Annotated in this window: 106 protein-coding genes and 4 tRNA genes (1 of these 110 running past the window's edge); 38 read left to right on the top strand and 72 right to left on the bottom strand. The window is 62.5% G+C overall.

Translation table 11 applies throughout. From position 1 onward, the window contains the following. Positions 1 to 1074: the 5' portion of an NAD(P)H-hydrate dehydratase gene (locus MKI86_RS00545; RefSeq protein ID WP_241595753.1), read on the bottom strand. It extends 417 nt beyond the left edge of the window; 1074 of the gene's 1491 nt are visible here — the first part of the coding sequence; it begins with the start codon at positions 1072 to 1074; its stop codon lies beyond the left edge, outside the window. Between the two features lie 365 nt (positions 1075 to 1439). On the opposite strand from MKI86_RS00545, the gene MKI86_RS00540 reads away from it, so the two are divergent. Together MKI86_RS00540 and glnA are read left to right on the top strand one after the other, a co-directional pair. Next, the gene (locus MKI86_RS00540) at positions 1440 to 1778 is read left to right on the top strand and encodes a P-II family nitrogen regulator (RefSeq protein ID WP_003515720.1); all 339 of its coding nucleotides are present in this window, start codon (positions 1440 to 1442) and stop codon (positions 1776 to 1778) included. A 62-nt stretch (positions 1779 to 1840) separates the two neighbouring features. After that, positions 1841 to 3250: a type I glutamate--ammonia ligase gene (gene glnA, locus MKI86_RS00535; protein WP_241595749.1), complete on the top strand. Its 1410-nt coding sequence runs from the start codon at positions 1841 to 1843 to the stop codon at positions 3248 to 3250. A gap of 90 nt (positions 3251 to 3340) precedes the next feature. Here glnA and MKI86_RS00530 read toward each other — a convergent pair whose 3' ends face one another. Together MKI86_RS00530 and MKI86_RS00525 are read right to left on the bottom strand one after the other, a co-directional pair. Beyond that, positions 3341 to 4375, bottom strand: a complete 1035-nt coding sequence (locus tag MKI86_RS00530) for a TAXI family TRAP transporter solute-binding subunit (protein ID WP_241595746.1) — start codon at positions 4373 to 4375, stop codon at positions 3341 to 3343. Between the two features lie 127 nt (positions 4376 to 4502). Further along, positions 4503 to 5456 (bottom strand): coiled-coil domain-containing protein, encoded by a 954-nt coding sequence (locus tag MKI86_RS00525; protein WP_241595744.1) that lies wholly within the window; start codon positions 5454 to 5456, stop codon positions 4503 to 4505. A 155-nt stretch (positions 5457 to 5611) separates the two neighbouring features. Here MKI86_RS00525 and hspQ point away from each other — a divergent pair, with 155 nt between their 5' ends. Then, positions 5612 to 5944, top strand: coding sequence for a heat shock protein HspQ (gene hspQ, locus MKI86_RS00520; RefSeq protein ID WP_241595742.1), 333 nt, complete (start codon positions 5612 to 5614; stop codon positions 5942 to 5944). 117 nt (positions 5945 to 6061) lie between these two features. Here hspQ and MKI86_RS00515 read toward each other — a convergent pair whose 3' ends face one another. The 6 genes from MKI86_RS00515 to pcsA are packed head-to-tail and all read right to left on the bottom strand — an operon-like array spanning position 6062 to position 12527. Then, positions 6062 to 7132: a BMP family ABC transporter substrate-binding protein gene (locus MKI86_RS00515; RefSeq protein ID WP_241595739.1), complete on the bottom strand. Its 1071-nt coding sequence runs from the start codon at positions 7130 to 7132 to the stop codon at positions 6062 to 6064. Positions 7133 to 7185: 53 nt separating this feature from the next. Then, positions 7186 to 8106, bottom strand: a complete 921-nt coding sequence (locus MKI86_RS00510; RefSeq protein ID WP_241595736.1) for an ABC transporter permease — start codon at positions 8104 to 8106, stop codon at positions 7186 to 7188. Beyond that, positions 8106 to 9200 (bottom strand): ABC transporter permease, encoded by a 1095-nt coding sequence (locus MKI86_RS00505; RefSeq protein ID WP_241595732.1) that lies wholly within the window; start codon positions 9198 to 9200, stop codon positions 8106 to 8108. Before MKI86_RS00505 ends, MKI86_RS00510 begins: the two co-directional genes overlap by 1 nt. Next, entirely contained in the window at positions 9190 to 10764 is a 1575-nt protein-coding gene (locus MKI86_RS00500; protein ID WP_241595729.1) for an ABC transporter ATP-binding protein, read from the bottom strand. The genes MKI86_RS00505 and MKI86_RS00500 overlap by 11 nt, the downstream gene beginning before the upstream one ends. 47 nt (positions 10765 to 10811) lie before the next feature. Then, positions 10812 to 11783 (bottom strand): quinone oxidoreductase family protein, encoded by a 972-nt coding sequence (locus tag MKI86_RS00495; RefSeq protein WP_241595727.1) that lies wholly within the window; start codon positions 11781 to 11783, stop codon positions 10812 to 10814. A gap of 18 nt (positions 11784 to 11801) precedes the next feature. Continuing rightward, positions 11802 to 12527: a phosphatidylcholine synthase gene (gene pcsA / locus MKI86_RS00490; RefSeq protein WP_241595724.1), complete on the bottom strand. Its 726-nt coding sequence runs from the start codon at positions 12525 to 12527 to the stop codon at positions 11802 to 11804. Between the two features lie 248 nt (positions 12528 to 12775). Between pcsA and MKI86_RS00485 the strand changes: the two genes are divergently transcribed. Continuing rightward, a complete protein-coding gene (locus tag MKI86_RS00485) occupies positions 12776 to 13984 on the top strand; it encodes a UbiH/UbiF family hydroxylase (RefSeq protein WP_241595723.1) in 1209 nt (402 codons plus the stop codon). Here MKI86_RS00485 and MKI86_RS00480 read toward each other — a convergent pair. The 4 genes from MKI86_RS00480 to wrbA form a co-directional block, all read right to left on the bottom strand. After that, positions 13952 to 14914 carry an AEC family transporter gene (locus MKI86_RS00480; protein WP_241595720.1) on the bottom strand — a complete coding sequence of 321 codons (963 nt, stop codon included), beginning with the start codon at positions 14912 to 14914 and terminating at the stop codon, positions 13952 to 13954. The genes MKI86_RS00485 and MKI86_RS00480 overlap by 33 nt on opposite strands. A 41-nt stretch (positions 14915 to 14955) precedes the next feature. Further along, entirely contained in the window at positions 14956 to 15705 is a 750-nt protein-coding gene (locus tag MKI86_RS00475) for a cytochrome c biogenesis CcdA family protein (protein WP_241595717.1), read from the bottom strand. A 158-nt stretch (positions 15706 to 15863) separates the two neighbouring features. After that, positions 15864 to 15948: transfer RNA gene (locus tag MKI86_RS00470), tRNA-Leu, on the bottom strand. A gap of 179 nt (positions 15949 to 16127) precedes the next feature. Further along, positions 16128 to 16727, bottom strand: a complete 600-nt coding sequence (gene wrbA, locus MKI86_RS00465) for an NAD(P)H:quinone oxidoreductase type IV (RefSeq protein ID WP_241595714.1) — start codon at positions 16725 to 16727, stop codon at positions 16128 to 16130. Between the two features lie 166 nt (positions 16728 to 16893). Here wrbA and MKI86_RS00460 point away from each other — a divergent pair, with 166 nt between their 5' ends. The 4 genes from MKI86_RS00460 (at position 16894) to MKI86_RS00445 (ending at position 23726) form a co-directional block, all read left to right on the top strand. Next, the gene (locus MKI86_RS00460; RefSeq protein WP_241595711.1) at positions 16894 to 17649 is read left to right on the top strand and encodes a competence/damage-inducible protein A; all 756 of its coding nucleotides are present in this window, start codon (positions 16894 to 16896) and stop codon (positions 17647 to 17649) included. Positions 17650 to 17713: 64 nt separating this feature from the next. Then, on the top strand, positions 17714 to 18556 hold the full coding sequence (locus MKI86_RS00455; RefSeq protein ID WP_241595708.1) for a universal stress protein: 843 nt from the start codon (positions 17714 to 17716) through the stop codon (positions 18554 to 18556). Between the two features lie 123 nt (positions 18557 to 18679). Further along, the gene (gpt, locus tag MKI86_RS00450; RefSeq protein WP_134649223.1) at positions 18680 to 19177 is read left to right on the top strand and encodes a xanthine phosphoribosyltransferase; all 498 of its coding nucleotides are present in this window, start codon (positions 18680 to 18682) and stop codon (positions 19175 to 19177) included. A gap of 730 nt (positions 19178 to 19907) precedes the next feature. Continuing rightward, positions 19908 to 23726, top strand: coding sequence for a vitamin B12-dependent ribonucleotide reductase (locus MKI86_RS00445; RefSeq protein ID WP_241595705.1), 3819 nt, complete (start codon positions 19908 to 19910; stop codon positions 23724 to 23726). Positions 23727 to 23847: 121 nt separating this feature from the next. On the opposite strand, the gene MKI86_RS00440 is transcribed toward MKI86_RS00445, so the two are convergent. From MKI86_RS00440 to MKI86_RS00425, 4 genes are all read right to left on the bottom strand, one after another. Further along, entirely contained in the window at positions 23848 to 25116 is a 1269-nt protein-coding gene (locus MKI86_RS00440; RefSeq protein WP_241595702.1) for an OmpP1/FadL family transporter, read from the bottom strand. 345 nt (positions 25117 to 25461) lie between these two features. After that, positions 25462 to 28389, bottom strand: a complete 2928-nt coding sequence (locus MKI86_RS00435) for a valine--tRNA ligase (protein ID WP_241595699.1) — start codon at positions 28387 to 28389, stop codon at positions 25462 to 25464. A 139-nt stretch (positions 28390 to 28528) separates the two neighbouring features. Further along, positions 28529 to 29314, bottom strand: a complete 786-nt coding sequence (locus MKI86_RS00430) for a PopZ family protein (protein ID WP_241595696.1) — start codon at positions 29312 to 29314, stop codon at positions 28529 to 28531. 240 nt (positions 29315 to 29554) lie between these two features. Continuing rightward, positions 29555 to 30208 (bottom strand): protein-L-isoaspartate O-methyltransferase family protein, encoded by a 654-nt coding sequence (locus MKI86_RS00425; RefSeq protein WP_241595693.1) that lies wholly within the window; start codon positions 30206 to 30208, stop codon positions 29555 to 29557. A 312-nt stretch (positions 30209 to 30520) separates the two neighbouring features. On the opposite strand from MKI86_RS00425, the gene exbB reads away from it, so the two are divergent. Next, the gene (gene exbB, locus MKI86_RS00420; protein WP_241595690.1) at positions 30521 to 31498 is read left to right on the top strand and encodes a tonB-system energizer ExbB; all 978 of its coding nucleotides are present in this window, start codon (positions 30521 to 30523) and stop codon (positions 31496 to 31498) included. A 4-nt stretch (positions 31499 to 31502) separates the two neighbouring features. Then, positions 31503 to 31931, top strand: a complete 429-nt coding sequence (exbD, locus tag MKI86_RS00415) for a TonB system transport protein ExbD (RefSeq protein WP_241595687.1) — start codon at positions 31503 to 31505, stop codon at positions 31929 to 31931. A gap of 66 nt (positions 31932 to 31997) precedes the next feature. Here exbD and MKI86_RS00410 read toward each other — a convergent pair whose 3' ends face one another. After that, a complete protein-coding gene (locus tag MKI86_RS00410) occupies positions 31998 to 32492 on the bottom strand; it encodes a YciE/YciF ferroxidase family protein (protein ID WP_241595684.1) in 495 nt (164 codons plus the stop codon). Between the two features lie 120 nt (positions 32493 to 32612). Next, positions 32613 to 32686, bottom strand: a tRNA-Cys gene (locus MKI86_RS00405). A 280-nt stretch (positions 32687 to 32966) separates the two neighbouring features. Between MKI86_RS00405 and MKI86_RS00400 the strand changes: the two genes are divergently transcribed. Next, positions 32967 to 33290, top strand: a complete 324-nt coding sequence (locus tag MKI86_RS00400) for an RcnB family protein (protein WP_241595682.1) — start codon at positions 32967 to 32969, stop codon at positions 33288 to 33290. Between the two features lie 55 nt (positions 33291 to 33345). On the opposite strand, the gene MKI86_RS00395 is transcribed toward MKI86_RS00400, so the two are convergent. Next, on the bottom strand, positions 33346 to 33825 hold the full coding sequence (locus MKI86_RS00395) for a DUF2938 domain-containing protein (RefSeq protein ID WP_241595680.1): 480 nt from the start codon (positions 33823 to 33825) through the stop codon (positions 33346 to 33348). Between the two features lie 55 nt (positions 33826 to 33880). Beyond that, positions 33881 to 34174: a hypothetical protein gene (locus MKI86_RS00390; RefSeq protein WP_241595678.1), complete on the bottom strand. Its 294-nt coding sequence runs from the start codon at positions 34172 to 34174 to the stop codon at positions 33881 to 33883. 164 nt (positions 34175 to 34338) lie between these two features. Here MKI86_RS00390 and MKI86_RS00385 point away from each other — a divergent pair. Then, positions 34339 to 34413 (top strand) — tRNA-Asn (locus MKI86_RS00385). Positions 34414 to 34565: 152 nt separating this feature from the next. Here MKI86_RS00385 and MKI86_RS00380 read toward each other — a convergent pair. Together MKI86_RS00380 and MKI86_RS00375 are read right to left on the bottom strand one after the other, a co-directional pair. After that, positions 34566 to 34757 (bottom strand): hypothetical protein, encoded by a 192-nt coding sequence (locus MKI86_RS00380; RefSeq protein ID WP_241595675.1) that lies wholly within the window; start codon positions 34755 to 34757, stop codon positions 34566 to 34568. A gap of 68 nt (positions 34758 to 34825) precedes the next feature. Next, the gene (locus MKI86_RS00375) at positions 34826 to 35029 is read right to left on the bottom strand and encodes a hypothetical protein (RefSeq protein WP_241595672.1); all 204 of its coding nucleotides are present in this window, start codon (positions 35027 to 35029) and stop codon (positions 34826 to 34828) included. 15 nt (positions 35030 to 35044) lie between these two features. Here MKI86_RS00375 and MKI86_RS00370 point away from each other — a divergent pair, with 15 nt between their 5' ends. The 7 genes from MKI86_RS00370 (at position 35045) to MKI86_RS00340 (ending at position 40605) form a co-directional block, all read left to right on the top strand. After that, positions 35045 to 35230: a hypothetical protein gene (locus MKI86_RS00370; RefSeq protein ID WP_241595670.1), complete on the top strand. Its 186-nt coding sequence runs from the start codon at positions 35045 to 35047 to the stop codon at positions 35228 to 35230. Between the two features lie 35 nt (positions 35231 to 35265). Beyond that, the gene (locus MKI86_RS00365) at positions 35266 to 36531 is read left to right on the top strand and encodes an SAM-dependent methyltransferase (RefSeq protein WP_241595667.1); all 1266 of its coding nucleotides are present in this window, start codon (positions 35266 to 35268) and stop codon (positions 36529 to 36531) included. Between the two features lie 125 nt (positions 36532 to 36656). Next, positions 36657 to 37697 (top strand): cysteine synthase A, encoded by a 1041-nt coding sequence (locus tag MKI86_RS00360; RefSeq protein WP_241595664.1) that lies wholly within the window; start codon positions 36657 to 36659, stop codon positions 37695 to 37697. A gap of 5 nt (positions 37698 to 37702) precedes the next feature. Beyond that, the gene (locus MKI86_RS00355; RefSeq protein ID WP_370879848.1) at positions 37703 to 38446 is read left to right on the top strand and encodes an alanyl-tRNA editing protein; all 744 of its coding nucleotides are present in this window, start codon (positions 37703 to 37705) and stop codon (positions 38444 to 38446) included. Positions 38447 to 38458: 12 nt separating this feature from the next. Continuing rightward, complete coding sequence (gene sseA / locus MKI86_RS00350) at positions 38459 to 39313, top strand: 3-mercaptopyruvate sulfurtransferase (protein WP_241595661.1); 855 nt, start codon at positions 38459 to 38461, stop codon at positions 39311 to 39313. A gap of 2 nt (positions 39314 to 39315) precedes the next feature. Beyond that, positions 39316 to 39897 carry a GNAT family N-acetyltransferase gene (locus MKI86_RS00345; RefSeq protein WP_241595658.1) on the top strand — a complete coding sequence of 194 codons (582 nt, stop codon included), beginning with the start codon at positions 39316 to 39318 and terminating at the stop codon, positions 39895 to 39897. A gap of 147 nt (positions 39898 to 40044) precedes the next feature. Continuing rightward, positions 40045 to 40605 (top strand): OmpA family protein, encoded by a 561-nt coding sequence (locus tag MKI86_RS00340; RefSeq protein ID WP_134651861.1) that lies wholly within the window; start codon positions 40045 to 40047, stop codon positions 40603 to 40605. 67 nt (positions 40606 to 40672) lie between these two features. Here the strand turns inward: MKI86_RS00340 and ald are convergent, their stop codons facing one another. Further along, positions 40673 to 41791 (bottom strand): alanine dehydrogenase, encoded by a 1119-nt coding sequence (gene ald, locus MKI86_RS00335; RefSeq protein ID WP_241595655.1) that lies wholly within the window; start codon positions 41789 to 41791, stop codon positions 40673 to 40675. Positions 41792 to 41951: 160 nt separating this feature from the next. Here ald and MKI86_RS00330 point away from each other — a divergent pair, with 160 nt between their 5' ends. Beyond that, positions 41952 to 42413 (top strand): Lrp/AsnC family transcriptional regulator, encoded by a 462-nt coding sequence (locus MKI86_RS00330; protein ID WP_241595652.1) that lies wholly within the window; start codon positions 41952 to 41954, stop codon positions 42411 to 42413. On the opposite strand, the gene MKI86_RS00325 is transcribed toward MKI86_RS00330, so the two are convergent. From MKI86_RS00325 to ilvA, 3 genes are all read right to left on the bottom strand, one after another. Next, a complete protein-coding gene (locus MKI86_RS00325; RefSeq protein ID WP_241595649.1) occupies positions 42410 to 43657 on the bottom strand; it encodes a GGDEF domain-containing protein in 1248 nt (415 codons plus the stop codon). The two genes, MKI86_RS00330 and MKI86_RS00325, sit on opposite strands and share 4 nt — an antisense overlap. Positions 43658 to 43799: 142 nt before the next feature. After that, a complete protein-coding gene (locus MKI86_RS00320; RefSeq protein ID WP_241595647.1) occupies positions 43800 to 44114 on the bottom strand; it encodes an HlyU family transcriptional regulator in 315 nt (104 codons plus the stop codon). 62 nt (positions 44115 to 44176) lie between these two features. After that, on the bottom strand, positions 44177 to 45424 hold the full coding sequence (gene ilvA / locus MKI86_RS00315) for a threonine ammonia-lyase (protein WP_241595644.1): 1248 nt from the start codon (positions 45422 to 45424) through the stop codon (positions 44177 to 44179). 249 nt (positions 45425 to 45673) lie between these two features. Between ilvA and MKI86_RS00310 the strand changes: the two genes are divergently transcribed. The 4 genes from MKI86_RS00310 to MKI86_RS00295 all read left to right on the top strand — a co-directional run bounded on the left by MKI86_RS00310 (position 45674) and on the right by MKI86_RS00295 (position 49559). Continuing rightward, entirely contained in the window at positions 45674 to 47128 is a 1455-nt protein-coding gene (locus MKI86_RS00310; RefSeq protein WP_241595641.1) for a TrkH family potassium uptake protein, read from the top strand. 79 nt (positions 47129 to 47207) lie between these two features. Further along, positions 47208 to 47783, top strand: a complete 576-nt coding sequence (locus MKI86_RS00305; RefSeq protein ID WP_241595638.1) for a hypothetical protein — start codon at positions 47208 to 47210, stop codon at positions 47781 to 47783. 124 nt (positions 47784 to 47907) lie between these two features. After that, positions 47908 to 48552, top strand: coding sequence for a DUF47 domain-containing protein (locus MKI86_RS00300; RefSeq protein WP_241595635.1), 645 nt, complete (start codon positions 47908 to 47910; stop codon positions 48550 to 48552). Then, entirely contained in the window at positions 48552 to 49559 is a 1008-nt protein-coding gene (locus MKI86_RS00295) for an inorganic phosphate transporter (RefSeq protein ID WP_134651877.1), read from the top strand. Before MKI86_RS00300 ends, MKI86_RS00295 begins: the two co-directional genes overlap by 1 nt. A gap of 93 nt (positions 49560 to 49652) precedes the next feature. Here MKI86_RS00295 and MKI86_RS00290 read toward each other — a convergent pair whose 3' ends face one another. The 7 genes from MKI86_RS00290 to MKI86_RS00260 form a co-directional block, all read right to left on the bottom strand. Then, on the bottom strand, positions 49653 to 49991 hold the full coding sequence (locus tag MKI86_RS00290; RefSeq protein ID WP_241595633.1) for a hypothetical protein: 339 nt from the start codon (positions 49989 to 49991) through the stop codon (positions 49653 to 49655). Between the two features lie 291 nt (positions 49992 to 50282). After that, positions 50283 to 50358, bottom strand: a tRNA-Lys gene (locus tag MKI86_RS00285). Between the two features lie 147 nt (positions 50359 to 50505). Next, the gene (locus MKI86_RS00280; protein WP_241595630.1) at positions 50506 to 52023 is read right to left on the bottom strand and encodes a caspase family protein; all 1518 of its coding nucleotides are present in this window, start codon (positions 52021 to 52023) and stop codon (positions 50506 to 50508) included. Continuing rightward, positions 52023 to 53579: a caspase family protein gene (locus tag MKI86_RS00275; protein ID WP_241595627.1), complete on the bottom strand. Its 1557-nt coding sequence runs from the start codon at positions 53577 to 53579 to the stop codon at positions 52023 to 52025. The genes MKI86_RS00280 and MKI86_RS00275 overlap by 1 nt, the downstream gene beginning before the upstream one ends. A 2-nt stretch (positions 53580 to 53581) precedes the next feature. Continuing rightward, positions 53582 to 54475, bottom strand: a complete 894-nt coding sequence (locus tag MKI86_RS00270) for an OmpA family protein (protein WP_241595625.1) — start codon at positions 54473 to 54475, stop codon at positions 53582 to 53584. 63 nt (positions 54476 to 54538) lie between these two features. Further along, a complete protein-coding gene (locus MKI86_RS00265; protein ID WP_241595621.1) occupies positions 54539 to 57754 on the bottom strand; it encodes a c-type cytochrome in 3216 nt (1071 codons plus the stop codon). A 101-nt stretch (positions 57755 to 57855) separates the two neighbouring features. Further along, positions 57856 to 59115 carry a ferredoxin reductase family protein gene (locus tag MKI86_RS00260; protein WP_241595618.1) on the bottom strand — a complete coding sequence of 420 codons (1260 nt, stop codon included), beginning with the start codon at positions 59113 to 59115 and terminating at the stop codon, positions 57856 to 57858. 338 nt (positions 59116 to 59453) lie between these two features. Between MKI86_RS00260 and MKI86_RS00255 the strand changes: the two genes are divergently transcribed. Then, positions 59454 to 60074: a GntR family transcriptional regulator gene (locus tag MKI86_RS00255; protein ID WP_241595615.1), complete on the top strand. Its 621-nt coding sequence runs from the start codon at positions 59454 to 59456 to the stop codon at positions 60072 to 60074. Between the two features lie 52 nt (positions 60075 to 60126). Here MKI86_RS00255 and MKI86_RS00250 read toward each other — a convergent pair whose 3' ends face one another. From MKI86_RS00250 to cysG, 5 genes are all read right to left on the bottom strand, one after another. Then, complete coding sequence (locus MKI86_RS00250) at positions 60127 to 60939, bottom strand: ferredoxin--NADP reductase (RefSeq protein ID WP_241595613.1); 813 nt, start codon at positions 60937 to 60939, stop codon at positions 60127 to 60129. A gap of 220 nt (positions 60940 to 61159) precedes the next feature. Next, positions 61160 to 61660, bottom strand: a complete 501-nt coding sequence (locus MKI86_RS00245) for a DUF934 domain-containing protein (protein ID WP_241595610.1) — start codon at positions 61658 to 61660, stop codon at positions 61160 to 61162. 11 nt (positions 61661 to 61671) lie between these two features. Next, positions 61672 to 63345 carry a nitrite/sulfite reductase gene (locus MKI86_RS00240; protein WP_241595606.1) on the bottom strand — a complete coding sequence of 558 codons (1674 nt, stop codon included), beginning with the start codon at positions 63343 to 63345 and terminating at the stop codon, positions 61672 to 61674. A 10-nt stretch (positions 63346 to 63355) separates the two neighbouring features. Further along, positions 63356 to 63673 carry a DUF2849 domain-containing protein gene (locus MKI86_RS00235; RefSeq protein WP_241595603.1) on the bottom strand — a complete coding sequence of 106 codons (318 nt, stop codon included), beginning with the start codon at positions 63671 to 63673 and terminating at the stop codon, positions 63356 to 63358. Position 63674: 1 nt separating this feature from the next. Continuing rightward, positions 63675 to 65111, bottom strand: coding sequence for a siroheme synthase CysG (gene cysG, locus MKI86_RS00230; protein ID WP_241595600.1), 1437 nt, complete (start codon positions 65109 to 65111; stop codon positions 63675 to 63677). Between the two features lie 195 nt (positions 65112 to 65306). Here cysG and MKI86_RS00225 point away from each other — a divergent pair, with 195 nt between their 5' ends. Both MKI86_RS00225 and mazG read left to right on the top strand, forming a co-directional pair. Then, positions 65307 to 65894 carry a nucleoside deaminase gene (locus MKI86_RS00225; protein WP_241595597.1) on the top strand — a complete coding sequence of 196 codons (588 nt, stop codon included), beginning with the start codon at positions 65307 to 65309 and terminating at the stop codon, positions 65892 to 65894. Positions 65895 to 65902: 8 nt separating this feature from the next. Further along, a complete protein-coding gene (gene mazG, locus MKI86_RS00220; protein WP_241595594.1) occupies positions 65903 to 66736 on the top strand; it encodes a nucleoside triphosphate pyrophosphohydrolase in 834 nt (277 codons plus the stop codon). A 26-nt stretch (positions 66737 to 66762) separates the two neighbouring features. On the opposite strand, the gene hflX is transcribed toward mazG, so the two are convergent. The 9 genes from hflX to dusB form a co-directional block, all read right to left on the bottom strand. Beyond that, positions 66763 to 68082: a GTPase HflX gene (hflX, locus tag MKI86_RS00215; RefSeq protein ID WP_241595592.1), complete on the bottom strand. Its 1320-nt coding sequence runs from the start codon at positions 68080 to 68082 to the stop codon at positions 66763 to 66765. 77 nt (positions 68083 to 68159) lie between these two features. After that, the gene (gene hfq / locus MKI86_RS00210) at positions 68160 to 68402 is read right to left on the bottom strand and encodes an RNA chaperone Hfq (RefSeq protein ID WP_134652126.1); all 243 of its coding nucleotides are present in this window, start codon (positions 68400 to 68402) and stop codon (positions 68160 to 68162) included. Positions 68403 to 68501: 99 nt separating this feature from the next. Continuing rightward, positions 68502 to 69365, bottom strand: coding sequence for a D-amino-acid transaminase (locus tag MKI86_RS00205; RefSeq protein ID WP_241595589.1), 864 nt, complete (start codon positions 69363 to 69365; stop codon positions 68502 to 68504). 52 nt (positions 69366 to 69417) lie between these two features. Beyond that, complete coding sequence (trkA, locus tag MKI86_RS00200) at positions 69418 to 70794, bottom strand: Trk system potassium transporter TrkA (RefSeq protein ID WP_241595586.1); 1377 nt, start codon at positions 70792 to 70794, stop codon at positions 69418 to 69420. Positions 70795 to 70823: 29 nt separating this feature from the next. Continuing rightward, on the bottom strand, positions 70824 to 72188 hold the full coding sequence (gene ntrX, locus MKI86_RS00195; RefSeq protein WP_134652132.1) for a nitrogen assimilation response regulator NtrX: 1365 nt from the start codon (positions 72186 to 72188) through the stop codon (positions 70824 to 70826). Then, positions 72178 to 74451 (bottom strand): sensor histidine kinase NtrY-like, encoded by a 2274-nt coding sequence (locus tag MKI86_RS00190; RefSeq protein WP_241595583.1) that lies wholly within the window; start codon positions 74449 to 74451, stop codon positions 72178 to 72180. Before MKI86_RS00190 ends, ntrX begins: the two co-directional genes overlap by 11 nt. 200 nt (positions 74452 to 74651) lie before the next feature. Next, entirely contained in the window at positions 74652 to 76106 is a 1455-nt protein-coding gene (ntrC, locus tag MKI86_RS00185) for a nitrogen regulation protein NR(I) (protein WP_134652136.1), read from the bottom strand. Continuing rightward, a complete protein-coding gene (locus MKI86_RS00180; RefSeq protein WP_241595580.1) occupies positions 76106 to 77245 on the bottom strand; it encodes a two-component system sensor histidine kinase NtrB in 1140 nt (379 codons plus the stop codon). The genes ntrC and MKI86_RS00180 overlap by 1 nt, the downstream gene beginning before the upstream one ends. Continuing rightward, a complete protein-coding gene (gene dusB, locus MKI86_RS00175) occupies positions 77242 to 78267 on the bottom strand; it encodes a tRNA dihydrouridine synthase DusB (RefSeq protein WP_241595577.1) in 1026 nt (341 codons plus the stop codon). Before dusB ends, MKI86_RS00180 begins: the two co-directional genes overlap by 4 nt. Between dusB and MKI86_RS23770 the strand changes: the two genes are divergently transcribed. From MKI86_RS23770 to MKI86_RS00165, 3 genes are read left to right on the top strand one after another with little or no spacing between them, the layout of a single operon-like run. Continuing rightward, complete coding sequence (locus tag MKI86_RS23770) at positions 78244 to 78372, top strand: hypothetical protein (protein WP_256464532.1); 129 nt, start codon at positions 78244 to 78246, stop codon at positions 78370 to 78372. The genes dusB and MKI86_RS23770 overlap by 24 nt on opposite strands. Before the next feature lie 40 nt (positions 78373 to 78412). Further along, positions 78413 to 79624: a bifunctional 2-C-methyl-D-erythritol 4-phosphate cytidylyltransferase/2-C-methyl-D-erythritol 2,4-cyclodiphosphate synthase gene (locus tag MKI86_RS00170; RefSeq protein ID WP_241595574.1), complete on the top strand. Its 1212-nt coding sequence runs from the start codon at positions 78413 to 78415 to the stop codon at positions 79622 to 79624. A gap of 2 nt (positions 79625 to 79626) precedes the next feature. Then, the gene (locus MKI86_RS00165) at positions 79627 to 80121 is read left to right on the top strand and encodes a CinA family protein (RefSeq protein WP_241597709.1); all 495 of its coding nucleotides are present in this window, start codon (positions 79627 to 79629) and stop codon (positions 80119 to 80121) included. Here the strand turns inward: MKI86_RS00165 and MKI86_RS00160 are convergent. The 13 genes from MKI86_RS00160 to MKI86_RS00100 form a co-directional block, all read right to left on the bottom strand. Beyond that, positions 80110 to 80574 (bottom strand): type II toxin-antitoxin system RatA family toxin, encoded by a 465-nt coding sequence (locus MKI86_RS00160; RefSeq protein ID WP_241595570.1) that lies wholly within the window; start codon positions 80572 to 80574, stop codon positions 80110 to 80112. The genes MKI86_RS00165 and MKI86_RS00160 overlap by 12 nt on opposite strands. A gap of 9 nt (positions 80575 to 80583) precedes the next feature. After that, positions 80584 to 81144: a P-loop NTPase family protein gene (locus MKI86_RS00155; protein ID WP_241595568.1), complete on the bottom strand. Its 561-nt coding sequence runs from the start codon at positions 81142 to 81144 to the stop codon at positions 80584 to 80586. A gap of 72 nt (positions 81145 to 81216) precedes the next feature. Continuing rightward, positions 81217 to 82194, bottom strand: a complete 978-nt coding sequence (gene lipA, locus MKI86_RS00150) for a lipoyl synthase (protein WP_241595565.1) — start codon at positions 82192 to 82194, stop codon at positions 81217 to 81219. Between the two features lie 89 nt (positions 82195 to 82283). Continuing rightward, a complete protein-coding gene (gene lpdA, locus MKI86_RS00145) occupies positions 82284 to 83729 on the bottom strand; it encodes a dihydrolipoyl dehydrogenase (protein WP_241595562.1) in 1446 nt (481 codons plus the stop codon). 82 nt (positions 83730 to 83811) lie between these two features. Next, entirely contained in the window at positions 83812 to 84072 is a 261-nt protein-coding gene (locus tag MKI86_RS00140) for an HP1242/YdcH family protein (protein ID WP_241595559.1), read from the bottom strand. 85 nt (positions 84073 to 84157) lie between these two features. Next, positions 84158 to 84799: an SGNH/GDSL hydrolase family protein gene (locus tag MKI86_RS00135; RefSeq protein ID WP_241595557.1), complete on the bottom strand. Its 642-nt coding sequence runs from the start codon at positions 84797 to 84799 to the stop codon at positions 84158 to 84160. 16 nt (positions 84800 to 84815) lie between these two features. Next, complete coding sequence (locus MKI86_RS00130) at positions 84816 to 86165, bottom strand: pyruvate dehydrogenase complex dihydrolipoamide acetyltransferase (RefSeq protein ID WP_241595554.1); 1350 nt, start codon at positions 86163 to 86165, stop codon at positions 84816 to 84818. Positions 86166 to 86179: 14 nt separating this feature from the next. Then, positions 86180 to 87598, bottom strand: coding sequence for a pyruvate dehydrogenase complex E1 component subunit beta (locus tag MKI86_RS00125; protein WP_241595550.1), 1419 nt, complete (start codon positions 87596 to 87598; stop codon positions 86180 to 86182). A gap of 16 nt (positions 87599 to 87614) precedes the next feature. Further along, on the bottom strand, positions 87615 to 88661 hold the full coding sequence (gene pdhA / locus MKI86_RS00120) for a pyruvate dehydrogenase (acetyl-transferring) E1 component subunit alpha (RefSeq protein WP_241595548.1): 1047 nt from the start codon (positions 88659 to 88661) through the stop codon (positions 87615 to 87617). Positions 88662 to 88809: 148 nt separating this feature from the next. After that, positions 88810 to 89118, bottom strand: a complete 309-nt coding sequence (locus MKI86_RS00115; RefSeq protein ID WP_160872407.1) for an FtsB family cell division protein — start codon at positions 89116 to 89118, stop codon at positions 88810 to 88812. 139 nt (positions 89119 to 89257) lie between these two features. After that, a complete protein-coding gene (gene eno / locus MKI86_RS00110; protein ID WP_241595546.1) occupies positions 89258 to 90532 on the bottom strand; it encodes a phosphopyruvate hydratase in 1275 nt (424 codons plus the stop codon). A gap of 127 nt (positions 90533 to 90659) precedes the next feature. Beyond that, positions 90660 to 91499, bottom strand: coding sequence for a 3-deoxy-8-phosphooctulonate synthase (gene kdsA / locus MKI86_RS00105; RefSeq protein ID WP_241595544.1), 840 nt, complete (start codon positions 91497 to 91499; stop codon positions 90660 to 90662). A 1-nt stretch (position 91500) separates the two neighbouring features. After that, complete coding sequence (locus MKI86_RS00100; protein ID WP_241595541.1) at positions 91501 to 92394, bottom strand: VOC family protein; 894 nt, start codon at positions 92392 to 92394, stop codon at positions 91501 to 91503. 184 nt (positions 92395 to 92578) lie between these two features. Here MKI86_RS00100 and MKI86_RS00095 point away from each other — a divergent pair, with 184 nt between their 5' ends. After that, positions 92579 to 93784: an NAD(P)/FAD-dependent oxidoreductase gene (locus MKI86_RS00095; protein WP_241595538.1), complete on the top strand. Its 1206-nt coding sequence runs from the start codon at positions 92579 to 92581 to the stop codon at positions 93782 to 93784. 25 nt (positions 93785 to 93809) lie between these two features. On the opposite strand, the gene MKI86_RS00090 is transcribed toward MKI86_RS00095, so the two are convergent. Beyond that, a complete protein-coding gene (locus MKI86_RS00090; protein WP_241595535.1) occupies positions 93810 to 94922 on the bottom strand; it encodes an acyltransferase family protein in 1113 nt (370 codons plus the stop codon). A gap of 242 nt (positions 94923 to 95164) precedes the next feature. Between MKI86_RS00090 and MKI86_RS00085 the strand changes: the two genes are divergently transcribed. Then, positions 95165 to 96316: a ceramide glucosyltransferase gene (locus MKI86_RS00085; RefSeq protein WP_241595532.1), complete on the top strand. Its 1152-nt coding sequence runs from the start codon at positions 95165 to 95167 to the stop codon at positions 96314 to 96316. A gap of 6 nt (positions 96317 to 96322) precedes the next feature. Here MKI86_RS00085 and MKI86_RS00080 read toward each other — a convergent pair whose 3' ends face one another. Further along, a complete protein-coding gene (locus tag MKI86_RS00080; RefSeq protein ID WP_241595529.1) occupies positions 96323 to 96916 on the bottom strand; it encodes a TetR/AcrR family transcriptional regulator in 594 nt (197 codons plus the stop codon). 115 nt (positions 96917 to 97031) lie between these two features. On the opposite strand from MKI86_RS00080, the gene MKI86_RS00075 reads away from it, so the two are divergent. Beyond that, positions 97032 to 98255, top strand: a complete 1224-nt coding sequence (locus MKI86_RS00075; protein WP_241595526.1) for an MFS transporter — start codon at positions 97032 to 97034, stop codon at positions 98253 to 98255. A gap of 44 nt (positions 98256 to 98299) precedes the next feature. Here MKI86_RS00075 and pyrG read toward each other — a convergent pair whose 3' ends face one another. The 4 genes from pyrG to MKI86_RS00055 all read right to left on the bottom strand — a co-directional run bounded on the left by pyrG (position 98300) and on the right by MKI86_RS00055 (position 102478). Further along, positions 98300 to 99928 (bottom strand): CTP synthase, encoded by a 1629-nt coding sequence (gene pyrG, locus MKI86_RS00070; RefSeq protein ID WP_134652182.1) that lies wholly within the window; start codon positions 99926 to 99928, stop codon positions 98300 to 98302. A 145-nt stretch (positions 99929 to 100073) separates the two neighbouring features. Continuing rightward, on the bottom strand, positions 100074 to 100595 hold the full coding sequence (gene secG, locus MKI86_RS00065; RefSeq protein WP_241595523.1) for a preprotein translocase subunit SecG: 522 nt from the start codon (positions 100593 to 100595) through the stop codon (positions 100074 to 100076). A 131-nt stretch (positions 100596 to 100726) separates the two neighbouring features. After that, positions 100727 to 101497, bottom strand: a complete 771-nt coding sequence (gene tpiA / locus MKI86_RS00060) for a triose-phosphate isomerase (RefSeq protein WP_241595520.1) — start codon at positions 101495 to 101497, stop codon at positions 100727 to 100729. A 96-nt stretch (positions 101498 to 101593) separates the two neighbouring features. Continuing rightward, the gene (locus MKI86_RS00055; RefSeq protein ID WP_241595517.1) at positions 101594 to 102478 is read right to left on the bottom strand and encodes an alpha/beta hydrolase; all 885 of its coding nucleotides are present in this window, start codon (positions 102476 to 102478) and stop codon (positions 101594 to 101596) included. A 208-nt stretch (positions 102479 to 102686) separates the two neighbouring features. Here MKI86_RS00055 and parE point away from each other — a divergent pair, with 208 nt between their 5' ends. Both parE and MKI86_RS00045 read left to right on the top strand, forming a co-directional pair. Beyond that, positions 102687 to 104744 (top strand): DNA topoisomerase IV subunit B, encoded by a 2058-nt coding sequence (parE, locus tag MKI86_RS00050; RefSeq protein WP_241595514.1) that lies wholly within the window; start codon positions 102687 to 102689, stop codon positions 104742 to 104744. A gap of 69 nt (positions 104745 to 104813) precedes the next feature. After that, positions 104814 to 105242: a hypothetical protein gene (locus MKI86_RS00045; protein ID WP_241595511.1), complete on the top strand. Its 429-nt coding sequence runs from the start codon at positions 104814 to 104816 to the stop codon at positions 105240 to 105242. Between the two features lie 48 nt (positions 105243 to 105290). Here MKI86_RS00045 and MKI86_RS00040 read toward each other — a convergent pair whose 3' ends face one another. Then, positions 105291 to 106418: a DUF2336 domain-containing protein gene (locus tag MKI86_RS00040; protein WP_241595507.1), complete on the bottom strand. Its 1128-nt coding sequence runs from the start codon at positions 106416 to 106418 to the stop codon at positions 105291 to 105293. Positions 106419 to 106545: 127 nt separating this feature from the next. On the opposite strand from MKI86_RS00040, the gene MKI86_RS00035 reads away from it, so the two are divergent. Continuing rightward, complete coding sequence (locus MKI86_RS00035; protein WP_241595504.1) at positions 106546 to 107169, top strand: aldolase/citrate lyase/malate synthase family protein; 624 nt, start codon at positions 106546 to 106548, stop codon at positions 107167 to 107169. A 7-nt stretch (positions 107170 to 107176) separates the two neighbouring features. Here MKI86_RS00035 and MKI86_RS00030 read toward each other — a convergent pair whose 3' ends face one another. Continuing rightward, positions 107177 to 107785: a flavin reductase family protein gene (locus MKI86_RS00030; protein WP_241597705.1), complete on the bottom strand. Its 609-nt coding sequence runs from the start codon at positions 107783 to 107785 to the stop codon at positions 107177 to 107179. Positions 107786 to 107789: 4 nt separating this feature from the next. Next, positions 107790 to 108374, bottom strand: a complete 585-nt coding sequence (locus MKI86_RS00025; protein WP_241595501.1) for a nitroreductase family protein — start codon at positions 108372 to 108374, stop codon at positions 107790 to 107792. A 241-nt stretch (positions 108375 to 108615) separates the two neighbouring features. On the opposite strand from MKI86_RS00025, the gene MKI86_RS00020 reads away from it, so the two are divergent. Beyond that, entirely contained in the window at positions 108616 to 109611 is a 996-nt protein-coding gene (locus MKI86_RS00020) for an RgsD C-terminal domain-containing protein (protein WP_370879845.1), read from the top strand. On the opposite strand, the gene MKI86_RS00015 is transcribed toward MKI86_RS00020, so the two are convergent. Together MKI86_RS00015 and thrS are read right to left on the bottom strand one after the other, a co-directional pair. Next, positions 109612 to 110448 (bottom strand): lysophospholipid acyltransferase family protein, encoded by an 837-nt coding sequence (locus MKI86_RS00015; RefSeq protein WP_241595498.1) that lies wholly within the window; start codon positions 110446 to 110448, stop codon positions 109612 to 109614. Positions 110449 to 110522: 74 nt separating this feature from the next. Next, complete coding sequence (gene thrS, locus MKI86_RS00010) at positions 110523 to 112499, bottom strand: threonine--tRNA ligase (protein WP_241595495.1); 1977 nt, start codon at positions 112497 to 112499, stop codon at positions 110523 to 110525. A 498-nt stretch (positions 112500 to 112997) separates the two neighbouring features. Between thrS and MKI86_RS00005 the strand changes: the two genes are divergently transcribed. After that, positions 112998 to 113357 (top strand): DUF4037 domain-containing protein (locus tag MKI86_RS00005; RefSeq protein WP_241595492.1); only part of this gene is annotated, 360 nt, incomplete at its 3' end.

Genomic DNA, 113357 nt, shown 5'->3' with positions numbered 1-113357 from the left:
CATCTGCGGGTCGTCGCGAAAAGCCGTGATGCCGTCGGCATCGAGAACCAGCCTTCGTTCGCCCGAGGCGATAAGATCGGCATAGCGCCGCGCTCGTTCTCCATCCCCGAAGCCAGGCCCAAGCACGAAGGTCTTGAGGCGGACATCCTCCAGCAAGGCCGAGAGGTCGCCGTCCCCATTGACCACCTTCAGCATGACCGCGGTGAGATGAGCGGCATTGGCGGATAATGCTGCGGTCGGCGATAACAGCGTGACGAGCCCGGCGCCTGCACGGAGCCCGGCCATTGCAGAGAGCCGACCCGCCCCCGTTGCGGTGGCAGGTCCGGAGAAGACGGCGAGATGACCCCGCACATATTTATGCCCCGCCCCCGTCTTGACCGGCAGAACATGGCGCCACGCCGCGGGTGCGTTCACCCCGATCTTTCCGCCTTGGGCAAGCAAGATGCGTTCGGGTATGCCGATGTCGAAGATTTCCAAGTCACCTGTCATCATTCGGCCCGGCAAGAGGAGATGCCCGGGCTTGCGGCACATGAAGGTGACGGTCGCAGCGGCCTGGAAGGCTGCCCCCCGCACTGCGCCGGTTCTTCCGTCGATACCAGAGGGCAGATCGACCGCAAGCACGGGAACGGCGCTTTCATTGATGGCCTCAATGGTCGCGATCACGTCGGCCGCGAGGTTCCGCCCCAGCCCAGCCCCGAACAGGGCATCCACCACGACGTCGCCGCTCCGGGGATGATAATCCGCAAGCGGCGCGACCGAGCCTGTAAACTGCGCGAAGGCGGTGGCTGCATCGCCGCGAAGAGCCGCCGGTTCGCCCAAAGCATGAACGGCGATCTCCGTGCCGGCCGCACGCAACGCGCGTGCTACGACGTAGCCGTCTCCGCCGTTATTGCCGGGTCCGCAAAGGATGACGAAGCGCAGCGCGCCGGGAAAACGACGCAACGCGCAGGCAGCGACCGCCTGCCCCGCCCGCTCCATGAGGCCGTAGCTTGAAAGACCGGATGCGGCGGCGGCGCGATCAACTTGCCCCATGTTTTCGGGCGTAAGAAGCAATGTCTCTTTATGGCTTTGCATGCTCCACCATGCCTGCAAAACAGTCGTCCAGACAAGAGCGACGCCTTAAACTCCCGTAGAGACTATTATTTATGCATATGCCTATAATGGATGCTCAAATTTGCGGCTTTTAAAGCCATCACGCTCAACGATGCCATATCGCGCCTTCATCACCCATGGAAAGTGATAAATTTTAGGCAGATTTCACTAGCCCTTTTACCTGCAAAGCCGCATCATCTGGGATGTGAGGACGAGCCGGGTCGTCGGGAAACGGGATTTTTCGGATTAGGCACCCATCCTGGCTCAAGTTGGCATGCTACATGCATTGGATGTTTGCAGCGGGCGCAAACCGCGCGCAAACGGGAGAAGCGGAGAGACATTTTCTCATGAAAAAGATCGAAGCGATCATCAAGCCCTTCAAGCTCGATGAGGTGAAGGAAGCCCTTCAGGAAGTTGGCCTGCAGGGTATCACCGTCACCGAGGCGAAGGGCTTTGGACGCCAGAAGGGGCACACGGAGCTTTACCGTGGTGCCGAATATGTTGTCGACTTTCTGCCCAAGGTGAAGGTCGAGGTCGTTCTGGCCGACGAGAATGCGGAGGCCGTTATCGAGGCTATCCGCAATGCCGCTCAGACCGGCCGCATCGGCGACGGCAAGATCTTCGTCTCCAATGTCGAAGAAGTCATCCGCATCCGCACCGGCGAGACCGGTGTCGACGCCATCTAATCCCGCCTGGCCGTCCGGCCCGGGCTTTCATAACCTCGTCATCTCACACAGGGACTACACACATGACGACTGCCAATGACATCCTCAAGCAAATCAAGGACAACGACGTCAAGTTCGTCGACCTGCGCTTCACCGACCCGCGCGGCAAGCTGCATCACGTCACGATGGACATCGACTGCGTCGATGAAGACATGTTCGCCGACGGCGTCATGTTCGACGGTTCCTCGATCGGCGGCTGGAAAGCCATCAACGAGTCCGACATGGTGCTGATGCCCGATCCCGCAACGGTTCACATCGACCCGTTCTTCGCGCAGTCCACCCTCGTCGTCATGTGCGACATTCTCGATCCGGTCTCGGGCGAATCCTACAACCGCGACCCGCGCGGCACGGCCAAGAAGGCCGAAGCCTACCTCAAGGCATCGGGCATCGGCGACACCATCTATGCCGGTCCGGAACCTGAATTCTTCGTCTTCGACGACGTCAAGTACAAGGCCGACCCGTACAACACCGGCTTCAAGCTGGATTCGTCGGAGCTTCCCTCCAACGACGACACCGACTACGAGACCGGCAACCTCGGCCATCGTCCGCGCGTCAAGGGCGGCTACTTCCCGGTTCCGCCGGTCGACAGCTGCCAGGACATGCGTTCCGAAATGCTGACCGTCCTCAAGGAAATGGGCGTCACCGTCGAAAAGCAGCACCACGAAGTGGCTGCCGCCCAGCACGAGCTCGGCGTGAAGTTCGACACGCTCGTCCGCAGTGCCGACAAGGTGCAGATCTACAAGTATGTCGTGCACCAGGTCGCTAATGCCTATGGCAAGACGGCAACCTTCATGCCGAAGCCGATCTTCGGTGACAACGGCTCGGGCATGCACGTCCACCTGTCGATCTGGAAGGACGCCAAGCCGCAGTTCGCTGGCGACGAATATGCCGGCCTGTCGGAAACCTGCCTGTACTTCATCGGCGGCATCATCAAGCATGCCAAGGCGATCAACGCCTTCACCAACCCGACGACGAACTCCTACAAGCGCCTCGTCCCGGGTTATGAAGCACCGGTTCTGCTTGCCTACTCGGCACGCAACCGCTCGGCATCGTGCCGCATTCCGTTCGGCACGGGCCCGAAGTCCAAGCGCGTTGAAATCCGTTTCCCCGACCCGCTCGGCAACCCCTACCTCGGCTTCGCTTCCATGCTGATGGCTGGCCTCGACGGCATCAAGAACAAGATCCATCCCGGCAAGGCCATGGACAAGGACCTCTACGACCTGCCGCCGAAGGAACTGAAGAAGATCCCGACGGTCTGCGGCTCGCTGCGCGAAGCTCTGGAAAGCCTCGACAAGGACCGCAAGTTCCTCACGGCCGGCGGCGTCTTCGACGACGACCAGATCGACGCCTATATCGAACTGAAGATGGCGGAAGTCATGCGCTTCGAAATGACGCCGCACCCGGTCGAGTTCGACATGTACTACTCCGCCTGATCGTCGCTGTTCCTCCCGCCTTCGGGCGGGAGGCCTCCCAAGACGAAAAACCCGGCCAATGGCCGGGTTTTTTGTTGGTCTGCAATGCGGTCAGGGCTTCAGCCGCTGCTTGAGGAGGTTGAGATATTCCTCGTTCGAATCGTCCGTGGCGCCGGTTGCCGCGCCTGCTTGCGGCTTGCAGGCCGGCTTGTAGTCCAGCGCCATGCCGGCCTTGACGCAGACACCGACCTGCCAGCCCGGCGGCAGCGCCGTCAGGTCGACGGTCTTCCATTTGGGATGCCCCGTCGCCTTCAGCTTGTCGAGACCACCGACGATCAGGCTCGAGAAGTCGGCGACGGTCTTGCAGCTGTCGCGATGATAGGCGTTACGCTTGACGTCGTAGTCATAGGTCATCATCACGGCCTTCACCGCGACGAGATCAACAGGCTGATCCTGAAACGAATAGGTTCCGGCCTCTATGCGCGAGGGCGTATAGGTCGCAAGCAGCGGCGCCTCGGTGATCGGCAGGAGGTGGAATTTCGCCTTGTCGATCGTGTTGCCGGAAAACAGCGCTGCCGGCGCGCCGGCGACATAGAAGAACGCGTCGATCTCGCCGGAAAGCAGCTTCGGCAGCGCCTCGTCCGGGTTGATATCGACCCGCTCGCCCGCCTTCACCTGAAGAATATCCATCACCAGCGTCGCAGTCAGGAAGGTTCCGGAATCCTTCTTGCCGACGGCGACCTTTTTGCCGGCGAGGTCCTTCACGCCGGCAATGTCCTTGCGCGCCAGCACGTGGATCTCCTCGTTGTAGAGCGGGAACATGATGCGCACGCCCTTCACGGCCTTCTGCACCTCGGGATCGTTCGCCTCGAAGGTCTTCAGATATTCGAGCACGTCGCTCTGGACGATGCCGAACTGCGTGTTGCGGCGGTTGCGCACACCGACGAAATTCTCAAGCGACCCGGCGCTCTCCACGACGTTCAGCTTCAGTCCGCACTCGGCGCCGAGTGCGGCAATGTCGCGGCCGATCTTGATATAGGTGCCCTGCGGCCCCCCGGTCATGATGCTGCGCTCGAACTCCTGGGCAGATGCCGTTCCCGTCGATAGGGCAAGGCCGAGCGCGGCCGCCAGAACTGATCGCTTCATGCAAATCTCCTTCCGTGAGCGGGCATTTCCCCCGCAGGTCAGGCTTTTCCTGAGGACGAAAAACGCCTCATAGAGTTTTCTTCACGACCTGCGAAAGCGAAACCATATCCACCTTCGCCGGAAACGCCTAGCAATCGCTGTCGAGGTCGCGCATCAGGCCGCGAAGCGCCAAAATAGGCACACGGTTCAGCACGCTGCCAAGGGCATTGGTCACGCATTCTCCGGAAACGAGTGTCTGTTCCAGTTGCGTGCGTTGCGCGCCCGTCAGCCGGTCTAGCCCCGGCGTTTTCTCGATGACCTGTGCCACCAGCGCGGCATTGCGGGGGCTGCGGCCGTCGGCAGGCTTGGCGTTATCACGCGCACCGTTGTCATCCGCCTGTTGCGGGATCTGCTGTTGGGTGGCCGTTTCCAGTGCGGCAATCCTCTCCGCAAGGGCGGCGTTGTTGGCCGTTAGCGTCGCGATCTCCTGATTCTTGCGGGCGATTTCAGCCACCAGGTCGGGCAGTTCCCGGGTGCGAAGCGTTTTGGCGGCCTGCTCGGCCTCCGCAAGTTCTCGGCGCAACGTCTCCGCCTCGGCCTCGAGGCGTTCGGTCTCGGCATTCCGGTTGGCCGCCTGCGTGATGCGTGCCTCCTCGATCGCCTTTTCGAGCTGCGCAATTTGCCCGGCCCGTTCGTCAAGCTCACGGGCGCGTTTGGTTGCAGCCGCTTCGGTGTCCTTCCGCAGCCGTTCGGCCTCGGCGAGTTTTTGCCCCGCAAGCTCCAGTTCGCGCTGAAGTCCTGGAACGATCTCCTGTGCCAGGCGCACGTTTTCCGCGCTCTCCGCCGGGTCGGATCGGCTGGCATCGGCGCGCAACGCATCGAGCTGGCGCTTCAGGGCATCGTTTTCATCGGCCAGATCTGCAATGCGCCGGTCGCGGTCTTCGAGGGCGCTTTCGGAGGGGGCGCCGGACATGGCGCGGAACGCGCCGTAACCAGCAGCGCCGCCGAGCGCCAGGCAGATGACCGATGCGAACAGAATGCCGCCAATGCCGCTACCGCCTCCGGTCGCTCCGCCGCTGCTTCTGCCCCATTGATTGTTCATGCATTACGATCCGCTTGACGCCGTCTTTTGGAGGTACGCCGAAACCGGAGCAGGCGCAAGCAGCACTGCCTTGTTCCGAACGCGCATCGCATTCGACTGGAACTATTGATGTTTTAGCACAATTACCCAAATATAAGGAGAAAGGTAGGTACGCCATGAAGATGCGTCATGCAAAATTTGCCATCGGCGACGTTGTCCGCCACCGGGTTTTCCCGTTCCGTGGCGTGGTCTTCGACGTCGACCCCGAATTCGCCAATACGGACGAGTGGTGGAACGCCATTCCTGCGGAAATCCGCCCGCCAAAGGATCAGCCGTTCTACCATCTCTTCGCGGAAAACGACGAGTCGGAATATGTCGCCTATGTCTCCGAACAGAATCTGGTCGCGGACGACAGCGGCAAGCCGGTGCGCCATCCGCAGGTCCGCGCGCTGATGGATGTCGATGAAGGCCACTACAGGTGGAAGGAACAGAGTGGTATCTTCCACTAGCCGTTCCGGCAGGCTGCGAGGCCGAACGTGACGTTCCGAAAGGTATGTCACGGTAGCTTCAGACGAAAAAAGGCGCTCCACCGGAGCGCCTTTCTGCTTTTGAGGTGATCGATACGATCACTTCGGCAGCTGGTCGTCCACGCCGGCGATGTAGAAGTTCATGCCGAGAAGCGTGCCGTCGTCCGAAACAGCACCATCAGCCAGCCAGTCCGAGCCGTCCTGCTTCTTGATCGGGCCGGTGAAGGGGTGCAGTTCGCCGGAGCGGATTTTCGCTTCGGTCTCTTCCGCCAGCTTCTTCACGTCGTCAGGCATGTTCGTGTAGGGCGCCATGGTGAGGATACCGTCCTTCAGGCCGTCCCACATCTGTTCGGACTTCCACGTGCCGTCGAGAACGGCCTGGGTGCGCTTGATGTAGTAGGCGCCCCAGGTGTCGACGATGGCGGTCAGCTGCGTTTCCGGGCCGGCCTTGATCATGTCGGAGGCCTGGCCGAAGGCCTTGATGCCACGCTCGGAGGCAACCTGCATCGGCGCGGTCGTGTCGGTGTGCTGCGTCAGGATATCGACGCCCTGGTCGACGAGCGCCTTGGCGGCATCGGCTTCTTTGCCCGGGTCGAACCAGGTGTTGGCCCAGATGACCTTGACCTTGAACTCCGGGTTCACGGACTGGGCGCCGTGGACGAACGAGTTGATGCCCATCACGACTTCCGGGATCGGGAAGGACGCGATGTAGCCGGCGAGGCCCTTCTGCGACAGCTTGGCGGCAATCACACCCTGGATGTAGCGGCCTTCATAGAAACGCGCATTGTAGGTCGCGACGTTGGCGGCCGACTTGAAGCCGGTTGCATGCTCGAACTTCACGTCCGGGAATTTTTCTGCAACCTTGATCGTCGCATCCATGAAGCCGAACGACGTGGTGAAGACGAGCGCGCAGCCGGAGCGGGCCATGCGCTCGATCGCGCGCTCGGCATCCGGGCCTTCCGGTACGTTTTCAAGGAAAGGCGTCTCGATCTTGTCGCCGAAGTGGTCCTGCAGCGCCTGGCGGCCGATGTCATGCGCCTGCGTCCAGCCGCCGTCGGTCTTGGAGCCGACATAGATGAAGCAGATCTTCGTCTTGTCCTGGGCGCTGGCGGCAGCGGCGAAGCCGAGAACGGCGGCCGATGTTGTGAGAGCGAGAATGATTTTCTTCATTTTATCCTCTGTAGGTGGGTTGGATTGGTTGTGTCCCGTCTTCTTGTTCTTCATCACCGATCGGGCACGAATGGCTTGCCGAGGCAGGCGGGCGTGTTGATCAGCGTCATGCGCCGGTTGTGCGATATCAGGATTAGTACGATAACAGTGGCGGCATAGGGAAGAGCCGACAGGAATTGCGAGGGAATGCCGAGGCCGAGCGCCTGCGCGTGCAACTGGCTGATGGAGACGGCGCCGAAGAGATAGCCGCCGGCCAGCAGCCGCCACGGCCGCCAGGAGGCGAAGACGACAAGCGCCAGCGCGATCCAGCCGCGCCCGGCCGACATGTTCTCCACCCATTGCGGCGTGTAGACGAGCGATAGCTGCGCGCCGGCGAGACCCGCGCATGCTCCGCCGAACATGACCGCCAGATAGCGCGTGCGGATGACGTGGATGCCAAGCGCATGCGCCGAGGCATGGTTGTCGCCGATCGCCCGGATCTTGAGCCCTGCCCGGCTGCGGAAAAGGAACCAGTTCACGCCGAAGACCAGCGCAATGGACAGGTAGAAGATCAGGTCCTGCTTGAAAAGCACCGCTCCGATGAACGGGATATCGGACAAGAGCGGAATGGCGATAGGCTGGAGCTTGATGCCGGACATGCCGACATAGGGCTCACCGATCTGCCCGGATATACCAAGGCCGAGAATGGTCAGCGCAAGGCCGGTCGCCACCTGATTGGCAACGAGCGTCAGTGTCAGAAAGCCGAAAAGCAGCGAAAACAGCGCGCCGCACGCAATGCCCGCGAGAATGCCGACATAGGGCGAACCGGTGGCCTGCGTAGCAGCAAAGGCGAGCACCGCCCCCATCACCATCATGCCTTCAACGCCGAGATTGAGCACGCCCGCCCGCTCCGACACGAGCTCGCCGAGCGAGGCGAGCACCAGCGGCGTGGCGGCGGTGACGACCGTCAGGAGGATGGCTTCGACGATACCCATCAGTGCGCTCCCCCTTCGGTGGTCTGGCGGAACCGGGAGAACACCAGCCGGATCTTGTACTGGATCAGCGTATCGCAGGAGAGCACGAAGAACAGGAGCAGACCCTGGAAAACACGCGTGACCTTGTCGGAGACACCGAGCGTCAGCTGCACGGCCTCGCCGCCGACATAGGTTAATGCCAGGAACAGGCCGGCGGCGATGATGCCGAGCGGATTGAGGCGACCAAGGAAGGCAACGATAATGGCGGTGAAGCCGTAGCCGGGCGAGATAACGGGTTGGAGCTTGCCGATGACGCCGCTGACTTCGGAAATCCCGGCAAGTCCGGCAAACGCGCCGGAAAGCAGCATGGAGAACCAGATCATGCGCCTGGAGGAAAAGCCGGCGAAGCGGCCTGCCCGTTCGGATTGGCCAAGCACGGTAATCTCGAAGCCCTTCAGCGTATAGCGCATCATGATCCACAGGCCGACGGCAGCGACGAAGGCGAAGACGAAACCGAGATTGGCGCGCCCGGAGGACACGAGTTCAGGCAGGATTGCCTCCGGCGCAAAATCGCGGCTAACCGGGAAATTGTAGGCATCCGGGCTGCGCCAGGGACCGCGCACCAGCCAGTCGAGGAAGAGCTGGGCGATATAGACCAGCATCAGGCTCGTCAGGATTTCGTTGGTGTTCATATGCGCCTTGAGGAAGGCGGGTATGGACGCATAGAGCGCACCACCGATCATGCCGAAAATCAGCATTAGCGGCAGAACCAGCGACGAATGCCAGTCGTGGAAGACGACCGGCACGATGGCGCCCGCAATCGCGCCGGCAATGAACTGCCCCTCGGCGCCGATGTTCCAATTGTTGGAGCGATAGCACACCGAAAGACCCGCGCCGATCAGGATGAGAGGCGCGGCCTTGATGGCGATTTCGTGCAGCGACCAGATGTCGAGTAGTGGCTCGATGAAGAAGCTGTAGAGTGCCGAAACCGGGTCCTTGCCAAGCAGCGCGAACATGATGCCGCCCGCAAACACCGTCAGCGCCAGCGCCAGAAACGGGGAAATCACGGAAAACAGCAGGGACGGGTTGGCGCGTCGTTCGAGTTCAATGCGCATGGGCAACCTCTTCGCCTTCCGTCTTGCCGTACATTCCACCCATCAGAAGGCCGATCTTTTCGCGCGTCAGCGCGTGGGCCGGATAGACATCCGACAGGCGTCCCTCGCTGATCACGGCGATCTCGGTCGCAACCTCGAAAATCTCGTCCAGATCCTGGCTGATGACGAGCACGGCCGAGCCGGATTTTGCGAGATCGACGAGCGCCTGGCGGATGCGGCTTGCCGCTCCCGCATCGACGCCCCAAGTCGGCTGATTGACGATCAGAACGGCGGGCTGGCGGTCGAGTTCGCGGCCGACAATGTACTTCTGGAGATTGCCCCCCGACAACGAGCCGGCCGCCGGATCGTCACCGCTCTTGCGTACGTCCATCGTCTCGGAAATGCGCCGTGATGCGAGGCGCACGACCGCGTGCTTGATGATACCAAGCACGCCACCGCCAAGGAAGGTCCGCCGGTCGGACTGGCTGCGCGCCAAAACAAGGTTGTCCGATAGCGGCAGCGACGGCACGGCCGCATGGCCATGGCGTTCCTCCGGCACGAAGCCCGCCCCCATCAGGCGGCGCGCCGTAATGCCGAGATTGCCGGCCGGCTTGTTGCGGATGAAAACGGCGGAGGCGTCCGCCGCGGGATATTCACCGGAAAGCGCGTCAAAAAGCTCGCCCTGCCCGTTACCGGCAACACCGGCGATAGCCAGCACTTCGCCACCGCGGACCTTGAGACAGACATTCTTGAGCGCGACTGCAAAGGGGGTGCGCGCGGGTACGCTCAGATGGCGCGCCTCCAGCAGCACGTCACCCTTGGTGTTCGTGCCGGCGGTGCTCACCGAGGCGACATCGCTGCCAACCATCATGCGCGCGAGCGAAGCCGGCGTTTCCTTGCGGGGGTCGCAGGCGCCCGTCACTTTGCCATGGCGCAGCACGGTCGCACGGTCGCAGATACGCTGCACCTCTTCCAGCCGGTGGCTGATATAGAGAACGGAACGCCCTTCAGCTTTCAGCTTGTCGAGTGTCTCAAACAGCCTGTCAGCCTCCTGCGGCGTTAGGACGGACGTGGGCTCGTCGAGAATGATCAGTTCGGGGTTTTGCAGCAGGGCGCGCACGATTTCGATGCGCTGGCGCTCCCCAACCGAGAGATCCGCAACATGCGCCTTTGGATCGAGCGGCAGGCCGTAAAGATGCGAAAGGCGCGATGCTTCCTCGGCGACCTTCGACAGCGATATGCCTGGGCTCAGCGATAGCGCGATGTTTTCGGCGACCGTCAGCGCCTCGAACAGGGAAAAATGCTGGAATACCATGCCGATGCCAAGACGGCGGGCGGCGCCGGGGCTCGGGATGCGCACGGAATCGCCCTTCCAGACGATCTCGCCGCTGGTCGGTGCCAGAACGCCGAAAAGCATCTTCACGAGCGTCGATTTTCCCGCACCGTTCTCGCCCAGCAGGGCATGGATCTCACCGGGCTGGATTTCGAGGTCGATGCCGTTGCAGGCGGCAAACGAACCGAACAATTTTGTCAGGCTGCGCACGGCCAATAAAGGTCCGCCCGCGGATGATCCAACGGCTGGCACTTTGCCCCTCTTTCCTGCGATCCCAGCCTTTATGCCCGTCCGGGCGGTCAGGGAATGAGCAGTGTCGTTCCACTCGTTTTTCTTGTTTCCAGATCCGTGTGCGCGCGCCCCGCGTCCGCCAACGGATAAGTCTGATTAATATTGATACGCACTTTGTTGCTTTGCACAATATCAAACAGCGAGTTTGCACATGCATCGAGTGCATCGCGCGTGGCAATATAGGCAAACAATGTCGGGCGCGTCGCGAAGAGCGAGCCCTTCTGCGCAAGCAGTCCCATGTTGAAGGCCTCGACCGGGCCGGAGGAATTGCCGAAGCTCACGAACATGCCGCGCGGTTTGAGGCAATCCAGCGATTTCGGAAAGGTGTCCTTGCCGACGGAATCGTAGACCACGTCGACACCCTTGCCGTCCGTCAACTCCCGCACGCGCTCGGCGAAATCTTCCTTGCCGTAATCGATGACATGGTCGTAGCCATGAGCGAGTGCGAGATCGATCTTGGCCTGCGAACCTGCCGTGCCGATCACGGTCGCGCCCAGTGCCTTTGCCCATTGCCCCGCGATCAGGCCGACGCCGCCTGCCGCAGCATGGAAGAGGATCACGGTGCCAGGCTTCACCTGATACGTCTGGAGAAGCAGATATTGCGCGGTCATGCCCTTCAGCATCATGGCTGCCGCCGTTTCCAGCGAAATGCCGTCCGGCACCCGCACGAGATGTCGCGTCGCGACATTGCGTTCTGCGGCATAGGCGCCGTCGGACGATCCGTAGGCTACGCGGTCACCAACGGCGAACTCCGTCACGCCCTCGCCCAGCGCCGTGACGATGCCCGCTCCCTCCTTGCCGGGAATGAATGGCAGGTCCGTCTTGTAGAGGCCTGTGCGGAAATAGACATCGATGAAGTTGAGGCCCACGGCCGCCTGCCGGATCTGTACTTCGCCCGGACCTGGCGCCTCAAGCGCGACATCCTCGAGCTTCAGCACCTCCGGTCCACCCAGGCTGCGAATGACGATCGCCTTGGTCATGGCATGCTTCCTTGCTTTCTAGCGACGGCCGAGACGGGGGAACACCTGCATTACGGCGCCGATGACATAGAGATAGAGTCCCGTCGCGACCACGCCCCACACGACCCACGTGGGCGATGCGAAATGCAGGAGCAGCGCATAACCGCTCAGCAGTGCCCAGAGGAAGAAAACAGCGAGATTGACGTTACGCAGCCGCTCCACCCGCACCGGGTGCAGGAAGTTGATCGGCATGAAAGTCAGGAAGACGGAAACGAAGACGATGATCGACGCGGTCAGTTCGCTCGCCTGTATGACGAACAGCGTAAAAACCACCATATTCCAGACCACAGGGAAGCCGGAGAAAAAGTATTCGTCGGTCTTCATGCCCATGTCGGCATAATAGATGGCGCTGGACACCACGATGGCGCCGGCCGCCACGAAGGACCACGGCTCGCCGATCATGCCGCTCTGGTAGAGCGCGAAGGCCGGCAGCAGCACATAGGTCACATAGTCGATAACATTGTCCAGCGTATCGCCGGACCAGTTCGGCAGCACTTCCTTGACGCGCACCTTGCGGGCGATCGGGCCGTCGATGCCATCGACAAGGAGTGCGAGGCCCAGCCACCAGAACATATCGACGAAGCGGTGCTCCGCTGCGGCGACAACGCCGAGAAAGGCCAGGAAAGAACCGGATGCCGTCAGGATGTGAACGGAAAAGGCGCGGATTTCCGCGTAGGGCACGCGCTTGTAGTTGAAAAACTTCATTGCCGGTCGCAGTCCATCCTGGGGCTTTGTCACGCGTTCGTCTTGTGCCGAACGCGCCCTCCTGTGCGGTCACGTCAGGTAATATGCATTGATTGCCCGCCATCGCCAGTGAAAATCCCGGCCTTTGCGCGCCGTTTGCGGCCTGCGCGGATTCATCCCATGGAAATTGCCTCTTTGCCGGCCTAGTCTTGCGGGATAGAAGCCCAGCAAAATCTGTGGGTAATCGCGTCGCGCTGCGGAGGCCGGTCATGAGACAATTCGATATCGCCATCGTCGGGGCCGGTCTTGCCGGCAATCTCGCCGCTTTGGCGCTCGCCGACTCGGGCCGCAGTGTCGCGCTGGTGGCACCGCCCGCCCGCAAGCCGGATGGCCGCACGACCGCACTTATGGACCAGTCCATCGCTTTCCTGACGACGCTCGGGCTGTGGGACGATATCGCCCCACACGCCGCGGCGCTGGAAACCATGCAGATCCTTGACGGGACCACGCGCCTGCTGCGCGCGCCGCCTGTTGCATTCCGCGCCGGCGAAGTCGGCCTTGCCGCCTTCGGCTACAACATCCCGAACGCCCCGTTCCTTGCGGTACTTGACCGCAAGATTTCTGAAAACGCAGGCATCGTGCGGATCGAGAACGGCGTGACGGCTGCCAGCATATTCGAAACCGGCGTCGAACTGATGCTGGATGACGGCGAGCGTGCCATGGCCTCGCTGGTCGTCGGCGCCGACGGTCGGCAATCGCTTGTCCGCCAGAGCGCGGGCATCGACGTGCGCGCCTGGTCCTATCCGCAATCGGCGCTCGTGCTCAATTTTGCCCATGACCGCCCACACGGCAACATCTCTACGGAGTTCCACACGGAGAGCGGTCCCTTCACCCAGGTTCCCCTGCCCGGCGATCGCTCCAGCCTTGTCTGGGTGCTGCCGCCGAAGGAAGCGGCAAGGCTCGCCGCCCTCCCCGTCGCAGACCTGAGCGTCGCCGTCGAGCAGCGCATGCAGTCCATGCTGGGCAAGGTTTCGGTGGAGGCAGGCGCCCAGAGTTTCCCGCTGTCCGGCATGACCGCCGACCATTTCGGCAAGGATCGTATCGTGCTGATCGGCGAAGCCGCCCATGCCTTCCCGCCGATCGGCGCGCAGGGCCTCAATCTCAGCCTGCGCGATATCATGGCCCTCAAGGACCTGCTGAAGACATTGGAGACGGCGAACGATGCCGCGATCGGCGCGCGTTTCGACCGCAAGCGCCAGGCGGATGTGCGTTCGCGTACGCTCAGCGTCGATCTCCTCAATCGTTCGCTGCTGTCGGATTTCCTGCCTGTGCAGTTTCTCCGCTCGGCCGGCCTTCACCTGCTCTCGACCATCGGCCCACTCCGCAGCGTGGTCATGCGAGAAGGCATCGAGCCACTCGGTTCGCTCAAGGCGTTTCGCGACGGCTTACGGGAACGGGTCGGGCGGAAGCAGGCCTGATTTGATGAGGTAGAGAAGCGCCGTGACCGTCGCGACGGACAGCACCGTCGTCACGAGAATGGTCGCGGATGCCCGCTCCTGCCACACGCCGTATTGCTGGCCGATGACGAAGACGTTGGTCGCGGTCGGAAGGGCGGCAAGCAGCACCGCCGTATAGACCCAGACCGGATCGAAACTCCCCGCGAGCCCGAGCATGAGATACATCGTCACCGGCAGCAGGATAAGCTTCGCCGGCACGATGTAGCCGATCTCGACCGGCACCCGCTTCAAGGGCCGCAGCGCCAAGGTGACGCCCATGGCAAAAAGCGCGCAGGGCGCGGCGGCCTGCGCCAGATAGTCGATCAAGCGCTGCAGCGGTGCCGGCGCTTCGAAACCGGTGAAGGCGGCAAGAAAGCCGGCCGCCGTTGCGATGATGAAGGGATGGGTGACGATCCGGCGCGCAACGCCTGCGGCGAGCCTGTGCGCCGGCTGCTTTTCCCCGCCACCGAGCGCCATCAGGGCCGGCGCAATCGAGAAATGCAGCATGTTTTCAAAGCAGAAGACGAGCGCCACGGGAACGGCCGCCGGTTCCCCGAAGGCCAGCAGCGCCAGTCCCGGCCCCATATAACCGATATTGCCATAGGCGGCCGCAAGGCCCTGGATCGTCGCCTCCCCCGTCGTTGCGCGACGCAACAGCAGGCCGGCGGCGAAGATGAGTGCGAAAACCAGATAGGTGGCGCTGACATTGGCGAGGATGAAATCGATCCGCGTCAGCTGCTCGATAGGCGTATTCGCCACGAGCTTGAAGAACAGCGCCGGCAGCGCGATGTAGATGATGAAGGTGTTGAGCCAGCCCAACGCCTCGATCGGCTGGCGCGTGATCCTTGCGACGACATAGCCCAGGAAAATCATGCCGAAGAACGGCAAAACCAGTCCGATGATGTCCGCCATGGCTGTCGCCCAATCCCGCGTGCTGAGGCTGATGCCCCGAACTAGCCGATTTGCGAGAGAATGGGAAACGTTTGCTGGAACCAGATGGCAACGGCGCTGATATAGCCGAAGATGAAGGCCAGTCCGGTGAGGATGAGCAGGATACCCATGACCTTCTCCACCGTGCCGAGGTGACGGCGGAACCGCACGAGAAAGCGCATGAAGGCGCCGGAGAAGCTGGCCGCGATCCAGAACGGAATTGCGAGCCCCAGCGAGTAGACGGCAAGCAGCGCCGCACCGTCCCCGACCGTTTCGCGTGCTGCCGCCACGCCGAGAATGGCGCCCAGCACCGGCCCAATACAGGGTGTCCAGCCGAAGGCGAAGGCAAGGCCCATCAGATACGCGCCCGATGCCGTCGCCGGCTTGCCGCCGCCCTGGAAGCGCGCCTCACGGGCAAAGAGCCCGATGCGCAGCACGCCGAGGAAATGAAGGCCCATCAGGATGATGATCACGCCGCCGACCTGGGCGAGGATGTCGAGATGCCGGCGCAGCACCATGCCGATGGTCGAGGCACCTGCCCCGAGCGCCACGAAGACCGTGGCGAAGCCGAGCGTGAAGAAGAAGGCCGCGAGCAGCACCGCTCCGCGCGTATCGCGCCGGACGGCGACCGCATCAGCGCCCTTGAACTGCTCGACGGAAATGCCGGCCATGTAGCAGAGATAGGGCGGCACCAGAGGCAGCACGCAGGGCGAGAGGAACGAAAGCGCTCCGGCCAGCAGTGCGCTCAGAAGGGAAATATCGGCAATCGACACAGGCTACTCCGCAAGGCCGGGGCAAGACGGCCAAGCCGCGCGACACCCCTCAAGCCTCCAAACATGCCTCCTGATAGCCGCCGCACCCCCGCCCTGCCAATCACCTTTTGGAGAACGCGGCGAAATGTCTTGGGCGAAGTCGGACAGGTTCAGGAAACTGGTGCGGGCGGCGGGGATCGAACCCGCACAGCCAAGGCCGAGGGATTTTAAGTCCCTTGCGTCTACCAGTTTCGCCACGCCCGCATTGCGCTTCCAATACCATGCCGGGGCGACATTGGAAGCTCCGCTCGGCGCGAATATCTGCAAATTTCGCTTCCCGTTGCCATTCGGCAAAGAGGCATTGCCCTGTTACGGGAAAACAAAAAGGGTGCGGCCGCTGACGCTGGCCGCACCCTCTTATTCAGCGATGTTTCAGGAGAACATCAGGCCGAAAGCTTGGCCGCGAGCTTCGCGACATGGGCGCCCTGGAAGCGGGCGGCATCCAGTTCGACCTGCGAAGGCTGGCGCGAACCGTCGCCGTCGGTGATGGTGGAGGCACCGTAGGGCGAGCCGCCCTTGATTTCGTCGACGCCCATCTGGCCCTGGAAGGCATAGGGAAGGCCGGCGACGACCAGACCGTGGTGGAGAAGGGTCGGGATGAAGCCGAGGATCGTCGATTCCTGGCCGCCGTGCTGCGTGGCCGACGAGGTGAAGACCGATCCGACCTTGCCGACGAGCTTGCCGGCAGCCCACAGGCCACCCGTCTGGTCCCAGAAGTTGCGCATCTGCGAAGCAACCGTGCCGAAGCGCGTGCCGGCGCCGACAATGATGGCATCGTAGTCAGCGAGTTCGTTGACCGTGGCGATCTCGGCCTTCTGGTCGAGCTTGTAGTAGGATGCCTTGGCGACTTCTTCGGAAACCAGTTCCGGAACGCGCTTGACGGTCACGTCGGCGCCGGCCGACTTTGCGCCTTCCGCCACGGCATACGCCATCGCTTCGATATGTCCGTAGGCCGAATAATAAAGAACCAGTACTTTCGCCATTGTCGTCTCCTGTTCGAAAAGGGCTTTCCGCTTGATCGCGGTGTCGTCTTGGATGTAGCACTTCGATGTGACAGCGTCACAACCCGCAGGGTCGACAGACTGTTCACCCAGTGTTGACAATACCCGCCGCCCGGTTGGGTTTCCATCCGAAATTCAGGACATCACCATGAGTTCCACGTCTGTCGCCACCGCCGCCATGCTCGCTATTGGTGACGAACTGCTGTCAGGCCGCACCAAGGACAAGAATATCGGCCAGCTCGCCGACGTACTGTTCCTCGCCGGCATCGACCTCAAGGAGGTGCGCATCGTCGGCGACGACGAGGATGCCATCGTCGAGGCGCTCAATGCGCTGCGCGCTCGCTATACCTATGTCTTCACCTCCGGCGGCATCGGTCCGACGCATGACGACATTACGGCAGACGCGATATCGAAGGCCTTCGGCGTACCGTGCCTGCATGATCCGCTCGCCATGCAGCTTCTAGGCGCGATGTACGAACGGCGCGGCGTGGAGTTCAACGAGGCCCGCCAGCGCATGGCGCGCATGCCGCAAGGGGCGGTCCACATCGAGAACGCAGTCTCGACTGCGCCTGGCTTCAATATCGGCAATGTCTATGTCATGGCCGGCGTTCCCCAGGTCTTCACCGCCATGCTCGGAACGATCATTCCTAAGCTGGAAGGGGGCGTTCCCATGCTGTCGCGCTCCGTCGCGTCGCCCTTTGGCGAGGGCGATATCGGCAGCGCGCTCGCGGCCATCCAGAAGAACCATCCAGAGACCAGCATCGGTTCCTATCCGCGCTTTTCCGAAAACCGGTTCTCGACGGAAATCGTCATTCGCAGCCGAGAAGAGGCCCCCGCCGAGGCCGCCGAACGTGATATAATGGCGATGATCGCCGAAATTGCTGCCGGCAAGGCAGCTTCTTGATCCTGATCAAGGTTCTGGCTGTATTGCGGGCGCAGATTTCGAGCGAACCAGATAGGAGGCCGAAATGACCTACAAGACCATTGTCGCGGTGCTGAGCACCGCAGAAGACGCCGGCAAGGTGACGGATCATGCCCTTGCGCTTGCGCGTCGCACGGGCGGCCACGTCATCGGCATTCACGCGGAAGCGCCCGTCGTCGTGACGCTGATCGCACCGATGGAATATCCCGATCCGAATGCCGTCCTGCAATTGCAGGAAAGGGCACAGCAACAGTCCCGCGCGGTGGAGGAAGCCTTCCGTTCCCGTTGCGAGCGTGACGATATTTCCTATGAATGGCGGCTGTTTACCGGTTCGGCCGGATACGCCTCCGCGGGTGTCATCGACAGCGCGCGCAGTGCCGACATCGTGCTTGCCGCGCAGTTCGACCCGGACATGGATGGCCCGGCCCGCGAGGATATCGAGGACCTGCTCTATGAAAGCGGTCGCCCTCTTTATCTTGTCTCCAACGCGCCGGCAGGCCCCGTCCCGATCGAGCGTGTGCTCGTGGCCTGGAACGGCTCGCGTGAATCGACCCGCGCCGTGTTCGATGCCCTGCCCTTCCTGACCGCCGCCAAGGAGGTCGAGATTTTCGCAATCGATCCGCCGGAGACCTCCATGCAGTCGCGCGATTTCTGCGGCGCCGAACTCGCCTCCACCCTGGCGCGCCATGGTGTCAGGGCGACGGTATCCTCCGGTGCTTCCGAGGGCCGATCGGTGGCCGATGTGCTCAATCATCGCGCCACTGAAATCGACGCCGGCCTCATCGTCATGGGTGCCTACAGTCACTCGCGGCTGCGTCAGCGACTGTTCGGCGGTGTCACCAGCGCGCTGATGCGTGATGCCCGCGTGCCGACGCTGATGTCGCGCTGACCCGTTGAATGCGATGACTTGCCTGTGGATCGGCGGCTGACGAGGGTCTGCCGCCGATTTTCTTGGGGTCAGGTTTGCAGTAGAGAGGTGGAATCTTCTTTTTCCGCCGTTCAGGAGCCCGTCATGTCGCTGCCCGACAAAGCCTTTCCCGTTTCCTGGGACCAGTTTCACCGCGACGCGCGCGCCCTCGCCTGGCGCCTGGCCGACGGCGACCGAGAATGGAAGGCGATCGTCTGTATTACGCGCGGCGGCCTCGTGCCGGCTGCGGTCATTTCCCGCGAGCTCAACATCCGCCTCATTGAGACGGTGTGCGTCGCCTCCTACCACGACTATGTCTCGCAAGGGGAAATGCACGTTCTGAAGGGAATTTCACCGGAGCTCACCCAACAGGGCGGCGAAGGCATCCTCATCGTTGATGACCTCACCGATACCGGCAAGACCGCTGCACAGGTTCGCGCCATGCTGCCGAAGGCGCATTTCGCAGCCGTCTACGCCAAGCCGAAAGGCCGTCCACTCGTGGATACCTTTGTGACCGAGGTCAGCCAGGACACCTGGATCTATTTTCCCTGGGATATGGGTTTCACGTACCAGGAACCGATTGCCAAGGGCTCGCGCGGCTGACACGCCGCCGCTCTTGAGCCGCGCCATGCGCGGTGCACCAGCCCTTCCAAGCCGGCGCATATGTCTTATGCCGCCGGCTTTTCCTTGCCGGCGGACGGCTGGAAGGGCGGCAGACAGAATCACTTTATCCACGGATCACAGAGCGGCCGGGATGACCATTCCCAAAAGTCCGAACCGGGATAATGCCCCGTGTTTTTACCCCTCATTTTTTCTCGTTTTCCACAGCGGTGTATCGGCTGCCCTGCCCGTTTGGCCGGAACCGCCTGAGTTATCAGGCGTTGAGCTCTGTCCCCATTTTCCACAGCCGCATGGCACAAGATATAGGGTTCAAACTTCGTTCACAAACCAGCCCTTGACGAGAATCAGGCAGATGGGGTTAATGAGAACCAAGGTTGCGGCGGCGCCTGAACCGTAAGTCACGAGGTCGGTTCTCATCACGAAATCGCGTTGGATGCGCATGTGGCCGGGCGGAATATCCGCTCGCCACAAGGGTATTTTCGCGTCCTTTTTCTGGTGCGCCAAAGTTCCCTGAAGCACTGGCATAAAGAAACTGTTAATACTATATTTAGCGTTTGCAGCCAGAATAAGCACAAGATACAGGAATACCCGAGATCAAATCGGGTTTCCCATACGGACTGGAAGATCGGGGCTGGCTGCAGGGATATTGCGGCCTGGCGGGGATATTTTTGCCCTGTTTTGCGACAGGATGCGGCACAGAGGACAACGGACAATGCGTATAGAACGTCGTTTCACCAAACCGGGCCAATCGGCCTATGCGGACATCGAGTTCCGCAAGGCCACCAGCGAGATCAAGAACCCGGATGGATCCATCGTCTTCCGGCTGGCCGATATCGATGTGCCCCAGCAGTTCAGCCAGGTCGCAGCCGACATCCTCGCCCAGAAGTACTTCCGCAAGGCTGGCGTGCCCGCGCGCCTGAAGAAGGTCGAGGAAAACGACGTACCGTCGTTCCTGTGGCGCTCCGTGCCGGACGCCGAAGCCTTGAAGGCGCTCCCCGAGGGTGAGCGCTTCGGCTCGGAAACCGATGCGCGCCAGGTCTTCGACCGTCTCGCCGGCACCTGGACCTACTGGGGCTGGAAGGGCAAGTACTTCGCAACCGAGGAAGACGCCGCCGCCTTCAAGGACGAACTCGCCTATATGCTCGCCACCCAGCGCGTCGCACCGAACTCGCCGCAGTGGTTCAACACCGGCCTGCACTGGGCCTATGGCATCGACGGCCCCGGTCAGGGCCATTTCTATGTCGACCCCTTCACCGGCAAGCTGACCAAGTCCAAGTCGGCTTACGAGCATCCCCAGCCGCATGCCTGCTTCATCCAGTCCGTCGAGGACGATCTCGTCAACGAGAACGGCATCATGGACCTGTGGGTGCGTGAAGCCCGCCTCTTCAAATACGGCTCGGGCACCGGCTCCAACTTCTCGCATCTGCGCGGCGAAGGCGAAAAGCTTTCGGGCGGCGGCCGTTCCTCCGGCCTGATGAGCTTCCTGAAGATCGGCGACCGGGCAGCCGGCGCCATCAAGTCGGGCGGCACGACGCGTCGTGCGGCCAAGATGGTCGTGGTCGACATCGACCATCCGGATATCGAGGCCTACATCAACTGGAAGGTCAAGGAAGAGCAGAAGGTCGCGGCCCTCGTCACCGGCTCCAAGATCGTCGCCGGTCACCTGAAGGCCATCATGAAGGCCTGCGTCAACTGCTCGGCCGAAGGCGACCGCTGCTACGACCCGGCTGAAAACCCGGCGCTGAGGCGCGAAATCCGCGCAGCCAAGAAGTCCCAGGTCCCGGAAAACTACATCAAGCGCGTTATCCAGTTCGCCAAGCAGGGCTACAAGGACCTTGAGTTCAAGACCTACGACACGGACTGGGATTCGGAAGCCTACCTCACGGTCTCCGGCCAGAACTCCAACAACTCCGTCTCGCTCAAGGACGACTTCCTGCGGGCCGTAGAGAATGACTACGACTGGAACCTGACCGCCCGCAAGGACGGCAAGGTCATGAAGACGCTGAAGGCGCGTGACCTCTGGGAGCAGATCTCCTATGCCGCCTGGGCGTCCGCCGATCCGGGCCTGCACTTCAACACGACGATGAACGACTGGCACACCTCGCCGGCCGCGGGCCCGATCCGCGCCTCGAACCCGTGCTCGGAATACATGTTCCTCGACGATACCGCCTGCAACCTCGCCTCGCTGAACCTGCTTCAGTTCAAGGATGCGGCCACCAAGAACATCAACATTGCCGATTACGAACACGCCGTGCGCCTCTGGACCATCGTGCTGGAAGTCTCGGTCATGATGGCGCAGTTCCCCTCGCGCCAGATCGCGGAACGCTCCTACGAGTACCGCACGCTCGGCCTCGGCTACGCCAATATCGGCGGCCTGCTGATGTCCTCCGGCATTCCGTATGACTCGACGGAAGGCCGCGCCATCGCCGGTGCACTGACCGCCATCATGACGGGCGTCTCTTATGCGACCTCCGCCGAGATGGCGAGCGAGCTCGGTCCGTTCCCGAATTTCGAGCCGAACCGCGACAACATGCTGCGCGTCATGCGCAACCACCGCCGCGCCGCCTATGGCGAAACCACCGGTTATGAGGCTCTCTCCGTCAACCCGGTCGCCCTCATCCATGACGAGTGCCCGGACCAGACGCTGATCGTTCATGCCAAGGCTGCCTGGGACAAGGCCGTCGCGCTCGGTGAAAAGCACGGCTACCGCAATGCCCAGACGACCGTTATCGCGCCGACCGGCACGATCGGCCTCGTCATGGACTGCGACACGACCGGCATCGAGCCCGACTTCGCGCTGGTGAAGTTCAAGAAGCTGGCCGGCGGCGGTTACTTCAAGATCATCAACCGCGCCGTTCCCGAAGCGCTGCGCACGCTCGGCTACTCCGAAAGCCAGATCGCCGAGATCGAGGCCTATGCCGTCGGCCACGGCAACCTCAATCAGGCGCCGGCCGTCAACCCCGGCTCGCTGAAGGCAAAGGGCTTTACCGACGAGAAGATCGAAGCGGTCAGCGCAGGCCTCAAGGCCGCCTTCGACATCAAGTTCGCCTTCAACCAGTGGACGCTTGGCGCCGACTTCCTCAAGGAAACCCTCAAGGTTTCCGACGAGCAGCTCTCCGACATGTCCTTCAACCTTCTGGAGCATATCGGCTTCTCGAAGAAGGAGATCGAGGCTGCCAACATCCACGTCTGCGGTGCCATGACGCTGGAAGGCGCGCCGTTCCTGAAGGCGGAGCACCTCGCCGTCTTCGATTGCGCCAACCCCTGCGGCAAGATCGGCAAGCGCTACCTTTCGGTCGAAAGCCACATCCGCATGATGGCGGCCGCCCAGCCCTTCATCTCGGGCGCGATTTCCAAGACGATCAACATGCCGAACGAGGCGACCGTCGAGGACTGCAAGAACGCCTACATGCTTTCGTGGAAGCTTGCGCTGAAGGCCAACGCCCTCTACCGCGACGGCTCCAAGCTCTCCCAGCCGCTCAACGCCTCGCTGATCGAGGATGAAGAGGACGAGGACGACGCGATCGAGGCGCTGGTTGCAGCCCCCGCTGCCGCACAGGCCGTCACGGTCACGGAAAAGATCGTCGAGCGCATCATCGAGCGTGTCGTGCGTGACCGCGAAAAGCTGCCGAACCGCCGCCAGGGTTACACCCAGAAGGCTGTCGTTGGTGGACACAAGGTCTATCTGCGCACCGGCGAGTTCGGTGACGGCCGCCTCGGTGAGATCTTCATCGACATGCACAAGGAAGGTGCCGCCTTCCGTGCGATGATGAACAACTTCGCCATCGCCATCTCGCTGGGTCTCCAGTACGGCGTGCCGCTCGAGGAATATGTGGAGGCCTTCACCTTCACCAAATTCGAGCCGGCCGGCATGGTTCAGGGTAACGACGCGATCAAGAATGCGACCTCGATCCTCGACTACGTGTTCCGCGAACTCGCCGTGTCCTATCTCGGCCGCCATGACCTCGCGCATGTCGACCAGTCTGACTTCTCCAACACGGCGCTCGGCAAGGGCATCCAGGAAGGCAAGACCAACCCGTTCTCGACCGGCTGGACGCGCGGCCACAAGCCGACGCTCATCCAGGGCGGCCAGTCGGGCGAGCGCCAGCTCGGCGAACCGAAGGGTGCGGCGACTGCCGCTCCGGCAAAGGCAGCCGCGACCGGCAACGTGACGGCTTTCGCCGGCAGCGCCGCGCGCAAGATCGAGCCGACCGTGGCGATCTCCACCAACGAAATCGTCGCCTTCAAGCGCGATTACGAGGAGCGCGCGGCCGACCTCGCCGAGGAGATCGCGGAAGAGGTCGCCGGAGAAGCCGAACAGAGCGTAACCGCCCTCTTCTCCGACAAGGCCGCAGCCGAAGCGGCATCTGCGAAGGCCGATGCCAAGAAGCTCGAAGCCGAACGCCGCATGCGCTCGATTGCTCAAGGCTATACTGGCAACATGTGCTCCGAGTGCCAGAACTTCACCATGGTGCGCAACGGCACCTGCGAGAAGTGCGATACCTGCGGCGCAACAAGCGGCTGCTCCTGATCTGACACCCATGACCGGGGCGGAAGCGCGCCGGTTCTTGTTTAGCTCAGAAAGACCTTCGCAATAGAAAAAGGCCCGGCGCATTGCGCCGGGCCTTTTGTCTTGAAGGCTTCCCTTAAGGTCAGAACTTGACCTTAAGGGAGGTTGAAATGGCCGAAACCAGGTCGTTGTCGAAATCGTAGGAGGCGCGCTGGCCGTAAGCGCGGCCGTCTTTGACGATCTCGCGGGAGGAGCCGCTGGTCAGGAGGCCCAAGGCACCGCTCAGGCGGAGCTCGATGTTCTCCGTCGGGGTATAGGCGACGCCAGCGCCAAGCGTCCAGGTGTCGGTGTGCGTACCAATCCCCGTGCTAACGCCGCGATCCCAAGTCAGGCTTGCTGCACCGCTCCACTGTTCATTGAACTTGTGACCCGCACCGCCTGAAATCGTCCAGCCATCGCGATAAAGCAGGTCGATTGAAGTGAGCTCGCCCGATACCGGATTGGACGCGTCCTTAGTGACACACGAAACAGCGCCCTTCGTAGCAGTCGCGCAAAATGGCAGGCTTTGTAGTTGGCTCCAGTCAGTCCACTTAACGGAACCGAAAACGAGCCAACCAGGCGCTACACCAGTCTGAAATTTCAGTTCGAGCGAATCGGGCATACTCGTCGAACCGTAGACCGAATGCGTCATTCCGGTGTAGCCGGGCTTAATAAAATCTGGCACCTGTGTCAGATCAAGCGTACCGGTAATGTCTTTTAGATTGACTGCACTATTATAGACAAGACTGGTTCGCAAAGCATATTCTTCGATTTCATAAGCAACGCCAGCACGCCAGCCCCAACCATCGCCTTTCATTTCAAGGTGCCCAACACCCGTACCAAGAAAGCTGGGAACGTCCGCTGCCAACCGATCCTGAAAACCCGAAAGCTCCTGATAAAAGGCGCCCCCGATAATGCGGAACTGTCCTGGCCCCATATCAAAAGAATAAGAGCACGTCGTCGCATAATTGTTGCTTTTGATCTTCGTCTCGATGTTTTCATTCGCACCGACCCAGTTTCGACCCTGATTAAGGTGCGCGCCCCAAGGCTGCGAATAGTCGAACATGCAGTCTACTGCCTCACCAAGGCCGGCCTTGAACCCGATCCGTGGAACCCAATATCCTTCCGTGGCGCGGATGCCATTGCTTGGACGACCGGTGTCTATACCGTCGGCGGATTCCGTATCCCGCACATTGTTCAGCTTGCGCTGCGGATTGACGTAGGTCACGGACGAATCGATGACGTAGTCCGAAGGATCGAACAGGAGGTCGATATTGTAGCCGCCCCGTTCAAGGCCGCCTGCCTGTGCGGATGTGGCCGCCAAAAGCGTGGCGGCGGTCATGGCCCCGAGGCCGAAATTCTTCTTACGCATGCGATCCTCCCCTGCGAATAGCGACGTGCCGAAAGTGCCCCTCGCACACGCCTGTCCATCAAGACTATCGAAGACGACATCCGACTTGGCAAACCCCAGTTTTTCGCGGTGTTTTCCAGCGCAGGTCGCAAAATTACGTAAGCTTTTTCTGAAGCCCCTCAACATGCGAGGTCTCCGGAAAATCTTTCCAAGAATCACTTAATAATTCCTGAAATTGAGATGGCGGTTTCCATTGAGAGGCGCGATGTCACATTTTTGATACAGCGGGGCTTTTGTGCCCCGCCCTCAAATACAAAACCGCGCCGAAAGGTTTCGGCGCGGTTTCGCAGGTTAGGCAATCGGGAATCAGCCGGCTTCGCTGACCCGCGAAAGCGCCAAGGCAAGGCTGGCAAGTTGCTGCTCGAGTTCCGCAAAGCGTTCCCGTTCCGCTTCCACGAGTTCCGGCTTGGCATTCGCGACGAACTTTTCGTTCGAAAGCTTGCTTTCGATACGTGCGGCCTCTGCCTTCGCCTTGTCGATTGCTTTTTCGAGGCGGGCTTTCTCCACGGCGAGATCGATCAGGCTGCCAAGCGGCAGGCAGGCCGTGGCCTCGCCGACGACGATCTGGGCAGCACCCTTCGGAGCCGTATCCTCGAGCCGGATTTCTGAAACGCGTGCGAGACGGCGGATGGCCGAATCGTGTGTGACCAGCCGGCCCTTCGTCTGCGCACTGGTGCCGACCATGACGAGCGGTGCCGTCGCACTCGGCGGCACGTTCATCTCCGCCCGCACCGAGCGGAGGCCGGAAACGAGATCCACCAGCCAGTTGATCTCGTCGGCAGCCGCTTCGTCGGCGTAGGCGGGAGCGGGCCAGTCGGCGTGGCAGATGAGGCCGTCGCGGCTCTTGCCCTCACCGGCGGTGTGCGCCCACAGTTCCTCGGTCATGAACGGCATGAACGGATGGAGCAGCTTGTAGATCTCCTCCAGAACATAGGCCGCGCAGGCCTGGGATTCGGCCTTGGCCGCCGCGTCCTCGCCACCGAAGACGGGCTTCAGCAGTTCGAGATACCAGTCGCAGAACTGGTTCCAGACAAAGCGATAAAGCGAACTTGCCGCATCGTTGAAGCGGTAGGTCTCGATCGCCTCGGTGACATCCCGCGCCGTGCGGGCGAGCTCCGTCAGAATCCAGCGGTTGATGGTGAGCGATGCGGTCTCCGGCACGAACTTCGGGTCGCTCGCCACGCCGTTCATCTCGGCGAAGCGCGTGGCGTTCCAGAGCTTGGTGCCGAAATTGCGGTAGCCGGCGATCCGGGCCGGGTCGAGCTTCACATCGCGCCCCTGCGCCGCCATGATGGCAAGCGTGAAGCGCAGCGCATCCGCACCGTATTCATCGATCAGTTCGAGCGGGTCGATGACGTTGCCTTTCGACTTCGACATCTTCTGCCCGTTCTTGTCGCGCACGAGGGCGTGAACATAGACCGTGTGGAACGGCTCGACCGGGTTGCCGGCCCCGTCCTTCATGAAATGCAGGCCCATCATCATCATGCGGGCAACCCAGAAGAAGATGATGTCGAAACCAGTGACGAGAACATCGGTCTGGTAGTACTTTTCCAGTTCCTTCGTCTGTTCCGGCCAGCCGAGCGTCGAAAACGGCCAGAGCGCGGAAGAGAACCAGGTGTCTAGCACATCCTCGTCCCGCGTCAGGATCTCGCCCGGCGCGAAATTCTCCAGCTTCTCCTCGACCCACGCCTTCCACGGCCCTTCATGGGCAATGTAGTGCTGGATGGCAGCGTGAAGCGCCTCTTCTTCGGTCTTTTCGACGAAGACCTGGCCGTCCGGGCCGTACCAGGCCGGGATCTGGTGACCCCACCAGAGCTGGCGCGAAATGCACCACGGCTCGATGTTTTCCATCCAGTCGAAATAGGTCTTTTCCCAATTCTTTGGAACGAAGTTGGTGCGCCCCTCGCGGACGGAGGCAATGGCCGGCTCCGCCAGTGTCTTGGCGTCGGCAAACCACTGGTCGGTCAGCATCGGCTCGATGACGACGCCGGAGCGATCGCCGAAGGGCTGCATGATCTTCTTGTTCTCGACATAGGGAATGTCGTTGCCTTCGGCATCCTTGACGGTGACGGCAAGTCCCTCGGCATTGATCGCATCGACAATACGCTTGCGCGCCTCGTAGCGGTCGAGACCACGATATTCGTCGGGAACGAGGTTGATGTCATCAACCTCGGCCTCGGTGGGAACCGCACCCGTGCGCGCAATTTCCAGCGCCTGCGCCGCATAGACGGCATAGGGTTCGCCATCGGCGCGCATGGCCGCGCGGGTATCCATCAGGCGATACAGCGGAATGTTGTTGCGGCGGGCAACCTGATAGTCGTTGAAGTCATGCGCGCCGGTGATCTTGACCGCACCCGAGCCGAAATCCTTTTCCGGATATTCGTCCGTGATGATGGGGATCAGACGGCGATGTTCCTTCGGACCGACCGGGATCTCGCAGAGCTTACCAACGATCGGCGCATAGCGTTCATCCGTCGGATGAACCGCGACGGCACCGTCACCCAGCATTGTTTCGGGGCGCGTCGTGGCGATCGAGATATAGTCGCGCTCTTCCTGGAAGACGACGTTACCATCGGCGTCCTTCTCGACATAGGTATAGGTCGCCCCGTCGGCCAGCGGGTACTTGAAGTGCCACATATGACCGTCGACTTCCTTGTTCTCGACCTCAAGGTCGGAAATCGCCGTCTCGAACTTGGGATCCCAGTTGACCAGACGCTTGCCGCGATAGATCAGGCCTTCCTTGTAAAGCGAAACGAAGACCTCCCGAACGGCTTCGGACAGGCCCTCATCCATGGTGAAGCGCTCACGCGACCAGTCGCAGGAGGCGCCGAGGCGCTTCAACTGGTTGAAGATCAGCCCGCCGGATTCCGCCTTCCATTCCCAGACCTTCTCGATGAAGGCCTCGCGGCCCATCTCGCGACGGCCCGGCAGCTTTTCGGCGGCGAGCTTGCGCTCGACAACCATCTGGGTCGCGATGCCGGCATGGTCCATGCCCGGCTGCCACAACACGTCCTTGCCGCGCATACGCTCGAAGCGGACCATGATGTCCTGGAGCGTATTGTTCAGCGCGTGCCCCATATGCAGTGAGCCTGTCACGTTCGGCGGCGGGATAACGATGGTGAAGGTCTCGGCGCCGGGCTCGGAGCCCTCGCCGGCGCGGAAGGCATCCGCGTCTTCCCATGCCTTGGCAATGCGCGGCTCGACCGCTGCGGAATCGTAATTTTTCTCAAGCATTTTCGTGCGTGGCCTGCTGTTTATCGGTGAAGTTTGTAAACCGGATGGCCGGCATGAAGTCAACAATATCAGAAGAAAAGCCGCCCCGGGGGTCCGGTGCGGCTCAAATCGTATCCTGTTTCGGAAGCGGCGTCTTCGATCAGCGGCGAGAGCCGCGCGCCACCCGCTCGATTTCCTCACGCACGAGACGCTCCACCAGCGTCGGCAGGTTGTCATCCAGCCATTCCTGGAGCATCGGGCGCAGCATGTCCTCGGCAATCTCGTCGAAGGAGCGGCGCGGGCCGGCATCGACGGCCTGCGCAAGAGCGCCGAAGGACAGCGCCACACGTTCGCCGACAGCCGGCGACACCAGCGCTGCAATGTCCCTGTTGACCTCGGTCGGGGCGGCCTCTTCCTGCTGGACCGGCTGCACATCAGCGGTCTCGACCGGAGCCGGCTGAGGGTCGGATACCAGCGCGAGTGCCGGTTCAACGACGGGCTCCATGCGGGCAACAGGCTCTTCGGCGGACGGAAGCCGGCCGGCGCCTGCGGACATGCGGCTCGTGACGAGCGGGCTCTCTTCACGGGAGACAGGCGACGGAACGACCGGCTCGCTTTCGACTGGCTCGCGATGCGCAGCGACGTGACGCTCGGAGGCGGCACGAACACGGGCGGCGACGTCGGCCAGAGAAAGCGCCGGCTGTGCAGGTTCGCTGTGACGAATCACGGGCTCGACCGGAGCCTGCCGCGGCTCTTCCATCCTGAAGCGCTCGATCATGGCGGTATGTTCCGGCAGCGCGGAATGGCTTTCCGTCGTGATGTCGAAACCGTCGTCCTGTGCATCGGGAGCGAGATCCGGCTGCGCCTCGTTGTTCTCGATGATCTTGCGGATGGACGCCAGGATTTCATCCATGGACGGTTCACGCGCTACATTTGGCTGAGCCATTTTTATCCCCGTTCTCTCGCGGCGGCCGCGACGCACAAGACGTGGCATGCCGGACCTGCTGAAGACCCTAGGCGAGTTCACCGACGAACTAAATCGCCGCGAATCATGTGTCACTAGTGATGCACAGATTTGTTTACCCTGCCAAGGCCGTGGCCTGCGCGATGCCTTGCGGCCGGGCAAAAGAAAGAGCCCGCGGCGGTTGCTGCGGGCTCTTCGAATCTTGTTCCGGAAAGGGTCTCGTCAGAAAACGAAATCCTTGGCCTTGCGGAAGCCGGGCAGCGGCTTGACGGCCGTATTGAAGGCATAGCGTTCGGAAACGCGACCGCCTTCCTTGATATAGAGGCGAGCTTGCGAAGCATTGCCATAGCCTTCCACGACGACGAGGCGGCCACCGTCGCGCAGCTGCGCGAAAAGCGCTTCCGGCACGAACTCGACAGCGCCGTGCACGAAGATCACGTCATAGGGTGCTTCAGCCGCATAGCCGGCCTCGAGATCGCCGGTAACGACGGCGACATTGTCATAGCCGAGACGCGCGAGCGTTTCCGTCGCGGTCGCGGCAAGTTCCGCATCGCTTTCGAGGGCCACGACGGAGCTGCCCAGCAACGACAGGATCGCCGAGGCGTAACCCGTGCCGCAGCCCACTTCCAGCACCACATCGCTTGTCGCGATCTCGGCGAGCTGAATGAGCTTGGCGAGAGGCGACGGCTCCATCAGATAGCGGCCGGCCGTCAGCTGAATGTCGTTGTCGATATAGGCGAGCGGCTTTGCAGCCGCGGGCACGAACTCCTCGCGCGCAACGGTCAGGAAGGCGTCAAGCACTTCGTGCGACGTCACATCCGTCGTACGGATCTGGTTGTCCACCATCTTCGTGCGCGCTGCTTTGTAGTCAATCATCTCTAGCCCTTGAAGTGAGACGGCGTGAACCGGCGCAAAGGCCCGGTCCGGTGCCGGATGCATCGCAGTTCTCTTAGTGCGCTTTCGGGCCGGGTGTCCAGTGGCGCAAGGAGATTGCGCGCAAAAACCGCGACGTTTCCCGAGTGCACCCTCAGGGTTTGGATTGCGGCGGGTTATCATGAATAAAACAGTCAACATATTATTGCTTCAAGCACCGGAAATGTCGTATTGGACACTCATGTTTTACGGCGCCTGCGCCGTGCCCTCGCCCTTCCCGGGCTCTTGAACTTGAAGACGCAAGAGGAATACGCCGTGCTGAAACGGTCTCGACTGCTATTCGCGATCATCCTGATGGCGATCACCGCCCCGAATATCGTTCTGGCGCAGGCACAGACCCCGTCGGTCCAGACGGAAGGCCAGCCGGAAGCTAGCCAGACCGAGGGCTCCACGCCGACGGTCACGACGCAAACCACCTCACAACCGGCGACGACAGATAATTCGGTCGAGGCCGCCACCGAACTCGACGCGCTCGATGCAGACGAGGCGGCGGCTGACGAGCGACAGGCCGGCCTGCCGCACGATCTGTCGCCCTGGGGCATGTTCATGGCGGCGGATATCGTGGTGAAGGGCGTGATGCTCGGCCTTGCCTTCGCCTCCGTCGTCACCTGGACTGTGCTGCTGGTGAAACTGGCCGAACTCGGTGCAGCTCAGCGCTCGGCAAGCCTTGCCGTTCGCGAACTTGTCGCCGCACGTGGCCTCGTTGATGGCGAAGCGGCCGTCGGGCGCGGCATCGTCGGCCGCATGACGCAGGCGGCACGCGCGGAAATGAGCGCGTCGGAAGGCGTTCTCGACCACGTCTCCGACGGCGGCGTGAAGGAGCGCATCGCATCGCGTCTCTCCCGCATGGAAATCCATGCCGGCCGCAGCATCGCCAAGGGAACGGGCCTGCTTGCGACCATCGGTTCGACGGCCCCCTTCGTCGGCCTGTTCGGCACGGTCTGGGGCATCATGAACTCCTTCATCGGAATCTCGAAGGCGCAGACCACGAACCTCGCCATCGTAGCGCCCGGCATTGCCGAGGCACTGCTGGCGACCGCCATCGGCCTTGTCGCCGCTATCCCGGCCGTTGTGATCTACAACTTCCTCGCCCGCGCCATCACCGGCTATCGCCAGAAGCTGGGCGACGCCTCAGCCGCGATCGAACGGCTTGCCAGCCGCGATCTCGATGTGCGCCGCGCCCACCGCCAGCACGCCCAGCGCGCCGCAGGCACCATCGCGAAGGTCGGGTAACGTCATGGCCAGCAAGATCAAGGAAGGCGGCGGCGACGATCTCGAGGAGAACAGCGAAATCAACGTGACGCCGTTCATCGACGTCATGCTCGTGCTGCTCATCATCTTCATGGTCGCGGCCCCGCTGGCCACCGTCGATATCAATGTCGACCTGCCCTCCTCCGTCGCCCAGCCGACGCCGCGGGAAGACAAGCCGGTCTTCATGACGCTGAAGAAGGACCTCACGGTCTCCATCGGCAACGGCGAGATTGCGCGGGATAATTTCGGTCCCGAACTCGATGCGGTGACCGAGGCCAACAAGGATACGCGAATCCTGCTGCGCGCCGACAAGAGCGTCGACTATGGCAGCGTCATGGATGTGATGAACCTGCTGCGCGCCGCGGGCTACGGCAAGATCGCCCTAGTCGGCCTGGAAGGCGCTGCGGCGCAGTAAACGCATGAGAGGCACGCCCTGCGGCGTGCCTCTCATGAATACTACCTTGATCTACCACTTCACCGTTCAGGCGGCCTTGGCTTTTGCCGTCGTCTTGTTGATGGCGGTGACGGCAAGGTTGGTGAGCTTGTTGTTCGTCGCTTTTTCCTGGTCAAGGATTTCGCTCAGGATCTTGTGCGCCTCGTCATGGCCGAGGTCCTTGGCCCATTCCCTCAGCGACCCGTACCGGGCGATCTCGTAATGCTCCACGGCCTGGCACGCGGCCAGCAGTCCGGCATCGAGCGCGGTGCCCTTGGCGTCCTTCATGAGACCGTCGGCCTCCTTGATCAGCCCTTCGATGGCATCACACTTCTCGCCGGATGCCGTCTTGCCGATCGATTTGAAGACCTGCTCCAGCTTCTTGATCTGCTCCTTGGTTTCCGCAAGATGGTCCTCGGCGGCCTTGCGAAGCTCCGCGCTTCCCGCGGCCTTGGCCACCTTTGGCAAAGCCTTGGTGATGGCATTCTCAGCGTAGTAGACGTCCTGCAGCGTATGTTCGAAAATGTCGGACAGCGATTTCATGGGGTCTCTCCTTTGAGGTAATGACCCGAGGAAAATCCATCGACCGGGGAAACGTTCCGGCCCGTCGGCAAAATAGGTCGCACGACGACCGTCACCTATCGATACATTTGGGGAAGAGAGTGGAGGCCTCGCCCGGAATCGAACCGGGGTGCAAGGATTTGCAGTCCTCTGCGTAACCACTCCGCCACGAGGCCGTCCGTTTGCTATAAAGCGAGTGGTGCCGGGCGTTTAGAACGAATTGAGAGTGCGCGCAAGGGGCTTCGCTGCGATTGCCTTCCTTTTTTCATTGAGACGGCTCCTGAAACCGTCGCGGCAGGACGTAACTGCCCTGCCCGGCTTGACACTGCCAATGTAGAGAATGAAAAAGACCAATCTAATATATTGTTTTCCTTACAGGAATGTAATGTGTGCATTCAGTTTTCGTTCATCCTGTCCGCAATAGGGTCTCCTCATCAACAACGAGGAAACGTTCACATGAAGCTCTTCACCCGCACTCTTCTCGCCGCCGTCGCCCTGTCCTTCGCGGCCGCACCGATGGCGCAGGCGCAGCAGCATGGCCATGATCGCAAGCCGGGCTATTCCTCCTCCTGGAAGAAGAACGACTACAAGAAGAAGCGGCACCACTGGAGCAAGGGCCAGCGCTATTCCGACTGGAAGCGCCGTCCTCCGGTGCGTGACTACCACCGCCACGGTCTGCGCAAGCCCGGCCGCGGCCAGCAGTGGGTGAAGGTCGACAACACCTATCTTCTGCTGAGCGTTGCATCAGGCCTGATTCTCGGCGTCGCCGCAGCCCGGTAAGAGTAATAAGACAAAACGCCACCGTAGCCCTCGGCCGCGGTGGCGTTTTGACGTTTCAGCGCAAAAACAGCGCCGTTGCATAAAGCCCCAGTCCGAAGACCGTATGGGCGAGCAGGTTGAAGATCCGCACCGTGTTGGCATTCGGCAGCCTCGAAGCGGCAATCCCGATGCCAAGGCCCGGCTGCAACAGAAACCAGCCCGCAGCCACCGTGACGACGCCCCAGATCCACGCCGGAAGGAACGTCGGCGCGGCAAGCCAAGTCGGCCCGACGATCAGCACGAGCATCACGCCGTAAAGGATACCGACGGCATAATGGCCGATCCATCCCAGTGCCAGCTCGTGTTCATAAGGCGCAGCGCGACCGATATCGTCGTGAAAGACGGTTCCGTTCTTCAGATGCCAGAACCAGCGCCCGACGGGCGCCCAATTGGGCCGCGGCTGGCGAAAGACCTTCCACAGCAGGATCGCCCATATATCCATCAGGAGCGTGGCGCCCGTCCCGATCAGGACACCCTTCAAAAGCAATTCCATCATTTCCCCCATCACGAACCAGCTTCGCGTTTAGAGCAGGTTCGTATGGGAGAGGCAATCAAGGCTGGCGGCGGCCGTCGCGTCGCATCTTGCGTGTCGCCCACCACACGGCGAGGCGGCGGCGCTGCCGGCGCACGAAATGGGAATCATGGGAAAGCACGAGCAGGCCGAGCGGCAGCATCCAGAATCCGAGCACCGGCAGGAAGCCCAGCAGGCCGCCAATCATCAGAAGCACACCGATGAGCGTGCGTAGCCAGCGTGATTCCGGCAATTTGATCCTGAGCGAACCGATGACGATCTGCCGTGTCCTAGGATCGATCCCGAAATGCATGTTGGATTTTCGCACGGACATTCACGGCTCATTTTCTTGTAAAGCCCGGAATACCAGGGCTCTTCCTCACCCCAGTTGGAGACTTCTCCACAATCAATCAAGCCCATTGCATTTTTTTGTCAAAAAGCGCTTGGCAAATCGATCAGGCGTTTGTATTACGCGCTCACTCCGCAGCGAGCGGATGATCCCTGGTAGCTCAGCGGTAGAGCATTCGACTGTTAATCGACAGGTCGCCGGTTCGAATCCGGCCCGGGGAGCCAAATTCTGAAAGGGGCCGCGCTGTATAGCGAGGCCCCTTTTCAGTTTCTGGACGATCCACCAAAACTCTTGTTCACAGAAGACACCGTGAAGCACGTCATGCAGACGTGCCCGTCCGGTTACATTTCCGATTACCGCAGATTTTCAGGTCCGATTACCGCAGATTTTCAGGCTGACGCTTGATGTTCATCTGGAGTTCATGGCGGCTGGCGAAGCGGCCGAGGAGCTGCAGCAGCTTGCGCTCCTGCGCTTTGTCGACACCGTTCTTCTGGCAATGAGCCGCGACGTCGATGACGGCGCGGCTCTGCGTTTTTCCGAGCTGGCGATTGTTGATATGTTCGGTCATGGCGGGCCTCCTCGTAAATCACGGGAGAAATCGGCCGGGCCGCACTTTGTTCCCGACCGTTCTTTATATTAGGCAACCATTCCGGCGCCCGTCTGGCCTGCCGTGCGCACAGCGCCATAGTCGCGCTCGTGACGGCGGCGGAACGCCTGGCTGCGCTCGCGGGAACCGGCGGAAGGATCGCTGCGCATGACCTCGATCATGCCGTCGGCATAGGTGCCTGTGGCGATATCGTCGTCTGCATCTGTGCTGGCCTGAAAGAATCCGAAAAGCATGGAGCTCCTCCCTTCATGATCGAACTGGACATGCAACGGACGAAAACGAAATTGGTTTCAGCCGATCGTCCGATAGACGCAAAATTAACCATCTTTGCTAACAGGCCGTTAAAGGTCGGCGCTTTTCGCACAGCCCCGGCATATGCAGATGATCCACTTCAGCACGATTTTCGTATTGGTGTTTCGCCACATTGGCGTTAGCCTTCCTCGACATCGGGTTGGCAGAGGGGCAATCGATGACGAGTGAAGACGTTGCAGACATAGCATTTTCCGGCCACGAGCGGCTGACGCGGGAGACGTTTGCGGAGCGCACGAAGGCGTTGCCCTTGCGCGCGCGCCTCGTGCTGAAGGGACTTCTGGACATCGAGGCGGGCACGCTCGCCATGACGCTGCCTGAAGGACAAGTCTTCGTGATCGAAGGCGAAAGACCGGGACCGGCCGCCGCCGTGACACTCAATAACTGGAACCTCGTTCACCGCGCCGTCACCGGCGGCACGATCGGGGTCGCGGAAAGCTATATGGACGGCGATTGGGAAAGCCCCGATGCCGGTGCCTTTCTCGAACTTGTCCTCATCAATCCGCAGGTCGGGCGTAATTACGCCAACGGCCCCCGCGGCCTCTTTCTTCTCGTCGAGAAATTCCGTCATTGGCTGAACACCAACACGCGCCGTGGCGCGCAGCGCAACATCTCGGCGCATTACGACCTCGGCAACCAGTTCTACTCCCAGTGGCTCGACCCGACGATGACCTATTCGTCGGCGCTTTACACGCGCGGCGCAAACGACCTCACATCGGCGCAGGTCGCGAAGTACCGCGCACTGGCGGAAGCGACCGGTATCGGCCCGAAAGACCATGTTCTGGAGATCGGCTGCGGCTGGGGCGGCTTCGCCGAATTCGCAGCCGGCGAGATCGGTTGCACGGTCACGGGCCTGACGATCAGTCGCGAGCAGCTTGCCTTCGCTCGCGAGCGCATTGCCAAGGCGGGTCTTTCCGACCGGGTGGAACTGAAGTTTCAGGATTACCGCGACGAGAAGGGCACCTATGACCGCATAGTATCCATCGAAATGTTCGAGGCGGTGGGGGAAAAGTACTGGCCGGCCTATTTCTCCAAGCTGCATGAATGCCTGAAGCCCGGCGGGCGCGCCGGCCTGCAGATCATCACCATCCTGCAGGAAGCCTATGCGGATTACCGCGCCAACCCGGACTTTATCCAGAAGTATGTCTTTCCTGGCGGCATGCTTCCAACGCGGGAGCACCTCGCCGCGCTCGGCCGCCAATCCGGCCTGTTCACCGCCTCCGACATGGGGTTCGGCCACGATTATGCCCGCACGCTCGCCGAATGGCGGCACCGCTTCTGGGCCGCGTGGGAGCGCATCGTCCCGCTCGGCTTCGACGAACGCTTCCGCAAGCTGTGGGAGTTCTATTTCTATTACTGCGAGGCAGGGTTCAGGGCGAAAAACATCGATGTTCGGCAGGTGGTCTATACCCGCCCCCTTGCCTGACCCGCCTAGTGGAAAAAATCCCTCAGGATGAACGCTTCGCAGGAACAAGATTTCTTGCAAACCGGCGCCTGCCGGCCGAAAAGACGTTTCCCACCAAGGCAAACCACATGCGAGGCTCGTCTGCCATGTCCATTCTTCCGTCTGTTCTGGATGCCATCGGCAACACGCCGCTGATCCGCCTCAAGGGGCCGTCCGAGGCAACGGGATGCGAGATCCTCGGCAAGGCGGAATTTCTCAATCCCGGCCAGTCCGTGAAAGACCGCGCGGCGCTTTCGATCATCCGCAAGGCGGAAGCGGCCGGAAAGCTGCGTCCCGGCGGCGTCATCGTCGAGGGCACGGCCGGCAACACCGGCATCGGGCTGGCGCTGGTCGCCCGTGCGCTCGGCTACCGCGCGGTGATCGTCATTCCGGAAACCCAGAGCCAAGAAAAGAAGGATGCCATTCGCGGGCTCGGCGCCGAACTCGTCGAAGTGCCGGCCGTAGCCTACAAGAACCCGAACAATTACGTGAAGCTCTCCGGCCGTCTCGCCGAACAGCTGGCGAAGACGGAACCGAACGGCGCGATCTGGGCCAACCAGTTCGACAACGTCGCCAACCGCGCAGCCCATGTCGAAACGACGGCACCCGAGATCTGGCGCGACACCGATGGCAAGGTGGACGGCTTCGTCTGCGCCGTCGGCTCTGGCGGTACATTGGCTGGCGTGGCGGAAGGCCTGCGCGCGAAGAACCCGAATGTAAAGATCGCCCTCGCCGACCCGAATGGTGCTGCCCTCTATAACTATTACGCCCATGGCGAACTGAAGTCTGAGGGCAGCTCGATCACCGAGGGCATCGGTCAGGGCCGCATCACTGCGAACCTCGAAGGCTTCACGCCTGACTATTCCTACCAGATCCCGGATGCGGAGGCCGTTCCGCTCATCTTCGACCTGATCGAGAACGAAGGCATCGCCGTCGGCGGCTCGTCGGGCATCAATATTGCTGGCGCCATCCGCCTGGCGAAGGATCTCGGCCCCGGCCATACGATCGTGACGATCCTGTGCGACTATGCTAACCGCTATCAGTCGAAACTCTTCAACCCGGACTTCCTTGATTCGAAGGGCCTGCCCGTCCCGGGATGGCTGAAGGCGAAATCGGGGATCAAGGTCCCTTACCAGCCGGTCGAATAGGTCTCATGTCCATAGCCACCACTGCCCTGTTTCGCGACGATTTCTATCTTTCGACAAACGAGGCGGTGGTGACGGCGGTGCATGCGGACGGCGGCATCGAGCTGGACCAGACCTGCTTCTACGCCACATCCGGTGGACAGCCCGGCGACACCGGCTTCCTCGAGCGCTCGGACGGCAGCAGAATAGCGCTTGGTCCTGCCGTGACCGGCGCGACCAAGGAAATCATCATTCATCGCCCGCTTGCCGACGAGACCCTGCCCATCGTGGGCGAAACGCTTGTCGCACATATCGACTGGGCGCGGCGCTACAAGCTGATGCGCATGCATACGGCCTGCCACCTGCTTTCCGTCGTCTGCCCCTATCCCATCACCGGCGCCGCCGTCGGCGAGGACGAAAGCCGCGTCGATTTCGACATGGCTGACACCATCGACAAGGCCGAGGTGACGGAAAAGCTGATGCGGCTGGTCGGCGAAAACCACCCGATCTTCGTACAATGGATCACGGATGCGGAACTGGCGGCCAATCCCGGCATTGTGAAATCGAAGAATGTGCGCCCGCCGACCGGACTTGGACGGGTGAGTCTGGTCTGCATCGGTGAAAATTCGTCAGTCGACAGCCAGCCCTGCGGCGGCACGCATGTTTCCGAAACGCAGGAAGTCGGCGCCATTCACATCGCGAAGATAGACAAGAAGGGCAAGGAGAACCGTCGGTTCCGCATCCGTTTCGGTGCGCCCGGTTCGGATGCCTGAGAGGAGGACCTGATGTCCAAGGATAAAAGCAAATTCGTCGTTTCGGCGGATTGGGTTGAAAAGCAGCTGGGCGCACCGGAATTCCGTATCGTGGATGCCGCCTGGTATCTGCCCGCGCAAAATCGCAACGGTGCTGCCGAATATGCGAGCGGTCACATTCCCGGCGCCGTCTTCTTCGATCAGGATGTCATTGCCGACCATTCCAGCGGCCTGCCCCATACCGTGCCCTCGCCGGAGTTCTTCGCGTCCGAAGTCGGCAAGCTCGGCATTGCCGATACGGATACGATCGTCGTCTACGACGGGCCCGGCATATTCACCGCCCCGCGCGTCTGGTGGCTGTTCCGCGTGATGGGCGCCAAAAACGTCTTCGTCATGGATGGCGGGCTGGACGGATGGAAGAAGGAGGGCCGACCGCTCCAGACGGATCTGCCGGAACCCGCACCCGCAGTATTCCATACCAATTTCAACCCCTATGCCGTCACCTCTTTCGAGGAGATGCGCGGGATCGTGACGACACGCGCGCGTCAAGTCGCAGACGCCCGTGGTCCCGGTCGCTTTACCGGCGAGGAAGCCGAACCCCGCGCCGGCATGCGCTCAGGCCATATGCCGGGGGCGAAGAACATGCCGTCGGGCACGTTCTCGGTCGATGGCCATTTCAAGGATCTCAATGAACTGCGCGGCCTTTTCGAGGAGGCCGGGATCGATCTGTCCAAGCCTGTCGTCACAAGCTGCGGTTCGGGCGTGACAGCCGCGATCATCACGCTGGCACTGCATTCGCTCGGGCACGAGGACAACACGCTGTATGACGGTTCCTGGTCGCAATGGGGCGGGCGCGATGATACGCCGGTCGTGACGGGGAAAGACTGAGCATGGCAAGGAAAGTCACACCCGCCCCGATCGCGGTTCATATCACCGCGCTTGAAATGACCGCTCCGCCGAAGCAGAGCCTGCCGGTGCCCGTCAATGTGCACACGGCGATCCTGAACGCGCCGGACATTCCGCTCGCCTTCTACCGCTTTCTCTATCGGCAGGTCGGCAGCCGCTGGCACTGGGTCGATCGCCTGCGCATGGACGACGAAACGCTGGCCGCGACATTGCACGACAAGCGCAACAGCGTGACCGTGCTTTACGTGAACGGTGCACCGGCAGGCTTCTTCGAACTGCTCCAGCTCGATGGCGATGTGGTGGAGCTTACCCATTTCGGCTTGTTCGAGCATGCGCTCGGGCTTGGCATTGGCAAATGGTTCCTGCTCCAGACACTCTATGCCGCCTGGACCCTCGGGCCGAAGCGCGTCAGTGTCACCACGAACAATCTCGACCATCCGCGCGCGCTCCAGCTTTACCAGATGTTCGGCTTTTCGCCTGTGGGTACGCAGGATGCGCAGCTAGTCCCGCTTTCTGATGCCGAGTTGCTGGAGCTGGCCAAACGTGACTGTCTCGCCCCCGCCTGAGGTCGAGCACAACCTCTGGCAGGAACCGGATGCTTCTCCACTCGGCGTTAAACAATCTGAACGGGAGATAAAGGCAGGGTTCAGGTCTGCTTCAGATCGCAGATGGCATCTTCACGCCAACAGATGATCAAGAGATAGGAGACAAGCATGCAACGCCGCGCCTTTCTAACCGCGCTTTCCGCCGCCTTCGCCGCTCCGGCCCTTTCGAGCCTCGCCTTTGCCCAGGAAACGCCGTCGGCAGACGTCATCCTGCGTCGGCTCGACGCCGCCCCGACGCGGCGCATGCGCGAACAGGACCGCGTGACGATCCGTGAGTTCAAGCGCCGGCCGGACCTGCGTGGCGCCGCCCCCTCCATCAATATCCAGTCGATTAACTTCGCTTTCGGCTCGGCGGAAATCCCGCATTCGGAGTATCGCAAGGTGCGCCAGATCGCGCGCGCCATGGAACAGCTGCTACGCCGCCGGCGTCATGCCGTGTTCCTCATCGAAGGCCATACCGATGCGGTCGGCTCCTTCGAATCTAACCAGATCCTGTCGGAACGTCGCGCCGAATCGCTGAAGCGCGTCCTGGTTCGTGAATTCCTCATCCCCGCCCGCGCGCTCGAAACGGTCGGTTACGGCGAGGAATACCTACTGGTTCAGACCCAGCTTGAGGAATGGCGAAATCGCCGCGTCACGCTGCGCCGCATCGACGAGTTCGTGCGCTGATCGCACCACATATGCAGAACGTGAGAGGCCCGGAGCGATCCGGGCCTTTTCGTTTCCGTGTTACCGCTTAAGCGACGTTGAGAACCGCCTCCGGTGCGACCGATTCGTAACCCAGCGCATCGGCGACAGGCCCGTTCGTCACACGCCCCCTGTGCACGTTGAGGCCGGCGCGAAGGTGCCTGTCCTCGGCAATGGCCTTCAGGCCCTTGTCGGCCAATTGCAGGCCGTAGTGCAGCGTTGCGTTGTTGAGTGCATGTGCAGAGGTGACCGGAACCGCGCCCGGCATGTTGGCGACGCAATAATGCACCACGCCGTCGACCTCGAAGGTCGGCTCGGAATGGGTGGTAGCATGAGATGTCTCGAAGCAGCCGCCCTGGTCGATCGCGACATCGACGATAACAGCACCCTTCTTCATACCCGACAGCATTTCGCGCGTGACAAGCTTCGGCGCGGCAGCACCGGGGATGAGCACCGCACCGATGACGAGATCGGCGGCGAAAACCTCCTCCTCCAGCGCATCGATTGTCGAATAGCGCGTATGGATGCGGCCGCCGAAGAGATCGTCAAGCTGGCGCAGGCGGGGAATGGAACGGTCGAGGATCGCGACATCGGCGCCGAGCCCCGCCGCCATCTTGGCAGCATGAAGGCCCACCACACCGCCACCGATAATGGCGACCTTGGCTGGCAACACGCCCGGCACACCGCCGAGCAGAATGCCACGACCACCGTTGGCCTTCTGGAGTGCGGTGGCACCGGCCTGGATGGAGAGGCGCCCGGCGACCTCGGACATCGGCGCCAGCAGCGGCAGGCCGCCGCGGTCGTCGGTCACCGTTTCGTAGGCGATGGCCGTCACGCCCGACGCTAGCAGGCCGCGGGTCTGTTCGGGATCCGGCGCAAGATGGAGATAGGTGTAGAGAATCTGACCGTCACGAAGCTGCGCCCATTCGCTTGGCTGCGGCTCCTTGACCTTCACAACCATGTCGGACTTCTGGAAGATGTCCGACGCTGCGGCGACGATCCGCGCTCCAGCGGCGCGGTAGGCATCGTCATCGGCGCCGATGCCGGCGCCCGCCCCCGTCTCGACGATGACCTCATGGCCATGGGCGACATATTCACGGACCGCACCGGGCGTCAGGCCGACCCGATATTCATGATTCTTGATTTCCTTCGGACAACCGACACGCATGCGCGTTCCTTCCCAGTCTGTTTCCGTTGCTCCTCCCGCCGCGTAGGCGGACATCAATGGAAGCAGAGGATGCGCGCAATGTCCTTGCAAAGCGGCTTTACGCAGGCGGCCCATATCGAATAATATTCGAAAAAGGGCAGAAATTCCGAAGGAAATTCGAATGTTTCAACTCGATGCTATCGATACTGCGATCCTGAAGGTCATTCAGCAGCACGGCCGCATCTCAAACGCGGAGCTTGCCGAGCGCATCGGGCTCTCGCCATCGGCCTGTTCGCGCCGCCTCGACATTCTCGAAAAATCCGGCGTCGTGACAGGCTATCATGCCCGCGTATCGGCCAAGGCGCTCGATTACAAAATGATCGCCATCGTGCACATCTCGCTGTCCGGGCAGTTCGCCAAGACGCTCACGGAGTTCGAGGCGGCCGTGAAACTCTGCCCCAATGTGCTGGTCTGCTACCTGATGTCGGGAGAATACGACTACATCCTGCGCGTCGCGGCGAAGGATCTGGAGGACTACGAGCGCATCCACCGAGACTGGCTTTCCGCCCTGCCCCATGTCGTGAAGATCAACTCGAGCTTTGCCCTTCGCGAGGTCATCGACCGGCCGAATGTCGGGATCTAGCGCGCTACGACGCGGTTGCGGCCCGCACTCTTGGCGGCGTAGAGACGAGTGTCGGCTGCCGACAGCAGCGCATTCAGTGTCGTGCCATCCGTGTAGCTGTTGGCAACGCCGATACTGACCGTCACGGCTATGTCGTCCGGTCGGCGAATTTCGGCTTCCACCAACGCGCGAAGCGCCTCGGCATGCGCCCGCCCGGCCTCCGGCTCAAGATCCTCGCAGATCACCACGAACTCCTCGCCTCCGAAGCGGAAGACGCGGTCGCCGCTGCGCACCGACGCCTGCAGCCGGCCCGCGAGGTCCTTGAGAACACTGTCGCCGGCGAGATGGCCGAAATGATCATTGATGTCCTTGAAATGATCGGCATCGACGATCATCAGCGCCATGGGTTTGCCCGCGGCCATCATGGATGACAGCATGCGCGGCGCTTCGAACTCCAGCCGGCTGCGATCATAGACACCCGTCAGCGCATCCCGACCCGAGCGGTCCAGCAAATCCTCGTAGCGTTCGCGGAACGTGAGATCGGCGAAGATATCGGCAATCGGCCGAGGCGAAACCGGAATGGCCGAGATACGCGAATAATAGAGGTATACCGAAATCAGCACGGCATAGGCGCAGGCCGCCATCATCTTGGCGATCCAGCCGCCCCAGAAAACGGCGATCGGCGCACCGTTGAGGAAATTCAGCGCCGCGTAGAAACCGATCTGGTCGAAGGTGAGGACTGCGATGCCGGCGACGAAGAAACGCATCGTCGTGCTCTTCTTGAAGACGCGGCCGAGGCGCTCATAGAGCAGGATAATGGCGAGCGAATCCACATAGAGCAGCATCGTGCCCCACAGCATCAGCCAGCCCATCTCGTCGATGAAGGCGAGGTCCGCGACGCGCCCGGGCACCGCGCCGATGGTCTGATGGTGGCGCAGAAAGAAACTCAATCCCACCGTCAGGAAATTGCCGGCGAGAAGTCCGTAGATGGGCGCGCGGACGACAGCCGCATCCTCCTTCACATAAAGGAGCAGGATCATCATCAACTTGCCGGAAAACAGCACGGACGAGCCGGGTGAGATCACGCCAAACGGCAATTCGATATAGAAGACGGCGGCGAGATAGGTCTCGAGAAAATGCATCACGCCGAGTGCGGCGACGAAGACACCGATGCCAAGCTGGTGGCGCAGATGCAGGATCGCCACCATGAACACGAAATAGAATCCGGCCTCGATGAGAAGCAAGATCAGATTTTCAGTTCCCATGTCCGGCCCGTCGCGTCATCGACCGCCTTTCGGCCGCCTCATTCAGTGATGTTTCAGCCGATACAGGCAAATACGCCGGTTCTCCAGCGCCCTAAAGCAACGGTTGCCATTTTTTCGAATAATGGTTTCGATCGCCTGGACGTCAGACCTGCCGGCTTTCCACGCCATCGGCAAAAAGCGATGCGCCATGCTGGTCGGCGATCTGCTTGGCCTTGCGGAAAGCCGTGGCCACCGTATCGTCGCGCGAGGTGAATATATCCGCGCGGATGAAGCTGCGGACCAGAACCCTGTCGCCGTCGTGCTTTTCGATTCGCCCGGCAAGACGGTACTGGCTGCCCTCCTGGATCGGGGCTGCGACGAGAAGAAGGTCGTTATAGGCCTCGGTTTCCTCGACAACCTTTGCCGGAGATGCCGAGCCGCCGCCGCGACCGAAGAGTTTTGAGAAGAAAGAAGCCATGTCCGATTGCTACCACAGGCCATGGCGCCCTCCAAGTGCAGAGCGCCATGCTGACGGTTCTCCTAGATGATGAGGTTGGCGAGAATCTCGTTTTCGGTGATGTCCTGATAGCCGAGCCCTGCCGCATTGAAAGCCGCCCTCAGCGCCGTGAAGTTCTCCGGCGCCTTCGTCTCGATGCCGATCAGGATGGAGCCGAAGTTGCGGGCTGATTTCTTCAGATACTCGAAGCGGGCGATATCGTCGTCGGGACCGAGCATGTTGAGGAAGTCGCGCAGCGCACCGGGACGCTGGGCCAGGCGCAGGATGAAGTATTTCTTCAGACCCGCATGGCGCATCGCGCGTTCCTTGACATCAGGCAGGCGCTCGAAATCGAAATTGCCGCCGGAGACGACCGCGACCACCGTCTTGCCTTCAAGCGCCTCACGCCCAAGCGCCTCCAGCGCCGTCAGAGACAGCGCCCCTGCCGGCTCGAGCACGACACCTTCCACATTGAGCATATCGACCATCGTGACGCAGATCGCATTCTCGGACAGGAGCATCACCTGGTCGGACGAAAAGCGCTTGAGGGCGTCGAAGTTGAGCGCACCGATCTGCGCGACGGCCGCCCCGTCGACGAAGTTGTCCACCTTGTCGAGCGTCACGACCGCGCCGCTCTCGAGACTGCGCTTGAGGCTCGGCGCGCCTTCCGGCTCGCAGAACAGGAAACCCGTGGGATCGATGACATCCTTGAAGTAACCCGTTACGCCGGAGGCCAGCCCCCCGCCGCCAACCGGCAGCACCACGAGATCTGGCAGCCTGCCCTCTCCGAGCTGTGCGGCGATCTCGGCCGCGACCGTCGCCTGCCCCTCGATGATGTCGACGTGGTCGAAGGGCGGAACCATCAGCGCGCCGGTGGCCTCGGCATGGTCGCGGGCCGCCTTGTAGCACTGGTCGAAAAAGTCGCCAACGAGCCGGATCGTGACGAACTCGCCGCCGAACATGCGGGTCTTGTCGATCTTCTGCTGCGGCGTTGTCACCGGCATGAAGACGACGCCCGGCACGCCGAAATGGCGGCAGACAAAGGCGAAGCCCTGTGCGTGGTTGCCGGCCGAGGCGCAAACGAAGCTGCGTGCGCCCTGTGGATCGGCCAGCACCTTGCGCAGGAAATTGAACGCCCCCCTGATCTTGTAGGAGCGCACAGGCGAGAGATCCTCGCGCTTGAGATAGATCTCCGCACCATAGCGGGCGGAGAGATGTTCGTTGAGCTGGAGCGGCGTTTCGGAAAAAAGCCCGCGCAAGGCCTCCAGGGCTGCGTCGACGTCGGATGTCATGCTGTGGTCCGTCTTCGGTTGGGATGCGGTTCGGTAGGCTGCATGTCGTGCCTTCGGCAAGGACAGAGACAGACAAAGACGATCATTCTTCCGACCCTTATACGATCCCGTGGCGCGCCCATGCGTGGCAGGGCGCAGCCAATCCCATCACCCCGGGGCGTCCTTGAGTTTGGACGTCGCAGAGGCTATGGCATATCGACGCGACGGTTTCCACCCGCCCTGGCCGAGATGGCCTCATCGAGACCAACCTTGAACGCCACGATCTTCCGTTCCGCCATCAATATCGCCGCCATCGTCGGCATGTACATGTCCGTGGCGATGCTCGTCCCGGCCTTTATCGACGTCTATTACGGCCATCCCGATTCGGAAGTCTTCTTCCTGTCCGCCTTCTTCACCGGGGGCCTTTCGCTTGCCACGGCCGCGGCCACCCGTTCCGGCCCACCGCCCTTCAACAAGCGCATGGGCTTTCTCGTCGTGAACATGCTGTGGCTTTCGGCCAGCATCATCGGCTCCATCCCGCTATGGCTGTCCTCTATGAAGCTCAGCTACGCGCAGGCCTTCTTCGAATCGGTCTCCGCGATCAGCACGACCGGATCAACCGTCATCGTTGGACTGGATCACGCGCCGCCCGGAATCCTGATGTGGCGGTCATTGCTGCACTGGCTCGGCGGCGTCGGGATCCTCGCGCTCGGCCTTTTCATCATGCCCTACCTGCGCGTCGGCGGGATGTCCTTTTTCAAGCTGGAATCGTCTGATACCGCCGACAAGCCGTTCGCCCGCATCGCCAGCTACACGCGCGCGTTCCTCGCGATCTATGTGTCGATCACCCTCATTTGCGCCGTCACCTATGCGGCCCTGGGCATGACCCGATTCGATGCGTTGAACCACGCCATGTCGACGGTCGCGACCGGCGGTCTTTCGACGCATGATGCCTCCTTCGGCTACTTCAAGAGCTTGCCGCTCCTGTGGGCCGCCACCTTCTTCATGACGCTTTCCAGCCTGCCGTTCTCGGTCCTCATCCTCTTCGTGGTGCGTGGCCGGATCAATGCCTGGCGAGACCCGCAGATCCGCGTCTTTCTCGGCTATCTCGTGCTGTTCGCCATCGCTGCCAGCATTTTTCAGCGGCTGCAGAACGGCGTGAGCTTCCACGAGGCGCTGGCGCATTCCTTCTTCACCGTCTCCTCGATCCTGTCCACGACAGGCTTCGTCAGCGATGACTATACGAAGTGGGGCCATTTCATCGTGGCACTCGCCTTCGTGGCAACCTTCATGGGCGGCTGTTCGGGCTCCACCGCGGGCGGCCTCAAGGCCTACCGGCTGATCATCCTGTTCAATTTCATGCGCACCGGCCTCTACCGCCTGATCTATCCCGATGGCATTCATGCCGTGCGCTACGGGACCATGACGGTGGATGTCGATTTCCAGCGCACGGTCTTCCTGTTTTTCCTCACCTATGTGAGCATATCTGCGATCGGCGCCATCCTGCTCGGCCTCATGGGCTATGACGTTCTGACGGCCGTCTCGGCCGCTGCCACCTCCCTCTCCAACGTTGGCCCGGGCGTCACGGAGGCCATCGGCCCGTCGGGTTCGTTCGCGATTTTTCACGATGCCGCACTCTACCTTCTCTCGTTCCTCATGCTGCTCGGTCGTCTGGAAATCCTAACCGTGCTTGTCGTTCTGACACCGCTGTTCTGGAAAAGCTGACCGGGTACAGTCCCTCGGGCGTTCTTGACTGTTGTCACGCTTCTCCGCATCTTGCCGAAATCGGCTGGAGGAAGACGGAATGTTCGTGTCGAAGTCACTGTTGCCCCTGTTTCTTGCCGCGTCGCTGGCGCCGCCGGCGCTCGCCGGACCGCTTGCCGATGCCGCGAGGAAGGCGGAGGAACAGGCCGTGGCCGGTGATCCCGTGGGGGCACACAACACCATCCGCGACGCCTTCGGCGCCTTCTCCGCCACGCTCCCCTTCACGATCGGCAAGGCTGTGTTCGTCGCCGCGCCTCCCGAGGGATACGGCATGTACGCAACGCGTCCCACGTCGGAGTTCAGATCCGGAGAAGCCTTGATTTCCTATGTTGAGCCCGTCGGCCTCACCTGGCGGGCGGTCGATGGCGGCAATCTGGAATCCCATTTCACCGTCGATCTCGAACTCCTCGATCCAAAGGGCGCCAAACTCGCCGAACAGAAGGCCTTCGGCTCCTTCGATTTCAAGGGGACCGTGCGCAACCAGGAAGTCTTCGCCAAGCTGACGCTCAATCTCAGCGGCCCGCCCGCCGGCGATTACGTGCTGCGCTACCGCTTTCGCGACACGGCGAGCGGTGCTGTCGCCATCAGCGAACAACCCTTCAAGATCGTGCAATAAGCCGGCTACCGAAGTTTTCCACAGGCTTTGAGAGAATTGTGACAAGGCCGAATCCGTGCTTTCCAGCGCATGGGCGCTGAATTATGACAGCGACATGACAACCCCAGCCATGTAAGGGGCACCCATGCTCTCGCTGTTTCGCAAACTCATGCCGCGTGAAGACCGATTCTTCGACCTCTTCGAGCGCCATTCCCGCACCGTCGTCGGCGCTGCCGAAGCGCTCCAGGCCGTCCTGGCCGGCGGCCCGGACATGGAAAAACACTGCGACCGCATCGTCGCGCTGGAAGACGAGGCGGACGCGATTACGGCCGAGGTGCTGCTTGCCGTGCGCCGCAGCTTCATCACGCCTTTCGACCGCGGCGACATCAAGGACCTGATCCAGTCGATGGATGACGCCATCGACATGATGCACAAGATGGTCAAGACCATCCGCCTCTACGAGCAGACGAGCTTCCAGCCCGGCATGCAGGAAATGGGCGCGGCCGTCGTCAAGGCCGCCCATCTCATCGCCGAAGCCATTCCTCTGCTCGACAAGGTGGGCGTGCACGCCGATCGCCTCAGCACGATTGCCCAGGAAGTGACCCGTGTCGAAGGACGCTCCGACGAACTGCACGATCAGGGCGTGAAAGAACTCTTCAAGACCTACGGCAAGACCGACCCGATGGCCTATATCATCGGCAGCGAGATCTACAGCGAACTGGAGAAGGTCGTCGACCGCTTCGAGGACGTGGCAGACGAAATCAGCGGCATCGTGATCGAGAACGTCTGATGGACGCCACCCTCGCCCTGCCGCTGCTCATCGCCCTCGTGGGCATCGCGCTGCTCTTTGACTTCCTGAACGGCCTGCACGACGCGGCGAACTCCATCGCCACCATCGTCTCCACGCGTGTTCTTCGCCCGCAATATGCCGTCATGTGGGCGGCGTTCTTCAATTTCATTGCCTTCCTGTTCTTCGGCCTGCATGTGGCCGAAACGCTCGGCAAGGGCATCATCGACCCCTCCATCGTCAGCCCGCTCGTGATCTTCTCTGCCCTTATGGGAGCGATCATCTGGAACGTGGTGACCTGGATCTTCGGCATTCCCTCGAGCTCCTCGCATGCGCTGATCGGTGGCCTGGTGGGCGCAGGCCTTGCCAAGACGGGCTTCGACGCCGTCGTCTGGAGCGGCCTGATCAAGACGGCGAGCGCCATCTTCCTGTCGCCCGCCATCGGCTTCTTCCTCGCCCTGATCCTGGTCCTCACCGTGTCCTGGATCTTCGTGCGCCAGACACCGTTTGCCGTCGATCGCACCTTTCGCGTGATGCAGTTCATCTCGGCCTCGCTCTATTCGCTCGGCCATGGCGGCAACGACGCCCAGAAGACGATGGGCATCATCGCGGTGCTTCTCTATTCGCAGGGCTATCTCGGCGGAGAATTCTACGTGCCCTTCTGGGTGGTCATCACCTGCCAGGCCGCCATGGCGCTCGGCACGCTGATGGGCGGCTGGCGCATCGTCCACACGATGGGTTCGAAGATCACCCGTCTCAACCCGATGCAGGGCTTCTGCGCGGAAACCGGCGGGGCAATAACCCTCTTTGCCGCCACCTGGCTCGGTATTCCCGTCTCGACAACGCACACCATCACGGGCGCCATCATCGGCGTCGGCGCGGCCCGTCGCGTTACGGCCGTTCGCTGGGGCCTTGCCGGCAACATTGTCTGGGCATGGATCATCACGCTGCCCTCGGCCGCGGCCATCTCGGCCCTGTTCTACCTGGTGTTCGCCGCCATTTCGGGCTGATCAAGAAACGGAAAAGCCCGGTGACAGCAACATCACCGGGCTTGCGCCGTCTCAAACGGCGACAACTGGCACCATCACGGCCGCTCGGATACCTCAGAATCCGGACTCTTCGCTCTCCAGATCGCTTCCCTCGCAGGCAGATACATTGGCGACCTTATAGGTCGTCTTGCCCACGCCAGCCGGCGGAACGGGCGTCAGCGTGACGATGACGTAGCATTCGGAGTTCTGCACCCGCCATTCGATCTGCCCGTTGTCGCGCGTGCGAACCTGCTCCAGCGTATCGAACGGTCTCTCGCCCATGGCCGACGAAACCTTGTTACTGCCAATGACCGCCTGAACCTGCTCGGCCGCATCGTAGAACCCGGAAAGTGCCGCCGATGCGGGCATTGCGAGGCCGAGCAGTACGAAAGGTGCGAAAAACGCGTATCTCATGAAGTCCTATTCCCTACCGTAAAAATGAATTGCCGCCATTGTGCACCAATCCCGCCCGACGCAAACCGCATCGGCACCGGATTACGCGGTAAAAACAAAACAATGAAAGACACCCGGCCCGGCCGGATTTCCCCGCCCCCGATCTAGCACCAGCGCCGCGCTTGTCAAACGCCAGAGAAGAGAACCTGACGCATGAAGGCACCGTCAGCGGATCTAGCGACATCGACAAGTCGAAATCCCCGGACGAACATCTGACGGTTTTAAAGAAATTCTCTGTTGAAGAGATCAAGGTGGTGAGCGCGCAGGGATTCGAACCCTGGACCTACTGATTAAAAGTCAGTTGCTCTACCGGCTGAGCTACGCGCTCCCAGGCGGTGCGAAGCGCCCCGCGGAAGTGGGCGGAACATATGCAGGAGGTTGTGCATGGTCAACCCGGAAAATGCACGGGAAAACAGCTTTTACAACGGACTGTGGATCGCCTCGCCCTCGCGGGAAGCCGCCGCGGCCGGTTGGCTCAGTGTACGGTGTATTTCATGAGGCCGAGCGACCAGTTGACGCTGCGATTCTCGACATCGCGCGTCCAGGTCTGCTTGAGCGTGCCGGCGATGTCGGCGATGGTGGTGCGCGCATCCAGTTCCTTGGTCAGGCCGTAGCCGGTCGGTGCCACGCCCGTGAGATCGACATCGTCGGCGACGACGATGGCGACCAGCACATTCTCGCTCGGGCCCTCGGCCTCGAAATCGAAGCCGTAATAATCGTCGGGAATGGTGATCGGCGTGCCGGGCGCCAATCGCGTGATCTTCTGCGCCGCTTCATTCGGAAAGATCTGGGTCGCCTTGCCGTCCGTGTCGACGTCGTAAAGGATGAGATGGCCGCCCGTGCGGCTTGTCACGGAAATGCGGAAACTGTCGCCGTTCTTGAGATGATCCGACGAAAGCGCGACCGCGATATCGCCGCTCTCGGCCTTGCCGAGGATGTCGCCGACGGCATCGACCGGGTCGGCTGCCACATACGCGGTCTGCGCCGTGTCCTCGACCTTGACCTCTTCGATTTTGCCGTAATCCGGCGTTTGCTGTTGTGTGTCGGTGGCGGAAACCGTTGTGCTTGAGGCGCTGGCGCCGAGCAGCGCATAGTTCACCTCGAGCTGCGGATCGAGGCCCTGGCACTGGCTTTGCGCCGCGCAATAGGCCTGTGACTGCTTCTTGACGTATTCGAGCAGTTCCGCATTCGAGACAATGCCATTGCCGTTGCTGTCGGCGGCCGAAATCTCGTGACCGTTGACGTAGGACAGCGTGAAGACGCCGTGACGCTCTTCCGGCGGCAGGCGCGTGTCATCCCAGGCGACCTGGTAGGAGGAGGCCGCACTCCACGCTTCCACCCCGCTCTCCTTGGTGACCTCGGGCTTCACCAGGACGACATCGACGCGCAGACCGCGCGTCTTCGCCCCATCGCCCGGCTTGGCATGGGGTCGCGGCAGGAAGCGCGCGCTTTCCATGGCGTCGCCGACTTCCGTCGACAGGGACCGCGAGATGGTGCCGGAATGGCAGGCATCGATGACAATGGTGACGGCGCGGTCCTTCAGCTTGGCGAGCATGGCGTCGATCTCGTCGTCGAGGATCACGTTCGACCAGTCCCCGTCGCCGGCCACGATGTCATAGGTCGACAGCGCCTCGTCCAGACCATCCTCCTCGTCGCCGCTCACATCCTTCACCTGCAGGCCGTGGCCGGAAAAGTAGAGGTAGACGCGGTCGCCCGGCTGCGTACCATTTATGAGCCATTCGTCGATGCTGGAGAGGATGGCGGCCCGCGTCGCCTGCGCGTCACGCAGGACGCGAACGGCGTCCGCCCCGTAGCCGAGCTTTTCCTTCAGCAGTTTCTCGATGAGCGGAACATCGTTCTTCGGGCCTTCCAGGAACATCTTTTCCGGCAGGTTCGCGTAGGTGCCAATGCCGATCACCAGCGCGCGGTCCGCAGCGGCGGCGACGGCGGGCAACGACAGCGAAAGCAGAAGGGCAGCGGCATAACGGATCATCAGAGCGTTTCCCGCGTATAGAGGGGCTGGATGGCGACACTGGCCTCCTTGCCGTCGAGACGCGTGACGAGCGCCTGCAGCAGGGTTTGCGGTGTTACCTTCGGATCGGCAAGCACGGCGCCAATGGCATCGACCGGCTCCGCCGTCCAGATGGTGATCAGATGGTCTGCACCATAGGGTTTCACCACCTCGACATCCGTCAGCTTGAACTGCCCGCTTTCGGTGCCCGCCGCCTGCATGTCGAGGAACTGCACCTCGCCGGTATTGGCGAGATTGAAGACAAGCATATTGGGATAGCGGCCGGGCGGCGCGTCGAAGCGCAGGCGATCGCCGGCCGCGTAGATATCTCGGGCAGGCTTGAGCGAGACCGAGCCCGGATTCTGGCTCGCCATGGCCTTCAGAAAATCCAGCAGCACGAACTTGTCGACGACCGACTGGATGCGGTCCGCCCCGACATTCTCGCCCGCAACATCGCCATTCGGCGTGTAGAACACGCCGCTATCCACATCCCAGCGAAACGGCGTGCCGGTGCCTTCGGCATTGCTCGGCCGCTCGGCGGCTCCGGTGATCTCCAGAGCGATCTGGCCCGTCCAGCCAAGATCCTTAGCCGGCTTCATGACTTTGTGTGCCGCGCCTGTTGCAGCGCCTTCGGCCGTATCGACCGGAAGACCGCGCGTCAGCCGCACCACGACCTCGCTTTCCGAGCGCGCCACCTGCGGCATGAAATTGGGCACCTGCAGGGCTTCAGAACGGTTCTTCACGTTGCTGAAGATATAATCTTCCAGCTCGATGCGGGTGATCACGCCGTCGCCGTCCCGGTCGGCACTACCCTCCACCGCGCGTGCAAAACTCCAGCTCAAGGCGCCGCGCGGCTCGCCGTCGATGATGACCTCCGGCGTTGGCTGGCTTTCGAGCGAAGCGGCGAGCACCGTCACCTGCTTGAAGTCGATTTCCTTGACCTTCGCGCCCTCGATCGCCTCCTGCGACGGGGCTGAGAGCTTCACCGTCACCGCCGGCGCAAGGCGTGTCTTGCCTGTGATCGATCGGCTCATGCCACCGGAAAAGCAGCTGTCGGACACGAAGAGCACATGCACACCCTTGCTCTCGGCCTCACCGAACCAGGCATTCATCTCGTTGTCGACGATGATCTCGTTGAAGGTCTCGTTGGCGCGGTTGCGGTCGAAGCCGGGCAGCTGGAGAAATTCATCCAGCCCATCGGCCTCGTCGCCCGGGATGAGTTCGGGCATTTGCGCGCCGTGGCCGGCATAAGTGAAGATGATCGTATCGCCCGCGGCAGCTTTCGCTACAAGGTCCGTCCAGGCCTTGCGGATATCGTCCTTGCGCGCCTGTTCGTTCGTGAATTTGACGACATCGAACCCTGCGGACGACATCGCGCGATAGACATCCTCGGCATCACGCACCGCGCCTTCTAGGCTCACGTCGTTGGGATATTTATCGACGCCGACCACGAGCCCGTAAGTCTGCGCGGCAAGCACCGGGGCGGGAAGCGCCAAGGCAATCGAAAACGCGAGCAGGCGGTAGAGGGGTCTGTGCATCCTCATTCCACGTCCACTTCCACGCGACGGTGCAACTGGTTCAGTGTTTCCGTGTCATAGGCGCTGGCATCGTCCGGCTTGAAAGGCTCGTCCTCGCCCTTCCCGACCGTGGCGATCGTGCCGGGATAACCGGCATCGTGCAGATAGGCCTTCAGCGTCTCGGCGCGGGCGAGCGAAAGCTTGTAGTTCGCGGCCGCGGAACCGACAGGGTCCGTGTGACCTATCAGCGTGATGGCGTCCGGCTTCACCGCCTTAAGGCATTCAGCAAGATCCTTGGCCGCCTCAACGCCATCAGGCGTGAAATCCGCCGTCCCGAAGACATAACGCACGGGCGTCGATTTCTTCTTGATCTTCACGCCGCGGAAGGAGACCTTGCAGCCACCGCGCATGGCCAATTGCACCGGCCGTGGCGCGGCAAGGCGCATCTCGCTGGCCAGCTTGTCGAGCCGCAGAATGTATTGCTCGTCGGGCGCCATCCATTCCGGCGTCAGCGTCTCGTTCGATCCGTCCTCCAGCGCCATCTGATAGAAGCGGGCGGCGGCCTCGTAGTCCTTGCGCTCGCGCGCGAGATCGCCCAGCGCGTCGACCACCTGCCAGGGGCCGCCATATGCCTTCTGGAGGTTCTCCAGTTCAACCCGGTGCGCGTCGAGCCTGTCGCCGCCGGAGACCGCCGTCGAAATGCGGTTGAAGGCGGTGAGGCCGGCGATGCGGCCGACCAGCGTGCGCTCGTTGGCGCTGCAATTGGCAGTACCGGCCGTCTCCGCGATTGAATGCGCCTTCTGCGCGTCGCCGGCGTTGAATGCCTCGACAACCCCCTTGAAGGCGTCGCAGGTAGCGGCGGCCGGCGCAGCACCGGCCAGCACGAAGAATGTCGCCGCAAGGGAACGCATCAGCATTGTCGGTTCAGCCCTCATATTCTCGAATGGTCAGGCAGGGGTGCGGTCACCCCTGCCCCACTGTCACTTGATCTCGAATGTCACCATCTGGAGACCGCTCGCACCATTGTCCTGCTCGGCCTGCTTTGCAAGGTTGATTGCAAGCCCGCGGGTCAATGGCAGCTTCGACTTCGCCGCCAGCTGCTGGGCCTTTTCAGGCGTCAGCTTTTGGTCGCCCAGCCCGCCGATACGGCAGAAGGCAATCAGGGTTTCGCCGTCCGACGGCGTATCGAAGGTGAGATTGCCCGTACCCGCCTGCGGGATGAGACGGCGTTCGCCCGGATTGAGCGTGGTATTGCCGATCATCACATCCGGGATGATCTCCACCTTGCCCGTATCCTCGACATACACGACCTGCAATTCGCAGGCATGGTTGGTGGAAAGCTCGAAGCTCAGGTAATCGCCCACCTTCGCGCTTGTCGAAGCCACATGCACGGCAAGCTTCACCTTGTCGGCCTGCGCCTTGTCGTCCTGCTTGTAGGCGGGAACGGCATAGGCCGTCTGTGCCTGGTCGGTGGTCGGCTGGGTATGAGCGGTGTTGATGGCCACGGTCTCATGATTGACACCGCGCTTGAGCGGCTGGAGCTGCTGCAATGGCTCCAGCATGAGGGCGAATTGCTCCTCCACCTCGACGCGCGGGATGGTGGAGCCCGCCTCGAGCGTCGCGACCCAGTCGAGCCCGATGCGCAACGCATTGACGTCGTTGACGCGGCGGATATCGGAGGCGAACTCCTCCGGCGTCATGTCGAATTCGGCAGCCAGCTGCTCGAAATTCAGTTCGTCCTCATACTTGTCGGCGAAGTAGGTGAAGATCTCCGCCCCGCCCGGCGCCTTCAGACTGGTCTTGCCGCCGCCAGCCGTCGCTTCGGTAATGCCGAGACGGTCGAGCGCGCTGACGAAACGTTCGGTGTCGCGCTTGTACGCCTCGTTCAGCTTTTCCTGCGGCACATAGACGGCGAGCAGTTCGTCCTGCTGGTCCTTGGAGAACAGCGTGGAGGTCTGGATATGCTCGCGAAGCTGGTCGCGCTTCGACAGAATGCCGTCGAAATGGCAGTCGAAGCAGGACCGGGCATTGATGATTTCCACTCCCTTGCCGATCGGCCGCTTGCGGAAGGAGACGATGGCTGTCGGGCCGATATCGAGCTGGTCGCCCTTGTTGGTCGACAGGTAATAGCCCTGCATGCCGTTGGGCAGCGAGAAGATCATCTCGCCGCCATCGTGCTCGAAGGGCTCGAGCCCCGCCTTCAGCCGCACGCCGTCCGGCCCGGCCGGGAAGCGCTTCAGCACCTGACGGCCAACATCGCCGGCAAAGTCGTAGGACTTCCAGTAATAGCCGCCGAACGGCATGTCGTGCCGTTCCAGCATGCGGTTGTGGTCGGAAACGCCGGACGAGCCGTCCGCGAAACCGGCGCGTACGATGCGGCGGCGCTCGATATTCTGCTCGACATTCACCCCGAAGCGCTTTTCCAGCTCGATGATGTTGGTCGGCAGCTTCATCAGGCGGTTATAGACCTTCGGCCGCGCGCCGTTGCTCATGAACCAGTCGACGCGCATGATCGGCAACTGCGTCTGGGTGGCCTTGGCAAGCGCATGCAGCTGCGAATTGCTGGCCGGATCGACGCCGTAGAAATACTCGTTGATCAGGAAGTCGTAGTCGTCCTCGCTCCATTGGAGGTCGCGAAGGTCGATGCGCACAAGCAGGCCGTCAGAGCCTTCGACTTCCTCCGGAATGACAAGCTCCGGTCCGTAGGACAGCGAATTGACGAGCTTCTTGAAGCCGCCCGCCAGCACCTTCATGCGCTTGAGGAAGGTCTCGTGCGTCTCACAGCTCATCATGCCGTTATACTGGTCGCGATAGCTGAAATAGCGCATGAACGGCTGGTCGTGTTCGTCCACCTTGGAGATGTCACGTAGCGCAAGGTCCACGAAATCGAGATATTTCAGCATCGGCCGCGAGCGCTGCGTCTGGCTCGCGGAAACCGCCGTCGGAATTGAAGCCTTGTTCAGCGAGTTGATCCAGTTGGCAAGGCTCTGCACCTCCGCATCGTCGGGCCGCTTGCCGAGCGGCATGCGGCCGCTGGTAACGCTGGTGTAAAGCAGCGACTTGGATGCGTCGCCGGGCGTCACGAACGCCGGATTGGCGGCAATCGAGGCAAGGTCGCCCGAAGGGAACGAGCCCTGCGAGCTTTCACCCGGACCATGGCAGTTGCGGCAATATTTTCCGATGAACGCATCGGCAGCGGATGCGAATTCCGCACTGCCACCGCCGGCCGTCAGCGCCGTCTCGGCCGTGGCCTCGCTGCACACGGGTGTCGCACTGGTTTCCACCGGCGTCACCTTGACCTCGCGGTCCGCGAGGAAGGCATACATGGCTTGGCGGTCTTCGTCGGAAAGCGCCGAAAGCCCCTTCGCGATGTGGCGCATGACGGGGTCGGCCAGCGGCGAACCGGAGAGCTTCTTGCCCTCCTCGATCAGCCCCTTGGTAAAGACCTCATGCGAGGCAAGGCCACCCATGCGCGCCTTGGTGATATCGGGCGCAACCGCGCCGGTCAGCCCTTTCTCGCCCTCATAAGCGCGTGCAAGGTCGAGGCCGTAGGTGGCGGTGCGCGGCGTATGGCAATCGCCGCAACCGCCGACATTCTCGACGAGGTAGCGGCCACGTTCCATCTGGGTTTCCTCGCGCGACTGGTATGCCGGCACGGTGAAATGGCTGCGCTTCCACAACGTGATCGTCGTTTGCCGGCTGAACGGAAACGCGATCTCGTGCTCCTTCGAGGCCGCGTCCGATTGCGGCAGCGTCTCGATATAGGCCTTGATATCGAGCACGTCCTCCGGCTTCATGCCACCATAGGACGTGTAGGGCATGACCGGGTAGAGATTGTCCCCCTTCTTGTCGAGGCCGGCCATCACGGCATTCAGGAAGTCGGCATTCGACCAGCCGCCGATGCCGTTCGGATGCGCCGAGATGTTCGGTGCGAAGAATTTTCCGATGGCCGTCTGCATCTCCATACCGCCGGAAAGCAGCTCTATATTGTCGCCGGAGCCATGGCAGGCACCGCAGCCGGCGGCGCCGAACAGCACCTTGCCGTTCTCGACATTCGCCTGGTAGGTGCCGTAGGCATCCGGCGCGAACGGATCGATGGCGAATGCCCCGGCCGGACAGAACGCCACCATCGCCAGGCCGAGAAGCGCGCCAAGGCGCGGCATCGGGCGAAAAAGTGCCATATTGAACGCGCGCATGGCTTGTCCCTCACTTCAAAAAGCCGGCTGCCCGGCTGGAAATCTGATCTCTCCGACAATTCCGCATACAAAACCGCCGCGCAGTTTCCGCGGGAACTGCCCTAGCGAAATTCGAAACGTTCGAACTCGACGCGGCGCGGTGGCTTGCCGAGTTCCCTCAATCCCTTTTCGATAGCCAGCCGGAGCGGCGGCGGCCCGCAGAACCACAGGTCGGCTTCAGCGGGATCCATCGCCGTTCCGGACACGAGCTTTGCCGCATCGAGCCGCCCGTCGGTCGCGGAATTATGCAGGACGAAGCTGAAATTGCCGAGCTTTTCGGCCTGCGCGCGGAACGTCTCGACACCTATCGCCTCCGCACCATCGCGCACGCAGTACACCATGTGGATGTCCTGGCCCTCGTCGCCCGTCAGCCGGCTCGCCATGGCGAGGAACGGCGTCACACCAATGCCGCCGGCAAGCCAGATCTGCTTCTTGCCACCGCGTTTGTGGTTGAAATGACCGTATCCGCCCTCCAGCGTCAGCGCATCGCCAACAGCCACCGTTTCCCGCAATGCTTTCGTATAGTCGCCGAGCGGCTTGATGGCGAAGCGCACCGTGCCGTCCTCATCGATACCCGCGATGGTGAAGGGATGCGGCTCGCGCAGCCCGGCCTTGTTGACGCGGAAAAAGCCGAATTGGCCGGGCAACGCCTTCAGCTTGCTGCGGATGGGCTTTGCCGTGATGATCGTTGCGCCCTCGTGGCGCTCGACATCCACAACCTGGTATTTTCGCGTGCGAATCCAGGGCAGAAGCTGGGTATAGGCATAGCTGACGATGCCAAGCAGCGCGAAGAGGTTGAGATAGACCGCCAGCAGCGCCGTGCTGTCATAGGGGCGCTTGATGAACATCTGATGGAAGGCGACCAGCACGAACAACAAGCCGATGAACCGATGGGTGAAGCGCCAGTATTGATACGGAATCTGGAAGCGCGTCTTCGGAATGACCTTCACGATGCTGAGGACGAGCAGGAAGACGAAGCCGTAGAAGGCCCATTCGCCGGCCGTCTTGGCGAGCCTGTTGAGATCGCCCGTGAGCGAAAGCCCCTGGAAATCGGGCGCCACGAAATAGTGCACGAGGATAAGACAGAGCACCGCGATGCCGATCTTGCGGTGGAAATGATAGATGCGGTCGAGCCCGCCGAACAGCCGTTCCACCAGCGGCGGCCGCGTGGCCATGAACTGCGCGATCGCCATCGCGACGAAGGCCATCGAGGAGGCCATCAGGGACAGGGTCGTTCCGCCATTGGTATGGCTGACCGCCGGAACGGCAAGCACGCCGGCGATCACGATCAGCAGAGTCGCGACGATGGAACCCGCGGTCAATCTATCCCCCAAGATGGAACTGAACGGTCCTGAATGCCGGCATGCTTGCAAGGACGCATGACATTCGTCAACCGCAATCCTCCTATCGACGGGTGGTCACGCGGCTTTATTCGCCGCCTTTTGGCGCACAGTCCAAAAAGCTGCAAACCGTGAGAATGGGCCGAGCCAGATCGCGACGAGCCTCCACCCGTCAGTCGAATCGACAGGTAAAGGACAAATCCGCCCCGAAGCCTCTTTGTGAACGGCTCGTAATGCAGCAATCAGGCATCTGATATATCAGCGCCCTTGCTATCCGCTTTGCGACATGCCACCAAGTGATATATCAACGGAGTATCCGCATGACGGTATCAGCGGCCTCGCAGGCCCACCTCGCCTATCTCGCCCTCGAGGGTCTGATCGTCACCCTGAAGCTGAAACCCGGGGCGCTCGTGACCGAAAAGCAGCTGATCGAGCTTTCGGGTCACGGCCGCACGCCGGTGCGCGAGGCGATCCAGAAGCTGGAATGGCAGGGGCTTATCGTGGTGCGGCCGCGCGCCGGCCTGCAGATCGCGGCAATCCGTCCGGATGATCACGCCGACGTCATGACCACGCGCCGCCAGCTGGAGCCGCTGGCTGCCGCACTGGTCGCCCGCCATGCCAGCGACGCGCAACGCGAACGGCTGGTCGCCTGCGCACAGGCCATGACCGCCTGTTCTATCAACTCGGATATCGAAGGCTTCCTCGCCGCCGACAAGACCTTCGACGAGATCCTGGAGGAGGCCTGCCCCAACCGGTTCCTTATTGCCGCCCTCGCCTCGCTGCAAACCCATGCACGACGCCTGTGGTTCACCCGCGCCGATAGCCGCCGCATGGATCGCTCCGTCGACCTGCATGTTAAGGTCATCCGCGCCATCCGCAACGGCGATCCCGCCGCCGCATCGGCCGCAATGGCGGACCTATTGGAAGAACTGTCCGGCTGAAACGAAAACGGCGGCCCGAAGGCCGCCGCTTTGTGAAATGGATCGCCGTCGTTCAGTCGACGAAGGCGCGCTCGATGACGAACTCGGCGGGCTTGCTGTTGGCGCCCTCCGTGAGGCCGGCCTGCTCAAGCAGCGCCTTGGTCTCCTTGAGCATCGCCGAAGAGCCGCAGATCATGCCGCGGTCGACGGCCGGATCGAAGCGCGGCAATCCGAGATCGGCAAACATCTTGCCGTTGGAGATGAGGTCCGTGATACGGCCCTTGAACGGAAAGTCCTCACGGGTCACGGTCGCGTAATGGCGCAGCTTGTCGCCAACGACTTCGGCAAGAAATTCGTGATTGCGGATTTCCTCGACCAGATCGAAACCGTATTTCAGTTCAGCCACTTCGCGGCATGTATGAGTCAGGATGACCTCGTCAAACTTCTCATAGGTTTCCGGGTCGCGGATGAGGCTTGCGAAAGGCGCAATGCCCGTGCCGGTCGAGAACATGTAAAGCCGCTTGCCGGGCGTCAGTGCGTCGAGAACGAGCGTGCCGGTCGGCTTCTTGCGCATCAGTACAGTATCGCCCGGCTTGATCTGCTGGAGATGCGAGGTCAGCGGCCCATCCGGCACCTTGATCGAGAAGAATTCCAGCTCCTCGTCCCAGGACGGGCTTGCGATCGAATAGGCGCGGTAGATCGGCTTGTCACCGACCATGAGGCCGATCATGGCGAACTCGCCCGAACGGAAGCGGAAGCTTTCGGGGCGCGTCATGCGGAAGCGGAACAGGTGATCCGTATAATGCTGCACGCTCGTCACCGTCTCGGCGAAAACGCCGGCGGGAATGGTTGCCACAAAGTCTTCGGTCTTGGCCGGTGCGTTCATGTCTGGATCGGTCCTGTCTGCGTCGGAAAATCTTGACGATAGGCAGATATTACATGTTGAGCAGCAAAGGAAGGTATTCCGTTCCAATGCGCCGAATGGCCGCGCAATAGTTTGCCGGCCACTCGATATCGCCTGCGCCCTGCCAAGCGTCCTTGATCTGGCTCAAGTCTACCACAGGATTGCGGCCGTGGCCGGTCGCTGTGATCAACCGGCCGGGAAATCAGGCCCGGCGGCGCCAGCTATACGAGCCAGCATCCTGGGAAGGACGGGCAGTCGGCTGGTAGTGGTTTTCGATGCCGGGAAGACGGTTTTCGGATAGGCGCTTCAGCGCCGTCTCGTTGCTGACGGCAAAGCTGTCGATGCCACAGCGCAGCATCAGCGGAATCTGGTCAATCAGCACATCGCCGACAGCGCGGATCTCGCCGGCATAGGTGAGCCGCGAGCGCAACAGCGAGGCGTGGCTGAAGGCGCGGCCGTCGTTGAACGCCGGAAATGCCACCGCCACCAGCGCAATGCGGTCCAGATGCCCCTCCAGCCTGCGGACGTCGTCCGCCGGGCTGATCAGCACGCCGAGGCCGGTCTCATCGCCCTCGGCGACCTTCGCCAGAAAGTCGTCGAGCCCGAGGATCGCCTTTTCGTTCGAGCCCGCCTTGGCGTCCTCGGTTTCGATTACCCAGGGATCATCGGTCACAAAACCGGCTTCGTTCCAGATTTTCGTCATGACCGTTCTCCTCAGGCCGCCGCCGCCGTCTTGTCGCCGTACAGCGCATCCTTGAAGGGCTGCGGTCCGACGCGACGGTAGGCATCGAGGAAGATTTCAGACGGGTCAAGGCGCAGGCCGAGATAGGTGTTGACGATCACCTCCACGGCATCCGTCACCTTTTCCGGCTCGAAGCCGCGCCCGATGATTTCACCGATCGAGGTGTTCTCGTCGCCCGATCCACCGAGCGTGATCTGGTAAAGTTCCTCGCCCTTCTTCTCCACGCCCAGAAGACCGATATGGCCGACATGGTGGTGGCCGCAGGCATTGATGCAGCCGGAAATCTTGATCTTCAGCTCACCGATTTCCGCCTGCCGCTCAGGCGAGCCGAAACGGGTCGACAGTTCCTGCGCGACCGGGATCGAACGCGCATTGGCCAGCGCGCAGTAGTCGAGCCCGGGACAGGCGATGATGTCGGTGATCAGGCCGGCATTGGCCGTCGCCAGACCCGCAGCGACCAGACCCCGGTAGACCGGCTCCAGGTCGGCCAGCGCGACATGCGGCAGGATGAGGTTCTGCTCGTGGCTGACGCGGATTTCGTCGAAGGCATATTCCTCGGCGATATCGGCGACGGCCTCCATCTGCGTGTCGGTCGCGTCACCCGGAATGCCGCCGATCGGCTTCAGCGAGATCGTCACCATGCCGTAATCGGGGTGCTTGTGCGGCTGTACGTTGTTCTGCACCCAGCGCGCAAATTCCGGGTCCGCCTTCTTCCACTGCGCGAGGTTCGCCCAGCCTTCGGCACGGGAGCCAAGCTCCGGCGGCGCGAAATAGGCGGAAATCGCAGCAACATCGCGCTCGGGCAGCTTCAGCTCGGTGTCGCGCAGATCCGCGAACTCGGCCTCCACCTGACGCGAAAGCTCCTCCACGCCGGTCTCGTGCACGAGAATTTTGATGCGTGCCTTGTATTTGTTGTCGCGGCGGCCGTGGAGGTTGTACACGCGCATGATCGCGGTCGTGTAGGACAAGAGGTCCTGTTCCGGCAGGAAATCGCGGATCTTCTTGGCGATCATCGGCGTACGGCCCTGCCCGCCGCCGACATAGACGGCAAAGCCGACCTCACCCTTCTCGTTCTTCTTCAGGTGCAGGCCGATGTCGTGCACCTGGATGGCGGCGCGGTCGCGTTCTGCTCCCGTCACGGCAATCTTGAACTTGCGGGGCAGGAAGGAGAACTCCGGGTGTACGGATGACCACTGGCGCAGGATTTCCGCGTAAGGCCGGGGATCGGCGACCTCGTCGGCGGCCGCCCCTGCGAAATGGTCGGCCGTGACATTGCGAATGCAGTTGCCCGACGTCTGGAGCGCATGCATCTCGACGGTCGCGAGATCGGCCAGCGCATCCGGCAGTTCCGAGAGTTTCGGCCAGTTGTACTGGATGTTCTGGCGCGTGGTGAAATGACCATAGCCACGATCGTACTTGCGCGCGACATAGGCCAGCTTGCGCATCTGGCGGCCGTTCAGCGTGCCATAGGGAATGGCGACGCGCAGCATATAGGCGTGCAGCTGCAGATAGACGCCGTTCATCAGGCGCAGCGGCTTGAAGGCATCCTCGGCCAGTTCACCGGACAGGCGGCGCGCGACCTGATCGCGGAACTGCTCCACACGGTCGGAAACAAAGGCGTGGTCGAACTCGTCGTAGCGATACATTGAAACGTCCTCAGGCGGCCGGTGCGGCCGTCGCAGTCAGGCCGGAATAACCGGCGGCATAGGCAATGGATGGTCCTTCGGCACGGATGCGCTCGCGCATGCGCAAAGGCCGCAGCACGCCGTCGATTTCTTCAACGTCTACGACGTTTACGTCAACCACCTTGTTATCGGCGAAGGCCTGCTTGCCGGTGGCTTCAAGCGCGTCGATGGCCTCCTTGTGGCGCGCCACGAAGGCGTCCTGGAGATGTTCGTTCCAGTTGCCGGCGGCATCGAGCCAGACGGAAATGCCGTCGGAAAGGCGGTTGGCTGTCAGAACCTTGTCGGCCATGTCATGCTCCCAGTGCAGCTGTCGTGCGAACCGGCTCGCGCACGAGCGGCTCGGAATGTTCGAAATTGGCGCCGGCAACGGCATCGCCGATAATCACCATGACCGGGCCGGAAAGCTCGTCACGGTGCTCCAGGCCCGGCAAATCCTTGAGCGTTCCGTGCAGCAGACGCTTGTTGCGCCGGCTGGCATTTTCCACCACGGCGACGGTGGTCTCGGCGGGCAGGCCGGCCTCCATCAGCCGTGCGGCAACGGAAGCTGCGACCGTGCGGCCCATATAGACGGCAACGGTGGCGCCCGAAATCGCCAGACGCGCCCAATCCGGCAGAACCGATCCCGTCAGGTCGTGGCCCGTCGTGAAGACGAGCGAGGAGGCAACGCCACGCAGCGTCAGCGGCAGCTCGAAATCGGCCGCCGCGGCAAAGGCGGAGGTGATGCCCGGCACGATCTCATACGTCACGCCGGCCTGCCGGAGTGCTGCCATTTCTTCGCCGGCACGGCCGTAGACAAGCGGATCGCCGGATTTCAGCCGCACGACACGCTTGCCGGCCTTGCCGAGTTCCACAAGCAGATCGTTGATCTCTTCCTGCGATTTGGAGTGGCAGCCCTTGCGCTTACCGACGGACAGACGCTCGGCATCGCGGCGCCCCATATCGACGATCGCCTGTGGCACCAGCGCATCGAAAACGATGACATCGGCTTCCATCATCACGCGCTGCGCACGCAGCGTCAGCAGGTCTTCCGCGCCCGGACCGGCGCCGACGAGCCAGACATGACCCGCTGCCCTGCCCTGTGAATTCAAAAGCGTGTTGGCCGTGCGGCGCGCCAGTTCGATATCCCCGTTGTTGACGGCATCGGCAACCGCACCCTGGAAGAACCGCCGCCAGAAGACGCGGCGCGTCACACCGCGCGGCAGAATGCGATCGACGGCCTCACGGTAGCTGCTGGCAAGGCTCGCGAGACGCCCCAGCGAGGGCGAAAGGATCTGATCGACCTGGGCGCGGATCATCTGCGCCAGCACCGGGCCTGCGCCTTCGGTGCCGATCGCCACCGCCAGGGGCGCGCGATTGACGAGCGCCGGCGTGAAGAAATCGCAATAATCCGGCTGATCCACCGCATTGACGGGGATGTGAAGCGCGCGGGCGGCGGTGGAAATGGCGCGATCCGCGGCGCCGTCGCCGGTCGCGGCAAAAACCAGGGTTGCGCCTTCGATGAGCGCACTGGAGAAGGGTACGCGGATCAGGACAAGCCCCTTCTCCTCGATGAAACGGGAAAAATCGGCTTCCGGCGCTTCGGCGACAACAACGATGCGGGCATCTGTATTGAACAGCAGGCGGGCCTTGGCGAAGGCCTCGTTGCCCTCACCCACGACAACGACGGTCCTGCCGCTGACGCGGAAGAACGCGGGAAATGTCGAAAGCTTGCTCTGCGCCTCAGTCATGATCCGATCCGGTTGGAGTGTGCGCACTATCGCCAAAAATCGCCAGGAACAAAAGAAACATAAATTCCAATGCCCAAGGCGGGGCGTATTGTTTTGCTCTGCACCCTCGCATTTTGAGCATAAGTCACCGGCTGCCCTTGCCTGCCCGCCGCCGCGCCCGCTAAGGATGGCCATCAAGTCAAAGGGAATTCCCACATGGACCAGGCCACCCTTGCCAAGCGGCTTCTCGACGTCATCCAGTCCGATATCCTGCCCCTGACAAAAGCCGGCGTCGCCGCCGGCAACAAGGTCTTCGGCGCGGCGATCCTGCGCAAGTCCGACCTGTCGCTCGTGCTTGCCGAAACCAACAACGAGACTGAAAATCCGCTGTGGCACGGTGAGGTGCATACGCTGAAGCGCCTCTATGAGCGCGTGGAGAAGCCCGACACCAGGGACTATGTTTTCCTGTCGACGCATGAGCCCTGCTCCATGTGCCTGTCGGCCATCACCTGGGCGGGCTTCGACAATTTCTACTATTTCTTCAGCCATGAGGATTCGCGCGACAGCTTCGCCATTCCGCACGATCTGCGCATCCTCAAGGAAGTCTTCCGGCTGGAGCCGGGCGGCTATGCGAAGACGAACGCCTTCTGGCGCTCGGCCGCCATCGCCGATCTCATCGCAACCGCCGATGACGAGGCAAAGGCGGCGCTGAAGGCACAGGATGCCGAAATCCGCGCGGCCTATGACGCGCTTTCCGCAAGCTATCAATCCGGCAAGGCCGGCAATGCCATCCCGTTGAATTGAGACCCGCCATGCAGCCGAGCCGCGACATAGACCGCCTGATCGAGATCATGCAGGCCCTGCGCCAGCCGGAAACTGGCTGCCCCTGGGATATCGTCCAGAGCTTCGAGACCATCAAGCCCTATACAATCGAGGAAGCCTACGAAGTCGCCGACGCGATCGAGCGCAACGACATGGACGACCTCTGCGACGAGCTGGGCGACCTCCTGCTCCAGGTCGTCTTCCATGCGCGGATCGCCGAGGAACGCGGCTCTTTCGATTTCGGCAACGTTGTTGAGGCCGTCACCCGCAAGATGATCCGCCGTCACCCGCATGTCTTCGAGCGCTCGGATGCGCAGACCCCGGAAGCCGTCAAGCTGCAATGGGATGCGATCAAGCAGGCGGAGAAGCGTGAGCGCAAGGAGCGCCGCGCCCTTCGCGGATTGCCCGACGACCCGCTGCGCGGCCATCTCGGTTCCGTGCAGCGCTCCTTCCCGGCCCTCGTCGAGGCGCTGAAGCTCCAGGAGCGCGCCGCCAAGGTCGGCTTCGACTGGTCGGAACCGGCCCCGATCCTCGACAAGATCGAGGAAGAAATCGGTGAACTGCGCTCAGCCCTCGCCTCCGGTGAGCAGAAAGCCGTCGTTGACGAACTCGGCGACCTGATTTTCGCGCTGGTCAATATCGGCCGCCATGTCGGCGCTGATCCCGAAATGGCGCTGCGCGGCACGAACACGAAGTTCCGCAACCGCTTTTCCCATATCGAGGACAGCCTGGCTGCCAATGGTGAAAACCTGGAGGATGCGACATTGGAGCGAATGGAAGCGCTCTGGCAGGCGGCCAAGCAGATCGAGCGAAGCCTCAAGTAACGCAACGTCAATAGAATGACGCTGCGTTATCGTTCCCAGTCCTCGCGCGCCGGCTTGCTGCCGATGCCGAGGCGTCGGTCGAGTTCGGCGGCTTCGGTCTCCGTCAGCCGCAGTTCCAGCCGCACATTTCCGTCTTCCAGGTCCTCGCGCGCATCGACGATCGAGTGATCGTAGATCCACGGCAGAAGCTGCAGCTGCATCACGGGTACGATCACGTCGCGGTGGACCAGGACGCCGGAAAGCCGGCGGTTGATCTCGTCAAGCAGAGCGTCCACCCCATCGCCGGAAATGGCGGATACGGCGATGACGTTCGGCTGTGTGGTGGCCTTGTGCACCAACGCTTCCCGCGCCTCGGGCTCAAGCCGGTCGATCTTGCTCCAGACCTCGAGGATGCGCTCGGCGCCGTCCTTCTCATCGATGCCGAGATCGGCAAGGATACGCAGAACGTCGGAGGATTGCGCGCCATTGTCCGGATCGGACATATCGCGCACATGCAGAATGAGATCGGCTTCCAGCACCTCTTCCAGCGTCGCCCGGAAGGCCGCCACGAGATGCGTCGGCAGGTCGGAGATGAAGCCCACCGTGTCGGAAAGAATGACGGTGCGGCCCTGCGGCAGCTTCATGCGGCGCAGCGTCGGGTCGAGCGTCGCAAACAGCATGTCCTCGGCCAGAACGCCTGCGCCGGTAATGCGGTTGAACAGCGTAGACTTGCCGGCATTGGTATAGCCGACGAGCGCAACGATGGGATGCGGCACCTTCTTGCGCTTCGAGCGGTGCAGCTGGCGGGTGCGGCGCACCTGCTCCAGTTCGCGCTCCAGCTTGACGATCTTGTCCTGAAGAAGCCGGCGGTCGGCCTCGATCTGTGTTTCACCGGGACCGCCCATGAAGCCCGCGCCACCGCGCTGGCGCTCAAGGTGCGTCCAGCTGCGCACGAGACGGCCGCGCTGGTAGTTGAGATGCGCCAGCTCGACCTGCAGCGTACCTTCCTTGGTGGAGGCGCGGCGGCCGAAAATTTCGAGGATCAGGCCCGTGCGGTCGATGACCTTGGCGTTCCATTCCTTCTCGAGATTGCGCTGCTGGACCGGTGTCAGCGGATGGTCGACGATGACAAGACCGGCATTGTGCTCGTCGAGCGCCGCCTTGATCTCCTCGATCTTGCCTGTGCCAAGCAGCGTGCCCGGCTTCGGCTGGGCGACCGGCACGAGGGCCGAATGCACGATGGTCAGGTCGATGGCGCGCGCAAGGCCGACGGCCTCTTCCAGCCGCGCTTCGTCGGACCGCGTGATAACGGTCGGATCGGCTTTCCCGCGCGTCTTCAGGACCGGTGCGATGACCACGGCGCGCATGTCGTCCCGGTGCTTTTCAACGTCCGGGACGAGGGAATCCTTGGAAATATCGGATTTGCTAATCTTCGTTGGTCCTGTCAGGAGCCGTTTTCCTCGGTCTCGAACATCTGCAGCGGCTGGCCGGGCATGATAGTCGAGATCGCGTGCTTGTACACGAGCTGCGAATGACCGTCGCGACGGAGCAGGACGCAGAAATTGTCGAAGGAGGTGACAACTCCGGTCAGCTTGACCCCGTTAATGAGAAAGATCGTCAAAGAAATCTTTTGCTTGCGAACGGTATTGAGAAAAAGATCCTGCAGGTTCTGAGAACGTTCCGCCATCGCGCCGCTTCTTTCTGATTGCCGGCCCTTGAGACCGGTTGACTGATAATAAAATGTCCCCGTGGCCGGGAATGAATTTCCGGACCGCCGAGTTTGGTATCAAATCGCGGTCTTCTCCGCAACGTCGAAAAAGGCGTCGCGAATTTTCTGCGCGACGATCCCGGGATGGCCGTTGGCGATCGTCCGGCCGTCGATGGAAACGATCGGAAGGCAGATCGTCGTGGCGCCGGTAATGAAAACCTCACGCGCCTCCAGCATCTCGGCGACGGAGAAGCGGCGTTCCTCGACCGGCAGCCCGAGCGTGCCCGCCACATCGATCAGCGTGGTGCGGGTAATGCCGCGCAAAATGCCGCGATCGGCCGGCCGCGTGACGAGCGTGCCCGCCTTGTCGACGATCCAGAGATTCGTGGCGGCCCCCTCCGTCACATTGCCCTCGGCATCGACGAAGATCGCCTCATACCCGCCCGCCTCTTTCGCCTGCTGGCGCGCCAGCACGTTCGGCAGCAGGCCGACGGTCTTGATGTCGACCCTGCCCCAGCGATTGTCCGGCACTGTGAAGGCACTGACGCCCGCCGCATGTTTTGCTGCAATCGTCGCCGGGTTGAGCGACTTGGCCGTCACGATGAGCGAAGCACGCACGTCGGGCGACGGAAAGACATGGTCGCGGCGTGCCACTCCGCGCGAAACCTGCACATAGACCAAGCCGTTCACCACGCGGTTGCGCCTGAGCACTTCGCGCATGATGCCAACGAGGGCCGCGCGCGGCATCGGCGGATGGATGCGGATCTCGGAGAGCGAGCGGTCGAGCCGGTCCAGGTGCCGGGTCATGTCCACCAGAAAGCCCTTTGTGACCTGGCAGACCTCGTAGACCGCATCGCCGAACATCAGGCCGCGATCCTCGATATGCACCGTCGCATCGGCGTGCCGCACGTAGCGACCGTTCACATAGGCAAAGCGAAGCATGGGCGTTCCTGTTCCGGCGCGAGCGGGAAACGTTCCGTGCGCCTGCGGCTGTCTAGAAATACTGGATACTGACGCGGAAGAGCTGTTCGACGTGGCGCACCGACGCGGCCGCCGCAAACAGAACGACCCGGTCCTTGGCCTTGATCTTGGTGTTGCCGTCCGGCCGGATGACCGTGCCTTCGCGGTAGATGGCGCCGATGCGAATGCCCGCCGGCAGCTCGATTTCGCGCAGCGGCTTCCCGACGAGCATTGAGGTCTCCAGCGCCTCCGCCTCGATGACCTCGGCTGCGCCCTTCTGCACGGCATAGACCGAGCGGATGCGCCCCTTGCGGACATGCTGGAGAATACCGGAGATCGTGACCGCGCGCGGATTGATATGCGAGTCGATGCCGAGCGTCTTGGTAAAGTCCTCGTAGCTTGGATCGTTGATCAGCACGAGGTTCTGCTTGCAGCCGAGGCGCTTGGCCATCACACTGCCGAGAATGTTGATCTGGTCGTTGTTGGTGAGCGCCACAATAAGGTCTGCGTCCTGAATATCGGCCTGGAGCAGCATCTTCTGGTCAAGCGCCGAGCCATGCAGGACGACCGCGCTGCGCAGCTTGTCGGCCACGGCCACGGCCCGCTCGCGGTCGCTTTCGATGATCTTCAGCCGGGTCTTAGGCTGATAATCCTCGATGGCGCGGGCGACGAAATAGCCGATATTGCCCCCGCCGGCGATGACGATGCGTGCCGCCTCCTGCTCCTCATGGCCGAACAGGGCAAGCGTGCGCCGCACATGCCCCTTGTCGCACACGACATAGGCAAGATCGCCCGAATGCAGCTGATCGGACGAGTTCGGCACGACCAGCTTTCCATTGGAGACAATGCCCGTCACCGTGGCGCTCAGGTCGGGAAACAGCTCGCTCAGCTGCTTCAGCGGCGTCTCGACGACGGGGCAGTCCTCCATGCACTCGATGGCGACCATGACGATTCGGTCGTCGGCGAAGCGCACGACATCGGTCGCACCGGGAAACGAGATGCGCCGCAGCACCATCTTGCCCACCTCCACCTCCGGCGAGATGGTCACGTCGATGGGCATGTTCTCGCGTGAGAAGAGGTCGGAATACTCCGGCGCAAGATAGCTCTGAGAGCGGATGCGGGCGATCTTGGTCGGCACGTTGAACAGCGAATGCGCCACCTGGCAGGCGACCATGTTGATTTCGTCGTACAGCGTGACGGCGATGATCATGTCGGCCTGGTCGGCGCCGGCCTTGGCCAGCACCTCCGGATGCGCGCCGTGTCCCACGACACCGCTGACATCGAGCGTCTCGGTGATGGCGGAGATCAGCGAAGCCTTGTTGTCGATGACCGAGACATCGTTGCCCTCCTGCGAGAGGCGTTCCGCGATACCGTAGCCGACGCGTCCGGCGCCGCAGATGATGACCTTCATGCCCTGAACCCCAGAATCGCCTTAAGGCCTTATACGCCAAGCGATTTCAGTTTGCGATGGAGCGCCGAGCGCTCCATGCCGACGAATTCGGCCGTGCGGGAGATGTTGCCGCCGAAGCGGTTGATCTGGGCGATGAGGTAATCGCGCTCGAACATTTCGCGGGCCTCGCGTAGCGGAAGCGTCATGATGTGCTGGTCGCCCTGCGTGGAAATCTTCGGCAGCATGTCGCCCACTTCCGTCGGCAGCATGTCGGCCGAAATCGGGGTATCCGGGCCGTCGCTGCGGGCGAGAATCATCAGACGCTCGATATTGTTACGCAGCTGGCGGATGTTGCCCGGCCAGTCATGCGCCTGGAGCACCGCCAGCGCGTCGTCACCGATCTTGCGCGCGCGGATACCGGCCTGCTCGCTGACCTGCCGCATGAACATGTCAACGAGGAAGGGAATGTCCTCGCGCCGCTCGGCAAGCGGCGGCACGCGCAGCGGCACCACGGCAAGTCGGTGGTAGAGGTCCTCGCGGAAACCACCTTCGGCGATCAGACTTTCGAGATTGTAAGCGGTGGATGAGATGATGCGCACATCCACCTTGACCCGCTTGGAGCCGCCGACGCGCTCGAATTGCTGATCGACAAGCACGCGCAGGATCTTGTTCTGCGTCTCGCGCGGCATTTCGCCAATCTCGTCGAGATAAAGGATACCGCCATGCGCCTCTTCGAGCACACCGGTCCGTCGCGGTTGGCCGGGCGTTCCCTCGGTCCCGAACAGCGCGATCTCCATGCGTTCTGGCGTGATCGCCGCTGCATTCAACACGACGAACGGCCCGTTCGCGCGGCTCGACTTGCGGTGGATCATGCGCGCCACCAGTTCCTTGCCGGAACCGGAGGGGCCAAGGATCATGATGCGGCTGTTGGTCGGCGAAACCTTCTCGATGTTCTGGCGCAGCTGCGAGACGGCGACAGACGTGCCGATCAGCTCGACGGGGTCACCCGACCGCTTCTTCAGCTCCGTCACCTCGCGGCGCAGCTTGGAATTTTCGAGCGCGCGCTCCGCGATCAGGATCAGCCGGTCCGCCTTGAACGGCTTTTCGATGAAATCATAAGCGCCGCGCCTGATGGCGGAGACGGCGGTCTCGATATTGCCGTGGCCGGAAATCATCACGACCGGCAGGTCGGGGTGGCGGCTCTTGATCTCGTCGAGAAGCGCAAGACCGTCGAGCTTGCTGCCCTGCATCCAGATATCGAGGAAGACGAGGCGCGGCACGCGGTCGCTGATGGCGGCAAGCGCGCTGTCGCTGTCGAAGGCGGTGCGTGTCTCGTGCCCCTCGTCCGAAAGGATGCCGGAAACGATTTCGCGGATGTCCTCTTCATCGTCCACTACGAGAATATCAGACGCCATGGCTTACTTCCTTGCTCTTATTCTTGTCCGCATCGATGGCCACCGTTTCCTCGTAGGGCAGGATCACGCGGATCATCGCCCCATGGCCTTGATCGAAATCCGAGGGGGCATCGTGCAATTCCAGCTGCCCCCCATGGTCTTCGATGATCTTCTTCACGATCGCGAGGCCCAGGCCCGTGCCCTTCTCGCGCATCGTCATATAGGGCTCGAGAATCCGATGCCGGTTTTCGGTCGGCAGGCCCTTGCCGTTATCGATCACATCGACGACGAAACGCCGGCCCGGATCGTCTGCGATCGCGCGGACGAACACCTTCGGCTGCGCACGTCCGGCATCCGGCGGCACGGCCTCGATGGCCTCGACGGCGTTCTTGATGAGGTTGCCGAAGGCCTGTCCGAGCATGCGCTGATCGAAGAGCCCCGTGAGCGGCACCTCGCCAAAATCCTTCTCGAAAGAGACATGGTTGTTACCCATCTCGCGCAGGAATACGGCGTCCTTGAGGATGGTGCGCAGGTCCGAGCGCTCCTTGGTCGGTTTGGGCATGCGCGCAAAGGACGAGAATTCGTCCACCATGCGCCCGATATCCTCGACCTGCCGCACGATCGTATCCGTACACTGGTCGAACACCGCCCGGTCTTCCTGGTCGATCTGCTTGCCGTAGCGGCGACGGATGCGCTCGGCCGAAAGCTGGATCGGCGTCAACGGGTTCTTGATTTCGTGTGCGATGCGGCGCGCCACATCCGCCCAGGCGGTCGAGCGCTGGGCGATGACAAGATCGGTGATGTCATCGATGGTGACGACGTGCGAATCCTGCGCGTCCTTGGTTTCCTCGCGCGTCACCTGCACGTTCAGCGTCCGCTCCTTGCCGCCATGCATGATGTTGATCTGCCGCCGATGGTCGTTGCGATAGCGCGTGGCGCCCTCGGCCAGCACCGCCGCGATTTCCGGCGCCACCTCCGACAGCGGCTTGCCGATGAGGTCGGCCGCGTCCCGTCCGAGCAGGATTTCGGCCGACGTGTTGACGATGGTCACGCGCCCGTCGCCCTCGACGCCGATGACGGCCGCCGTCACGCCCGACAGCACGGCCTCGATGAAACGGCGGCGATCGTCGACCTCGTCCTTCGCATCGAGGATCTGTTCCTGCTGGATGCGGATTTCAGAAATCATCTTGTTGAAGGTGCGCGAAAGATTACCGACGTCGCCATCGGCCGTGCGGACCGGGACGGACACGTCGAGATTGCCCGAGGCAACGCTGTCGGCCGCGCCGATAAGCTGGCGGATGGGCCGAACGATACGGTCGGCAATCGCGATGGCGGTCCAGATCGCGGCGAGCAGCACGATCAGCGCGAAGCCGAGATAGAGCAGCCCGAAGGCGACCTGAAGCGGTGTGCGGCCGGATTCCAGTGCCCGGTATTCCGCGGTGTTCTCCTCCATCAGCCGCATGGAGCGCATCACCTCGGGGTCGACGGTGCGGATCGTATAGAGAAACGCATCCGAGATGTTTTCCAGCTTGATGATCGCGCCGACCAGATTGGTCATGCCCGGCGGGATCAGCGTCGGCTGGCCGGCGGCAGACGCGCGCAGCGCATCTGAGGGAACCGGCGGAAGCTCGCCCTCCACCTGGATATTGGCCTGCAGGATCGGGGAGCCATCGGCCCTGAGCAGAAAGGCGCCCAGCATGCCGCGCCCCCGTGCCTGTCGCGTCATCAGTTCGATGAAGCCGGAGCGGTCGAGGCTGTAGAGCTGGCGATTGCGGTCGAGGTCGTTCGCCATCGAGACCGTCTGGCCCTGCAGGTAGCTGGCATTTTCCAGCATATAGGCCTGCGCCACATTGAGCGAGGAACTGACGATCGACTGCGTGCGGATGGAGAACCAGCGGTCGAGGCCGACATCCAGCGTGATCGAGGCGAAGATCGCGACCAGCACAGCCGGCGTGATCGCCACGATGGAGAACAGCGCGACGATGCGCACATGCAGCCGCGCCGCCGCGCGGCCACGCCGGCGTGCACGCAGCAGGCGGGCAATTTCCCGGCCGATCAGGAACATAAGGCCGACGATGAAGATGGCATTGATCGCCGCCGAGGCGATGACGACGTTTGGTTCCGGCCGGATCGGCGTCAGGCCGAGCAGAATGAAGAGCGAGATCGTGGCGGCAACGAGTGCGCCACCTGCAAGCAGAAGCCCCGGCAGCGCGAACGAAGCCCGGCGATCCGCGATGACCGTTCCGGTCTCGCCCTGCGAAAGCACGTCAACGTCTTCCGTCATCTGCCGCATCGCTTCCCCGGCCACGCGCCTGTTCGGCGCGAAGGCTTTATCTCGTGTTTTCCGGGATGTACCGACCGCATGTCAGGCGCCTGCCCGTGCCCGTGTCATGACGGTCGGGCGCGCGAACCTGTTCGACCGCCTCCCTCTGTTACCCTCAAGCAACAGATTGTGGCCAAAATGCAACGCCTTCGTCAGACAAGTCAAGCCGAACGGGAGCTTCTGTAGACGGAAACACCGAGTTCGCGGATTTTCTTACGCAAGGTATTGCGATTGAGGCCGAGAAGGTCGGCGGCCTTGATCTGGTTGCCACGGGTCGCGGTCAGCGCGGCGAGAATCAGCGGATACTCCACCTCGGCCAGCACGCGGTCGTAAAGGCCCGATGGCGGCAGGCCGTCCCCGAAACTCGCGAAATACTGCCGCATGTTCTCCTCGACGGCCTGCGAAATCGACAGCGGGCCGGAGCGCACAACCGCCTTTTCCATGGGGCTGTCGGGGATATCGGCCCTGAGCTCCGTCTCGATGATCTCACGGGTGATCACGTCCTGCGGGTAGAGCGCGGTCAGCCGGCGCACGACATTTTCAAGCTCGCGCACGTTGCCGGGCCAGGGATGCGCCTTCATCAGCTCCAGCGCTTCCTGGTCGAAGCGCTTGGCGTCGAGACCTTCCTTCTCGGCCTGCTGCACGAAATGGCGCACGAGGTCGGGAATGTCCTCCGCCCGGTCGCGCAGCGGCGGCAGGCGCAACGGCACGACGTTGAGACGATAATAGAGGTCCTCGCGGAACAGGCCCTGGTTGATGGACTGTTTCAGATCCTTGTTGGTCGCCGCAACGATGCGCACATCGGTGCGGATCGGCGTGCGGCCGCCGACGGTGGTATATTCGCCCTGCTGGAGCACGCGCAGGAGGCGCGTCTGCGCATCCATCGGCATGTCGCCGATTTCGTCGAGGAACAGCGTGCCGCCCTCAGCCTGCTCGAAGCGGCCGGTCGAGCGGTTCTGAGCGCCAGTAAAGGCACCCTTTTCGTGGCCGAAGAGTTCGGATTCGATAAGGTCACGCGGGATCGCCGCCATGTTGATGGCGACGAAGGGGCCGTTGCGGCGTTTGCCGTAGTCATGCAGCGCGCGGGCGACCAGTTCCTTGCCGGTGCCCGATTCGCCGGTGATCATCAGCGTCAGGTCCGTCTGCATCAGGCGCGCAAGTACGCGATAGATTTCCTGCATCGCCGCCGAACGGCCCACAAGCGGCATGCCGTCCTGCGTATCGTCGTCGAGCCGCGCAGGCTTGCGCTTCGGCTCGGCCAGCGCCCGGCCGATGATGGCGATGAGCTCGGTCAGATCGAAGGGCTTCGGCAGATAGTCGTAAGCGCCCTTCTCCGAGGCCTTGATGGCCGTCATGAACGTGTTCTGCGCGCTCATCACGAGCACCGGAAGATCGGGCCTTGCCTTCTTGATGCGCGGCAGGAGGTCGAAGGCGTTCTCGTCCGGCATCACGACATCGGTCACGACGATGTCGCCCTCGCCGGCGGCGACCCAGCGCCACAGCGTTGCCGCATTGGAGGTGATGCGCACGTCGTAGCCGGCGCGGCTCAGCGCCTGGTTGAGCACGGTGCGGATTGCGGCATCGTCATCGGCAACGAGGACTGTGGCGCCTGTCATCAATCATGTCCTTTGGTCTTGGAAAAGTCGTCGTCTTCGCTGACGCCGCGCGAGGCGGGCATCAGCACGCGAAAGGTAGTGCGGTTGGCCTGGCTGTCGCATTCCACGATGCCGCCATGCCCCCCGATGATCTTGGCGACCAGCGCAAGGCCCAGGCCCGATCCATTGGTCTTGGTGGTGATGAAGGGATCGAACAGGTGCGGCAGCAGGTCCGCCGGCACGCCCGGCCCGTTGTCGTGCACGCAGAATTCCAGCGGTAGCGAGATCTTTTCGCGCGTTCCGGCAACCGAGAGCCGTATGCCCGGCCGGTAGGCGGTCGTCAGCTGGATTTCGCCGTCGCCCCGGTCGCCTACGGCCTCGGACGCGTTCTTGATGAGATTGAGGAAAACCTGCACCAGCTGGTCGCGATTGGCAAAGACCGGCGGCAGCGACGGGTCGTAGAGTTCCGTGATCTTGATGTTGCGCGCAAAGCCAGCCTTGGCGACAGCCTTCACATGGTCGAGCACGGAATGGATGTTGATCGGCAAGCGATCGACCGGCCGCTCATCCGAAAACACCTCCATGCGGTCGACCAGCGAGACGATGCGGTCCGTCTCGTCACAGATCAGCCGTGTCAGAGCGCGATCCTCATCGATGACGGAGGTTTCCAGCAGCTGTGCGGCGCCGCGGATGCCCGACAGCGGGTTCTTGATTTCATGCGCCAGCATCGAGGCAAGGCCAGTCACGGAGCGCGCGGCAGCGCGGTGCGTCAGCTGGCGGTCGATCTTGTCCGCCATCGAGCGCTCCTGGATCACCACGACCACGGAGCCCGGATCGGTCGTGACGGGCGCAACATAGAGGTCGACGAGCTTGTCGGCGCCCAGCCGTGGTGAACTGAGGTCCACACGGTATTCACTGACTGGCGCCCGGCGTTCGCGCACTTGGTCGATCAGCGTCAGCAGGGGGCTGCCGAAGGGAATGACGCTCGCCACATTGTGACGGGCGAGATAACCTGCACTTGCCCCAAAAAAGGATTCCGCCTCCCAGTTGGCGAAGGCGATCAGCCCCGCGCCATCGACCATTATCACCGGGTTCTGGATGGCGTTCAGCACGGCAAGTGCCAGGTCCGGCGCATTCGGGTTTGCGGCCTTCTCCGTCATGCGGCCTCTCCGAGTTTGACCACGGGACCGTTCAGGATAGCCGCCGCCAGCCTGTCGGCAACGAAAGCGCTATCACGCGCGGTCATGATCGCCGCCTTGTCCGCGCCGCCAAGGCCCGCCGCAAAGCGATCCAGATACCAGCCGACATGTTTGCGCGCATGGCGCAACCCCGCCTCCACACCATAGAAATCCAGCATCATGCGATAATGCTGGACGGCAACCGACGCGCATTCTTCCGTGTCAGGATGCGGGCACGCCCCCGCCAGCACCGCAGGATGCCACGGGCGACCCTGTGCGGAACGGCCGACCATGACGGCGTCCGCGCCGGAGCGCCGCAGGATTTCCTGCGCATCTTCAGCCGTATCGACATCGCCATTGGCAACAAGCGGGATGGAAAGCACGTCACGCACGGCGCGGATCGCGTCCCAGTCGGCCCGTCCTTCGTAGAACTGCATGCGCGTGCGGCCATGCACGGTGATCATCGCGACACCGGCGGTCTCGGCGCGCGAGGCGATATGCGGTGCATTCAGCGAATCGTGGTCCCAGCCGAGCCGCATCTTCACCGTCACCGGCACCTTCACGGCGTTGACTGTCGCCTCGATGAGGGCCAGCGCATGATCGGGATCGCGCATCAGCGCCGAACCGGAATAGCCGCCGATCACCTTCTTGGCTGGGCAGCCCATATTGATGTCGATGATGTCGGCGCCCTCGCCTTCTGCGATCTTCGCCGCTTCCGCCATCCAGTGCGCCTCGCGCCCGGCAAGCTGCACCATATGGGGGCGGATGCCGCAATTGCGGATACGCGACCAGCTTTCGCGCGCGTTCAGCGCCAGTTCGCGGCTTGCCACCATCTCCGTCACGACCAGCCCGGCCCCGAAACGCCAGGCAAGATCGCGGAACGGTAAATCCGTCACGCCGGACATCGGCGCAAGGACAACCCGGTTCCTCAGGGTCTGGCCACCGACCGCAAGCGGCGCTGACAGGGCTGGAAGTACCAAATGCTCATCTTTCAAGCAGGTCATATCTCTGCATCATTTTTAGCCATTATTGTCGTTCTTGCCAAGCCGCAATCACGGTCGGCGGCATTTTTCCTGTCAGCGCTGGAATTGCGGCATCCTTCCGGCTAAACCACCCCAAAACGCTTTGAAACGGGAGGCAAGGAGCCGAATGCAGGCGGAAAATACCCTATCCTGCGGTGTGGTGATCGTTGCCGCCGGTCGCGGCGAGCGGGCCGGCAGCCATGCCGAAGGCCCCAAGCAGTACCGTCGCATCGGCGGAACGCCGGTGATCTCCCACACGCTCGATCTGTTTGTCAATTGGCAGCCCGCCAAGCATATCGTGGTCGTGATACATCCCGATGACGCAGCACTCTTCGAGATGGCGCGCGCAGCGGCATCGCCGGCCGGCAGCCGGCTGAGTGTCGTCCAAGGCGGCGCCACGCGCCAGCAGTCCGTACTGGCCGGGCTTGATGTCCTGGCAGACCACGCCGTCAGCCATGTGCTCATCCAGGATGCCGTGCGCCCCTTCGTCGAGCCCGCCATCCTGGACCGCACGCTCACCGCCTTCAGCCATGGCGCGCGCGCCGTTCTGCCCGCCGTCGCGGTCGCCGATACGCTGAAACGGGCCGATGCTAACGGCAATGTGGCCGAGACGGTCTCCCGCTCGGGCCTGTTTGCCGCCCAGACGCCGCAGTCCTTCCATTTCGAAACGATCCTGGAGGCGCATCGCCGCGCGGCCGCATCAGGACGCACCGATTTCACCGACGATGCCTCGATTGCCGAATGGGCCGGGGTCCGGGTGCACCTCGTCGAAGGCAGCGCCGGTAACGTCAAGCTTACATTGCAGAAGGATATTGCCATGGCCGACCAGCGCCTTTCACACGCTCTACCGGACGTGCGCACCGGAAACGGCTACGACGTGCACCAGCTCGTCGAGGGCGACGGCGTGACGCTGTGCGGCCTGTTCATCCCGCACGACCAGACGCTGTCGGGCCATTCCGATGCCGACGTCGCGCTGCACGCGCTGACCGACGCCCTGCTCGCGACCTGCGGCGCCGGCGATATCGGCGATCATTTCCCGCCATCGGATCCGCAGTGGAAGGGCGCTGCCTCGCGCATCTTCCTCGAACACGCCGCTGAAATCGTGCGCAAGGCCGGCGGCACCATCATGAATGCCGATGTCTCGCTGATCGCCGAAGCGCCCAAGGTCGGCCCCCATCGCGATGCGATGCGCCGCAATCTCTCGGAATTCCTCGGCATTTCCCTGGAGCGCTGCTCGGTGAAGGCGACGACCAACGAAAAGATCGGCTTCATCGGCCGCCGCGAGGGCATCGCAGCCATCGCCACCGCAACGGTCGTCTACAGGGGAAGCGAAGCATGAGCATCTGGCCTCAGGACATCGAAGACGCCGCCCGCGCCATCGTCGCGGATTTCGGGCCGAAGAACCTGCTCATCGCCACGGCCGAATCCTGCACCGCCGGCCTGATCGCCGGCGCCATCACCGAGATCGCGGGCTCCTCCACGGTCTTCGACCGCGGTTTCGTCACCTATTCCAATGAAGCCAAGCGCGAGATGATCGGCGTCGCCAACGCCACGCTCAAGGCGCATGGCGCCGTGTCGCGCGAGACCGCGCTGGAAATGGCCGAAGGCGCCATCGGCAATTCCGGCGCCAACATCTCGGTCGCCGTGACGGGCATCGCCGGCCCGGGCGGCGGCTCGGATGAAAAACCCGTCGGCCTCGTGCATCTCGCCACCGCCCGCACCGGCCGCAAGACGCTGCACCGCGAGATGCGTTACGGCGATATCGGCCGCAGCGCCGTCAGGCTCGCCACGGTGCGCACCGCACTCGAAATGCTGGTGGAAATCTCAGCCGACTGAGGAGGCGCCGCCATAGATGGTCGCGGCGCGTTTTTCGAAGGCGTCCGTGAACATGCGGAAGGCCCGGTCGAACATCGAGCCCATCAGCGCGCCGAGAATGCGGCTTTTGAACTCGTAGTCGATGTAGAAATGCACCGAGCAGCCGCCTTCCGGCAGTGCATCGAAGCGCCAGCGGTTGTCGAGATAGCGGAACGGCCCGTCGATATATTTGACGTCGATCGCCCGTTCGGCCGCATTCAGCAGCACCTGCGTGGTGAATGTCTCGCGGATCGCCTTGTAGCCTACCGTCATGTCCGCCACGAGCAGTTCCTTGCCGTCGCGCTCCTTGCGCGAGCGCACCGAAAGGGCTTCGCAAAGCGGCAGGAATTCCGGATAGCGCTCGACATCGGCGACGAGCGCATACATCTCTTCAGGCGTGTGAGGAACCGGGCGACGGGTTTCGAACTGAGGCATGGCCGAGAGCTAATGAACCGCGCGAATTCTTGCAAGTAGGCGGTCATTCTCGCGCCGCGATTTCAACACGCAAACAGGCACGTCGCAGCCATAAGCCGCAAGGTTCTCTTCGATCTCCGGGCTTTCGGTCTTCTCGAAATTCCAGATGTAGCGAAGGAAATCCGCATCGATCCGCTCGGGGCAACCGTCGGCCATCTCGGGCCGCGACCGGCCGCGGTAGCGTAGCCAGCGCGAGATCACGCCGTAGAGCGAGACGAGCCGCGGCGGACGCAACCAAAGAACGAGCTGCGTGCGCGGCAGCCGCAGCGGCAGCGTGCCCGGGCTGGTGCCGTCCATGATCCATCGCTCCTGCGCCACGAACGCCTTGAGCCTGTCCAGCGCTTCGGCCCGCGGCCGCTGCTGCCAGCCGGGCATCCAGAAGATTTCCCGGTCCATGGAAATGTGTGGCAGCGAAAGATGATCCGAAAGCTGCCGCGCCAGCGTGCTCTTGCCGCTGCCCGAGCAGCCGATGACCAGCACGCGCTCCGCGGTTTTCAGCCGTCCGGCCGCCTCTTCCAGCGCAATCGTCATGTCAGCCTCCTGAAACCAGAAACCCCGCCATCGGGCAGGACGGCGGGGCTTAAAGCATGGGGGCTGAAAAGTCTATTCGGCTGCGGCCAGCAGCTTCTTCTCCCGCGCTGCCCGCAGGCGGGCGAAATCGTCGCCGGCATGGTGCGAGGAGCGCGTCAGCGGGCTCGAGGAGACCATCAGGAAGCCCTTGGAATAGGCCACCGTCTCATAGGACTTGAACTCGTCGGGCGTCACGAAGCGCATGACGGCATGATGCTTGCGGGTCGGCTGGAGATACTGCCCGATGGTCAGGAAGTCGACATCGGCCGTGCGCAGGTCGTCCATCAGCTGGAGCACTTCGTTGCGCTCCTCGCCGAGCCCCACCATGATGCCCGACTTGGTGAACATGGTCGGGTCCAGCTCCTTCACGCGCTGCAAAAGCCGCACGGAGTGGAAGTAGCGTGCGCCCGGACGCACCGTCAGATAGTTGCCCGGCACGGTCTCCATATTGTGGTTGAACACATCGGGCTTGGCGGCGACGACACGCTCCAGCGCGCCCGGCTTCTTCAGGAAGTCGGGGGTGAGGATCTCGATGGTCGTTGCGGGGGAAGCCGCGCGAATGGCCCAGATCACCTTCTCGAAATGCTCGGCGCCACCGTCGTCCAGATCATCGCGGTCGACCGAGGTGATGACGACGTGGGAAAGCCCCATCTGCTTGACGGCCTTGGCGACATTCTCCGGCTCCGCCATGTCGAGCGCGTTCGGCTTGCCGGTCGCGACATTGCAGAAGGCGCAGGCGCGGGTGCAGATCTCGCCCATGATCATGAAGGTGGCGTGTTTCTTGTCCCAGCACTCGCCGATATTCGGGCAGCCGGCTTCCTCGCACACCGTCACCAGCTTGTGGGAGCGCACCAGCTCGCGCGTCTCCTGGTAGCCCTTGGAGACCGGCGCCTTGACGCGGATCCATTCCGGCTTGCGCAACACTTCCGTATCCGGCTTGTGAGCCTTTTCCGGATGGCGCACGCGCGGCGCGTTCGGATCGAGATTGGTGCGGTCGAGAATGGTGACCATGTCTTTTCCACTTTCCTGGCCGGCGTCCGTGCCTGCCCTTGAGCTCGAAAAGGTGAGCCCGCCTCATGTGGAGGCGGGCTTTAGCACGTTCAAGCGTTCAGCGCACGCCCATAGGCATCCAGCACGCTTTCCTTCAACGTTTCGGAAATCGTCGGATGCGGGAAGATGGTGTGCATCAACTCTTCCTCGGTCGTTTCGAGGTTCATGGCGATGACGAAGCCCTGGATCAGTTCCGTCACTTCCGCACCGACGAGATGGGCGCCCAGGAGTTCGCCGGTCTTCTTGTCGAAGATCGTCTTGACGAGACCCTGGTCTTCGCCAAGCGCAATCGCCTTGCCGTTTGCCACGAAGGGGAACCGACCGACGCGGATGTCGCGGCCCTGTTCCTTGGCTTTCGCTTCCGTCAGACCGACGGAGGCCACCTGCGGGTGGCAATAGGTGCAGCCCGGGATCTTGGCCTTGTCCATGGGGTGGACGTTCGGCAGGCCGGCGATCTTCTCGATGCAGATGACGGCCTCGTGCTCCGCCTTGTGGGCGAGCATCGGCGGGCCGGCCACGTCGCCGATGGCGTAGATGCCGGGCACGTTGGTCTTGCCGTAGCCATCGATTGCGATGAAGCCGCGGTCGGTCTTCACGCCCAGCGCCTCAAGACCGATATTCTCGATATTGGCCTGCACGCCGACGGCGGAGATCATGCGGTCGGCGGTGATCTTCTCGACCTTGCCGTCCTTCATCTCGACATGCGCGGTGATCGAATTGGCACCCTTCTCCACCTTGGCGACCTTGGCCTCCAGATGGATCTTCATGCCCTGCTTTTCGAACTGCTTCTTGGCGAGCGCAGAGATTTCCGCGTCCTCGACCGGCATCACCGTCTTCATCACCTCGACAACAGTCACATCCACGCCGAGCGTGCGATAGAACGAGGCGAATTCGATGCCGATGGCGCCCGAGCCCATGACGAGCAACGACTTGGGCATTTCCGCCGGCGTCATTGCTTCAAAGTACGTCCAGATCAGCTTGCCGTCCGGCTCGATGCCCGGCAGCGCGCGCGGGCGTGCACCCGTGGCAATGACGATGTGTTTGGCGGTGTAGGTGCCTTCGGGCAGCACGTTCTTCGGCACAGGCGCCTGCGGCTGCTGGATCGCCTTGGTCGTCTTGGACACCACAATCTCGCCCGGCTTGGTGAGCTTGGCCTCACCCCAGATGATGTCGACCTTGTTCTTCTTCATCAGGAAGCCGACGCCGCCATTCATGCGCTGGGCGATGCCGCGCGAGCGCGCGACGATGGCCGGCAGGTCCGGCGTCACCGTACCCTCGATCTTCACGCCATAGTCACCCGGATGCTGGGCATAGTGGAAAATCTCGGCAGAGCGCAGCAGCGCCTTGGTCGGGATGCAGCCCCAGTTGGAGCAGATGCCGGCGAGATGCTCGCGCTCCACGATGGCCGTCTTCAGGCCGAGCTGGGCGGCACGGATTGCGGCAATGTAGCCACCCGGACCCGACCCGATAACGATGACGTCGTAAGCATTCGACATGAGCGCTTCCACTCCTCTGTTGTTCTTCTGCGCCGCGCGGTTTTTCCGCTGCGGCATGACGAGAAGCGGAAGCCACCGCTCCTCAGGGATTGTCCGCCACCTTTTCCGGCCGCGTCAGCATCCCGTAGATTTCATCCTTGAGCCGCATCCGCTCCTTGCGCATGTTGATCATGCTGAGGTCGGCGACGGGCTCGATATCCGTTTCTGCGCGATGAATGGCGAGATTCACCGCCTGATAGTCTTCGCAGATCCGGTGAAAGTGGCCGTCGACCTCGCGCAGGTGGCGAATCTTGGCCAGATGCTCCGGAAATTCCTCTGCAAGCTGGTGCGGGGTGTTCGGCATGTCCATCTCCTTTTTGGTTGATGGTATCAGCCTAGCCTGCCCGCCCCTTCACTCCTTGATCCCTGTCAAACCCGCCGCGATACTGTCAAAGCCCGAGCATCATGCGCACGACCGGCTCGAGGCCTTTGCCGATCGCCCGGGTGTTTTCGGCATCGAGATGCACGCCGTCGAGCGGTGTCGTTTCGGCGACAGAGCCCGCATCGAAGAAACCGCAGCCACGCTCGTCGGCGAGGTCGGCATAAAGCGTCGCCAGCATGGCCGACTGCTCGACCCCGCCGGCAAACATCGCCGCAAACGCCGTGTTCGCCGTCTCACAGAGCGGCGGCGGCGAAACGATCAGCACATCCGGCCCCTCGTCCGTCTCGAAGGACCAGGCGTGATGCCGCACCAGCTCCACCAGCCGCTCCATGCCCTGCACGGCGCCGAAGGCCGTGCCGCAGATCGCCGGTTTCATGTCGTTGGCGCCGAGGAACAGGATGACGAGGTCGATCGGGTCGTGACTGTGCAGGATGGTCGGCAGGATGCGCGCGCCGTTGCGATCGCAATCCGCCAGATGATCGTCATAGGCGGTGGTGCGGCCGTTGAGACCCTCCGCGACCACGTTGACATCGGGCCCCAGCGCCTTGGCAAGCACGCTCGGCCAGCGATCCCCGAAGGCATGCCGGTCGAGCGTTTCCGCGTTGTAACCCCAGGTCAGGCTGTCGCCGTAGCAGAGAACCGTCTTCATGGCCGCACCCCGCTTGTCAGACGAGCATCCCCATCGGGTTCTCGATATAGCGCTTGAAGGCACCGAGCAGTTCGGCGCCGAGCGCGCCGTCCACGCAGCGATGGTCGGTGGAAAGCGTGACCGTCATCGCATTGACGATGACCATCTGCTTGTTCTTCACCACCACGCGCTCCTCGCCTGCGCCGACCGCAAGGATCGTCGCATGCGGCGGGTTGACGACGGCGGCGAAGTTCTTGACGCCCATCATACCCATGTTGGAGACCGCAGTCGTGCCGCCCTGGTACTCCTCGGGCTTCAGCTTGCGTTCCTTGGCGCGCTTGCCGAGGTCCTTCATCTCGTTGGAGATGGTCGACAGGCTCTTGGTTTCCGCCTTGCGGATGATCGGCGTGATCAGCCCGCCCGGGATGGAAACGGCGACGCCGACATCCGCGTGCTTGTGCTTGACCATGTTCGTTTCCGTCCAGGAAACGTTGGCATCCGGCACGTCACGCAGCGCGAGCGCCAGAGCCTTGATCACCATGTCGTTGACCGAGAGCTTGTAGGCCGGACGGTCGTCCTTGCGCGGCGCGCTGTCGTTGATCTGCGCACGCAGCGCCAGAAGCGCGTCGAGTTCGACATCGACGGAGACATAGAAATGCGGAATCGTCTGCTTGGATTCCTGCAGGCGCTTGGCGATGGTCTTGCGCATGCCGTCATGCGGCACAAGCTCGTAGGAGCCTTCATCGAAGAGCTTGAGCACGGCATCGTCGGACATTCCCTTGGGAGCGGCGGACGCGGCGGCAGCCGGTGCAGCGGCGGCAGGCTTCGCACCACCGGTCGCAACGGCCTTTTCGACGTCGCTCTTGACAACCCGGCCATGTGGCCCGGAACCGGAAACGGCGGAAATGTCGATACCGGCTTCCTTGGCGATACGGCGGGCCAGCGGCGATGAAAACACGCGGTTGCCGTCGCGGGCAGGCGCTGGACCGGCCGATGCGGTGGCAGCAGGTGCCGGAGCGGCTGCGGCAGAAGCCGGCTTTTCGGTTTCCTTCGGTGCTTCGGCCTTCGCTTCGGAAGGCTTGCTTTCGGCCGGCTTGGCGTCTGCCTTCGGGGCGGAGCCGGCGGCAGCAGCCGCAACATCCTCGCCATCAGCGGCGAGAATGGCGATCAGGCTGTTGACCTTCACGCCTTCCGTACCGGCCGCCACGACGATCTTGGCGACAACGCCCTCGTCGACGGCTTCGACCTCCATCGTCGCCTTATCGGTCTCGATCTCGGCGATCACGTCACCGGATTTCACGGTGTCGCCTTCCTTCACCAGCCACTTGGCGAGGTTGCCCTCTTCCATGGTGGGGGAAAGGGCGGGCATCGTAATGTTGATCGGCATTTCGCGCCCTCCCGTTACTTGTAGCAGACGGCCTTCACCGCCTCGACGACTTCACCCACATTCGGCAGCGCCAGCTTTTCGAGATTGGCGGCGTAGGGCATGGGAACGTCCTTGCCGGCAATCGTGACGACAGGCGCATCGAGATAATCGAAGGCTTCACGCTGGATGCGGTTGGCGATGTAATCGCCGACCGACGACTGCGGGAAACCTTCCTCGACAGTCACGAGGCGGCCGGTCTTCTTGACCGATTCGATGACGGTCGGCAGGTCCATCGGACGAATGGTCCTGAGGTCGATCAGCTCGACGTCGATGCCCTGCTTCTCCAGTTCCGCCACGACCTTGACCGCATAGGTCATGCCGATGCCGAAGGACACCAGCGTCACATCCTTGCCCTGACGGTGGATGCGCGCCTTGCCGATCGGCAGAACGAAATCGTCGAGCTTGGGAACCTCGAAGCTATGGCCGTAGAGGATCTCGTTCTCGAGGAAGATGACCGGGTTCGGATCGCGGATCGCCGCTTTCAGCAGGCCCTTCGCGTCGGCTGCCGTATAGGGCATGACGACCTTGAGGCCCGGAATATGGCTGTACCACGCCGCGTAGCACTGCGAGTGCTGGGCGCCAACGCGCGCGGCAGCGCCGCTCGGGCCGCGGAAGACGATCGGCGCGCCCATCTGGCCGCCGGACATGTAGAGCGTCTTGGCGGCCGAGTTGACGATATGGTCGATCGCCTGCATGGCGAAGTTGAACGTCATGAACTCGACGATGGGCTTGAGGCCGGACATCGCCGCGCCGACGCCGATGCCGGCAAAGCCGTGCTCGGTGATGGGCGTGTCGATGACGCGCTTATCGCCGAATTCCTGCAGAAGGCCCTGGGTGATCTTGTAGGCGCCCTGATATTCGGCGACTTCCTCACCCATGATGAACACGTCGCCATCGCGGCGCATTTCTTCCGCCATGGCGTCGCGCAGCGCTTCACGCACCGTCATGCTCACCATTTCGGTGCCGGCGGGGATATCCGGATCGGCGGCCACTTCCGTCTTCGGTGCGGCCGGGACCTTCTCGGATGCGACGGATGTCGGCTCGTCGGAGGATTCGCGGGCCTTGCCACCCGCGTCGCCGGAGGTTGCGGCAGGCGTGTCGGCATTGGCCGCCGGCGCCGCCTTGGGCGCGGACATCGCATCGGCGCTTTCGCCATCCTGCAGCAGAACGGCGATGACGGAGTTGACCTTGACGCCTTCCGAGCCGGCCGGGACGACGATCTTGCCGATCACGCCCTCGTCGACGGCTTCGACTTCCATCGTCGCCTTGTCGGTCTCGATCTCGGCGATCACGTCACCGGACTTCACGGTGTCGCCTTCGTTCTTGATCCACTTGGAAAGCGTGCCCTCTTCCATCGTCGGAGAGAGCGCGGGCATAAGAATATCTACGGGCATATAAGTCTCCCCCGGATCAAAGCAGAATGTCGGTGTAGAGCTCGGATACATCCGGCTCTGCATCGTTCTGGGCGAATTCGGCGCTGTCGGCGACGATGTCGCGGACGTCCTTGTCGATCTGCTTCAGATCGTCCTCGCTTGCCCAGCCCTGCTCGAGAAGACGGGCCTTCACCTGCTCCAGCGGGTCGTGCTCGGAGCGCATCTTCTGCACTTCGTCCTTGGAGCGATACTTCGCCGGGTCCGACATGGAGTGACCGCGATAGCGATAGGTCAGCATTTCAAGGATGTAGGGGCCCTTGCCGGCGCGGCAATGGGCGATGGCCTCGTCGGCTGCGGCCTTGACCGCGCGCACATCCATGCCGTCGACCTGAACGCCGGGAATGCCGAAGCCTTCGCCCCGCTTGGAGAAGTTCGACTGCGCGGTGGAGCGCACCGTCGAAGTGCCCATCGCATAGCGGTTGTTTTCGATGATGTAGACGACCGGCAGCTTCCAGAGCGCGGCCATGTTGAAGCTCTCGTAGACCTGGCCCTGGTTGGCCGCGCCGTCACCGAAATAGGTGACCGACACCTGGTCGTTGCCGCGATACTTGTTGGCGAAGGCGAGACCCGTGCCGAGCGACACCTGGCCGCCGACGATGCCGTGGCCGCCGTAGAAGCCCTTCTCCTTGGAGAACATGTGCATCGAGCCGCCCTTGCCCTTCGACAGGCCGCCGCGACGGCCGGTCAGCTCGGCCATGACGCCGCGCGCGCTCATGCCGAGCGCGATCATGTGGCCGTGGTCGCGGTAGGAGGTGATAACCTGATCGCCATCCTTCTGGGCCATCTGCATGCCGACGACGACCGCTTCCTGACCGATATAGAGATGACAGAAGCCGCCGATGACGCCCATGCCGTAAAGCTGGCCGGCCTTTTCCTCGAAGCGACGGATCATGAGCATCTCGCGATAGGCGTGAAGCTCTTCTTCCTTGGTGAATGTCAGACTATTGGAACCGATTGAGTCGTTCCGTGCAGGCTTTGCCGTCGTTTTGCGGCTGGACGTGGACGCGGTCTTACGCGGAGCCATTCGATCCTCCCTATGTTTGCCTTTTGCCGAAAACATAGGGGAGAAAGGCCGCGTCAGCAATGCCATAATTGCATGGCTTATATTCCTTACAAGCTACTGATAAGTAAGGAATTTTTACGATTAACCAGATTTCTGTTAATCGCATTTCTCAGTGGAAAATCACGATCTCGTCGGCACGCGACATGTTGAGGTAGGAGCGCGCCTTCTCGTCGAGCATGTCACGCTCGAGCGAGCCGTCGCTCATCAGGGCCACTTCTTTTTCCAGGATCTGGCGCTGCCGCACGAGCACGTCCAGACGCGCCTGCCGTTCCATTCGTTGCCGCTCGAAATCCTCCATTCCGCGCAGACCGAAGTCGCCATGGACGGAATGATAACCGAAATAGGAAAGGAAAGCGACCGTAATCACCGGCAGAGCCAGCCGGCCGAATTTCCGCTTCTTATGATGCTTGGTCCACATGCAGGTGCCCCGATACGCAGTACAGCCAGACACTATCGGGAAGCGGTTAACCGACCATTGACCATGACGGATGGGCCAAGAAAAAACCCGCATCTTGCGATGCGGGTTTCATTATTCTGGAAAAACTGTCCTGCCCGGCTCAGCCGCGCAGGATGCTGCGGCCGGCATATTTCGCCGCCGCACCCAGCTGCTCCTCGATGCGGATGAGCTGGTTGTACTTGGCGGTACGGTCGGAGCGGGCCAGCGAGCCGGTCTTGATCTGGCCGCAGTTGGTGGCGACCGCGAGATCGGCGATGGTGGAATCTTCCGTCTCGCCCGAGCGGTGCGACATGACGGCCGTATAGCTCGCCTTGTGTGCGGTCTCGACGGCATCGAGCGTTTCGGAGAGCGAACCGATCTGGTTGACCTTGACGAGGATCGAGTTGGCGACGCCCATCTTAATGCCGTCGCGCAGGCGGGCCGAGTTGGTGACGAACAGGTCGTCGCCAACGAGCTGCACCGACTTGCCGATCTTGTCGGTCAGCGCCTTCCAGCCGTCCCAGTCGTCTTCTGCCATGCCGTCCTCGATCGAGAAGATCGGGTACTTGGCGGCCAGTTCTGCAAGGTAATCGGCCATGGCGCCGGGCTCCAGCGTGCGGCCCTCGCCTTCCAGCACGTACTTGCCGTCCTTGAAGAATTCCGTCGAGGCGCAGTCGAGCGCGATATACATGTCCTCGCCCGGACGGTAGCCGGCCTTCTCGATCGACTTCATGATGAAGTCGAGCGCGGCGGGCGCCGATGCAAGGCCCGGCGCAAAGCCGCCTTCGTCACCGACATTGGTGTTGTGGCCGTCGGCGGCGAGCTGCTTCTTCAGCGTGTGGAACACTTCCGAACCCATGCGCACGGCATCGCGAATGTTGTCGGCGCCGACGGGAACGATCATGAACTCCTGAAAGTCGATCGGGTTGTCGGCATGCGCGCCGCCATTGATGATGTTCATCATCGGCACCGGCAGGATGCGGGCGTTCGGGCCACCGACATAGCGGTAAAGCGGAAGGTTTGCGGCTTCGGCGGCAGCCTTGGCGACGGCCAGCGAAACGCCGAGGATGGCATTGGCGCCGAGGCGCGCCTTGTTCGGCGTGCCGTCCAGTTCGATCATCGTCTGGTCGACGGCGATCTGGTCTTCGGCGTCGAGGCCGCCGATGGCTTCGAAGATTTCACCGTTCACGGCGGCGACGGCGTTTTCCACGCCCTTGCCGAGGTAGCGGGTGCCGCCATCGCGCAGTTCGACGGCTTCATGCGCGCCCGTCGAGGCGCCCGACGGGACCGCGGCGCGGCCGAAACTGCCATCCTCGAGATAGACGTCCACTTCAACGGTGGGATTGCCGCGGCTGTCGAGGATCTCGCGGCCGATGATGTCGATGATAGCAGTCATGATATCGTCCTGGTTCGGGTTTATTAATCGATTAAAATCCACTTTTAATCGACCATGCGGAAATTACAATGGCGCTCTGCGCCGGAAGAACGGATGGCACATCTTCGTGTCATCCGTTTGATGGCGCTTACGCCTTGGCGATGTCGTCGAAGGCCAGAAGCTTTTCAAGAAGCCGCGGCATGTCCTTCAGGTAAACCATGTTCGGGCCGTCGGACGGCGCGTTGTCGGGGTCTTCATGCGTCTCTACGAACAGGCCGGCGACACCGACGGCAAGCGCTGCCCGCGCCAAGGTCTCGACGAATTCGCGCTGGCCGCCGGAGGAGCCGCCCTGCCCGCCCGGCTGCTGCACCGAATGGGTTGCGTCAAAGACGACGGGCGCGCCAAGCGAGGCCATGATCGGCAGCGAGCGCATGTCGGAAACGAGCGTGTTGTAGCCGAAGGAGGCGCCGCGCTCGCACAGAAGCACGTTCGGATTGCCGCTCTCGGTGAACTTCGCGAGTACGTTCTTCATGTCCCAGGGTGCAAGAAACTGGCCCTTCTTGACATTGATCGTGCGCCCGGTCTTCGCGGCGGCGACCAGAAGGTCGGTCTGGCGCGACAGGAAGGCCGGAATCTGCAGGATATCGACCGTCTCGGCGACAACCGCACACTGCTCTTCCGTGTGAATGTCGGTCAGTACGGGAAAGCCGAAATCCTTCTTCAGGTCGGCGAAGATTTCCATGGCGCTGTCCAGCCCGATGCCGCGCTTGCCGGAAATCGAGGTGCGGTTGGCCTTGTCGAAGGACGACTTGTAGACGAGACCGATGCCCAGCTTGTCGGTCAGTTCGACGAGCGTTCCGGCGATCATGTAGGCGTGGTCGCGGCTTTCCATCTGGCAGGGGCCGGCAATCAGCGAGAAGCGCTTGTCCTGCGCGAAGGTAACCTTCTTGGCGCCTTCGCCGACGACGACGGTGGAATTCGTTTTCATGTCATTCTCCAAAGACGAAGAGAGCACCCTGGCCCGGCGCCGGCGGCAACATGAGCCGGCCATCGCGCTCCGTAAAGACGACGCCCCGCTCGATCAGCAGTTGGCGGCAGTCCGACAGGCTGGCAACCGTGAAGACGACCGCCCGGCCCTTCAGCCCACGGTCCGTGCCGGCTTCGGGCGTGATCCCGTAAAACCCTTCCAGCCCGGCATCGTTGAGCACGGTAATGCGGCCGCGCGGTGTCGAGACCGACATGCCGAAGGACATGGCCTCGATCTCACGCTCATCGGCAGCTTCCTGCACCAGATACTGGAAATCCGTGGGATTCTGTTCGGACAGCACCACCTCGGAAAGCGCGGTTACGCCGTTCGCGTGCGCCTCGAGCGCCTTGCGGTCGGCGGGCAGCGGCAGGATGCGCTGCGAGGCGAAGAAGAGGAAGTCGGGGCTGCGCAGATCGGCCGCGAAAGCCAGCCGGAAGCTGCCGGTCGCGGACGTCCCGTCGGGCAGAACCATTTCGCGGGAGAATTCCAGCATAGCGCCGCCGGAAAGGCCGGCCGCGGAGTAGCGCCGGTCGTCGTCGCGCGCGTCGCTGGTCGCCATGGCAATGCCGGAAAAGCCATCCAGCCCGCGGCGGAAGCGGAAAGCCTGATCGCGCGCGACGAAGGCATTGCCCTCGCGCGCCGCTTCTTCGCATTCCTCGCGATTGGCAATGCCGAGCGGTTCCAGATAGCTGCCGTCCGACAGGAACACGCAACAGTTTTCGGTGCCGAAAGGATGGCGCGCATCCTGGGCGACGGTAAATCCCAGCGCCGTCAGTCTTTCGCGGGCAATTGCGAGGTCGGACACCGGCAGCACCAGATGGTCGATCGGGCGGGGCGTTCTCGAACTCACGGTCATGGGCAGATAATCCGGTCGTGTTTCAGGCGCCCCGTGCTTTGCATGCTTTCGGCCCGCAATGCAAGCGCCGGCACAAGCGCGGCGCCGCATCGGGAACTTTTCCGCCGCACCGACATTGCAACCGCGCATTTCAGCATCGGAGCCAGTCATTTCCAGTTCCCGCGACATTACCCAACAGCGCCAGTTGCACGAATCCCGGCCGCTCTGGGCCGACACGCCGCGCATCGGCATTCGCGCCGCACACACCCCTTCGAAGAGCGAGTATGACGTGATCGTCGTCGGCGCCGGCATTTCCGGTGCCCTCGCCGCACATGCGCTCACGGACGGGAGGCGTTCGGTTCTGGTCGTGGATCGCCGCACACCCGTTCGCGGCAGCACGCTTGCCAGCACGGCCATGATCCAGCACGAGATCGACATCCCCCTGCACAAGCTTGCCGGCATGATCGGCGTGGAGAAGGCCAATCGTGCCTGGCGCCGGTCGGCCCGCGCCGTCGAGCAATTGACGCGCATCGTCACCGATCTCGGCATTTCCTGCGCCTTCGAGCGCAAGAAGACGCTGTTCCTGGCGGGCGACGAATATGGCAGCCGCGCGCTGCGCAGCGAGGTGGAGGCGCGGCACGTCGCAGGCATCGAAGCCGATTTCGTCGACGCCGCCGCGCTCGGCCAGCAATTCGGGCTCGACCGTACCGGCGCTATCCTCAGCGATATCTCCGCATCCGCAAACCCGGCCCAGATGGCCGCGGGCATTCTGCGCGCCGCGGTCGCACGCGGTGCGGAGCTGGTAAGCCCGCTCGAAATAACCGACCTGCGCGCCACCGGCGACGGCGTCTTTCTCGCGGCGGCGGAGGGCAAGATCCTGTCTGCCGGCCACATCGTCTTCTGTTCGGGCTACGAATTTCTCAAATCGCTCGCTCAGGAGGACCATTCCGTCGTGTCCACCTGGGCGCTCGCCACCCCACCCGGCACGGACGCGCCCGGCTGGCTGAAGGACTGCATCGTGTGGGAAGGTGCCGACCCCTATCTCTATCTTCGCAGTTCACGCGACGGTCGCCTGATCGTCGGCGGCGAGGACGAGGAGAGCGAAACCGCCTACGCATCGCCCCAAAAGCTCGCAAGCAAGGCCAAGGTCATTCGCCGTAAGGCAGAAGCCATGCTCGGCACGGCCCTGCCCGATCCCGAATTCGTCTGGGCCGCCCCCTTCGGCACCACCCGCACGGGTCTGCCGCTCATCGGCGCCGTGCCCGGTCTCGACCGGGTCTTCGCCGTCATGGGCTTCGGCGGCAACGGCATCACCTTCAGCCAGATAGCCGCCGAAATCGTCTCCTCTGCCATCAGCGGCCACGGCGATACCGACGCCGACCTTTTCGCTTTCGGAAACGGCGCGAGCTGATCGACGTGCGGGAGAAAGACGACGCTCAGCTTCTTGCTTCCCCAGGAAACGGCAGCCGAGCCAATACCCTTGCAAAAGGTGGCTCCATCGTCGCTCTCAGCGTTGCCTCGAACCTGACGATCAACCATGCAAGAAGCAAAACAATGGAAACAGCGATCAGAAGAGCTGGATATCGCCCTAGCCCCATGCCGACGAACGCTGCGATCAGAATCGCCCCAACCGTCTGGTGAACCAGATAGAGTGGATAGGTAATCAGCCCAAGGCTTCGAATCACGTGGGCGTGTTTTCCCAAGCGAGAAACAAGCGCCTTGTTATAAAGCACACTTGCGAACATTAACGCCAGTATTCCCAGCCAGAAGGACAACAGCCAGAATAGTCGCTGAGGAACGATTACCTCGTCGTAGGATCTCATATTCCAGGTAATTTGGGCGATAGACCCCAAAATTCCGACACTGATCAACGCATAGACCAGCTTGTCCAGCCCCAGCCGCCACCATCTATGGAGGCCGACTCCGATAGCGAAAAAGACACCGTACCGCAGCATGGTGAGCTCCGAGAACCGGTCCGGCGCGGGAAGAAGTTCAAACACTAGGTCTCCAAAATTGAAAACCGCGCTCACCACGGCAACAATCAGCATGAATGGCGATAACCAGAGTGTTTTACCGGCAGAAATGAAGAGCAGTACGATAGCGTAGAACGCGATCTCCACCCCCAACGTCCAGTAGACATGGTCAATATATGGGCCAGCTGGAGAGAATAAGACGCTCTTTGCCCACTTTATAATATATTCGCTCACTGAATCGTTGTCAGAGATCAGAAGACAGAACAGAGATATCGTCGCGCAAATCCACGCGGCAGGTACGAGCCGCAAAACACGACCGTGCAGAAACCGCCTGCCGGTGACGTTCTCCGCGCTTAACAATATGACGAAGCCGGACAGAACGAAAAAAATCTGCACCCCGATCCAGCCGTAGCTCGGAATGCCCCCGATCTCCGGATAAGCAACGATTCCGCCGGAAATCTTGTAAGAATCTCCGGAAGGTATGCCGATCATATAAACCAGATGAAAAACTAGGACCGCCGACGCTGCGAAGAATCGGACCAAATCCAGCCCGATCACGTATTTTTCAGATCGCATGCAGCGCACTCCGGTATCCCGAGCAAACGACAATCAACCACATTTACAACAACCCGCATAGGTGTTTCGCCGCCATGCATTACAAGATTATCGCGCGCAAGCGTGGTCACACGGGCCATGAATGCCGCGCGATGACGGCCGGGAGATAGTACCGTCATTCCCGTGTCATGTGACAGTGATGTTTCTTCACGCGTAACCAACCCGGCGTCCGCCAGATGCGGCGCTCACAGGAGTTTGCGTGAATGGACATGGCTCAGGCCTTCGCCCTTGCCTCGGGCGCCCTCGTTGCGACCAATCTTGCCAGCATTCTCATCGCCGGCAGGCGGCTCAAGGCGACAGGCTTCCCACCACCGGACCTGCGCAAGAAACCGTCCGTCTCCATCGTCATTCCCGTTCGCGGCATCGAGAACTTCACGTCCGAGACGCTGTCGCGCGCCTTTCGCCTGAACTGGCCGAATTACGAGCTCCTCTTCTGCGTCGCCCACGGCAATGACCCGGTCATTGCCGAAATCGAGAAGACGGCAGCGGATTACCCGGCCGTTGCCGCGCGCATCCTCATCGGCGACGACCGCATCAGCGCCAATCCCAAACTCAACAACTGCGTGAAGGGCTGGCAGGCGGCGCGGCACGACTGGGTGATTCTTGCCGATTCCAACGTGCTCATGCCGGAGGATTACGTGCAGCACCTGATGGGCGGGTGGCGTAGCGATTCGGGCCTTGTCTGCTCGACGCCGCTCGGCTCGCGGCCGGATGGCTTCTGGGCGGAGGTGGAATGCACCTTCCTCAACACCCAGCAGGCCCGCTGGCAATATGCCGGCGAAGCGCTTGGGCTGGGCTTTGCGCAGGGCAAGAGCATGCTGTGGTACAAGCCGATGCTGGATGCCAATGGCGGCATCCACGCGCTCAATGCAGAGATCGCCGAGGACGCTGCCTCCACCAAGCTGGTCAACCGCCTCGGCCTCAAGGTGCATCTGGTGTCCTCGCCTTTCGAACAGCCGCTCGGCCGCCGCACGGGCCACGACATCTGGTCGCGCCAGTGCCGCTGGTCACGCCTGCGCCGCGTCACCTTCCCCGGCTTTTTCGCACCGGAAATCCTGCTCGGCGTCCTACCACCGCTCTCTCTCGCCCTGATCGCCGTGGCGCTGGGCTACGGCACCCTGCCCTCTGCGATGCTGCTGGTGCTTGCGGGCATTTACCTGCCAGAACTCGCGCTCGCCTTCGCCAAGGGCTGGCGCCTGTCGCGCTGGTCGGTGCCGGCCATGATCGTTCGCGACGTCATGCTGCCGGCCATCTGGCTGCGCGCCTGGCTTGGCGGTTCCATCGACTGGCGCGGCAACACCATGACCATCGGCACCACTGCCTGCGAACTGGAGGAAGCGCCCGCAAGCCCTTGAGCGGGGTCACCCCTTGCCGGCGCGCAGTCCATCCAGCACCGTTCTGAACGCGTCGACGGCTTGCCGCGACGTCTCCTCGGGCGTCTGCGAATTGGCGATCCAAAGGGCGGCGTGACTGCTTGCGCCATTGATCAGCCGCGCCGCCGCTTCCGTATCGATCCCCACCATGAGGCCATCGGCCTTCAATTGCTCGATGCTGGAACTGAGCGCGGCAATGCAGCCGTTGCTGGTCGGCCACTGCGAGATGTCGCCCAGCACCGCCGGACCGTCGCGGAACATGATGCGCTGGATTTCCGGCTCCAGCGCCATTTCGATATAGGCGACGCATTCGTCCACGAAGCCTTGCCAGCGGTTCGGCGCGGCGGCGGAGATGCGGTTGAGGCGCGCCGTCATCTCCGCGTCGATCTGCCGGATGACAGCCTGGAGAAGCCCCTTCTTATCGCCGAAATGGTGGTACAGCGCGCCCCGTGTCAGGCCCGCCGCCGCCGTAAAGTCATCCATGGACGCGCCCGCATAGCCGACCGTCCCGAAGGCGTGGCGGCCGGCGGCGATGAGCTTTGCCCGTGTTTCCGCGATCATTTCCTCGCGCGGCTTGCGCATGGCATCTCCCTTCCACATACGCCTCGTATTTTATTTGACATACGCTACGTATGCAATTACCCATTCACATACGCCTCGTATGTAGGCAATAATCATCAATAGGCAGGAGCAGGCCATGGCCAACCCCTACAAAGAAATTTTCAGCGTGCCCGGCACCAAAGGTTTTTCCGCCGCAGGCTTTTTCGCGCGTCTTCCCATCGCCATGGCGCCGATCGGCATCGTCGCCATGCTGTCGCAGGCGCATGGCGAATATTGGCTTGCCGGCGCCGTGTCGGCCACCTTCGCGCTCACCAATGCGCTGATCGCCCCGCAAGTCTCCCGGCTTGTCGATCGCTACGGACAGTCTGCGGTACTCACGCCCGCAACGGCCATCTCCGTGCTCGCCTTCCTGACGCTGATTGCAGCCACCAACCAGGGCTGGCCGGTCTGGACGCTCTTCGCCTCCGCATTTTTCGCTGCAACCATGCCCAGCATGCCGGCCATGCTGCGCGCGCGCTGGACCGGGCTTTTCCGCGACCGGCCGGAGATGAACACCGCTTTCGCCTTCGAATCGGCGGCCGATGAACTGGTCTATATCGCCGGCGCCTCGCTGTCGGTCGGTCTCGCCGTTGCGCTCTTTCCGGAAGCCGGCATGCTGGTCAGCACCGTGTGCCTCGCGCTCGGCACCCTCGCCTTCGTCCTGCAACGCGCGACGGAGCCTGCGATCCGCACGGCAAGTGGCGGCAGCCCGCAGACGTCGGCGATCCGCCTGCCGGCGGTACAGATCATCACGCTCGCGCTCGTCTTTGTCGGCGCCACCTTCGCCACGGCCGAGGTCAGTGCGGTGGCGATCACCAAGGATCTCGGGCAGCCCAACGCCGCAAGCCTCGTCATCGGCGTCTATGGCGTCGGTTCCTTCATCGTCGGCCTCCTGCTCGGCGCGATCAACCCGTCCATGCCGCTGCAAAAGCAGATGATGATTGCCGTGACAGTGCTCGGCCTCACCGCCCTGCCGCTGCCCTTTGCCGGTACGGTGCCGGTGCTGGCAATCGCGTTGTTCATAAGCGGCATCGCGATTTCGCCGACCTTCATAACCGCCTTCGGGCTGGTCGAGCGCCGCGTGCCGGCGGCCATGCTGACGGAAGGTGTCACATGGGTCACAACGGGTATCGGCATCGGCATGGCGCTGGGTGCCTTCGTGGCCGGCTGGGCTGTCGATACGTTCGGCCCGCAAAACGGCTTCTGGGTGTCCATCGCCGCCTGCGTCGGTGCCGTGCTGACGGTCGCACTCGGCCAGCGCACGCTCGCCGGAGGGGATTGTAATGATGGTGCCTGCCCGCTGCCGCAAGCAGCAGAATAACAAAAAGCCCGGCAGAAATGCCGGGCTTTTTTTGAAATCCTACCTCAAACGAGGCGGCTCTGTTCCAGGGCCGCTTCGATGAAGCTGGCAAACAGCGGATGCGGATCGAGCGGGCGGCTCTTCAATTCCGGGTGGTACTGAACGCCGATGAACCACGGATGATCGGGATATTCCACCGTTTCCGGTAGCACCCCGTCCGGCGACATGCCAGAGAACACGAGGCCGCAGCTCTCCAGCTTGTCCTTGTAGTCGACATTCACCTCGTAGCGGTGACGGTGACGCTCGGAAATATCCGTCGAGCCGTAGATATCGGCAATCTTCGTGCCGCCCTTCAGCGATGCGCGATAGGCGCCAAGCCGCATCGTGCCGCCGAGATCGCCCGACGCCGAACGCTTCTCAAGCTCGTTGCCCTTCACCCATTCCGTCATCAGGCCGACGACCGGCTCTGCCGTCTTGCCGAATTCGGTCGAGGAGGCCTTCTCGATGCCAGCGAGGTTGCGCGCGGCTTCCACGACGGCCATCTGCATGCCGAAGCAGATGCCGAAATACGGCACCTTGCGCTCGCGGGCGAAGCGCGCCGCGTTGATCTTGCCTTCCGAGCCGCGCTCGCCAAAGCCGCCGGGCACGAGAATGCCGTGCACCTTCTCCAGATACGGCGCCGGATCTTCCTTCTCGAAGACCTCCGACTCGATCCATTCGAGCTTGACCTTGATGTGGTTGGCGATGCCGCCGTGATAAAGCGCCTCGATGAGCGATTTATAGGCGTCCTTCAGGCCGGTATACTTGCCGACGATGGCGATCGTCACTTCGCCTTCCGGCGTGCTGATGCGGTCGGAAACGGTCTGCCAGGCTTCCAGGCGCGGCTTCGGTGCCGGCTCGATGCCGAAGGCGGCCAGAACCTCGTCGTCGAGGCCTTCCTTGTGATAGGCAAGCGGCACGTCGTAGATCGAGGCCACGTCGAGCGCCTGGATGACGGCGGTCGGACGCACATTGCAGAACAGCGAGAGCTTGCGACGCTCGGCTTCCGGAATTTCGCGGTCGGCACGCACCAGCAGGATATCGGGATGGATGCCCATGGCCTGCAATTCCTTGACGGAATGCTGTGTCGGCTTGGTCTTCAGCTCGCCGGCGGCCGGGATATAGGGCATCAGCGTCAGGTGAACATAAACGGCCGTGCCGCGCGGCAGGTCGTTGCCGAGCTGGCGGATCGCCTCCATGAAGGGCATCGCCTCGATATCGCCCACCGTGCCGCCGATCTCGCAAAGCACGAAGTCGTAATCGTCATTGCCTTCGGTGACGAAGTTCTTGATCTCGTTGGTGACGTGCGGAATCACCTGCACGGTCGCGCCGAGATAGTCGCCGCGGCGTTCCTTGTCGATGATGTTCTTGTAGATGCGACCGGTGGTGATGTTGTCGGTCTTGGTGGCCGAGCGGCCGGTGAAGCGCTCGTAGTGGCCGAGGTCGAGGTCGGTTTCCGCACCGTCGTCGGTGACGAACACCTCGCCGTGCTGCGTCGGGCTCATGGTGCCCGGGTCAACGTTGAGATAGGGGTCAAGCTTCCGAAGGCGAACGCGGTAACCGCGGGCCTGAAGGAGAGCTCCCAGTGCTGCTGCAGCGATGCCTTTTCCGAGGGAAGAAACCACGCCGCCTGTGATGAATACATATCGCGCCATGGGAGTCACCGGATACCTTTTCAAAATCGATTCCGCCACCGAAAAATCACCTTGGGTGTGATTTCGGAAGTCGCAATCGGCGTTTTACACAGAAGAAGGCCGGTTGGTTTTGCCAACCGGCCGGATTGTTTTTGCTTGCTTCGGCTTACTGGCCGCTCGGGACGCCGGTGTTGCCGCCGGTCTCCGCTGCGCCACCCGTCGTGGCGGGCGTTTCGCCCGCGCCGGTGGTGGCGTTGCCGCCTTCGGTCGGAACGGCGTCGGTGCCGGTCGTCGCGGGCGTCTGGTTGGTGGTGTTGCCCGTGCCCTGGCCCTGAGTGCCCTGGTTCTGAGTGCCCTGGTTCTGCTGGGCGCCGCCGTCCTGCTGGCTCTGGCCGCCGCCGAGCGCGTCGAGAACGCCGCCGGTGCCCGTCGTGCCGGGAATACGGTCGAGAATGTCGGTCGGGCGCGTCTCGTAACGGGAGTAGATTCCCATGCCGAGCGCCAGAACGAAGAACAGCGTCGCGAGGATCGCCGTCGTGCGCGTCAGGGCATTGGCCGTGCCGCGCGCCGACATGAAGCCGGAGCCGCCGCCAATGCCGAGGCCGCCGCCTTCCGAGCGCTGGATCAGCACGACGCCGATCAGCGCGACGACGACCATGAGATAAATGACGAGCAAGATGGTCTGCATGTTTAGCTATCCCGGCCAAGCGGCCAAATTTCAGGTTTGCGGCTCAATATACCAAGCCGTGCGCCATTCCAAGCCCCAGCGGTCAATCCGCCTGCCCTTTTGCAGGCAGACGAAAGAGGCTGCAAAAGGGCTTATGCCGTCAGCGCTTCATAGGCCCGGTAGATGGCAAGGAAATCGTCCGATTTCAAGCTCGCCCCGCCGATCAGCGCGCCGTCGACATTGGCGACGCCCATCAATTCCCCAGCATTGCCCGGCTTGACAGAACCGCCATAGAGAATACGCATCTTGGCGCCTTCGCCGCCAAAGCGTGTCAAAAGTTCCGCACGCATGAAGGCATGCGCTTCTTCCACGTCCTGTGCCGTCGGCGTCAGTCCCGTGCCGATCGCCCAAATCGGCTCGTAGGCGATCACTGTGTTTTCGGCCGTCGCCCCGTCCGGCACCGAGGCTGCCAGCTGGCTTTTCAGCACGTCCAGCGTCTTGCCCGCCTTGCGCTCGTCGCCCGTCTCGCCAAGGCAGATGATGGCGACGAGGTCGTTGGCATGGGCGATTTCCGCCTTGGCGCGCACCAGCGCATCGCTTTCCTTGTGATCGGTGCGGCGCTCGGAATGACCGACGATCACATGGGTGCCGAAGCAGTCGGCGATCATTTCGGCGGAAATATCGCCGGTATGCGCGCCGGATGCCTTTTCATGGCAATCCTGCGCGCCGATCAGCAGGGGGCTGTCGTCGCAAAGCGCCGTCGCCACATAGAGCAGAGTCGCCGGCGGGCAGATCAGCGTCTCCACCTTCTCGGAAAGCGGCCCCTTCACGCCTTCGGCCATCGCCTTGATCTGGTCGAGCGATGCGCGCGTGCCGTTCATCTTCCAGTTCCCGGCGACGAGCGGTGTTACATCCGGTGTCATGAGGCCTCCCTGTCCTTGAATTCTCGGGTCGCATGGGGCGTAGCAAATCGGCGTGGCCAAGGAAAGGCATGGCGAGAGCTTCGCCCCTATCCCGCTTCAGCGTGCCAGCAGGAAATTCAGCGTTTCGCGCCAGTCGGTCATGCGCACCGGCGTGCCGTGGCCGCCGGTCTGGAACAGCACGAAGCGTGTCGGAATGCCCGCCTTGCGCAGCTTGCGGAACACCGCGATCTGGTCGTTGGCCGCATAGACCTTGTCGCTGTCGCCATGGGTGAAATAGACCGGCAGCTTGGCCTTGAACCCCGGCGTCTTGGCGTAGTCGCCATCCGCCGCCCCGCCCATCAGCACCATGCCGAACAGGCTTTTCACCGCCGTGGCGTCGCGCACCACGCGCGCGCAGATGAAACTGCCCATGGAGGCGCAGGCGAGAATGACGGGCGCATCGGGCGAGAGCGCCTTGGCCCGCAGGATGAGGCCGGAAATGCGCGCCGCTCCGGCATCGTCGAACGACGGCACGCTCGGCGCGTAATAGACGCCACCGTTCTGCACCGCGAGGTTCTTCAGGCGGTTGAAGTTTCCGCCGAAGGTCCAGTCGTTGTTGCCGAGCCGCCGGTCGCCGCCACGCCCGTGGATGAAGATCACGGTGAAGGCCGCCCCCTCGCCCTTGCCGGTCATGGCGACATCGAGCTTGCCGGCCGGCGTATCGACCGTCACCGCCTGCGTCGCCTTCTTCACCGCCGTCGAGACATAGGCGGATTTTACACGCCGCTCCGGCACCTGGTCGCGCCCGTTGATGTCGCGCATTTCCTGATAATCGACGACGCGCAGCGCCCCGTCGTCGGCCGTTTCCACCACAGTGCCGTAGCCGAACAGCTCGTCCTTCCAAGGCTTGAGCGTGAGTGCCGAGGCCTGATGGGCGGCCAGCCCGGTGAAAACGGCGGCCAGAACGAACCGGCGAAGGCAATCAACTGTGGACTGAGCCATGAACACGCACTCCCTTGGGGTGGCGATACTTGCCATTCGCCCGGATGCAAAGCAATCCTCGTGGCGCGGACGGTGCAGCCCGAGTTCGCGAAAACCCGCAGAATCTGGCAGAGTCGCAAGTGATTCGCCGCCCACCTCATTCCGCCACGCCTCGCTCCGCAGGGATCGACGGCTGAAAGCGGCAGACGGAACAAACTCTGAACGGCCCATGCAAGACGACAGCAACGACCTTTTCGCCAGCCTGCCATCCCAGCCCGCCCCGGAACCCGTGGCGCGGGAGGAAAAGCCCATGCCGCGCGCCGTCGCGGTACCAGTGCCGGCCCCGCCGGCTGTCGGCGGCGATTACGACGCCTCGGCGATCCGCGTGCTGGAAGGGCTGGAGCCGGTGCGCATGCGTCCCGGCATGTATATCGGCGGCACGGACGAGAAGGCGCTGCACCACCTCTTCGCCGAAGTCATCGACAACTCGATGGACGAGGCCGTCGCCGGCCACGCCAATTTCATCGAGGTCCATCTCGATGCCGAGGGCTTCCTGACCGTCACCGACAACGGCCGCGGCATCCCGGTCGAGAACCATCCGCAGATGCCGGGCAAGTCGACGCTCGAGGTCATCCTCACCGTGCTGCATGCCGGCGGCAAGTTCGACGGCAAGGCCTACGAGACATCCGGCGGCCTGCACGGCGTCGGCGTGTCCGTCGTGAACGCGCTGTCGGATCAGCTCGAGGTCGAGGTCGCCCGCAACAAGAAGCTCTACCGCCAGCGCTTTTCGCGCGGCAAGCCGGTCGGCGGGCTGGAAGAGCTCGGCGACGTGCACAACCGCCGTGGCACGAAGGTTCGCTTCCACCCGGATCCGGAGATTTTCGGCGCGCATGCCCGCTTCGATCCCGGCCGTGTCTTCCGCATGGCGCGTTCCAAGGCCTATCTTTTCGGCGGCGTCGAAATCCGCTGGAGCTGCGATCCCGCGCTCCTGCCCGAGGGATCCGAGACGCCCGAAAAGGCGGTCTTCCACTTCCCCGGCGGCCTGAAGGATTATCTGCAGGCCACGCTCGGCAAGGACTACACCGTCACGCGCGAAATCTTCGCCGGCAAGAGCGAGAAGTCGGGCGGCCACGGCTCGCTGGAATGGGCCGTCACCTGGTACGGTGGCGATTCGCTCATCCACTCCTATTGCAACACCATCCCGACGGCCGATGGCGGCACGCACGAGGCGGGCCTGCGCATCGCGCTCACCAAGGGCCTCAAGAACTACGCCGAGCTGACCCAGAACAAGCGCGCCAAGGACGTCACCACAGACGATGTGATGATTTCGGCGGTCGGCATGCTCTCCGTCTTCATCCGTGAGCCGGAATTCGTCGGCCAGACCAAGGACAAGCTGGCGACCGTCGAGGCCCAGCGCATTGTCGAGAACGCGCTGCGCGACCCGTTCGACCACTATCTTGCCGATAATCCCGCCGAAGCCGCCAAGCTGCTCGAATGGGTGATCGAGCGCGCCGAAGAGCGCATGCGCCGCCGCAAGGAAAAGGAAGTCTCGCGCAAGACCGCCGTGCGCAAGCTGCGCCTGCCCGGCAAGCTCGCCGACTGCTCGCAGAGCTCCGCCGAGGGTGCGGAACTCTTCATCGTCGAGGGCGATTCGGCCGGCGGCTCCGCCAAGCAGGCGCGCAACCGCGCCAACCAGGCCATCCTGCCGTTGCGCGGAAAAATCCTCAACGTCGCCAGCGCCGGCCGCGAAAAGCTCGGTGCCAACCAGCAGATTTCCGATCTGGTTCAGGCGCTCGGCTGCGGCACGCGCTCGAAATACCGCGACGAGGACCTGCGTTACGACCGCGTCATCGTCATGACCGATGCCGATGTCGACGGCGCCCACATCGCCTCGCTGCTCATCACCTTCTTCTATCAGGAGATGCCGGATCTGATCCGTGGCGGGCACCTCTATCTCGCCGTCCCGCCGCTCTACCGCCTCACACAAGGCGGCAAGACGCTCTATGCCCGCGACGATGCGCACCGCGAGGAGCTGATGCGCACCGAGTTCAACGGACGCGGCAAGGTCGAGATCGGACGCTTCAAGGGTCTGGGTGAAATGCTGCCGGCCCAGCTCAAGGAAACGACGATGGATCCGAAGAAGCGCACGCTTCTCAAGGTCGCAATCGATGACGTCGATTTCGAAGGCACCCGCACGGCCGTGGACGACCTGATGGGCACGAAGCCCGAGGCACGTTTCCGCTTCATCCAGGAGCGTGCGGTCTTTGCCGACAACCTCGATATCTGAGGCGGAAATGCCTTACTTTCGCGCCATTGCCGGCCTCTAACCGGCAGCATCGATCCCGGAGAAACGGCCATGAAAGCTGCGCTCATCGTCATGACGCTCATGGGCTGCGACGACAGCGCGACCCAGTGCCACTATATCGATACGGTCGACCGTTCCTGGCAGAGCGTGGCGCTCTGCGATGCGCAGGCGGAAACCTACATCAACCGACATCAGGACAAGAACTATCCTGTCATCGTGGCAGTGTGTGAAACCGCCAGCGACCGCATGACGGCGGAAGTCACGCCGACACCCGATCCCGCGCCCGCCGACACGACCGTCCAGACCCCGCTGCCATTGCCGGCAGAAACGGTCGAGGCCCGTCAGGGCCTTGCGGCACGCACGCTGAATTTCCTGAAGAAGGCCATTCCCGATCGCCAGTCCCTGAAGGCTGCCGTCACCACGCCGATACGCTATGCCGAGGACGGCTATTCCTGGGTCGCCAAACGCTTCGCCGACTGATTGCCTAAAAAACGATGTGCTGACGGCTGGATCGGACGAATCCTGTCGTCAGGCAGCCTCTCGCGTGGCGATCAGCGCATAGCTGCGCGCCGTCTGGCGCTGTTCGGCAATGGCAAGGCGCTCGACCAGTTCGAGCATCGCCTGGCAGGCGGCATTGCCCATGGCGCGGCTGCGCACCAAAAGCATCTCTGAAACGGAATGCAGCCCGCCCCCGCCCTTGGCCTCGCGCCGCCAGAGCATTGTCGCCTCGGCAAAGAGCGCGCTGACATCGGCGCCGAGCCCGGTGGTTTCATAGAGCGCCCGCACGGCCGCCTCGCGGCCATTGGACAGGAGGGAGCGAACCCGTCGTTCCTCCTGGCCGGAGAGGTTGGCAATGGCGGCAACGAAGAATTCCGCACGGCCGGTGCACAGCGCATGCATCAGGAAAACCGGCGTCAGCCGGCCCGTGACGCGAAGATGCTCGACCAGCGCCGGCATTTCCGCGGCAGCAACCTCCGCCACCATGCCGATCGTTGCGACATCGCAGGCTTCACGCGTGATACGCTCGACCCGACCCGTTCCCACCGCCGCCTGGATGAGGCCGAAGCCTGCAAGCGCCGTGCCGACCTTCTCGACAAGCGCATGGCGGGCATCGCTCGGCAGGTCATCGCGGTCGAGCAGCAGCGCGCGGATATCCGCGTCATGACCCAGCCGCTCGGCAATGCGCGTCAGGCTGCGACGCGATAGCATGGCGCCTTCGTTTTCCAGAAGCGCCAGCACGTCCTCGACGCCCCCCACCTCGGCAAGGGCGGCGGAGACCGCCCGCGAGACATGGCTGCGATTGGCGATCAGCATGCGCGTCACGTCGCTGCCCTTGGCGACAAGATCGACCAGATCGGCATCCGTCAGCAGGCACGAACACAGAATGATATGGGCCGCGATCTCGGGCTGGTCCTCGGCAAGCGGCAGGATCACGGCACGCGGCGCGTCGGCGCAGGACGCAAGTGCCTCGGCCAACGCCAGCCGCACCTTGGGCGCGGGATCGTCGAGCAGGAAGATCATCGCCATCTCGGCGGCGCGCCGGTCACCGGGTGCAATGCGCGCCTTCGCATAGGCCCGCGCCAGAACGCTGGCAGCCTTGGCCCTGTCGGCTGCCCGCGCGGTCTCGATCCAACGGAGGAATGCATGAACGATCAATGGACGCCCCAAACGCCTGCGACTTCTAGTAAAATGACCCTATCGGCAAAGTGTTTAAGATTGGTTCACCATATCCGTTAACGCCCCGGTCATTGCCAGACAGAGGTCCCGCCCCTTAAGAAGAGGCATGAAAACGCTGCCCCGCGCCCTCTTCTTCATGCCCCTCGCCGCGCGCGCGGCAACGGCCAGCCGTGACCCCGGCCCAATAGAGACCGGGCACACCTTTCCCATCGTGGATAGCGAATCGACCGTGGAAGACCTGCGCACGATCCTTGCCGCCGGCACGCCGGTGATCGGTCTTGCCGGCTGCCGGAATGGGGCTGACATCCAGCGCGTCGCTACCCTGCTTTCGGTGGCAGAAGCGCAACTGGAGCATGCGGATGGCACAACGCTCATCCTCGCCCTGACGAACGGAATCCTGCCTGCCCCGATAGCCCCTGACAGCCTCTCCGGAAAGTCCGCACGGCTGGCCGCGCTGGTCTGGGATCGTTTCGCGCTGGAAAACGCACTCCCAACGGCAACGCCGCACACTGAAAACGGCGAGTGTACAGTCGCCTTCGCAGCGGCGCGCGGGGCCGTACTGCTCACCGCAGCGGCCGCCGGCGTCCCCGCATATGACTGCGCAATCGATCTCGAAGGCGGCACCCTTCAGCGGAACTGTGAAATCTCGCAAGACGAGGGCTTCTACGGCCGGGTCGCACACAACGCAGCCCAGGCCGCCATTATCGAAGCGACCTATCACCGCGGCTGACGCGCCATCAGTCCGCCTTGGGGCGAACCATGGCGAAAACGCCCGTGCCGCCATCGGTGTAATCCATATAGCCCATGCGCCCGAGCGGCCGCGCCACGGCCATGTCGACCATGCCGTCGCGCAGGATTTCCGCGCTGATATGGATACCCAACACCTGGCCGAACACGACCCAGTTGTCCGTCTCGCGCCCGTCGAGATCGAGCGGCCGCAGGATCTGCGTCATGCGGCATTCGAGTGCCGCATAGGCCTCACCCACATAGGGGGCATCGACGAGCCGCGCGCTGACCGGCGTCAGCCCCGCGATCTCGAATTCGTTGACCCCGCGCGGCACGGCGATCGAGCTTGCATTCATCTCCTTCGCCAGATGATGGCTGGCGAGCGAGCAGGTGAAGACGCCCGTCTCTTCGATATTCGTTACGCTGTCCTTGTGGCCGCTGGAGGAGAACATCACGAGCTTCGGCCGGTCGGCCACCGCATTGAAGAACGAATAGGGCGAAAGGTTCAGCCGCCCGTCAGCCGCCCTAGTGCCGATCCAGCCGATCGGGCGCGGCGCGACGATCGCCTTGAAGGGATCGTGCCGCAGCCCGTGCGCGTTTTTCGCCGCCTCGTAGAACAGCGCGTCAGGCGTCATCGCCGACCCATGTCACGATATCCGAAAGCTCGGGACGCGGCCGCTCCGTCGGCGGCACGGTCGCCGTGCCGATATGGATGAAACCGGCGACCTTTTCACCTTCGTTGATGCCGAGGATCGAATAGGCTCGCGCGTCGAAGGCGTACCATTCGGTCAGCCAGTTGGAAGCATAACCGTGTGCGTTAGCCGCCATGACGAGGTTGAGGCAGACCGCGCCGGCAGACATGACCTGCTCCCATTCCGGGATCTTGAAATGCGGCGCGGCACGGCTGACGACGGCTACCACGACGGGCGCGCGGGTCAGCCGCGTCTTCTCCACCTTCACCATCTCCTCCGAGAGATCGGGCTTGTCGCCCATCGCGATCGTCGCCAGCGCCTCGCTGATGCGCTTGCGCTCCGCACCACGGTAGACGATGAAACGCCACGGCGCGAGCTTGCCGTGGTCGGGCACGCGCGAAGCAAGCGTCAGCATCGCCTCGACCTCCTCTTTGGAGGGGCCGGGCTCGCCCATCTGGAAGGCGGGAATGGACCGGCGGGTCGAAAGGTAATCGATCAGCTTGATTTCGGTTTTCATCGGGAGAGAGTTCCAATACCTTGGCGCGCGAAAGCGGCCTTGAAAATGCCATTCGGGACTGTTTGGAAATGCGTCAGGGTCCGGCGAAATTGGGGATGCCGAGCATCGGAGCGAAGCGTACGAAAGTCCGCCCGCACCGGAAGCGCGGAAATCGCCATTTGCAGCCCGTCATCAAGCATTCACAACAGTCCCTGTGCCGGCTCCTCAAGTGGAGCCTTACAGTCAGGAAGTCAACCAGTCCATGCGCATGCCTCTCCATCCTGTCGCTGTCGTAAGTCTCGCCCTTGCGAGCTTTACCTCTTCCCTCGCGCCGGTTTACGCGCAGGACACGGTCGAGAGCTTTTCCCAGATTTCCAAGCCCGCCGTGAAGGGTGGAAAGCTCACCTCCTTCAACCCCATCGTGACGGGCGAAGCGACGCCGGACAATCTGCGTGACGTCACCTGCGAGGCGCTGCTGACCAAGGACGGCCAGCCGATGCGCAGCGGTTTGACCTGGCGCGTCTTCTCGCCCATCCCGGCGGCCGACGGCAAGCTGCCGCTGCTCGCGACCTCCGAGGGCGGCACGGCGGCCTTCCAGCTCGTGCCGGGCGAGTATTTCGTCAACGTGGCCTTCGGCCGCGCCGGCGCCACCAAGAAGCTTGTCGTTCCCGATCAGGGCAAGGTCGACAAGCAGGTGATGGTACTCGATGCCGGCGGCATCATGCTGAATGCCGTCTCCGGCTCGGACGTCCGCATACCGCCGAAGGAACTGAGCTTTTCCGTCTATTCTTCGGAGGTCCGCGAGGATGGCGAACGCAACCTCGTCGTCGCCGATGTGAAGCCGAATTCCGTCGTGCGGCTCAACGCCGGCACCTACCATGTCGTCTCCGATTACGGCACGGTCAACGCGGTCATCCGCGCCGATATCCAGGTGGAGGCCGGCAAGCTGACGCGCGCCACGATCCAGCACCGCGCCGCCAAGCTGACGCTCAAGCTCGTCGCCGAGCCGGGCGGCGAGGCGATTGCGGATACCGCCTGGTCGATCCTCACCTCGTCGGGCGACACCGTGTCGGAAAGCGTCGGCGCCTTCCCGACGCTCGTTCTGGCGGAAGGCAGCTATATCGCCGTCGCCCGCAACAAGAACCACATCTACCAGCGCGATTTCAACGTGCAGGCCGGCGTCAACACGGATGTCGAGGTGCTGCTCGACGAGAAGGACAACGACCAGAAGGCCGCCGCCCAGGACGTCGTCGACTGATCAGCCGGCCCGCCTCAGGAACGACCGGCGCGCCGGCGCCATGGCGAAGACCGCATCGTGCAGCCGCGCCATGATGCCCTTGCGATCGCCTGCCGCAAGCGCGGCCCAGGGAATGGTCGCACCGATGCGCGCCGTGATCGTCGACCCGGACAGCCTTCGGAATTCGCGGATCAGCAGCGACAATCTCAGCGTCAGCGATACCTTGCTGGCGAGATGGAAGAGCGGCCCGTTCTGCCCCTCGAAATAGACCGGAATGACATTGGCCTCTGCCGCCTGCACCAGCTTGGCCGGAAACATCTTCCACGGCAGGTCCTGCGCACGGCCGAACACGTTTTTCGCCGTCGCTACGCCGCCCGCCGGAAATACCACGACCGTGGTGCCGGCCTTCAGCAGCCGCACCGCCTCGGTGCGTGTCGCCATGTTGAGCGCCAGCGCCGCCTTGGACTCCTCGAAGGAGACCGGCAGCGCGTAGGGCTGCATTTCCGGCACCTTGAGCAGATCGTTGTGGATCATCACGCGGAAGGGCCGGCCGAGTTGTTCGGCAAGCGCCAGCACCGCGATGCCGTCACCGATGCCGAAGGGATGGTTGGCGACGATGACCAGCGGCCCTTCCGGCAGGTCGACCGGCGGCCAGACACCGCGCACGGCCAGCCGCACGTCGATGAGGTCGAGCATGTCGCCGAAGACGCGTGCGCTGGTGCCTACGATGGATGTGCGCCAGATGTCGTAGAGCCGCGCATAGCGGTCGCGCCCGGCGAGCCCCTCCATGGAGCGGATGAACCACCGCTTGAGCCGCGGATCGTTCTCGTTGGCATAGGACAGCTGCCTGAACCGCACGGGCATTCCCCAAAAAAATGATCCCGCACCACTAGCACGGGATCATGAAGGTTTTCAGACAGATGGCCGGGCGCTCACGCGAGCCTGTCGCGCTTGCGCTTGAGGTCCGGCGGCATCGCCTCGTCGGCGAGCGAGGCAATCGCCTCGTCGAGCGTCATCGATGTCTGGTTCTGCGAGCCGAGGCGGCGGATGTTGACCGTGCGCTCTTCCGCCTCGCGCTTGCCGCACACGACGATAACAGGCACCTTGGTCACGGAATGCTCGCGGACCTTGTAGTTGATCTTCTCGTTGCGGAAGTCGGTATCGACCGTCAGCCCCGCCTCGCGCAGCGCCTCGGCCACCTCGCGGCCGTAGTCGTCGGCCTCGGAGGTGATGGTCGCGACCACCACCTGCTGCGGGGCGATCCACAGCGGCATATGGCCGGCAAAGTTCTCGATCAGGATGCCGAGGAAGCGTTCCATTGAGCCGCAGATGGCGCGGTGGATCATGACGGGCTGCTTCTTGTCGGAATTCTGGTCGATATAGAAGGCGCCAAAACGTTCCGGCAGGTTGAAATCGACCTGCGTGGTGCCGCACTGCCATTCGCGGCCGATGGCGTCCTTCAGCGTATATTCGAACTTCGGCCCGTAGAACGCGCCCTCGCCCGGCAGGATGCCGGTCTTGATGCGTCCGCCGGACTGCGCCTCGATCTGCTTCAAGACATCCATCATGACGCTTTCCGCCCGGTCCCACAGTTCGTCGGAACCGACGCGCTTTTCCGGACGGGTTGAAAGCTTCACCACGACCTCGTCGAAGCCGAAATCCTTGTAGACCGACAGGATCAGGTCGTTGATGCGCAGGCATTCCGCCGCCATCTGCTCGTCGGTGCAGAAGACATGCGCATCGTCCTGCGTGAAACCGCGCACGCGCATCAGCCCGTGCAGCGCGCCCGAAGGCTCATAGCGATGCACGTTGCCGAATTCCGCAAGGCGCACAGGCAGTTCACGGTAAGACTTCAGACCATGCTTGAAGATCTGCACATGGCCCGGGCAGTTCATCGGCTTCAGCGCGAAAACGCGCTCGTCGTCCGTCTCGTCGCCGGCGACGGTCACCTTGAACATGTTGTCACGGTACCAGCCCCAGTGGCCGGAGGTTTCCCACAGCGACTTGTCGAGCACCTGCGGCGCGTTCACCTCTTCATAGGTGCCGGCGAGACGACGGCGCATATAGGCGACGAGCGTCTGGAACATGCGCCAGCCCTTGCCGTGCCAGAACACGACGCCCGGCCCTTCCTCCTGGAAATGGAACAGGTCCATTTCGCGGCCGAGACGACGGTGGTCGCGCTTTTCGGCTTCGGCGAGGATGTTGAGATAGGTGTCGAGCTCCTCCTGCGTGCGCCAGGCAGTGCCGTAGATGCGGGTCAGCATCGGGTTGTTCGAGTCACCGCGCCAGTAGGCGCCGGCGACCTTCATCAGCTTGAAGGCCGTGCCGATCTGGCCGGTGGCGGCCATGTGCGGGCCGCGGCACAGATCGAACCAGTCGCCCTGGTAATAGATCTTGAGGTCCTGCCCCGCCGGGATCGCATCGACCAGCTCGACCTTGTAGGCCTCGCCCTTGTCGGCAAACACCTGACGCGCCTTCTCGCGCGACCAGATTTCCTTGGTGAAAGGCTTGTTGCGCTGGATGATCTCCTTCATGCGCTTTTCGATCTTGGGCAGATCGTCGGGCGTAAAGGGCTCGTTCTTGGCGAAGTCGTAGTAGAAGCCGTTGTCGATGACCGGGCCGATGGTCACCTGCGTGCCGGGCCAGAGCTCCTGCACGGCCTCGGCCATGACGTGCGCGGCATCGTGACGGATCAGCTCCAGCGCGCGGTCGTCCTCGCGGGTGACGATCTCGATCCGCCCGTTCGAAACGGGATCGGAGAGATCGCGCAGCTCGCCGTCGAGCGCAATGGCAATCGCCTTCTTGGCCAGCGACTTGGAAATCGCCTCCGCCACATCACGCCCCGTCGAGCCCGCGGGATATTCGCGAACGGAGCCATCGGGAAATGTCAGGGAAACAGGTGCAGACATGAAATTCTCCTATCCAGTCCCGCCAACGAATGCGGGTGGTATGCGAAGGGAAGAGGCCGGATGCCCCGGCGCGTGCGTCGCGCGGTATACGGGGATTTTGTGGGGATTGGAAGGGGTGAACCCTATGATCGCTTTCGAGCCAAAGTATTCATTGATTATGGTGCCCCGTCCGCTCGACGGCTGCTTTGCGCCAAAAGCGGCCGTCGCGGCTGCTGCTATTTTTCGCCGGAACCTCAGTATCGCCTTCGAGGCGTTTTTGTTTAGAATGCCACAATGGCCCAAGGAATTGGAATCGGTCTGTCACGACGCTTCTACGAGAGCCTCGTTGCGCCCGTACTCAGAGAGCATTTCCCCGATCTTCCGTACTGCGCATGCAGGATAGGGTGGGGTTCAGAGGTTCTTGGTTATGATACGAAGCTGTCAGCGGATCATGATTACGGGCCATGTGTTCAAATCTTTCTGGCAGAAGATAGCTTTCCTTCAACGGCCGAAGCTCTCATGCACCGTTTCGACGAGGGCCTGCCCTCAACCTTCGAAGGCTGGTCTGTTCGCTTTTCCCGGAATGTTCGACCGCCGAAGACGTATCCTGAACTCGGTTTGTTGGGCTCAGACCACGGCGTCGAGCTTTATACGCTATCTGCTTGGTGCAAGCAGTTCTTGAGGCGCGAGTTTGGCACGGGCCTCACCGTGCGCGACTGGCTATCTTACCCCGAGCAACTCTTCTTGCTGGTGACATCCGGGGGCGTATTTCGAGACGACTTGGGCGAACTCACCGCGCTACGAGATCGGATGGCCTACTTTCCGCGCGACGTGTGGCTTTACAAACTTGCGGCTCAGTGGGGTCGTATTGCCGAAGAA

Origin of the sequence: Shinella sedimenti, from assembly GCF_022601905.1 — a bacterium.
Taxonomy (GTDB): domain Bacteria; phylum Pseudomonadota; class Alphaproteobacteria; order Rhizobiales; family Rhizobiaceae; genus Shinella; species Shinella sedimenti.
The sequence above is the reverse complement of the archived record's forward strand: the minus strand, read 5'-3'. Positions and strand labels throughout refer to the sequence as shown.

Excerpts from the sequence above, each read along its gene's own strand:
- MKI86_RS00540 (WP_003515720.1), top strand. The coding sequence starts at position 1,440 with ATGAAAAAGATCGAAGCGATCATCAAGCCCTTCAAGCTCGATGAGGTG.
- glnA (WP_241595749.1), top strand. The coding sequence starts at position 1,841 with ATGACGACTGCCAATGACATCCTCAAGCAAATCAAGGACAACGACGTC.
- MKI86_RS00530 (WP_241595746.1), bottom strand. The coding sequence starts at position 4,375 with ATGAAGCGATCAGTTCTGGCGGCCGCGCTCGGCCTTGCCCTATCGACG.
- MKI86_RS00525 (WP_241595744.1), bottom strand. The coding sequence starts at position 5,456 with ATGAACAATCAATGGGGCAGAAGCAGCGGCGGAGCGACCGGAGGCGGT.
- hspQ (WP_241595742.1), top strand. The coding sequence starts at position 5,612 with ATGAAGATGCGTCATGCAAAATTTGCCATCGGCGACGTTGTCCGCCAC.
- MKI86_RS00515 (WP_241595739.1), bottom strand. The coding sequence starts at position 7,132 with ATGAAGAAAATCATTCTCGCTCTCACAACATCGGCCGCCGTTCTCGGC.
- MKI86_RS00510 (WP_241595736.1), bottom strand. The coding sequence starts at position 8,106 with ATGGGTATCGTCGAAGCCATCCTCCTGACGGTCGTCACCGCCGCCACG.
- MKI86_RS00505 (WP_241595732.1), bottom strand. The coding sequence starts at position 9,200 with ATGCGCATTGAACTCGAACGACGCGCCAACCCGTCCCTGCTGTTTTCC.
- MKI86_RS00495 (WP_241595727.1), bottom strand. The coding sequence starts at position 11,783 with ATGACCAAGGCGATCGTCATTCGCAGCCTGGGTGGACCGGAGGTGCTG.
- pcsA (WP_241595724.1), bottom strand. The coding sequence starts at position 12,527 with ATGAAGTTTTTCAACTACAAGCGCGTGCCCTACGCGGAAATCCGCGCC.
- MKI86_RS00485 (WP_241595723.1), top strand. The coding sequence starts at position 12,776 with ATGAGACAATTCGATATCGCCATCGTCGGGGCCGGTCTTGCCGGCAAT.
- MKI86_RS00480 (WP_241595720.1), bottom strand. The coding sequence starts at position 14,914 with ATGGCGGACATCATCGGACTGGTTTTGCCGTTCTTCGGCATGATTTTC.
- wrbA (WP_241595714.1), bottom strand. The coding sequence starts at position 16,727 with ATGGCGAAAGTACTGGTTCTTTATTATTCGGCCTACGGACATATCGAA.
- MKI86_RS00460 (WP_241595711.1), top strand. The coding sequence starts at position 16,894 with ATGAGTTCCACGTCTGTCGCCACCGCCGCCATGCTCGCTATTGGTGAC.
- MKI86_RS00455 (WP_241595708.1), top strand. The coding sequence starts at position 17,714 with ATGACCTACAAGACCATTGTCGCGGTGCTGAGCACCGCAGAAGACGCC.
- gpt (WP_134649223.1), top strand. The coding sequence starts at position 18,680 with ATGTCGCTGCCCGACAAAGCCTTTCCCGTTTCCTGGGACCAGTTTCAC.
- MKI86_RS00445 (WP_241595705.1), top strand. The coding sequence starts at position 19,908 with ATGCGTATAGAACGTCGTTTCACCAAACCGGGCCAATCGGCCTATGCG.
- MKI86_RS00440 (WP_241595702.1), bottom strand. The coding sequence starts at position 25,116 with ATGCGTAAGAAGAATTTCGGCCTCGGGGCCATGACCGCCGCCACGCTT.
- MKI86_RS00435 (WP_241595699.1), bottom strand. The coding sequence starts at position 28,389 with ATGCTTGAGAAAAATTACGATTCCGCAGCGGTCGAGCCGCGCATTGCC.
- MKI86_RS00430 (WP_241595696.1), bottom strand. The coding sequence starts at position 29,314 with ATGGCTCAGCCAAATGTAGCGCGTGAACCGTCCATGGATGAAATCCTG.
- MKI86_RS00425 (WP_241595693.1), bottom strand. The coding sequence starts at position 30,208 with ATGATTGACTACAAAGCAGCGCGCACGAAGATGGTGGACAACCAGATC.
- exbD (WP_241595687.1), top strand. The coding sequence starts at position 31,503 with ATGGCCAGCAAGATCAAGGAAGGCGGCGGCGACGATCTCGAGGAGAAC.
- MKI86_RS00410 (WP_241595684.1), bottom strand. The coding sequence starts at position 32,492 with ATGAAATCGCTGTCCGACATTTTCGAACATACGCTGCAGGACGTCTAC.
- MKI86_RS00400 (WP_241595682.1), top strand. The coding sequence starts at position 32,967 with ATGAAGCTCTTCACCCGCACTCTTCTCGCCGCCGTCGCCCTGTCCTTC.
- MKI86_RS00395 (WP_241595680.1), bottom strand. The coding sequence starts at position 33,825 with ATGATGGAATTGCTTTTGAAGGGTGTCCTGATCGGGACGGGCGCCACG.
- MKI86_RS00390 (WP_241595678.1), bottom strand. The coding sequence starts at position 34,174 with ATGTCCGTGCGAAAATCCAACATGCATTTCGGGATCGATCCTAGGACA.
- MKI86_RS00380 (WP_241595675.1), bottom strand. The coding sequence starts at position 34,757 with ATGACCGAACATATCAACAATCGCCAGCTCGGAAAAACGCAGAGCCGC.
- MKI86_RS00375 (WP_241595672.1), bottom strand. The coding sequence starts at position 35,029 with ATGCTTTTCGGATTCTTTCAGGCCAGCACAGATGCAGACGACGATATC.
- MKI86_RS00370 (WP_241595670.1), top strand. The coding sequence starts at position 35,045 with ATGATCGAACTGGACATGCAACGGACGAAAACGAAATTGGTTTCAGCC.
- MKI86_RS00365 (WP_241595667.1), top strand. The coding sequence starts at position 35,266 with ATGACGAGTGAAGACGTTGCAGACATAGCATTTTCCGGCCACGAGCGG.
- MKI86_RS00360 (WP_241595664.1), top strand. The coding sequence starts at position 36,657 with ATGTCCATTCTTCCGTCTGTTCTGGATGCCATCGGCAACACGCCGCTG.
- MKI86_RS00355 (WP_370879848.1), top strand. The coding sequence starts at position 37,703 with ATGTCCATAGCCACCACTGCCCTGTTTCGCGACGATTTCTATCTTTCG.
- sseA (WP_241595661.1), top strand. The coding sequence starts at position 38,459 with ATGTCCAAGGATAAAAGCAAATTCGTCGTTTCGGCGGATTGGGTTGAA.
- MKI86_RS00345 (WP_241595658.1), top strand. The coding sequence starts at position 39,316 with ATGGCAAGGAAAGTCACACCCGCCCCGATCGCGGTTCATATCACCGCG.
- MKI86_RS00340 (WP_134651861.1), top strand. The coding sequence starts at position 40,045 with ATGCAACGCCGCGCCTTTCTAACCGCGCTTTCCGCCGCCTTCGCCGCT.
- ald (WP_241595655.1), bottom strand. The coding sequence starts at position 41,791 with ATGCGTGTCGGTTGTCCGAAGGAAATCAAGAATCATGAATATCGGGTC.
- MKI86_RS00330 (WP_241595652.1), top strand. The coding sequence starts at position 41,952 with ATGTTTCAACTCGATGCTATCGATACTGCGATCCTGAAGGTCATTCAG.
- MKI86_RS00325 (WP_241595649.1), bottom strand. The coding sequence starts at position 43,657 with ATGGGAACTGAAAATCTGATCTTGCTTCTCATCGAGGCCGGATTCTAT.
- MKI86_RS00320 (WP_241595647.1), bottom strand. The coding sequence starts at position 44,114 with ATGGCTTCTTTCTTCTCAAAACTCTTCGGTCGCGGCGGCGGCTCGGCA.
- ilvA (WP_241595644.1), bottom strand. The coding sequence starts at position 45,424 with ATGACATCCGACGTCGACGCAGCCCTGGAGGCCTTGCGCGGGCTTTTT.
- MKI86_RS00305 (WP_241595638.1), top strand. The coding sequence starts at position 47,208 with ATGTTCGTGTCGAAGTCACTGTTGCCCCTGTTTCTTGCCGCGTCGCTG.
- MKI86_RS00300 (WP_241595635.1), top strand. The coding sequence starts at position 47,908 with ATGCTCTCGCTGTTTCGCAAACTCATGCCGCGTGAAGACCGATTCTTC.
- MKI86_RS00295 (WP_134651877.1), top strand. The coding sequence starts at position 48,552 with ATGGACGCCACCCTCGCCCTGCCGCTGCTCATCGCCCTCGTGGGCATC.
- MKI86_RS00290 (WP_241595633.1), bottom strand. The coding sequence starts at position 49,991 with ATGAGATACGCGTTTTTCGCACCTTTCGTACTGCTCGGCCTCGCAATG.
- MKI86_RS00280 (WP_241595630.1), bottom strand. The coding sequence starts at position 52,023 with ATGATCCGTTATGCCGCTGCCCTTCTGCTTTCGCTGTCGTTGCCCGCC.
- MKI86_RS00275 (WP_241595627.1), bottom strand. The coding sequence starts at position 53,579 with ATGCACAGACCCCTCTACCGCCTGCTCGCGTTTTCGATTGCCTTGGCG.
- MKI86_RS00270 (WP_241595625.1), bottom strand. The coding sequence starts at position 54,475 with ATGCTGATGCGTTCCCTTGCGGCGACATTCTTCGTGCTGGCCGGTGCT.
- MKI86_RS00265 (WP_241595621.1), bottom strand. The coding sequence starts at position 57,754 with ATGCGCGCGTTCAATATGGCACTTTTTCGCCCGATGCCGCGCCTTGGC.
- MKI86_RS00255 (WP_241595615.1), top strand. The coding sequence starts at position 59,454 with ATGACGGTATCAGCGGCCTCGCAGGCCCACCTCGCCTATCTCGCCCTC.
- MKI86_RS00250 (WP_241595613.1), bottom strand. The coding sequence starts at position 60,939 with ATGAACGCACCGGCCAAGACCGAAGACTTTGTGGCAACCATTCCCGCC.
- MKI86_RS00245 (WP_241595610.1), bottom strand. The coding sequence starts at position 61,660 with ATGACGAAAATCTGGAACGAAGCCGGTTTTGTGACCGATGATCCCTGG.
- MKI86_RS00240 (WP_241595606.1), bottom strand. The coding sequence starts at position 63,345 with ATGTATCGCTACGACGAGTTCGACCACGCCTTTGTTTCCGACCGTGTG.
- MKI86_RS00235 (WP_241595603.1), bottom strand. The coding sequence starts at position 63,673 with ATGGCCGACAAGGTTCTGACAGCCAACCGCCTTTCCGACGGCATTTCC.
- cysG (WP_241595600.1), bottom strand. The coding sequence starts at position 65,111 with ATGACTGAGGCGCAGAGCAAGCTTTCGACATTTCCCGCGTTCTTCCGC.
- MKI86_RS00225 (WP_241595597.1), top strand. The coding sequence starts at position 65,307 with ATGGACCAGGCCACCCTTGCCAAGCGGCTTCTCGACGTCATCCAGTCC.
- mazG (WP_241595594.1), top strand. The coding sequence starts at position 65,903 with ATGCAGCCGAGCCGCGACATAGACCGCCTGATCGAGATCATGCAGGCC.
- hflX (WP_241595592.1), bottom strand. The coding sequence starts at position 68,082 with ATGCGCGCCGTGGTCATCGCACCGGTCCTGAAGACGCGCGGGAAAGCC.
- hfq (WP_134652126.1), bottom strand. The coding sequence starts at position 68,402 with ATGGCGGAACGTTCTCAGAACCTGCAGGATCTTTTTCTCAATACCGTT.
- MKI86_RS00205 (WP_241595589.1), bottom strand. The coding sequence starts at position 69,365 with ATGCTTCGCTTTGCCTATGTGAACGGTCGCTACGTGCGGCACGCCGAT.
- trkA (WP_241595586.1), bottom strand. The coding sequence starts at position 70,794 with ATGAAGGTCATCATCTGCGGCGCCGGACGCGTCGGCTACGGTATCGCG.
- ntrX (WP_134652132.1), bottom strand. The coding sequence starts at position 72,188 with ATGGCGTCTGATATTCTCGTAGTGGACGATGAAGAGGACATCCGCGAA.
- MKI86_RS00190 (WP_241595583.1), bottom strand. The coding sequence starts at position 74,451 with ATGACGGAAGACGTTGACGTGCTTTCGCAGGGCGAGACCGGAACGGTC.
- ntrC (WP_134652136.1), bottom strand. The coding sequence starts at position 76,106 with ATGACAGGCGCCACAGTCCTCGTTGCCGATGACGATGCCGCAATCCGC.
- MKI86_RS00180 (WP_241595580.1), bottom strand. The coding sequence starts at position 77,245 with ATGACGGAGAAGGCCGCAAACCCGAATGCGCCGGACCTGGCACTTGCC.
- MKI86_RS23770 (WP_256464532.1), top strand. The coding sequence starts at position 78,244 with ATGCTCATCTTTCAAGCAGGTCATATCTCTGCATCATTTTTAGCCATT.
- dusB (WP_241595577.1), bottom strand. The coding sequence starts at position 78,267 with ATGACCTGCTTGAAAGATGAGCATTTGGTACTTCCAGCCCTGTCAGCG.
- MKI86_RS00170 (WP_241595574.1), top strand. The coding sequence starts at position 78,413 with ATGCAGGCGGAAAATACCCTATCCTGCGGTGTGGTGATCGTTGCCGCC.
- MKI86_RS00160 (WP_241595570.1), bottom strand. The coding sequence starts at position 80,574 with ATGCCTCAGTTCGAAACCCGTCGCCCGGTTCCTCACACGCCTGAAGAG.
- MKI86_RS00155 (WP_241595568.1), bottom strand. The coding sequence starts at position 81,144 with ATGACGATTGCGCTGGAAGAGGCGGCCGGACGGCTGAAAACCGCGGAG.
- lipA (WP_241595565.1), bottom strand. The coding sequence starts at position 82,194 with ATGGTCACCATTCTCGACCGCACCAATCTCGATCCGAACGCGCCGCGC.
- lpdA (WP_241595562.1), bottom strand. The coding sequence starts at position 83,729 with ATGTCGAATGCTTACGACGTCATCGTTATCGGGTCGGGTCCGGGTGGC.
- MKI86_RS00140 (WP_241595559.1), bottom strand. The coding sequence starts at position 84,072 with ATGCCGAACACCCCGCACCAGCTTGCAGAGGAATTTCCGGAGCATCTG.
- MKI86_RS00135 (WP_241595557.1), bottom strand. The coding sequence starts at position 84,799 with ATGAAGACGGTTCTCTGCTACGGCGACAGCCTGACCTGGGGTTACAAC.
- MKI86_RS00130 (WP_241595554.1), bottom strand. The coding sequence starts at position 86,165 with ATGCCGATCAACATTACGATGCCCGCCCTTTCCCCCACCATGGAAGAG.
- MKI86_RS00125 (WP_241595550.1), bottom strand. The coding sequence starts at position 87,598 with ATGCCCGTAGATATTCTTATGCCCGCGCTCTCTCCGACGATGGAAGAG.
- pdhA (WP_241595548.1), bottom strand. The coding sequence starts at position 88,661 with ATGGCTCCGCGTAAGACCGCGTCCACGTCCAGCCGCAAAACGACGGCA.
- MKI86_RS00115 (WP_160872407.1), bottom strand. The coding sequence starts at position 89,118 with ATGTGGACCAAGCATCATAAGAAGCGGAAATTCGGCCGGCTGGCTCTG.
- eno (WP_241595546.1), bottom strand. The coding sequence starts at position 90,532 with ATGACTGCTATCATCGACATCATCGGCCGCGAGATCCTCGACAGCCGC.
- kdsA (WP_241595544.1), bottom strand. The coding sequence starts at position 91,499 with ATGAAAACGAATTCCACCGTCGTCGTCGGCGAAGGCGCCAAGAAGGTT.
- MKI86_RS00100 (WP_241595541.1), bottom strand. The coding sequence starts at position 92,394 with ATGACCGTGAGTTCGAGAACGCCCCGCCCGATCGACCATCTGGTGCTG.
- MKI86_RS00090 (WP_241595535.1), bottom strand. The coding sequence starts at position 94,922 with ATGCGATCTGAAAAATACGTGATCGGGCTGGATTTGGTCCGATTCTTC.
- MKI86_RS00085 (WP_241595532.1), top strand. The coding sequence starts at position 95,165 with ATGGACATGGCTCAGGCCTTCGCCCTTGCCTCGGGCGCCCTCGTTGCG.
- MKI86_RS00080 (WP_241595529.1), bottom strand. The coding sequence starts at position 96,916 with ATGCGCAAGCCGCGCGAGGAAATGATCGCGGAAACACGGGCAAAGCTC.
- MKI86_RS00075 (WP_241595526.1), top strand. The coding sequence starts at position 97,032 with ATGGCCAACCCCTACAAAGAAATTTTCAGCGTGCCCGGCACCAAAGGT.
- pyrG (WP_134652182.1), bottom strand. The coding sequence starts at position 99,928 with ATGGCGCGATATGTATTCATCACAGGCGGCGTGGTTTCTTCCCTCGGA.
- secG (WP_241595523.1), bottom strand. The coding sequence starts at position 100,595 with ATGCAGACCATCTTGCTCGTCATTTATCTCATGGTCGTCGTCGCGCTG.
- tpiA (WP_241595520.1), bottom strand. The coding sequence starts at position 101,497 with ATGACACCGGATGTAACACCGCTCGTCGCCGGGAACTGGAAGATGAAC.
- MKI86_RS00055 (WP_241595517.1), bottom strand. The coding sequence starts at position 102,478 with ATGGCTCAGTCCACAGTTGATTGCCTTCGCCGGTTCGTTCTGGCCGCC.
- parE (WP_241595514.1), top strand. The coding sequence starts at position 102,687 with ATGCAAGACGACAGCAACGACCTTTTCGCCAGCCTGCCATCCCAGCCC.
- MKI86_RS00045 (WP_241595511.1), top strand. The coding sequence starts at position 104,814 with ATGAAAGCTGCGCTCATCGTCATGACGCTCATGGGCTGCGACGACAGC.
- MKI86_RS00035 (WP_241595504.1), top strand. The coding sequence starts at position 106,546 with ATGAAAACGCTGCCCCGCGCCCTCTTCTTCATGCCCCTCGCCGCGCGC.
- MKI86_RS00025 (WP_241595501.1), bottom strand. The coding sequence starts at position 108,374 with ATGAAAACCGAAATCAAGCTGATCGATTACCTTTCGACCCGCCGGTCC.
- MKI86_RS00020 (WP_370879845.1), top strand. The coding sequence starts at position 108,616 with ATGCGCATGCCTCTCCATCCTGTCGCTGTCGTAAGTCTCGCCCTTGCG.
- thrS (WP_241595495.1), bottom strand. The coding sequence starts at position 112,499 with ATGTCTGCACCTGTTTCCCTGACATTTCCCGATGGCTCCGTTCGCGAA.